Source organism: Streptomyces sp. NPDC042002, assembly GCF_055588305.1.
Map to the genome: position 1 here is coordinate 423,446 of NZ_JBVJCT010000003.1, position 93,128 is coordinate 516,573.

A 93,128-nucleotide genomic window follows, 5' to 3' on the forward strand; every position below is an offset into this window, starting at 1 on the left:
GAGATTCTTCCTGAATTCAGTGAGTAGTGCTGGACTCCTTTCAGCTGCGGACTCGAATCTCACCCGCCCTTTGACTGTCGACCAGTCATCTGCGGCCAGCCCAAGAGCGCTCGCAATTTGAGCCTTGCTGAGTGTTTTAAATTGGAGTCCGCGAGAGAGCATGATTGGGCGAAGAGCGGATGTCCAGATCCATGCGTCGATCCCGTCCTTAGTGCTATCGTCAACTACTACATATTCCCCTGGAATCTCAGGCAGGCCAAGGGCGCGAGCTCGAACGTAGTCCAAATCATGGAGAAGTGTGCTCTTCCTGGCATCCTTCTCCCTGTGGCCATCTGTTCTGTGCGTGTGAAACGGGTCGAGGTCTACGTAGAGCTGAATTGCCGGAACGAACAGATCTACTCTGGGATGGCGCCCCGATAGGCCGCGCACATGTTCGATGGCATAGTCGCATACCACGTCTGTCCCCGTTACTGCTGTGAGCAGTGACCGTACCTCAAGCTCAAAACGCGATCTTCCTGCTGAAGTGCACTTGGGGCAGCCGGAACCATAAGTTCGGGACAGGACGTTAGCTTCCCATTCGTGCCCGTAGTTGCATCTCCAGAGGCATCGGTCGTTGCTGCGGATACGCAATTTTTCGGGACCTGCTCCGGGCGTGGTTAGGTTCTCGATGAAGGATTGGCTGATCTGAGGGTAGCAATCCTTCAGGGACTCCCCTTCGTTGGGGGTTCTGCGGCGCGTGGCGATTCGGCGGTCATAGCATTTGCGGCATCCAGATCCGCTTCGATTCCTGTGGGAGTTAACGCGAGAGGCGACAGAAGCTAGCCAGATATGACCGCAAGTTGAGCACGACCATGTGCACTTATCCGCAGAGCCGGGCCTGAGCATGGTTAGATCGTGACCGGGGGTTGTTTCATTGCTGACGAACTCTGAGGCAGCTTCTCCAAGTGCATCGTGTGCGGTTTGAGAGATGCCCTTGGGTTGACGTCTCCAGCTTCCGCGTCTAACTGCGAAACAGGCGGGGCATCCAGTTTTTCCGGACACGCGATTATTCGGAACCGCTACCCATTCGTTGTTGCAGGAGCGGCAGCGCCAGCGACATTTGTAGTTGCTGTTCGGTTTGAGTTGCGAGACCGTGAGTTCATTGTCCAGATTGACGACAAATTCTTGTGCCAGTTCCGGGTGCAGGTCTGCTAGCGACTCGCCCTGACGGGCTATCCGGCGGGCGTTGATTGTTCGTAGGCGTCCGCACTTTGGGCAACCGCTGCCTGTCCCACCCGAGGTTCGCTTGTGCACGGAACAAGTCCACTCATGCGCGCACGTTGTGCAGCGCCATCTGCACTCTCGCTGATCGGAAGGTCGGAGGAGTCCACTCGTGACCTCGCCATGGCCGATGACCGCGATCAGTTCTTTCGCGATGCGTGGGTGAGTGAAGGTGAGCGCATCCTGTTGCGCTTCGGGTCCATCCTTGTTGCGCGACATATCCCCCCAAAGGATCGAAGCAGGCGCATCGTATGCCTCTTCGGAGCTGTGGGGTGCGCTTCGTTTGATCTCGCGTGGTGCAGGATCCGAGGTCGCGCCAGGGGAGGGGCGAGCCTCTAGTTGCCGGCAGGCCTGTGCGTCAGCTCGTGAGGGGGTGCCTTTGTGGTCGCAGGCAGAGGGTGCCAACGCTGTCGCGGCGGTGTATCGCGTGTATCGCAGATAGTGCGCGAACAATGAGAGAGAACGAGAAAGAGCGGGAGTCAGTGAGACTGACTCCCGCTCTCTCGTCTAGGCATCCGCCCAGCTCAGCGGGTGATTCTTGCTGGCTGTGTGGCGAGTGCCCCCGGCAGGATTCGAACCTGCGCACACGGCTCCGGAGGCCGTTGCTCTATCCCCTGAGCTACGGGGGCGTGTCGGGCGCTTTGTGTGCGGCGACGGGTAGAACCCTACCAGCTCTTTCAGGGGTGATCGCCACGTGTTTTGGTCCGGGTCGGGTGGTGTTGCGGGGAGTGGGGGAGTGCTGGGCGGTGGGGTGCGCCGCCTGGTCGAGTGGTGGGGTCCGCACGGGTTGGAAGTGGGGAAAACCCGGACGCGGCGGTGGGCGCGGACCTACTCTCGAGTTGTGCCAGGCGTGTCCGGTCGGGTGCTTGTTGTGGACGACAACAAGGTCATCCGGCAGCTGATCAGGGTCAACCTCGAGCTGGAGGGTCTCGAGGTCGTGACCGCGGCTGACGGTGTCGAGTGTCTGGACGTCGTCCATCACGTTCGGCCCGATGTCGTCACCCTCGACGTCGTGATGCCTCGGCTCGACGGACTGCGCACCGCCGCTCGACTGCGCGCCGATCCGCGGACCCGGAATCTTCCGCTCGCCATCGTCAGCGCCTGTACGCAGTACGAGGTCGAGAGCGGGCTCGACGTCGGTGTCGACGCCTTTCTCGCCAAGCCTTTCGAACCCTCCGAACTCGTGCGGCTGGTAAGGCAGTTGATGGAGCGGGGTGAGGTCGAGGTGGGCGGTGGCCTTGCGGGCGGCGCTGTCGAGGAGACCGAGCGTGCGGGGCGCACCGGTCACTGAGTTGTACTCGGTGGCATGGTTGGCGCAGCGCCCTGGTGGTGTGTTTGGCGCAGCGCCCCGGCCGCCGGAATCGTGCCCCCGGAGCAGCGCCCCGAGTCCACTCCCGGGGTGCGCCCCCGGGGCCCACGGACCCCGACCCCCGAGCCCGGCCATCGGAGCACCGCCCCCAGGTCCAGCGTCCGTCGCTGGTCACCGGGGTGTCGTCCCCCAAGTCCAGCGTCCGTCACAGGTCCCAGGGGGAGTACTGCCCCCAACCCCATCGACAGACCCCGGCCTCCCGGAGTACCGCCTCCCAGCCCCAGCTCCCCATCGCGTCCCCGTCCACATCCCGGACCATCCCCCAAACCGGCTCGCGTTCCCACCCCCCTCCTCCCCTAGGCTTGAGCCGTGACTCCCGTCGAGCTCTCCCGGACCGTGCTGCGCGCGGTGCGTCGTGCTGTCGATGTGGGGGAACTGGGTGTCCGCGTGCCCGCGGGTGCGGCGGTCACCCCGCCGGGGCCGGGTGGGTGCGGTGACTACGCGACGAACATCGCGTTGCGGCTGGCCGGTCCGGCCGGGCGGCCGGCCCGGGAGGTCGCCGAGATCCTGCGGCCGCACATCGCGGGTGCCCCCGGGGTCGCCGACGTGACCGTCACCGGGCCCGGGTTCCTCAACATCACCCTCGGGGGCGGAGCGTTCGCCGCCCTGGTGGGAGAGGTGCTGGAGAAGGGGGTGCGGTACGGGTACGGCGACTCCCTCGCCGGGCAGGTCGTCGAGCTGCGCGTGCCCCACGACACCCGGGCCGAAGTCGTCGCCGACACCCTCGTACGGATCGTCGCCACCCAGGGCGGACGTGCCGAGGTCAGCCACGCGGAGCCCGTGAACCTGCGGCCCGTGCCCGCGCCGGCGACCGAGGACCCCGCAGACCTCGGACCCGACGCCTCCCGCTGGGCGCTGCTGCATCCCGCGCCCCACGACCGGCCCCGGATCAGCGCCGACCACCTGCTCCAGCGCGAGAGCAACCCGCTCTTCCGTGTCCGTTACGCCCACGCCCGCACCCGGGCCCTGCGCCGCAACGCCGCCACCCTCGGCTACTCCGGTGCCCACGAGGACGTACGCCCTCCGAGCGGTGCAGGTGGCTCGCCCACGCCCGCCCATTCGGGGGAGGACTCGCCCACCCCCCGTGACGCCGGTGGTCCGACCGTCGACCACACCCGCCGTACGGACGTCCCCGCCCCTCCCCACCAAGACGAAGCCGATCTCCTCGCCGCCCTGGCCGAGTATCCGCACGCCCTGTGTGTCACCGCGCGGCATCGGGCGCCCGATCGGCTGGCGCGGCATCTCGTGGTGACCGCTGACGCTCTTCTCGGTTTTCAGCACGTCGTGCTGCCGCTCGGCGACGAGAAACCCTCGGCCGCCCACCGCGCCCGGCTCGCGCTCGCCGAAGCCGCCGGGACGGTGCTGGCCGGTGGCCTGTCCCTGCTCGGCATCAGCGCACCCGAACACCTCTGACCCAGCAGATGACACAGCAGAAAGCCCTACAGACATGAGCCGTTCCGCACATCCCGCCGGGCCCCGTCACGCCGACGTCTTCGCCGAGGGCCACTACAGCGCCCCGCCCGCCGACCTCAACACCCTCGACCCCAAGGTGTGGTCGCACACCATCAGCCGTACGGACGACGGAGTCGTGAGCGTCGGCGGGCTCGAAGTCACCGCGCTCGCCGAGGAGTTCGGCACGCCGGCGTACTTCCTCGACGAGGCCGACTTCCGGGAGCGGGCGCGTGCCTGGCGCACCGCGTTCGGGCACGACGCCGATGTCTTCTACGCGGGCAAGGCCTTCCTGTCGCGCGCCGTCGTGCGCTGGCTGTACGAGGAGGGGCTCAACCTGGACGTGTGTTCCGGGGGTGAGCTGACGACCGCCCTCTCCGCCGGAATGCCCGCCGACCGCATCGCCTTCCACGGCAACAACAAGTCCGGGAACGAGATCCGTACGGCTGTCGAGGCGGGGGTCGGGCGGATCGTGCTCGACTCCTTCCAGGAGATCGTGCGGGTCGCCCACATCGCCCAGTCCCTCGGCAAGCGGCAGCGGGTGCAGATCCGGGTGACGGTGGGCGTGGAGGCACACACGCACGAGTTCATCGCCACGGCGCACGAGGACCAGAAGTTCGGCATCGCGCTCGCCGACGGGCAGGCCGCCGAGGCCGTACGACGGGCACTGGGGCTCGACGCGCTCGAACTCGTCGGGATCCACTCGCACATCGGGTCGCAGATCTTCGACATGGCCGGCTTCGAGGTCGCCGCCCGGCGCGTGGTCGCGCTGCTGGCCGCCGTGCGGGACGAGCACGGGGTCGAGCTGCCCGAGATCGACCTCGGCGGCGGTCTCGGCATCGCGTACACCAGCGACGACGACCCCCGCGAGCCGCACGAGATCGCCAAGGCGCTGAGCGAGATCGTGACGCGTGAGTGCGAGGCCGCGAAGCTGCGCACGCCGCGGATCTCCGTGGAGCCCGGACGCGCCATCGTCGGGCCCACCGCGTTCACGCTGTACGAGGTCGGCACCATCAAGCCGCTCGACGGGCTGCGGACGTACGTCTCGGTGGACGGCGGGATGTCCGACAACATCAGGACCGCGCTGTACGACGCCGAGTACAGCGTCGCCCTCGTCTCGCGCGTCTCCGACGCGGAGCCGATGCTCGTGCGCGTCGTCGGCAAGCACTGCGAGAGCGGTGACATCGTCGTGAAGGACGCCTTCCTGCCCGCCGACCTGGCCCCGGGCGACCTCATCGCGGTCCCGGCCACCGGCGCGTACTGCCGGTCCATGGCCAGCAACTACAACCACGCGCTGCGCCCGCCGGTCGTCGCCGTGAAGGACGGCGCGGCGCGGGTGATCGTCCGCCGCGAGACCGAGGAGGACCTCCTGCGCCTCGATGTCGGGTGACGTCAGGTGACAGGGGGTGACGTCAGGTGATCGGATGTACGGGTGTGGACGGGTGGAAGATCTCCTGTCGTCACCTACCAGAAAAATGAAATGGACGTCTCACGATCCGGACGAAGGGTAGAAACTCCCGTCCGGTGAGTGAGACTGGTCCAACCGAAGACGGTATGAGGAAACGAGGTCGGATGATGCGTACGCGTCCGCTGAAGGTGGCGCTGCTGGGCTGCGGGGTTGTCGGCTCAGAGGTGGCGCGCATCATGACGACGCACGCCGACGACCTCGCGGCCAGGATCGGCGCCCCCGTCGAGCTCGCGGGCGTGGCCGTCCGCCGGCCCTCCCGGGTGCGCGAGGGCATCGACCCCGGCCTGGTCACCACCGACGCCACCGCCCTCGTCAAACGCGGGGACATCGACGTCGTCGTCGAGGTCATCGGCGGCATCGAGCCCGCCCGTACGCTGATCACGACCGCGTTCGAGCACGGCGCCTCCGTCGTCTCCGCGAACAAGGCGCTGCTCGCCCAGGACGGCGCCGCCCTGCACGCGGCGGCCGAGGAGCACGGCAGGGACCTCTACTACGAGGCCGCCGTCGCCGGCGCCATCCCGCTGATCCGGCCGCTGCGCGAGTCCCTCGCCGGCGACAAGATCAACCGGGTGATGGGGATCGTCAACGGGACCACCAACTTCATCCTCGACAAGATGGACTCCACGGGCGCGGGTTACCAGGAGGCCCTCGACGAGGCCACCGCGCTCGGGTACGCCGAGGCCGACCCCACCGCCGACGTCGAGGCGTTCGACGCCGCCGCCAAGGCCGCCATCCTCGCCGGGATCGCCTTCCACACCCGCGTGCGCCTCGACGACGTCTACCGCGAGGGCATGAGCGAGGTCACCGCCGCCGACTTCGCCTCGGCGAAGGAGATGGGCTGCACCATCAAGCTGCTCGCCCTGTGCGAGCGGGCGGCCGACGGGGGCTCGGTGACGGCGCGCGTCCATCCCGCGATGATTCCGCTGACCCACCCGCTCGCCTCCGTGCGCGGCGCGTACAACGCCGTGTTCGTCGAGTCGGACGCCGCCGGTCAGCTGATGTTCTACGGGCCGGGCGCCGGCGGCGCCCCGACCGCCTCCGCCGTCCTCGGCGACCTGGTCGCCGTCTGCCGCAACAAGCTCGGCGGTGCCACCGGCCCCGGTGCCTCCGCGTACACCCAGCTGCCCGTCTCGCCCATGGGCGAGGTCGTCACGCGGTACCACATCAGCCTCGACGTGGCCGACAAACCCGGTGTTCTCGCCCAGGTCGCCACCGTCTTCGCCGAGCACGGAGTGTCCATCGACACCGTGCGCCAGTCGGGCAAGGACGGCGAGGCCTCCCTCGTCGTCGTCACCCATCGTGCGTCCGACGCGTCCCTCGCCGGGACCGTCGAGGCGTTGCGCGGCCTCGACACCGTGCGGGGTGTCGCCAGCATCATGCGGGTTGAAGGAGAGTAACCAGCAATGACCCACCAGTGGCGCGGAATCATCGAGGAGTACCGGGACCGGCTTCCGGTGTCCGACAGCACGCCGGTCGTCTCGCTCCGCGAGGGCGGCACGCCGCTCGTACCCGCGCAGGTGCTCTCCGAGCGCACGGGCTGCGAGGTCCACCTCAAGGTGGAGGGCGCCAACCCGACCGGTTCCTTCAAGGACCGCGGTATGACCATGGCCATCACGCGGGCGAAGGAGGAGGGCGCGAAGGCCGTCATCTGCGCCTCCACCGGCAACACGTCGGCGAGCGCCGCCGCCTACGCCGTACGCGCCGGGATGGTCTGCGCCGTCCTCGTGCCGCAGGGCAAGATCGCGCTCGGCAAGATGGGGCAGGCCCTCATCCACGGCGCCAAGATCCTCCAGGTCGACGGCAACTTCGACGACTGTCTGACGCTGGCGCGCTCGCTGTCCGACAACTACCCGGTGGCGCTGGTCAATTCGGTGAACCCGGTGCGTATCGAGGGCCAGAAGACCGCCGCCTTCGAGATCGTGGACATGCTCGGCGACGCGCCCGACATCCATGTCCTTCCGGTGGGCAACGCGGGCAACATCACCGCGTACTGGAAGGGGTACACCGAGTACGCCGCCGACGGCATCGCCCGGCGCACCCCGCGCATGTGGGGGTTCCAGGCGTCCGGCTCCGCGCCGATCGTGCGCGGCGAGATCGTCAAGGACCCGTCGACGATCGCCACCGCGATCCGTATCGGCAACCCGGCCTCGTGGCAGTTCGCGCTGGCCGCGCGGGACGAGTCGGGCGGCCTCATCGACGAGGTGACGGACCGTGAGATCCTGCGCGCCTACCGGCTGTTGGCCGCGCAGGAGGGCGTCTTCGTGGAGCCCGCGTCCGCCGCGTCCGTCGCCGGTCTGCTGAAGGCCGCCGAGCAGGGCAAGGTCGACCCGGGCCAGCGCATCGTCTGCACGGTCACCGGAAACGGTCTCAAGGACCCCGACTGGGCCGTCGCGGGCGCTCCGCAGCCGGTCACCGTCCCGGTGGACGCGGCGACGGCGGCCGAGCGGCTCGGTCTGGCGTAGGCCGAAGCCTGCTCCGGCGTCAGCCCAGGCCCGGTCCGGCGTGAAGCTCCGGAGCGGAACCGGGCCCGGTCTGGCGTAAAGCCGCCAGGCGTGAACCCGCCAGGTGGGGCCGGGCCGGCCCCACCCGGCCCGGCGGAACCCGTCGAACAGGGCGGAACGCGCCGCGGGCGGGCGGGAAACCGTCAGAAAGCCGACGGAAACCGTCCGTTCGCGGGGGGGGGGCATCCCCATGGCGACCCGTCAGGGGGTGCACGAGGGGCTTACGACACGCATCGTGCGCCTCCTGTGCGCCCTATGTCGCCGCAGAACCTTCCTTCGATAGGCTGTACCGAACCCGCCCGCCGCATATGCCGCGGTGCCGCGCCCGTCTTTGCGGATTCCGGGTCCTGTGCCCGTCTGTCGCGGTTCATCTCGCAGTTCTTCGAAAATCTCGTACATCACGCAGCTCAAGGAGAGTCATCGAGCGATGGCCGGTCCAGCGTTCCGCGCCGCCGCCGTCCGGGTGCGCGTCCCCGCCACCAGCGCCAACCTCGGCCCGGGTTTCGACGCCTTCGGGCTGTCACTGGGGCTGTACGACGACGTGGTCGTCCGGGTGGCCGATTCCGGGCTGCACATCGACATCGCGGGTGAGGGCAGTGAGACGCTGCCGCGCGACGAGAACCATCTCCTCGTACGTTCCCTGCGCACCGCCTTCGACCTGCTGGGCGGGCAACCGCGCGGCCTCGAGATCGTGTGCGCCAACCGCATCCCGCACGGCAGGGGTCTCGGCTCCTCCTCGGCCGCCATCTGCGCCGGAATCGTCGCCGCCCGCGCGGTGACGATAGGCGGGGACAGCAGGCTCGACGACACCGCGCTCCTCGAGCTCGCGACCGAGATCGAGGGACACCCCGACAACGTCGCGGCCTGTCTGCTCGGCGGGTTCACGCTCTCCTGGATGGAGTCGGGCGCCGCGCGGGCGATCAGGATGGAGCCCGCCGATTCCATCGTTCCGGTGGTCTTCGTACCGGGAAAGCCCGTGCTCACCGAGACCGCGCGCGGTCTGCTGCCGCGCACCGTTCCGCATGTCGACGCCGCCGCCAACGCGGGTCGCGCCGCACTGCTCGTCGAGGCGCTGACCCGGCGCCCCGAGCTGCTGCTGCCCGCGACCGAGGACCGGCTGCACCAGGAGTACCGCGCCCCGGCGATGCCGGAGAGCGCCGCGCTCGTGGAGCGCCTGCGCGCCGACGGCATCCCCGCGGTGATCTCCGGCGCGGGACCCACGGTCCTCGCGCTGGCGGACCGCGCGTCGGCCGACAAGGTGGCCGATCTCGCAGGTCAGGGCTGGGCCGCCAACCGTCTGGACCTCGACGCCCAGGGGGCGTGCGTATTGCCGCTCGCACCTGTCGGGGTCAATTGACGACGCACGGTCGCCGGATTTGGAGAGGGGGAATGTTTGTTGGATCCGGTAGTGTTAACCTCAAGTCTGCACCCGACCCCACCATGGCGAGGTGCTTCGCGTCCCCGTCCGGGACACCCATTCTTCCGGGAGCCTCCCAAACTGCTATGTGCCTTGCATTGGGTGCTATGCGCTGAGCAGTGCTGAGCACGCTCCGGAACCGGCGTGACCGAGCCGATGACACCGAACCTCAGTGCCACGGCTCCGGAACCGTCATCATCAGCAATGTCTTCCGCCGCTTAGGCGGACCACCGCCCCGGCACGGTCCACACAGCAAGGACCAATGCCGGACAGCACAACCGGTCGCCGAGCCAGACAGGCCGACGTCCGCTCCAGGGAAGGACCCTTCGTGAGCGACACCACCGATCTGATGGGCGCACGTGTCGAGGAGACCGCTGCCGCGCCCGCCACGGACGCCTCCGCGCCTGCCACCGGTGCCGGCTCCAGGCGACGCCGCGGTACCGGCCTCGAAGGCATGGTGCTGGCCGAGCTGCAGCAGGTCGCATCCGGCCTCGGGATCAGGGGCACCGCGCGTATGCGCAAGAGCCAGCTGATCGAGGTCATCAAGGAGGCGCAGGCCGGAGGGGGTGCCCCGGCCAAGACGGCGTCCGACGACGCCGCCGCCGAGACCAAGCCGAAGCGCCGGACCACCTCGAAGGCCCGTACGGGTGACGAGGCCGCGGCGCCGGCCGAGGCCAAGGCCGAGAAGGTCGCCGCCGAGAAGGCCGTGGCCCAGCAGCAGATCGAGATCCCCGGCCAGCCGCTCAGCGACGACGCTCCGGCCGAGCGCCGCCGTCGCCGTGCCACCGCCGAGGCGGGCAGCCCCGAGACGGTTGCCGCCGAGGCGAAGAGCGAGCCGAAGGCCGAGACGCAGGGCGACGCCGAGGGCGCCGACGGACGTCGCGAGCGCCGTGACCGTCGCGACCGCGACCGGGGTGGCCGTGACCGCGACCGCCGTCCGGCCAAGGGCGACGAGCAGCAGGGCGGCCAGGGTGCCGGACAGCAGCGCCCGGACCGTCAGGAGCGCCAGGAGCGCCAGGACCGTCCGGACCGTCAGCAGCAGGGCGGCGGCCGTCAGGACCGCCAGCAGACGCGCGACAGCGGCCCCCGTGACAACGCTCCGCGTGACAACGCTCCGCGTGACAACGGCCCCCGTGACAACGGCCCGCAGGACGACGACGACTTCGAGGGCGGACGCCGCGGCCGGCGCGGCCGTTACCGGGACCGCCGTGGGCGTCGTGGACGCGACGAGATCGCCGAGCCGCAGGTCGCCGACGACGACGTGCTGATCCCCGTCGCGGGCATCCTCGACATCCTCGACAACTACGCGTTCATCCGTACGTCGGGCTACCTGCCGGGTCCCAACGACGTGTACGTCTCTCTCGCCCAGGTCCGCAAGAACGGTCTGCGCAAGGGTGACCACGTCACCGGCGCGGTCCGTCAGCCCAAGGACGGCGAGCGCCGCGAGAAGTTCAACGCGCTGGTGCGCCTGGACTCGACCAACGGCATGGCCCCCGACTCCGGGCGCGGGCGACCGGAGTTCAACAAGCTGACGCCGCTGTACCCGCAGGACCGGCTCCGCCTGGAGACCGACCCGGGCGTGCTGACGACCCGGATCATCGACCTCGTCGCGCCGATCGGCAAGGGCCAGCGCGGTCTGATCGTGGCTCCGCCGAAGACCGGCAAGACCATGATCATGCAGGCGATCGCCAACGCGATCACGCACAACAACCCCGAGTGCCACCTGATGGTCGTCCTGGTCGACGAGCGTCCGGAAGAGGTCACCGACATGCAGCGGTCGGTGAAGGGCGAGGTCATCTCCTCGACCTTCGACCGCCCGGCCGAGGACCACACCACGGTCGCCGAGCTCGCCATCGAGCGTGCCAAGCGTCTGGTGGAGCTGGGCCACGACGTCGTCGTACTGCTCGACTCGATCACGCGTCTGGGCCGTGCGTACAACCTCGCCGCCCCGGCCTCCGGCCGCATCCTGTCCGGTGGTGTCGACTCGACCGCGCTGTACCCGCCGAAGCGCTTCTTCGGTGCCGCGCGCAACATCGAGGACGGCGGCTCGCTGACCATCCTGGCCACCGCGCTCGTCGACACCGGCTCGCGCATGGACGAGGTCATCTTCGAGGAGTTCAAGGGCACCGGCAACGCCGAGCTCAAGCTCGACCGGAAGCTCGCCGACAAGCGCGTCTTCCCGGCGGTGGACGTCGACGCGTCCGGTACCCGTAAGGAAGAGCTCCTGCTCGGCAGCGACGAGCTCGCCATCACCTGGAAGCTGCGCCGCGTGCTCCACGCGCTGGACCAGCAGCAGGCGATCGAGCTGCTGCTCGACAAGATGAAGCAGACGAAGTCGAACGCCGAGTTCCTGCTCCAGATCCAGAAGACCACGCCGTCGCCGGGCAACAGCAACGACTAGGTCTCAGGGCAAGAACCACCAAGGGCCGCCCCCGTCACGCGAGTGACGAGGGCGGCCCTTTGCGCTGTTCGGTGCACGTGTACGATCGCGCCTTCGAACTTCTGCTGAAGCAGACCTGAACTCTTGACTCTGAGGGGGGACTTGAGTGGATACGTCCACTTCCGCAGGCGGTCGCCACAGACGCCGCATACGGATCGCCGTTCCGGTTGCCGCGGCCGGCCTCGCCGCCGCCGTCGCAGGCGCGTTGCTGGTGTCGTCGGCGAACGCGGCGCCCGGCTCGACGCTGCCCACGCCCACCGTGAACCTCGCCAACGCCACGCCGTCCCAGGCGGTGCTGGAGAAGCGCGTCGCGGGCGCCCTGGCCGGTGACGACACTGCGGGCCAGACCGCCCGTAAGGCCTCCCTGAGCGCCACCACGAGCCCGGCCCACGTCGACCCGAAGATCATCGGTGGCGCCACGACCACCATCAGCACGGCCCCGTGGATGGCCCAGCTCTGGTACTACGACGACAAGGGCACCACCAGCACAGCCGACGACCTCGGCTTCTTCTGCGGTGGCTCCGTCGTGTCGCCGACGAAGATCCTCACCGCCGCGCACTGCACCAAGGACGAGCACGGCAAGACGTACGACTGGAAGGCCAACGGCGTCGTCGTGACCGGCACCGCCCAGCTGCCGACCAGCGACTCCGCGGACAACGTCGACCTGCACGGTGGCACGGTGACCGGCGCCCTGCGCCAGTGGACCCACCCGTCCTACAGCCCCACCACCATCAACAACGACGTCGCGGTCATCACGCTGGCGAACCCCGTCACCGCCAAGCCGATCCGCATGACGACGTCCGGTGACACCGCGTCGTACGTGTCGGGCACCAAGGCGACGCTCTACGGCTGGGGCCGCACCAGTTCCGCCACGCAGGACATCTCCGAGACGCTGAAGACGGCCACGCTGCCGATCAACTCGGACAGCACGTGCAACACGGCCATGCGGTCGGTCCTCGGTGAGGACGACTTCGTCGAGGGCCACATGATCTGCGCGGGCACCGCGGCGACCGGCACGGACGCCGGCACCACCTCGGCCTGCAACGGTGACTCCGGCGGCCCGCTGATCGTCGGCAGCGGCACCAGCGCCCGCATCGTGGGTGTCGTCTCCTGGGGTGTCGAGGACTGCGTCGAGAAGGGCGCTTACGGCGTCTTCTCGAAGACCAGCGCCTATGTCGGCGCCATCTGGCCGCGCGTCGAGGACAGCAACCTGAACAACGACCACAAGGCCGACCTGTGGGTCCGCAACTCGTCCACCAGGACGGGCTACGAGAAGGACTCCAACGGCATCTCGTTCGCCGCGCGTCAGTCGTGGTCCAACTGGGACGGCGTCAACGTCGTGCTCCAGAGCGACCTCAACCGCGACGGCTACCAGGACTTCGTGGTCCGCGAGAGCGCCAGCGGCGACGTCACATGGATGCACTGGCTGCCCGCGACGGGCAAGTGGGCCAAGGACAAGATCTTCAGCGGCTGGGGCACCCGCGCCCGCATCCTCGCCCCCGGTGACCTCACGGGCGACGGCCTGCCCGACATCCTCTCCGTAGACTCCGCCGGAGCGATGTGGGAGTACCCGGGCAAGGGCGACGGCACCTTCTCGGCCCGCGTCGAGGTCGGCACCGGCTGGAACCAGTACAACTCGGTGCGCGCGCACGGCGACTTCACCGGCGACGGCAAGGCCGACCTGATCGCGCGCAGCAAGACGGGCTCGTACGTCTACCTGTACAAGGGCACCGGCAAGACCGGCAGCGGCGCCTTCTCCACCCGCGTCAAGGTGCGCACCTGGGCCGACTACAACGCCTTCGACGCCGTCGGTGACGTGACCGGCGACGGCAAGGCGGACTTCCTGGCCCGCACCCCCGGCGGCACGCTGTACCTGTACCCGGGTACCGGAAAGGCCACCAGCGAGATCTTTGCCACAAGGATCTCGGTCGGTACCGATTTCAAGCAGTACGACATCTTCGGCTGACCCCGCAGGTGAGCGGGTTTCCCCCGCTCCGGCCGAACACGCAGTGTGCCCACCGCGTGACGCGGTGGGCACACTGCGTTGTGCAACCCTTTCCCGGGTTTCCCCGTCTGACCGTACGGAGTGACCATGGAGCGGTACGCCTCGTCACGACCGGATGGGCCTGGCCCTGAAAGCAGGGGGTAACCGACCGCAAAGGGATTGAGGAGCACATGCCTGCCGAGAGCACGCCGGAACCCGGCATACCGGGGGACCCCGCCAACAGCGCCCCGCGCCGCCCGAAGGGCCGCCGCCGCAAGACCCGCAGCACGCGGAGCAAGGCCCTGATCGTCACGGCCTGGACCGCGGCGGGGATCGTGGTGCTCGGCGGCACCGGAGCCGGCTACCTGTATTTCAAGCTCAACGGCAACCTCAAGAGCGTCGACATCAACCAGGCACTCGGCAGCGACCGGCCCACGAAGGTCGACAACGGCTCCGAGAACATCCTGGTCCTCGGCTCCGACACCCGGTCCGGCACCAACAAGAAGCTGGGCGGCGGCGCCGACGACGGCAGCGCCCGCTCCGACACCGCGATGATCGTCCACGTGTACAAGGGCCACAAGAAGGCCAGCGTGGTCTCCATCCCCCGCGACACCCTCGTCGAGCGGCCCTCCTGCGTCGACTCCCGGGGCACCACGCACGGCGCGGTCTCCGGCGCGATGTTCAACTCCGCCTACTCCACCGGCGGCGCCGCCTGCGCGGTGAAGACCGTCGAGCACATGTCCGGCATCCGCATGGACCACTACATCGAGATCGACTTCAGCGGCTTCCAGAAGCTGATCGACGACCTCGGCGGCGTCACGGTCACCACGACCAAGCCCATCTCGGACCACGAGAGCCATCTGCACCTGACGGCCGGGTCGCACGACCTCAACGGCAAGCAGGCGCTCGGCCTGGTCCGCACCCGGCACGGCGTCGGCGACGGCTCCGACCTCGGCCGCATCCAGCTCCAGCAGGCGTTCATGAAGGCGCTCGTCGACCAGGTCAAGCACATCGGGGTCCTGTCCAGCCCCAAAAAGCTGTTCGACCTCGCCGACACCGCGACCAAGACGGTGACCACCGACACCGACATCGGCAGTGTCACCCGCCTCGCCTCCTTCGCGGGCGGCCTCAAGGGCATCGGCTCGTCCCACATGACCATGGTGACGATGCCCGTCCAGTACGACCGCGCCGACGCCAACCGCGTCCTGGTCGACAAGGCCAAGGCCGAGCTGGTCTGGAAGGCGCTGAAGGCCGACCGGCCGATCCCGAAGGCGGCCACCGAGGGAACCGCCACCGGCCAGGCGAAGGGCGTCGTCAGCCCCGGCTGACCTGCGCGCGTACCCCCGGGTACCCCGCCCGCGTACCCCCGGGGAATAGATCGTCGCGTCCCCCCGTTTTGGGGGATACGGCCAGTGCTGGCAGACTGGTACGTCGGCCCCGGTTCACGCATCCGCATCCAGCGGCGGCGACCCGGTGCCCTCCCGAAACTAGGAGACACCTTGAAGCGCGACATCCACCCCGAGTACGTCGACACGCAGGTCAGCTGTACCTGTGGCGCGTCGTTCACCACCCGCAGCACGATCTCCAGCGGCGCCATCCGCGCCGAGGTCTGCTCCGAGTGCCACCCGTTCTACACGGGCAAGCAGAAGATCCTCGACACCGGTGGCCGTGTGGCCCGCTTCGAGGCCCGCTTCGGCAAGGCTGCCGCTGCCAACAAGTAGCGAGCCCACAGCGCCGGTCATCGGAGTCCCCCGCACGGGGACGCCGGGACCGGCGCTTTGCGGTCCAGCCCCCTCCCCGGGCTCTCGACCCGTTCGAGCAGGGGAACCCCACGCCGTACCTACGTCCCCGAGCCCGTCATGGAGCTGGGGACAGTCCATTGGAGCCGGAGATGTTCGAGGCGGTCGAGGAACTGATCGGCGAGCACGCCGATCTGGAGAAGAAGCTCGCTGACCCGTCGGTCCACGCCGACCAGGCCAACGCGCGCAAGCTCAACAAGCGCTACGCCGAGCTGACCCCGATCGTCGCGACGTACCGCTCCTGGAAGCAGACCGGGGACGACATCGGCACGGCGAAGGAGTTCGCCGCCGACGACCCCGACTTCGCCGCCGAGGTCAAGGACCTGGAGAAGCAGCGCGACGAGCTCACCGAGAAGCTCCGCCTGCTGCTGGTCCCGCGCGACCCGAGCGACGACAAGGACGTCATCCTGGAGATCAAGGCGGGCGCCGGAGGCGACGAGTCCGCCCTGTTCGCCGGTGACCTGCTGCGCATGTACCTGCGCTACGCCGAGCGCGTCGGCTGGAAGACCGAGCTCATCGACGCCACCGAGTCCGAGCTCGGCGGCTACAAGGACGTCCAGGTCGCCGTGAAGACCAAGGGCGGCCAGGGTGCCACCGAGCCCGGCCAGGGCGTCTGGGCCCGGCTGAAGTACGAGGGCGGCGTGCACCGGGTGCAGCGCGTTCCCTCGACCGAGTCGCAGGGCCGTATCCACACCTCCGCCGCCGGTGTGCTCGTCACGCCCGAGGCCGAGGAGGTCGACGTCGAGATCCACGCGAACGATCTCCGTATCGACGTCTACCGCTCCTCGGGCCCCGGCGGCCAGTCCGTCAACACGACCGACTCCGCGGTGCGCATCACGCACATTCCCACCGGAGTCGTCGCTTCCTGCCAGAACGAGAAGAGCCAGCTGCAGAACAAGGAGCAGGCGATGCGTATCCTGCGCTCCAGGCTCCTCGCGGCGGCGCAGGAGGAAGCGGAACGGGAGGCCGCCGACGCGCGCCGCAGCCAGGTCCGCACGGTCGACCGCTCCGAGAAGATCCGTACGTACAACTTCCCGGAGAATCGCATCTCGGACCACCGCGTCGGCTTCAAGGCGTACAACTTGGACCAGGTCCTCGACGGCGACCTCGACGCGATGATCCAGGCCTGCGTCGACGCGGACTCGGCCGCCAAGCTCGCCGCCGCATAACAGCAAACGACAACAGCCCAGCCCCGGAGGACCAGCGTGCAGCAACATTTTGGGGGTCGACCCCCGAACCCCCGCAGCGTGCTGCTCGCGGAAGTGGCCCAGGCCACCCAGCGGCTGGCCGACGCCGGCGTGCCCTCGCCGCGCAACGACGCGGAGGAGCTCGCCGCCTTCGTGCACGGCGTGAAGCGGGGCGAGCTGCACAGCGTCAAGGACGCGGACTTCGACGCCCGCTACTGGGAGGTGACCGCGCGCCGCGAGGCCCGCGAGCCGCTCCAGCACATCACCGGGCGCGCCTACTTCCGCTACCTCGAACTCCAGGTGGGGCCGGGCGTGTTCGTCCCCCGCCCGGAGACCGAGTCGGTCGTCGGCTGGGCCATAGACGCCGTCCGCGCGATGGATGTCGTCGAGCCGCTGATCGTCGACCTGTGCACCGGCTCGGGCGCCATCGCGCTCGCCCTCGCCCAGGAGGTCCCGCGCTCCCGTGTGCACGCCGTGGAGCTGTCCGAGGACGCCCTCCGGTGGACGCGCAAGAACGTCGAGGGGTCCAGGGTCGACCTGCGCCAGGGGGACGCCCTCGCGGCCTTCCCCGACCTCGACGGCCAGGTGGACCTGGTGATCTCCAACCCTCCGTACATCCCGCTCACCGAATGGGAGTACGTGCAGCCGGAGGCCCGGGACTACGACCCCGAACTCGCCCTCTTCTCGGGCGAGGACGGACTCGACCTCATCCGCGGCATCGAGCGCACCGCGCACCGGCTGCTGCGCCCCGGCGGCGTCGTCGTCATCGAGCACGCCGACACCCAGGGCGGACAGGTGCCCTGGATCTTCACCGAGGAGCGGGGCTGGGCCGACGCGGCCGACCACCCGGACCTCAACAACCGGCCGAGGTTCGCGACCGCCCGCAAGGCGATGCCGTGAGCACGGCCCACGGGGTCCGGGCGCGCGGCGCCGTCCCGCGCACCCGCACCGCCTTCCCCCGCACCGCGTTTCCCCGCACCGCGTTTCTTCGCACCCCAAGCCAGCAGTACGTGTATGAGGAGGCCCGCTAAATGGCACGGCGATACGACACCAACGACGCGACCGACCGCACCACAGGTCTGCGTGAGGCAGCGTCCGCCGTCCGCCGTGGCGAACTGGTGGTCCTCCCGACGGACACCGTCTACGGCATCGGTGCCGACGCGTTCACCTCGGAGGCCGTCGCCGACCTGCTGGACGCCAAGGGCCGGGGCCGCAACATGCCCACCCCCGTCCTCATCGGCTCCCCGAACACCCTGCACGGCCTCGTCACGGACTTCTCCGAGATGGCCTGGGAGCTCGTCGACGCGTTCTGGCCGGGCGCCCTGACGCTCGTCGCCAAGCACCAGCCGTCCCTCCAGTGGGACCTGGGGGACACCCGGGGCACGGTGGCGATCCGTATGCCGCTGCACCCCGTCGCCATCGAGCTCCTCACCGAGGTCGGCCCGATGGCCGTCTCCTCCGCCAACCTCACGGGCCACCCGGCGCCGGAGGACTGCGACGCGGCGCAGAACATGCTCGGCGACTCCGTCTCGGTCTACCTGGACGGCGGCCCGACCCCGGGCAACGTGCCCTCCTCCATCGTCGACGTGACCGGCAAGGTGCCCGTGCTGCTGCGCGCGGGCGCACTGTCGGCGGAGGAGCTCCGGAAGGTCGTACCCGACCTCGAGGTGGCGAATTGACAGCCCCTGACGCGGGGCGTGGATGGATAAGCACGGGGATCACGGGGACCGGTGGGTCCCCCCGGGGGTCCTTCCGCATCCTCCACGTCAGCACCGGCAACGTGTGCCGCTCGCCGATCACCGAGCGGCTGACCCGGCATGCCCTGGCGGACCGGCTCGGCGACCCCCTGTGGGGCGGCCTCGTCGTGGAGAGCGCCGGCACCTGGGGCCACGAGGGCGCGCCCATGGAGGCCAACGCCGCGACCGTCCTCACCGACTTCGGCGCGGACCCCTCCGGCTTCGTCGGGCGCGAGCTCCTCGACGACCACGTCATCCGGGCCGACCTCGTCCTGACGGCCACCCGCGACCACCGCGCCCAGGTCATCTCCATGGGCCACTCGGCCGGCCTGCGCACCTTCACCCTGAAGGAGTTCACCCGGCTGGTCCGCGCCATAGACACGGCGACCCTGCCGCCCCTCCAGGACGGCGTGATCGACCGCGCCGTCGCCCTGGTGCGGGCCGCCGCGGCCCTGCGCGGCTGGCTGCTGGCCCCGACCGCCGAGGCCGACGAGGTCTACGACCCCTACGGGGCACCGCTGCCGTTCTTCCGGTCCATCGGGGACGAGATCAACGAGGCCCTGGATCCGGTCGTCACCGCTCTGACGGGGGTACCCGCACGGACGTGACACCGGGCGTCCCACCGGTCCCGGTTCTACATTGGACGTAAGCGTCCCCCGTAGATGTCCGGAGTCCACCATGCCGGTCGCCACCACGCTCGAAGCGGATGTCCTGAGCCGCCAGGACCCCGAGCTCGCCGAGATCCTGATCGGTGAGCTGGAGCGGCAGTCGACCACGCTGCAGCTGATCGCGGCCGAGAACTTCACCTCGCCGGCCGTGCTGGCCGCGCTCGGCTCGCCGCTGGCGAACAAGTACGCCGAGGGATATCCCGGCGCCCGTCACCACGGCGGCTGCGAGATCGTCGACGTCGCCGAACGCGTCGCCGTCGACCGCGCCAAGGCCCTCTTCGGCGCCGACCACGCCAACGTCCAGTCCCACTCGGGGAGTTCGGCCGTCCTGGCCGCGTACGCCGCCCTGCTGCGCCCCGGTGACACCGTGCTGGCGATGGGCCTGCCCTTCGGGGGCCATCTGACCCACGGGTCGCCCGCGAACTTCTCCGGCCGCTGGTTCGACTTCGTCGGCTACGGCGTCGAGGCGGAGTCCGGGCTGATCGACTACGAGCAGGTGCGCGCCCTGGCCCGCGCCCGTCGCCCCAAGGCCGTCGTCTGCGGATCGATCTCGTACCCCCGGCACATCGACTACGCGCTGTTCCGGGAGATCGCCGACGAGGCCGGCGCCTATCTCATCGCGGACGCCGCCCACCCCATCGGGCTCGTCGCGGGGGGAGCGGCGCCCAACCCGGTGCCGTACGCCGACGTCGTGTGCGCCACCACCCACAAAGTGCTCCGCGGGCCGCGCGGCGGCATGATCCTTTGCGGCGGTGAACTGGCCGAGCGCGTCGACCGGGCCGTCTTCCCGTTCACCCAGGGCGGCGCGCAGATGCACACCATCGCGGCCAAGGCCGTCGCGTTCGGCGAGGCCGCGGCGCCGGCGTTCACGGCGTACGCCCATCAGGTGGTCGCCAACGCGCGCGTGCTGGCCGAGGGGCTGGGCGCGGAGGGGCTCGCGATCACCACGGGCGGCACCGACACCCATCTGCTCGCCGCGGATCCGGCACCGCTCGGTGTCGAGGGGCGCACCGCGCGTGGCAGGCTCGCCGCCGCCGGTATGGTCCTCGACACGTGTGCGCTGCCTCACGGCGACGCCCGCGGCCTGCGGCTGGGCACCGCGGCGCTGACCACCCAGGGGATGGGCGAGCCGGAGATGGCACGGGTCGCCGCACTCTTCGCGGGGGTGCTGCGGGACGAGATCGACGGCCGGACGGCACGGGAGGAAGTGCGGGAACTGACCGGTAGATTTCCGCCTTATCCGGACTGACCGGGGGTACGCGTACCGCGCAGCACAGCCACTCGTGCAACCATCGTCGCTACCCGAAAGTCCTCAACCATATGCGTGCATCGCTAGGGTGTGGGGCTGTGATGGCCAGCGAGACCTGTGGGGAAGCCCGTGCGTGAATACCTGCTGACGCTCTGCATCACGGCCGCGGTGACGTACCTGCTGACAGGGCCGGTACGGAAATTCGCGATCGTGGCCGGAGCCATGCCGGAAATCCGGGCGCGCGACGTGCACCGTGAACCCACGCCGAGGCTCGGCGGCATCGCGATGTTCTTCGGGCTGTGCGCCGGCCTGCTGGTCGCCGACCACCTGAAGAACCTGAACGCGGTGTTCTCGGACTCCAACGAACCACGCGCCCTGCTCTCCGGGGCCGCGCTGATCTGGCTGATCGGCGTGCTGGACGACAAGTTCGAGATCGACGCCCTGATCAAGCTGGGCGGCCAGATGATCGCCGCGGGCGTCATGGTCATGCAGGGTCTGACGATCCTGTGGCTGCCGATCCCCGGGGTCGGCCTGGTCGCGCTGACCCAGTGGCAGGGCACCCTGCTGACGGTGGCGCTCGTCGTCATCACCATCAACGCGGTCAACTTCGTGGACGGTCTCGACGGGCTGGCCGCCGGCATGGTGTGCATCGCGTCCGCCGCGTTCTTCCTCTACGCCTACCGGATCTGGTACTCGTACGGCATCGAGGCCGCCGCCCCGGCGACGCTGTTCGCGTCGATCCTGATGGGCATGTGCCTGGGCTTCCTGCCGCACAACATGCACCCCGCGCGGATCTTCATGGGCGACTCGGGTTCGATGCTCATCGGGCTGGTGCTGGCCGCCGGAGCCATCTCCATCACCGGGCAGATCGACCCCGACGTGATGAACCTGTTCTCCGGTTCCGAGCGCAACACCGTGCACCAGACGGTCCCGGTGTTCATCCCGCTGCTGCTGCCGCTGACGATCATCGCGATCCCGGCCGCCGACCTGGTGCTCGCCATCGTGCGGCGCACCTGGCGCGGGCAGTCGCCGTTCGCCGCGGACCGGGGGCATCTGCACCACCGCCTCCTGGAGGTCGGCCACTCGCACAGCCGGGCCGTCCTGATCATGTACTTCTGGTCGGCGCTGATCGCCTTCGGCGCCCTCGCGTACTCGGTCAACTCCGGGGCCATGTGGAGCGTGCTCGCCATCGCGGCACTCAGCGCGGTCGGTCTCGTACTGCTCCTGCTGCCGCGCTTCACGCCGCGTGCCCCGCGCTGGGCCGAGCACCTCCTGCCGCCGCGCTACCGGCGCCGCAGGGCCGCCGCCGCGGCCGCTGGAGAGGCTGCCGGAGCGGGGTCGCCCGTGACCCACGAGGCGGCGGTGGCAGACGGGCCGGAGGAGGCACGCGAGCACCGTGCGCCGGCGGCTGCCGGAGTCTCAGGAGTCAACGGAGCGACGGCTATTGGAGCCCGTCCGAGACTTCTCGACCGGCGCGAGGCCGAGTCCTCGCGCTGAGCCGAAGGTAAGAATCTGACTAACACGTGACCAAATCGTGGGGTAGTAAAGCGTCCCAATACCAGACAAGTTGGTGCACTGAGCGCTCGGACGCGCACCTTCACTCTCATGTGTGACAGTCAGCACACCAACCAGGTAAAGACCTCATCAAATAGTTTGTGATACGGTTCACGAGAACCCAGGGCAGAGCCGAAGGACCCCAGCACCACGGTCCCTTGGCGTGAGGTTCCCTCTCGGCCCGGGACTACGCTCGTCCATGACGACACGCCCCCCTTAGCAAGCGGAGTTGCCGCCATGCCGTCCAATGACGCCCGGATCCTCCTTCAGGCCGCTGTACCCACAGCTGCCGTCGGCGCGATTGCCGCCGTCGTCAGCGGTGTGGTCGCCGGCGGTAAAGGGGCGCTCGGGGCGATCGTCGCGACGCTGGTCGTGATTCTCTTCATGGGGATCGGGCTCTACGTTCTGCAGCGCGTCGCCACATCGCTTCCGCACTTGTTCCAGGCGATGGGTCTCCTGCTCTACACGGCGCAAATCCTTCTGCTCTTCATCTTTGTCGCCGTGTTCAAGAACACCTCGCTGTTCAATCCCAAGTCCTTCGCGCTCACCCTGGTCGCCACCACCCTCGTGTGGATCGGCGCACAGGCGCGTGCCCATATGAAGGCCAAGATCCTCTACGTCGAACCCGACTCCTCGAAGGGCGACAAGCCCGAAAACAAGGGGCACTCGTCGTGAGGGGTAGGGCCGGGATAAGTGCACGTGGGAGATCCTGCTATCGTCCGGTGCCAACTGCGGCATCGCGGGCGCGGGCATCTGAGCTGACGCCTGCTCAATCGCGAGGCTTGATGCCCCACTGCCGCCCCCACATCCGTAACACCAGTCCAGTGCCGAACCGCGGCTGTGCGCCGCGCCGACACAACGAGGTTGCCGTACCTATGCGCCACGCTGAAGGAGCCCGCGGTGAGTGCTGACCCGACGCAGGTGCTCGCTTTCGAGACCGACTGCCACATCTTCGAGAACAACGGTTGTGGCTTCCCGGCACCTGGCCTGCACTCGTTCCTGTTCAAGCCCCTGTGGGGCAACGGGGACGTGTACTTCAACAAGACGATGCTCCTGGCGCTGCTCGGCTCGGTTATCGTCGTCGCCTTCTTCTGGGCCGCCTTCCGCAAGCCGAAGGTCGTCCCGGGCAAGCTCCAGATGGTCGCCGAGGCCGGCTACGACTTCATCCGCCGCGGTGTCGTCTACGAGACGATCGGCAAGAAGGAAGGCGAGAAGTACGTACCGCTGGTCGTCTCGCTGTTCTTCTTCGTCTGGATGATGAACCTCTGGTCGATCATCCCCGTCGCCCAGTTCCCGGTGACGGCGATCATCTCGTACCCCGCGGTACTGGCCGGAATCGTCTACGTCGTCTGGGTGTCCCTGACGTTCAAGCGCCACGGATTCGTCGGAGCGTTCAAGAACATCAGCGGCTACGACAAGTCGCTGGGCCCGGTCCTCCCGCTGGCCATGTTCATCGAGCTGCTCTCGAACCTGATCGTCCGGCCGTTCACGCACGCGGTGCGACTCTTCGCGAACATGTTCGCGGGTCACACCCTGCTGCTGCTGTTCACGATCGCCACCTGGTACCTGCTCAACGGCCTCGGGATCGTCTACTCGGGCGTCTCGTTCATCATGGTCATCGTGATGACGGCCTTCGAGCTGTTCATCCAGGCCCTGCAGGCGTACGTGTTCGTGCTGCTGACCTGCACCTTCATCCAGGGCGCGCTGGCCGAGAACCACTGAGCGTCCGTCCTCACGACCCCCCAGTCGTCCGGTGGCCAACCCCCACCGGTCCGTAAAGAAAAGGAATAACTGGCATGCAGACCCTTGCCGCTGTCTCCGGCTCGCTCGGCTCGATCGGTTACGGCCTCGCGGCCATCGGCCCCGGCGTCGGCGTCGGCATCATCTTCGGTAACGGCACCCAGGCCCTCGCCCGTCAGCCTGAGGCCGCCGGTCTGATCCGCGCCAACCAGATCCTCGGCTTCGCCTTCTGTGAGGCGCTCGCCCTCATCGGTCTGGTCATGCCGTTCGTCTACGGCGTCTGATCCACCGATCAGCGACAGCCCACTAGACGAAAGGCACTGACATGAGCCACATGCTCATTCTGGCGGCCGAGAAGGAAAACCCTCTCATCCCGCCGATCCCCGAGCTTGTCATCGGCCTGCTCGCCTTCGTCATCGTCTTCGGCTTCCTGGCCTGGAAGCTTCTCCCGAACATCAACAAGGTTCTGGAGCAGCGCCGCGAGGCCATCGAGGGCGGTATCGAAAAGGCCGAGGCCGCGCAGACCGAGGCCCAGAGCGTTCTCGAGCAGTACAAGGCTCAGCTCGCCGAAGCCCGTCACGAGGCCGCGCGCCTGCGCCAGGAAGCGACGGAGCAGGGCGCCACGCTCATCGCCGAGATGCGCGCGGAAGGCCAGCGGCAGCGCGAGGAAATCGTCGCCGCCGGTCACACGCAGATCGAGGCCGACCGCAAGGCCGCCGCTCAGTCGCTGCGTCAGGACGTCGGCCACCTGGCCACCGACCTGGCCGGCAAGCTGGTCGGCGAGTCCCTCGAGGACCACGCCCGGCAGAGCCGCGTCATCGACCGTTTCCTCTCCGAGCTTGAGGAGAAGGCCGAGGCGGCTCGATGACTGCACACGGAGCGAGCCGCGAGGCAACCGCAGCCGCACGTGAGCGTCTCGACGCGCTGACGGACTCGACGTCCGTGGACGCGGCACAGCTCGCCGACGAGCTGGCCGCGGTCACCGCGCTGCTCCACCGCGAGGTGTCGCTGCGTCGGGTCCTCACCGACCCGGCGCAGCCCGGCGAGGCCAAGGCCGAGCTGGTCCAGCGCCTGCTCGGCGCCCAGGTGGGCGGCACCGCCGCCGACCTGGTGTCCGGCATGGTGCGTTCCCGCTGGTCGCAGCCCCGCGACCTGGTGGACGCCCTGGAGGAGCTCACCGCCACCGCCGACCTCACGGCGGCACAGCGGACGGGCGCGCTCGACAACGTCGAGGACGAACTGTTCCGCTTCGGCCGGATCGTCGCCTCGAACACCGGGCTGCGCGCCGCGCTGACCGACCGGGCCGCCACCACGGCGGCCAAGAGCGAGCTGCTGCGCAGCCTGCTCGGCGGCCGGGCCGACGTGACGACCGGGCGTCTGGTGACGCGCCTTGTGACCGCGCCTCGCGGACGTAGCCTGGAAGCGGGACTCGAGTCCCTGTCCCGGCTCGCCGCCGAGCGCCGCAACCGCATGGTCGCCGTGGTCACCTCGGCGGTGCCGCTGAGCGACGGACAGAAGCAGCGCCTCGGCGCCGCTCTGGCGAAGCTCTACGGCCGCCCGATGCACCTCAACCTCGACGTGGACCCCGATGTCCTCGGCGGGATCCGGGTGCAGGTCGGCGACGAGGTCATCAACGGTTCCATCGCGGACCGTCTCGAGGACGCCGCCCGCCGCATGGCGAGCTAGTAATCCCACAAGCAGTACGCAATTACGGCCCATGTTGGGCCGTGCAGAGGATTCACCTCTCATAGGGGGGAGTCCCCATCCCCCCAAGTGAAACTTCGGGCCCAACAAGGAGAGCAGGGAACCCAGATGGCGGAGCTCACGATCCGGCCGGAGGAGATCCGGGATGCGCTGGAGAACTTTGTCCAGTCGTACAAGCCGGACGCGGCCTCGCGCGAGGAGGTCGGTACGGTCACCGTCGCCGGCGACGGTATCGCCAAGATCGAGGGTCTCCCCTCGGCCATGGCGAACGAGCTGCTGAAGTTCGAGGACGGAACCCTCGGCCTCGCGCTGAACCTGGAAGAGCGCGAGATCGGTGCGGTCGTCCTCGGCGAGTTCAGCGGAATCGAAGAGGGCCAGCCGGTGCGGCGCACCGGTGAGGTGCTGTCCGTCGCCGTGGGCGAGGGCTACCTCGGCCGCGTTGTCGACCCGCTCGGCAACCCGATCGACGGCCTCGGCGAGATCGAGACGTCCGGCCGCCGCGCCCTTGAGCTGCAGGCCCCGGGCGTCATGGTCCGCAAGTCGGTGCACGAGCCGATGGAGACCGGCTACAAGGCCGTCGACGCGATGACCCCGGTCGGCCGCGGCCAGCGTCAGCTGATCATCGGCGACCGTCAGACCGGCAAGACCGCGCTGGCCGTCGACACGATCATCAACCAGCGCGACAACTGGCGCTCGGGCGACACCAAGAAGCAGGTCCGCTGCATCTACGTCGCCATCGGTCAGAAGGGTTCGACCATCGCCTCCGTGCGTGGCGCCCTCGAAGAGGCCGGCGCGCTGGAGTACACGACCATCGTCGCCGCCCCGGCGTCCGACCCGGCCGGCTTCAAGTACCTTGCGCCGTACACCGGTTCGGCCATCGGCCAGCAGTGGATGTACGAGGGCAAGCACGTCCTCATCATCTTCGACGACCTCTCGAAGCAGGCCGACGCCTACCGCGCCGTGTCCCTGCTGCTCCGCCGTCCGCCGGGGCGCGAGGCCTACCCCGGTGACGTCTTCTACCTGCACTCCCGTCTGCTGGAGCGCTGCGCGAAGCTCTCCGACGACCTCGGCGCCGGTTCGATGACGGGTCTGCCGATCGTCGAGACCAAGGCGAACGACGTGTCGGCGTTCATCCCGACCAACGTCATCTCCATCACCGACGGTCAGTGCTTCCTGGAGTCCGACCTGTTCAACGCCGGTCAGCGCCCGGCCCTGAACGTCGGTATCTCGGTCTCCCGCGTCGGTGGCTCCGCCCAGCACAAGGCGATGAAGCAGGTCTCCGGCCGGCTCCGCCTCGACCTCGCCCAGTACCGCGAGCTGGAGGCGTTCGCCGCCTTCGGTTCCGACCTGGACGCCGCGTCGAAGTCGCAGCTGGAGCGTGGCCAGCGACTGGTCGAGCTGCTCAAGCAGGCTCAGTACCAGCCGATGGCGACCGAGGACCAGGTCGTCTCCGTCTGGGCCGGTACCACCGGCAAGATGGACGACGTACCGGTCTCCGACGTCCGCCGCTTCGAGAAGGAGCTCCTGGAGTACCTGCACCGCAAGGAGCAGGGCCTCATGACCTCCATCAAGGAGGGCGGCAAGATGTCGGACGACACCCTCACCGCCGTCGCGGACTCCATCGCGGACTTCAAGAAGCAGTTCGAGACCTCGGACGGGAAGCTTCTCGGCGAGGACGCTCCGTCCGCGGCCAAGTGACGTAAGGAAGGGACCTGACTCATGGGAGCCCAGCTCCGGGTCTACAAGCGTCGCATCCGATCCGTCACCGCGACCAAGAAGATCACCAAGGCGATGGAGATGATCGCCGCCTCGCGCGTCGTCAAGGCGCAGCGCAAGGTGGCGGCCTCCACGCCGTACGCGACCGAGCTCACCCGCGCGGTCACGGCGGTCGGTACCGGTTCGAACACCAAGCACCCGCTGACCACGGAGGCGGAGACGGCGACCCGTTCCGCGGTACTGCTCCTCACGAGCGACCGCGGACTGGCCGGCGCCTTCAACTCCAACGCCATCAAGGCGGCGGAGCTGCTGACCGCTCGTCTCGAGGCCGAGGGCAAGGAGGTCGACACGTACATCGTCGGCCGCCGCGGTCTGGCCCACTACAACTTCCGCGAGCGCAAGGTCGTGGAGTCGTGGTCGGGTTTCACCGACGAGCCCACCTACGCGGACGCGAAGAAGGTCGCGGGTCCGCTGATCGAGGCCATCGAGAAGGAGACGGCGGACGGCGGCGTGGACGAGATCCACATCGTCTACACCGAGTTCGTCTCGATGATGACGCAGACGGCCGTCGACGGCCGGCTGCTGCCGCTTCGCCTCGAAGAGGTCGCGGAGGAGACGTCCGACACGGACGAGATCCTTCCGCTGTTCGAGTTCGAGCCGTCGGCGGAGGACGTCCTCGACGCCCTTCTGCCGCGCTACGTCGAGAGCCGTATCTACAACGCGCTGCTCCAGTCGGCTGCTTCCAAGCACGCCGCCACGCGCCGCGCGATGAAGTCGGCGACCGACAACGCGGGAGACCTGATCACCTCGCTCTCCCGTCTTGCCAATGCGGCCCGCCAGGCCGAAATCACCCAGGAAATCAGCGAGATCGTCGGTGGCTCCGCAGCCCTTGCCGACGCGACCGCGGGGAGTGACAAGTAATGACGACGACTTCTGAGACGGCCGTTGCCACGGGCCGCGTCGCCCGGGTCATCGGCCCGGTCGTCGACGTGGAGTTCCCCGTCGACGCGATGCCGGAGATCTACAACGCCCTTCACGTCACGGTGGCCGACCCGGCCAACGCCGGCGAGGAGAAGACGCTGACCCTGGAGGTCGCCCAGCACCTGGGTGACGGCCTGGTCCGCACGATCTCCATGCAGCCCACCGACGGTCTGGTCCGCCAGGCCGCGGTCACCGACACCGGCGCGGGCATCACCGTCCCCGTCGGCGACTTCACCAAGGGCAAGGTGTTCAACACCCTCGGTGAGGTGCTGAACAGCGACGAGAAGTACTCGGGCGAGCGCTGGTCCATCCACCGCAAGGCCCCGCGCTTCGACGAGCTCGAGTCGAAGACCGAGATGTTCGAGACCGGCGTCAAGGTCATCGACCTCCTCACCCCGTACGTCAAGGGTGGAAAGATCGGTCTGTTCGGTGGTGCCGGTGTCGGCAAGACGGTGCTCATCCAGGAGATGATCTACCGCGTCGCCAACAACCACGACGGTGTCTCCGTGTTCGCCGGTGTCGGCGAGCGCACGCGTGAGGGCAACGACCTCATCGAGGAGATGTCGGAGTCGGGCGTCATCGACAAGACCGCCCTCGTCTTCGGCCAGATGGACGAGCCCCCGGGCACCCGTCTGCGCGTGGCCCTCGCGGGTCTGACCATGGCGGAGTACTTCCGCGATGTGCAGAAGCAGGACGTGCTGTTCTTCATCGACAACATCTTCCGCTTCACGCAGGCCGGTTCCGAGGTCTCGACCCTGCTCGGCCGTATGCCCTCCGCGGTGGGTTACCAGCCGAACCTGGCCGACGAGATGGGTCTCCTCCAGGAGCGCATCACCTCGACCCGCGGTCACTCGATCACCTCGATGCAGGCGATCTACGTCCCCGCGGACGACCTGACCGACCCGGCCCCGGCCACCACGTTCGCCCACCTCGACGCGACGACGGTTCTCTCCCGTCCGATCTCCGAGAAGGGCATCTACCCGGCCGTGGACCCGCTGGACTCCACGTCCCGCATCCTGGACCCCCGCTACATCGCGGCGGACCACTACGCGGCCGCGATGCGCGTCAAGTCGGTTCTCCAGAAGTACAAGGACCTTCAGGACATCATCGCGATCCTCGGTATCGACGAGCTGGGCGAGGAGGACAAGCTCACCGTCCACCGTGCCCGTCGCGTGGAGCGCTTCCTGTCCCAGAACACCCACGTCGCCAAGCAGTTCACCGGCGTCGACGGGTCGGACGTCCCGCTGGACGAGTCGATCGTGGCCTTCAACGCGATCATCGACGGCGAGTACGACCACTTCCCGGAGCAGGCGTTCTTCCTGTGCGGTGGCATCGAGGACCTCAAGGCCAACGCCAAGGAGCTCGGCGTCTCCTGAACCTCGTGTTCTGAGTGAGGGGGCGGGGCCGCACCTCGCGGGGTGCGGTCCTTCCCCCTCCGTACGCCTACTAGACTTTGACCCAACACCCGGCAGCAACGCCGGGTGGTGACCCGAGGAGCCCACCTTGGCTGCTGAGCTGCATGTCGAGCTCGTCGCCGCGGACCGCAGTGTCTGGTCCGGCGAGGCCACCCTGGTCGTCGCGCGTACCACGTCCGGCGACATCGGCGTCATGCCCGGTCACCAGCCGCTTCTCGGTGTGCTGGAGTCGGGCCCGGTGACCATCCGTACGAGTGATGGTGGAACGGTCGTCGCCGCGGTGCACGGCGGTTTCATCTCGTTCGCCGACAACAAGCTGTCACTGCTGGCCGAGATCGCCGAGCTGTCGGACGAGATCGACGTCCAGCGCGTGGAGCGGGAGCTCGAGCGCGCCAAGGCGGAGGGCGATGCCTCCGCCGAGCGCCGCGCGGACGTCCGTCTGCGTGCGGTGTCGACGCGCTGACCGTCGGTGCGACCCCGGCCCTTTAGGCGCTGGGCTAGCACTGTGTGAAGCTTTGACTCAGCCGCGGCTGGGACCGGATCACTCCGGCCCTGGCCGCGGCTGAGGCAAATCCGGAAGTTTTTTCTTTTCCGTTACCTAGGAGACGAGGAGGTCGGTGTCGATGGTCCTCGCTCTGACTGTGTGCGGAGTGGTAGTGGCGCTCGTGGTGGTGGGGCTGTTCGTCTTCGGCCTCCGCCGCCGGCTGATCCAGCGTTCCGGCGGAACGTTCGACTGCAGCCTGCGCTGGGACGTCCCCGAGAAGGGTGACCTCAGCGGCAAGGGCTGGAGCTACGGGGTCGCCCGTTACAACGGCGACCGGATCGAGTGGTACCGCGTCTTCTCGTACGCCCCCCGTCCGCGCCGCGTCCTCGAACGCTCGGCGATCGAGGTGGCGGGCCGCCGTACCGCGGACGGCGAGGAGGAGCTCGCGCTGCTCTCCGACGCGATCATCCTCGCCTGTCTCCATCGCGGGACACGCCTGGAACTGGCGATGAGCGAGGACGCGCTGACCGGTTTCCTCGCCTGGCTGGAGGCGGCCCCACCCGGCCAGCGCGTGAACGTCGCCTGATCCGCCCCCTCCTCGCGCGAGACGGACCTCCCCACCCGAATCCCGGGCCCCCGCCCCTCACCCGACGCACTCACAGCCCGCTCAGCGACCCCACCCACACCGCAGACCTGACGTCTCCCGGCCCGACGTCCCACGGTCCAGCGCAGCGTCCGGCTGCCCTCCGCGGTCGCGCGCCTGACGTCCCGCCGCCCCTTGAGACCCCGCTGCCCGGCTCCCTGAGCCGCGCCGGGGTCCTCGGCAGCCCGCTGCCAGAGCTCTCCGACCCCGTCCCGCAAGGCGGAAACAAGTGTGCCGCGAGCAGACCCGGAGGTCTGCCCGCGGCGGTGGTGCGGGTGGGACAGGGACGGCAGGGACTAGCTCAGGCCGCCGCTGAGGGCGCTGACGAGTTCACCGTTGCTGGTGTCACCGCTGAACTCCCAGAAGAAGGCGCCGCCCAGGCCCTGGCTCTTGGCCCACGACATCTTCGTTCCGATGGTGGCCGGGGTGTCGTACGACCACCAGTTGTTGCCGCAGTAGGCGTACGCCGTGCCGGCGACGGTGCCGGTGGCGGGGCAGGACGTCTTGAGGACCTTGTAGTCCTCGATGCCCTGCTCGTACGTACCGGCCGCCGGGCCGGTCGCCGTGCCGCCGGGTGTGGACTGGGTGACACCGGTCCAGCCACGGCCGTAGAAGCCGATCCCGATGAGCAGCTTGCTCGCGGGCACGCCCTTCGACTTGAACTTGGCGATCGCGTCGGCCGTGTCGAAGCCGGGCGTCGGGATGCCGCTGTACGAGGTGAGCGGGGAGTGCGGGGCGGTCGGGCCCTGTGCGGCGAACGCGCCGAAGAAGTCGTACGACATCACGTTGTACCAGTCGACGTACTGCGAGGCGCCCGCGTAGTCCGCGGCGTCGATCTTGCCGCCGGAGGTGCCGTCGGCCGTGGTGGCCGCGGTGACGAGGTTGTTCGTGCCGAACTTGGCGCGCAGGGCCTGCATCAGGTTCTTGTAGGCCGCGGCACCGCTGGTGTCACAGGACAGACCGCAGGCGTTGGGGTACTCCCAGTCGATGTCGATGCCGTCGAAGACATCGGCCCAGCGCGGGTCCTTGACGAGGTTGTAGCAGGAGTCCGCGAACGCGGTCGGGTTGGCCGCCGCCTGCGCGAAGCCGCCGGACCAGGTCCAGCCGCCGAAGGACCAGAGGATCTTGAGGTTCGGGTACTTGGCCTTCAGCTCGCGCAGCTGGTTGAAGTTGCCGGCCAGCGGCTGGTCCCAGGTGTCGGCGACGCCGCTGACCGAGGTGTCGGCGGTGAACGTCTTCTGGTAGTCCGCGTAGGCGTCGCCGATCGCGCACTGGCCGTTGGTGACGTTGCCGAAGGCGTAGTTGATGTGGGTGATCTTGGCGGCCGAGCCCGACGTCACCAGGTTCTTGACGTTGTAGTTGCGGCCGTAGATGCCCCACTCGGTGAAGTAGCCGAGCTTGACGGCGTTGCCGGTGGACGGCGGGGTGGTGGTGCCACCGGTGGTGTGGACCGCGACCGCGCCGCTGACCGGACCGGTCTGGTCGGCGGTGTCACGGGCCTGGACGGTGTACGAGTAGTCGGTGCCGGCGGTCAGACCGGTGTCCGTGTACGAGGTCGTCGTCACGGTCGCGACCTTGGTGCCGCCGCGCAGGACGTCGTAGTTCTTGACGCCCTTGTCGTCGGTGGCCGCGCTCCAGGAGAGCTTCACCGAGGTGTCGGCGACGGAGGAGGCGGTGGGGGTGCCCGGCGCGGAGGGCGCGCTGTCACCGGGGACGGTGGTGCCGCCGTCACAACTGCCGCCGTTCAGCTTGCAGTTGGACGGTGAGCCGGCGCCCGCGCCGTTGAAGCCGAAGGAGACGGAGGCGCCCGCGGCGAGACTGCCGTTGTAGGACTTGTTCTTGGCGGTCCAGTGGTTGCCGGAGCTGGTGACGTCCGCGTCCCAGGCCGAGGTGACCGAGGTGCCGGAGGGGAAGTCCCACTCGATCGTCCACGAGCTGATCGCGGTGGTACCGGTGTTCTTGACGGTCCACTTGCCTTCGAAGCCGGTGCCCCAGTCCTGGGTCTTGGCGTACGTGGCGGTGGCGGTGTCGGCCGCGTGGGCGGGACTCGCGAGACCGACCAGGCCCGCCAGCGGGAGCAGCAGGGTGGCGAGCCCTGCCGTAGCTCGTTGTCTGAAGCGCATTCCGCTCCTCGGGGGAGTTGGGGGAGGGGAGGGGCGTAACTGAGCCTTCACGCCCATGGTGCCCGTGAGAATAGGAAGGTCTGGACCATAGGTCAATAGGTCTGGACCACTTGTCCATTCTTGCACTTGATCATCAACTCCCTTGAGGCTGGGGCGGGTTGACGCCCGGCTCGCCCGGTCCTGACGGTCCGGCAGGCGGATGACGTGGGCCTTCGCGTTCCCGCGCGCGGTCGAACCGGTGCCTTCGGCGGCAACGACGAAGGGCGCCTGCGGCAGCGGGCTCGAAGATCGTTCCGAGCCCGGCGCAGACGCCCTGGTCCTGTTCGGCGTGTACGGGTGAGCGGGTGTACGGGGGTGTGCGGGGTGCGGGCCCGAGGAGTCGCTCAGCGCTCCCCGCCCGGGACCCACAGCACGTCGCCCACGTCCTTGTTCGCCGTGCGCGCCAGGATGAACAGAAGGTCGGAGAGCCGGTTGAGGTAGGTGGCGGTGAGCGGGTTCATCGCCTCGCCGTGGACCTCGAGCGCCGCCCAGGTGGAACGCTCGGCCCGGCGCACGACCGTGCAGGCCTGGTGGAGGAGGGCCGCGCCGGTGGTGCCGCCGGGCAGGATGAAGGAGCGGAGCTTCTCCAGCCGTTCGTTGAAGAGGTCGCAGTCCGCCTCCAGCTTGTCGACGTAGAACTGCTCCACCCGCAGCGGCGGGAACTTCGGGTCCTCGACCACCGGCGTCGACAGATCCGCACCCACGTCGAACAGGTCGTTCTGGACGCGGGTGAGGACCTGGACGACCTCCGCCTCCAGGCCGCCCAGCGCGATCGCCGTACCGATCACCGCGTTGGCCTCGTTGGCGTCGGCGTACGCCGAGATCCGCAGATCGGTCTTGGCGACCCTGCTCATGTCCCCGAGGGCGGTGGTGCCCTGGTCGCCGGTCCTGGTGTAGATGCGCGTCAGATTGACCATGGGCCCAGCCTAGTTACGCCCCGGCCCTCCGAAAGGCCCGTGTGCCCACGGTCACGGCGGTCACGGCGAGGGCGAGGGTCACGAGAAGAGGCGAGCGAGAGGGTCGGCGGGGCTTCCTCGACCGCTCCGCGGGCGTGGCCGACCGGCTCGCCCGGTGGGCGCGCGGCGGGGCGGAGGTGGAATCGGCAGCCGCCGTCCCGCGCGGGCCGCGCGAGGAGGCCGAGGCGGTTTCCCCCGGCTCGGCCTGATGGCGGGCCATGACCTCCTCGACGACATCGAGGACCTGTTGAGCCGGAAGGCCCTCAACTGCGCCGTACGGGCGGACGGGTCACCCGGCCGCGGGGACGCGACGTGACGGGCGTCTCACGCCCTGAGACCGTGACACGCGTTACTTACGGGTTTCCCGGCCCCTCCCGAACGCTACTCTCCGCCGAAGAGGCATACACAAGCAGCGTGTTAAGCGTGTTGAGGGAGTCGGAGTGGCAGGGAAGCTCGCCGTCATCGGAGCCGGACTCATGGGGTCCGGTATTGCCCAGGTCTCCGCACAGGCGGGCTGGGACGTCGTCCTCCGCGATGTCACCGACGAGGCGTTGAACCGCGGCCTCGACGGCATCAGGGCCTCGTACGACAGGTTCGTGAGCAAGGGCAAGCTGGAGGCCGCGGACGCGGACGCGGCGCTCGCGCGCATCACGGCGACCACCGATCTGGACGCGGCCGCCGACGCGGACATCGTCATCGAGGCGGTCTTCGAGAAGCTCGAGGTCAAGCACGAGATCTTCCAGGCCCTCGACAAGATCGTCCGCCCCGACGCGGTGCTCGCCTCCAACACCTCCGCGATCCCGATCACCAAGATCGCGGCGGCCACGGAGCGCCCGGAGCGGGTCGTCGGCGTGCACTTCTTCTCGCCGGTGCCGATGATGCAGCTCGTCGAACTGGTCCGCGGCTACAAGACCAGCGACGAAACGCTCGCCACCGCGCGGGAGTTCAGCGAGTCCGTCGGCAAGACCTGCATCGTCGTCAACCGCGACGTCGCCGGGTTCGTGACCACCCGCCTCATCTCGGCCCTCGTCGTCGAGGCGACCAAGCTGTACGAGTCGGGCGTGGCCACCGCCGAGGACATCGACCTCGCCTGCCGGCTGGGCTTCGGCCACGCCATGGGGCCGCTGGCCACCGCCGACCTCACGGGCGTCGACATCCTGCTGCACGCCACCGGCAACATCTACACCGAGACCCAGGACGAGAAGTTCGCACCGCCCGAGCTGATGCGCCGGATGGTTGACGCCGGTGACATCGGGCGCAAGAGCGGGCAGGGCTTCTACAAGCACTGAACGATCACGCGGCGACCGGAAACCGGTCGCCGCATCCGCCACGGAAGCCGCACGCGCCTCTCGGGTGTCACCCCATGAGGTGAATTCGGTATCGGTTCGCTTACAGACGGCAACCTCTGTGGCCCTCAGACAGTCAGACCATGCACAACATGCAGACGCGAAGACGCGGAAACAGACACACGCGGAGTTACGAGACACATTCTCGGGGAGCGCATATGTACATCAGGGGCGACCACGCCGAGCTGGTCGTCGGGGGCCGCCTCGACGTACGCAGCGCGGCGGACGCCCGTACGGTCCTGCACTCGGCCGTCGACGACGGAGCCGGCGATCTCGTGCTGGACCTGTCCGAGCTGGACTCCTGGGACGCCACCGGGCTCGGTGTCATCATGGGGGCCCACCGACGCGCCGGACGATGCGGCCGACGGCTCGTACTGCGCGGCGTACCACCACAGATGCAGCGCCTGCTGGTGGCCACCCGGCTGCACCGGATCCTGGCGATCGAGGGTGGCATCGGGGTCGACTCGCTGCCCCGGGTGTGACCTGAGCGCGCGCCCCCGTCGCTCCGCGCGTGCGACCGCGTACGCGCCCTGACCGGCGCACGAAGCGCGCCACGTGCACAATCCTCACGAAGCTGTGACGGTTCGGACGGCGCGGTACCCCGCCTGTTCGTAGATACTGTGCGAAGGTTTAGGGTTCGGCTGCCCGCCGACCGAAACCCTACGAGCGGGCACCGGACCAGAAGCGACAGAGCGGTGTGCAGCCAGGCCGGGAGGGCATCGGCACACGACGCTTTTGGGGGGCTTGGAACATGGACCCGACCAGCCGGGGATCCGAAGAGTACGGCCATGACGACGACGGCCAGGCGCCTCGCCCGCGCCCGCCGCGCGACCCGCTCGCAACCGACCTGGGCCAGCACAAACCCGTGGTCGTCCGCACGGTCCGGCTCGTCGCGGGCGAATTCCTGCTCACCGTCAACCCCGTCGACGGCAGCGAGCTGGAGAACTGCCCGCCGCACGAGCGCCCGCAGCCGCCGGTCAAGCACGGCGCCGCCGAACGCGCCGAGCTCGCCCGCGCGGCCCGGCCGCCGGTTCCGCCCGGCCCGGCGCAGCCCCGGCTGCCGCTCCTGGAGCGCCAGGAAGAGCGCGAGCAGCTCGTACGCCTCCTCGCGCGCGGACGCTCGGTCCGCCTCACCGGCCCCTCGGGATCGGGCCGCACCGTCCTGCTGGACGCCGTGGCCGACGACTGCGCGGACCTCGCCCCCGACGGCGTCATCCGCCTGTCCGGCTACCGGCGCACGGCGAGCGACCTGCTGTACGACCTCTTCACCGCCGTATACGAGGCCCCCCTGCACCGCCCGGACCGCGAGGAACTGCTCAGGCTCGTCCACGAGATCGGCGCGGTCGTCGTCCTCGACGACGCGGAGATCGGCGGAAGCGCCCTCGACGAGCTGCTCGACGCCACCCCCGAGTGCGCCTTCGTGATCGCCGCCACCCCCGACATACCCGCCCCGTCCGCCCACGCGCTCCTCGAAGAGGTCGTCCTCGGCGGTCTCGACCGCAGCGGCGGTCTCGAACTGCTGGAGCGCGCCGTCGGACGGGTTCTGACCGAGGACGAGTCCAACTGGGCGGGCGACCTCTGGTTCGAGTCCGAGGGACTGCCCCTGCGCTTCATACAGGCCGGCGCCCTGCTGCGGCAGCGCGACCGGCTGCGGGCCAGCGAGGACGCCTTCGACGACTACGGCGTCTTCCAGGAGGCCCCGGTCGACGCGCCGTTCGAGACCGGCGAGGGAGCCGACGTACCGCTGCCCTCCCTCGCCGAGGGCGCCGCGCCCGCCCCGCTGCTCGCCTCCCGGCTGAGCGAGTCGGCGCGCAGTACCCTGCGCTTCGCCGTCGCGCTCGGCGGCGAGGTGCCCCACCAGGCCCATCTGCCCGCACTCGTGGGCGACACCCACGCCGACGCGGCGCTCGCCGAACTCGCGGGCAGCGCGCTGGTCTCCCCGGTCGGCTCCCGCTACCGGCTCGCCGCCGGGGTGCAGGCGCAACTGGAGGCCTCCGGATACGCGGACACCCTCCAGGAGAGCGCGCTCGCCGCCGCCCAGCACTACACCTGGTGGGCCGGGCACCCCTCGGTCACCCCGGAGCGCGTCAGCGCCGAGGCCGACGCGCTGCTCGCCGCGCTCGACGTGCTCGTCCCGGTCACCACCGCCCCCGAGGACGAGGAGGACGAGAGCGTCTCCGTCCAGCTCGCCCGCACAGCCGCGCCCGCCTTCGCGGCGGGGCTGCACTGGAGCGCCTGGGAACGCGTCCTGCGCCTCGGCGTCGAGGCCTCCGAGCTGGCCGAGGACGTCGGCGAACAGGCCTACTTCCACCACGAGTTGGGCGTCCTCGCGCTCTGCGGCCATCAGCTCGACCGGGCCCGCGCCGAGCTCGAGGCCTCGGTCGGCATGCGCGGCGCGCTCGCCGACAAGCGCGGCACCACCGCCGGCCGCCGGGCCCTCGCGCTGGTCGCCGACCGCTCCGGGACCCTTCAGCTCACCGCCGGGCGCACCCCGGCGGGCGAGGAGGTGCCCGACGCGCGGCACGACGAGTCGATGTCGCCTCCCGGCGGTGTACCGGCCGCCTTCTCCCGGACCGACCCGTCCGGCGACACCGTCACGGTGCTCGCCCACCCGGCCGGCCCCGGCCTCTCCGCGGCCAAGCGGCAGGGCGTCGCGGGGCGGCTGGTCACCGGCACCCGGCGCAACCTGGTGGCCGCGGGAGCGGGCGCGCTCCTCGTCGCCGTCCTCGGCACCGTGGTGACCCTCGGCGCGACCTCGGAGCACAAGAACGACACCCCGTCCGAGAAGGTCGGCGTCAACCCCTCGGCGACGCAGGGCAGCCAGGACGACAGCCTGGGCGCGGACAAGGCGAAGAAGGGCGACGACTCCGCTCCCAGCGCCGTGGCCAAGCCCACCGACCCGGGGCCCGACGGCACGTACGGCACCTCGGACGACCCGACGCCCCCGGCCGCGGCCACGACGGGCCATCAGCCGTCCGACGAGCCGAGCGGGACGCACACGGCCTCGGGCACGCCCTCGAAGTCGGCGACCGCGAAGCCCTCGAAGTCGCCCACGGGCAAACCGTCGTCGTCCCCCTCGAAGTCGTCGGGCAGCTCGCCGTCGCCGTCGGGTTCGACGCCGAGCGGTTCGCCGTCCGCGTCCCCCTCGGCCAGCACGCCGACCGCTCCGGCCACCTCGAACTCCGCGAGCGGCCCCGTGTCGAGCAGCGCGCCGGCGAGCACGTCGGCCGGCGTCCCGGCGAGCAGCGTGCCGGCGAGCAGCCTTCCGGCGAGCACCGGCGTCGCCGCGTCGCCGAGCGGCACGGTGATCTGACCGTACGGAAACGGGAGAGGGCCGGGTCCGATGGCGGACCCGGCCCTCTGTCGTATACGAACCCGAGGGGTCAGAACAACCGCAGCTTGTCGTCCTCGATGCCGCGCAGCGCGTCGTAGTCCAGGACCGCGCAGCCGATGCCGCGGTCGGTGGCCAGGACGCGGGCCTGCGGCTTGATCTCCTGGGCGGCGAAGACGCCGCGGACCGGCGCGAGGTGCGGGTCGCGGTTCAACAGCTCCAGGTAGCGCGTGAGTTGCTCCACGCCGTCGATCTCGCCGCGGCGCTTGATCTCCACGGCGACGGTCTGCCCCTCGGCGTCCCGGCACAGGATGTCGACCGGGCCGATGGCCGTCATGTACTCACGGCGGATGAGCGAGTAGCCCTTGCCGAGGGTCTCGATGCGGTCGGCGAGCAGCTCCTGAAGGTGCGCTTCCACGCCGTCCTTGATGAGGCCGGGGTCCACGCCGAGCTCGTGGGAGGAGTCGTGGAGGATCTCCTCCATCGTGATGATGAGCTTCTCGCCCGCCTTGTTGATGACGGTCCAGGTGCCTTCGTCGTCGCCTGACCCCTCCTTCAGTGTGCAGGGCGGCGACATCCAGTTGAGGGGCTTGTAGGCCCGGTCGTCCGCGTGGATCGAGACGCTGCCGTCCGCCTTCACGAGGATCAGGCGGGGGGCCGACGGGAGATGGGCGGTGAGCCGGCCCGCGTAGTCCACGGAACAGCGGGCAATGACGAGACGCATGGTCGGCAACGCTACTCGACCGGCGGTGGTGCACGCGATTCTCGGGCCCGGCTCCTACCCGTCTCCGGCGGCCGTCCCCGGCGGAGAACCCGCTGTTCGCACCTTTTGTCCCCACGGCTCCCGGCGCCCCGCCCGGCCGGCGTTTTCGCGGGTCACCCCATTGATCCTGAAGGTTCCCTGTTCGGTCGTGGCTGATTGTCGGCCTACTGGGCGTTCGCTATGTGCGCATTCTCCTGGTGCCGTTACCTGGCGATGCTTACCGTATGAACGGGAGGTCGCGATGCGTGTACTCAGAGTGTTCGATATTGCGATTCCCCGTCCCTGTCCGGCAACCCCCGAGGTATGGGGGTGCGAGAGGAGAACCCATGTCGCTCGACGTCTCACCGGCCCTACTCCAACAGGCCGAGCGAGGCGAGGTCGACGAAGCTGACTTCGTCGACTGCGTCCGGACCTCCCTGCCCTACGCGTGGGAGATGGTCAGCTCCCTGGTGGCCCAGCTGAAGGTGGACGGTGGCAAGTTCGCCGACAACCAGACGCCCCCGCCGGACGAGCAGGCGCGTGGCCAGCTGTTGCGTGCGCTCGCGAGTGACGCGATACGCGGCGCGCTGCAGCGGCACTTCGGAGTGCGGCTGGCCTTCCAGAACTGCCACCGGGTGGCGGTGTTCCCACTGGACGACTCGGTGGACGACACACTGGCACGCTTCACCTCGGTCCGCAGTCAGCTGCTCAACCAGTCCCCGGAGTTCAGGGACTGCTGACGCGCTGAGCCGCATTGCTTGCCGCTCCGTACGCGGGAGGTGCATTGGTACCGGGGCGGCAAGCTCCCCCGCGGTCCCGGCCCTGGGGCCGGGCCGTGCGGTCACCTGAGATGAGGCAGCACCTCGGCCCCGAGCCGCCGTACGTTCTCCTCGGTCGCCGCCAGATCGCCCGAGCCCTCGACGAGCAGGGCGAAGCGCGCGATGCCGGTCCGCTCCGAGGTCGCCGCGAGCCGGTCGGCGCACAGCCGGGGCGTGCCCACCGGGTGCAGCCCGCAGAGCAGTTCGGTGTACGCCACCGGGTCCCGCATCGAGCGGGCGCGGCCGTCGACCGTCACATGGGCGTCCAGTCCCTGCCTCAGCCAGCCCGGCATGGCCTTGACGAGCGTCTCGACGGCGTCGGTACGGCGGTCCGCGATCTGGCAGACGCCGGCGGAGACATGGGCGGCCGTGAGGATCTCGTCCGACGAGCGGCCCGCCGCGCGCGCGTGCCGCCGCCACAGCGAGACCATTTCGGCCTTCTCCTCGTCCCCGACGTGCATGCCGAGCAGCATCGGCAGTCCGCGCTCGGCGGCGAGCCGGACACTCGCAGGTGAGGTGCACGCGACGACGACCTCGGGGCCCGGAGCGCCGCTCAGTGCCTCCGACGGGCGTGGCACGACGGGGACTTCACGGAACGAGAAGCGCTCGGAGGTGCCGGCGACGGACGGCTCGCGCAGCCAGCGGATCAGCAGATCGAGTGACTCCGGGAAACCTTGTTCGTACGCCGCGAGGCCCGCGCCGAAGACCTCCAGGTCGACCCAGGGGCCGCCGCGGCCGACGCCGAGCGAGAACCGCCCGCCGGACGTCAGGTGCAGCAGCGCGGCCTGCTCGCCGAGGGCCACGGGGTGGACGGTGGGCAGTACGCTGACCGCCGTGCCGATCCGGATACGGTTGGTGCGGCCGAGCAGATACGCGGCGAGTGTGATGGCCGACGGGCATGTCCCGTACGGCACGAAGTGGTGCTCGGCCAGCCAGACCGCGTCGAGCCCGGCCGCCTCGGCGACCTCGGCCGAGCGCACCGCGCGGTGCAGGGCCTCCCCCTGGCCCTGTCCAGGAAACTGGGCGGCCAGTACAAAGCTTCCAACGTGCATCGAACTTCCTGCTTCCTCGGCTCCGACACGGAGCTCCCCCGCCCGGCATAACCGCCTGACACGTGCCGAAGACACGGCCTTGCGGAGAGATTTGCGGATTGTCTGGGAATTGGGCTGTCCGATGGGGGGTCTGAGCGGATTGGCGGAGTACGCGTACCCGTGTGCGTGCCGCGTAGGCTGGACTTGGCCCCTGCTCCCTGTACAGCTCCGTGAGGTGTCCCTTGTCCCCGCGTCGCAACCGTCCGAAGGACGCCGGCTCGTCCGGCAGGAGCCCCGAGGAGGACGCGTCGGACCGCTACGGCGGCTGGCAGTCCACGGAGAGCTGGCGGGGCGAGGAGTGGAGCGTGCGCCATGTGGCGGGCGCGAGCGCGCAGGGCAAGACCTATCGCTGCCCCGGCTGCGACCAGTTGATCCCGTCCGGGGTCCCGCATGTGGTGGCCTGGCCGGAGCACTCGGGCGTCGACGAGCGGCGGCACTGGCACAAGGCCTGCTGGAACGCGAAGGACCGCCGCACCTCGCGGGTGCAGCGGTCCCGTAACGCGCCCAGGTTCTAGGCGACTTCGGACGGTCCGGCCTGTCGGACGGGCGCGGCCGTCACACGTCCCGGCGCTCCAGGAGCACGAAGGCGCCGATGACCGCCGCCGCCGTCACCGCGGCGAGCAGGCCGAGCTGCGCGCCGCCGTGACTGTTCTCGTTGCCCAGCCGGAAGATCTTGGCGAGCGCGTTGGGGGCGGCGTACTCCTGCATCTTCTCGCCGAACGTCCGCAGGCTGTCGGACATCATCAGGAACGCGGGCATGATCGAGGGCAGCAGCACGACACCGAGCATCGTGGTGATCGCGCCCGCCGAGTGACGCAGCATCGAGCCCACCGCGAGCGCGAGCACGCCGAGCAGCGAGACGTACAGCGAGGCCATCAGGACGGTCCCGCCCCACGGGACCTGGGAGTCGCCGTTGTGCATTCCCGCGGTGAACAGGCCGACCAGCCCGATCGCGAAGGCCGAGACGGCGTACGCGACCGCGAAGAAGATGATCATCTTCGCGGCGAGCACCCGGTACCGCTGCGGCGAGGCCGTGAAGGTCGTACGGATCATGCCCGTGCCGTACTCGGAGGAGACCACGAGCACGCCCAGCGTGAGCAGGCAGATCTGTCCGAGCATCAGTCCGAAGAACGCGGGGATCGTGTACGGCGTGTCCTTGAAGTCTTCTTGCGTGGTCTGCGCGGCGACCAGGAAGCCGATGCCGATCACCAGGAGCAGGAAGGTGCCGAGCGTCCACATCGTGGAACGCACCGACTTGATCTTCGTCCACTCGGAGTTGAGCGCGTGCCCGAGGTGGGTGGGGGTGACGGGGATCGGTGAGGTGTACGAAGTGCCGGGCGCCGCCTGCCAGTTGGGGGCGGCGGCCTGCTGCGGCAGCGGGTGCTGGGGCGTGCTCATCGGGCGTCCTCGGGCTTGGTCAGGTCGGCGGCGCGCGCGGGCGCGGGCTCGGGTGTGGGCGCGGGCGCGGGCGCCGACGCGGGGGCGGGCGCCGGGGGGCCCGCGGGGGCCTGGGGAGCCTGGGCGTACGGGTTGACGTCCGTGGCGCCGGCGACGACGGGAGGAGCGCCGTACGGGCCGGGACCGCCCGCGCCGGGGGCGACAGGGGCGCCGTACGGGCCGCCCTGCGGCAGGGCGAAGGGCTGCCCGCCCTGCTGGGGCGGCGGCGGCGCGTACCAGCCGGGCTGGCCCTGGCCCGCGACCGGCAGCTGCGGCGGGGGCATGGCGCCCGGCGGCAGCTGCTGCTGGAGCCCGGCCTTCTGGTCGATGGTCGAGCGGTAGTCGACGGCGCCCTGCGTCATCCGCATGTACGCCTCCTCCAGAGAGGCCTGGTGCGGCGACAGCTCCCACAGGCGGACGTCGGAGGAGTGCGCGAGGTCGCTGATGCGGGGGAGCGGCAGCCCGGTGACGCGCAGCGCGCCGTCCTGCTCGGGCAGCACCTGGCCGCCCGCCTCGGTCAGCGCGGCGGTCAGCTTCTCGCGCTGCTGCGGCTCGGTGTCGGGGGTGCGCACCCGGGCGAAGTCGGCCGAGTTGTGCGAGATGAAGTCCTTGATGTTCTGGTCGGCGAGGAGCTGGCCGCGGCCGATCACGATGAGGTGGTCGGCGGTCAGCGCCATCTCGCTCATGAGGTGCGAGGAGACGAAGACCGTACGGCCCTCCGCCGCGAGGGACTTCATCAGGTTGCGCACCCAGAGGATGCCCTCGGGGTCGAGACCGTTGACCGGCTCGTCGAAGAGCAGCACCTGGGGGTCGCCGAGGAGCGCGGCGGCGATGCCGAGGCGCTGGCCCATGCCGAGCGAGAAGCCCTTGGAGCGCTTTCGCGCCACGTCCTGGAGACCGACGACACCGAGGACCTCGTCCACGCGGCGGGCCGGGATGCCCGACAGCTGGGCCAGGCTCAGCAGGTGGCTGCGGGCGCTCCGGCCACCGTGCACGGCCTTGGCGTCGAGGAGCGCGCCGACCTGGCGGGGGGCGTTCGGCAGCTTGCGGTAGGGGAAGCCGCCGATCGTCACCTGCCCGGAGGAGGGGTTGTCGAGGCCGAGGATCATGCGCATCGTCGTCGACTTGCCCGAGCCGTTGGGCCCGAGGAAACCGGTGACGGCACCCGGCCGGACCTGGAAGGAAAGGTTGTACACGGCTGTCTTGGCGCCGTAGCGCTTCGTCAGGCCGACTGCCTCGATCATTCTCCGCACCCATCGAAAGGTTCAGGACGTCGGGGCGCACGCCCCCGTAAGGCTTAGGAGGATATCCGGGCGCGGGTGGTTCCACTCAAGAGAAAGTAAAGTCGTGCCCATTAGCTGGTGAAAGATCCAGTAGAGGGCGACGTTTCGTACGGGTGTCCTGTCAGGTACCCGTCTTTCCTGGTCAGGCGGGAAAAAGGGAATCCGCGCCCGCCCGGTCGGTGGGGAATTCTCAGAGCCCCTCGGGCAGCGAATCGTCCAGCGGCGGCAGGTCGTCGTACAGCCGCAGTTCGGCCGATTCGTCGAGGTACGGCAGGAAGTCGGTCTGCGGCAGCACCCAGCCCTCCTCGCCGAAGATCAGCGTGCCCGCCTCGCGCAGCGACCGGTCGGCCCCCGCGCGGCGCACCCAGGCCGCGGGGTCGGGCCCGAGCAGTCCCCGCAGGCGCGCGGAGCCGGCGAGCAGGGCGGCGAGCAGCGCGGACTGGTCGCCGCCGCCCCGGCGGGGCCGCCCGGTCTCCGGCTCGGCGAGCACGCCGTGCGCGCTGAAGTAGATGTACGCGCCGCCGAGCCGTTCCCCCGAGGGCATCGTCATCGTGAACTCGTCGCCGGGGAGTATGGCCCGCCGGTAGTCCGGGAACTCGGTGTCGTCGACGGCCTTGAGCTGTGCGGAGTCCAGCCAGGTCACCACGAGCGTCGACTCGGCGGTCCGGTCCACGTACGGCGTCCCGGCCACGTAACCCGCCGGGCTGATGTGCCCGGAGCAGCCCACGGCGACTCCGCGCACCCGCACCGGAACCATCGGCACCGTCGCCTGGATGCCCAGCCGGGTCAGCTTGTGGGCGACCTGCCCGGGGGAGGCGTTCGAGCCGACGGCGATGACGGGGTGGCGCAGCCCGGTGCCCACCTGGCCCAGGTCGGCGAGGGCCTCGTCCAGTCGCTGCTGCTCCTGGCGCTCCTCGACGTACCACTCGCCGAGCCGCAGCGGCCGGACGTCCAGCTGGAGCAGCTCGCCGCCGGTCAGCAGGGACGGCTCGGTGGTGGGCCGGCCGGGATAGGTGAGCGGCTTCTTCGCGGGCACGTCGGCCAGGCCCAGCGCCTTCAGGCTTCGGTCCTTCGTCGTCACGGTGACGCCCTTCGGGGGTGGAGTCGCGCGCATGCGGGCACAGCCTTTCACGCGGGATGTACCCGGGCCTTCGTATGAGATGTACCCGGCGCGGGACCCGGTCTCCCCGGCTGGGCGGGGTTGGCCTGAACCGGCACCGGGAATGATGCCGTCCCAATTGTACGAGTGAGGGCGAAGTAGGTTACGGGGGAGGCGAGTTGAGGCCGATGAGACACGAGGTGGGACGCGCGGTGAGGCGCGCGGTGGGACGGGCCGGCCGATCGGGGCGGGGGTCGGCACATCCGCTTTTTCGTACGTCCGTTCGCTGGTGGATCGCGGGACGCACCGTCCACGCGCTGCTGCTGATGGCGCTGGGCGCGCTGGCCGGACTCTCGGTGGTCCTGGCGGCGGCGTGGACGCTGACCGAGCGGTCGCCGCGTTCGATGGCGGACCGGTTCTCGGACGAGGGGCGGCTCGTGGACCTGAGTCTGGCCGTGCTGCGGGCCTGCGTCGGCACCGACAACCTCAGCCCCGAACCGGACAGCACCGCGCACCAGTTGCTCGCCACGGTCGCCTCCGTGACCGGCGCGCTGGTACCGGCGGTGCTGCTCGGCATCGTCCTGGTCAAGCTGTTCGCGCTGCGGCCCTTCGTCTGGCGGCGCCGGGCCAGCATCTCGCACGCCTGGACCGCCGACTTCCCGGGCTACTCGCGACGGAACGCCGGCAGCGACGACGCCATCATCGCCGTCCGCTTCTACAACCGCTTCGACAATCTGTCGGTCGTCGACCTGCGGGCCCGCGCCCATCTGCGCTATCTGGAACTCTCCCCGCACGACGGCAGCCTCGTCATCTACAAGCAGTGGCTGAAGGTCCTGGACGCGAAGGGCGAGCCGGCCGACGAGCGGAGCTGGCTCGCGGTCGAACGCGGGGCGCCCTTCACGGTGTGGATACCGGTCGAGGCGCCGGTGGCCGAACTGCCGTTCCGCAGGATCCAGGGCAAGGACCTGACCGGCTCGTCCGGGGTGAAGCTTCTCGTCCGGCTGACCGCGCGGACGGTCGGGCTCGGCACCGAGGTCGCCGACGAGCGCTGGTTCGACCTGGAGGCCGGGGACTTCGAGCTGGGCCGCTTCGTGCCGCTCCAGCCGGACTTCGACAAGGACGTGTGGCGCTGGGAGGGGTGGTCCGACTTCGACGGGCTGATCGGCCCCCGGCCGGACGGGGACGAGCCCGCCTAGACGCGGGCACGAGCCCGCCCGGGCGTGCCACCCCGGCGCACCGGTTCGGTGCCCCCGGTGGTCCCGGTCGCCCCGGTGCCCCCGGTCGCCGTTGGCGTCGCGCGCCCGCGGGGGAGGCCGACCCGGCCGTCAGGCTCCGTGCGCGCGGGTCGCGAAGCGCTCCGCGAACGCGACGACGAGGTCGCGCAGTTCCGCGGGCCGCTCGATGACGAACGGCAGGTCGAGGGCGGCGAGCACCGGAGGCAGCCAGTCGAGCCGCTCCACCCGCAGGCCGACGACCAGCCAGCGCCCGCTCGCGGGTTCCGTGCCCGGCGGGGACGCAGGGTCCTCCACGCTCGCGACGCTCGCGGGAAGCCGGGCGCGGATCTGCTCGACCGTCCCGTCGATCCGCAGGGTCACCTCGTGCCGGTACGCCGCCGTGGCGAACCCGGACAGCACACGCTGCGCCGGGTCCGGCCCGGCGACCGCCTCGAACGACCCGGACAGGGTCCGCGCGCCGGTGACGCGGTCGAGCCGGAACGTCCGGTCCTCACCGGCTTCGGGGTCGGTGCCGGTGACGTACCACTTGCCCGCGTGGGCCACGACCCCGTACGGACGCAGCGTGCGGTCGCCGCGCCGCCCGCCGCGGTCGGTGTACCTGAAGGAGACCGGCCGGCGGTGACGTACCGCGTCGGCCATGGTGAGCAGGACCTCCGCGTCGGGGGCGGCGAACGCGTCGGCCGGTTCCGTGAAGGCGAGGGACTCCAGGACCGTGTCCAGCCGGCGGGCGAGGCGCTCGGGCAGTACCCGCCGGATCTTCGCCGCCGCCGTCTCGCCCGCGGTGGTGTTCGTCGTCGTCAGCCCCGCCCGGCGGCCGGCGACCAGACCGAGCAGCACGGCGATCGCCTCGTCCTCGCCCAGCATCAGGGGAGGCAGCCGGTAGCCGGGGGAGAGGCGGTAACCGCCGTAGCGGCCGCGTACCGCCTCGACCGGCACATCGAGGTCGATCAGATGGTCCACGTACCGGCGCACGGTGCGTCTGTCGACGCCGAGCCGGTCGGCGAGTTCGGCCATGGTCCGGGTGCCGCCCGACTGCAACAGCTCCAGCAGGGTGAGCACGCGGCCGGTGGGTCGGGACACGGACCGACTCTAACGCGAATAGTGGACCGATTCTGTCCACTATCTGTCCTAGCGTGCGAAGGGCAACGACATCACGACTCCAGGGAGAACGTCATGAACCTCGTCTCGATCCGGGTCATCACCGGCGACGTCGCCCGCCTCGTCGAGTTCTACGAGAAGGTCACCGGACTGCCGGCCACCTGGTCCACCGAGGACTTCGCCGAACTCGAGACCCCCGGCGCCACCCTCGCCATCGCCGGCACCCGCACCGTCCCGCTGTTCGCGCCGGGCTCTTCCCGCCCGGCCGACAATCACAGTGTGATCATCGAGTTCCTGGTCGACGACGTGGACCGGGTCCACGCGAACCTGACCGCCTTCGTCACCGACGTCGTCAAGGAGCCCACCACCATGCCCTGGGGCAACCGCTCGCTGCTGTTCCGCGACCCCGACGGCAACCTCGTCAACTTCTTCACCCCCGTCACCCCTGAGGCGATCCGGAAGTTCGCCCCTACGCGTCCCGCCTCTTGAGCAGCGCGTAGCCGCCGAGCAGGGCCGCGGCCACCCACAGCATCATGATGCCGAGGCCGCCCCAGGGCCCGTAGGGGGTGTCGTCGAGGGGCGTCACCACCCGGAGGATTCTGCTGCCGGCCTGGTCGGGGAGGTAGCGGCCGACCCTCTTCGTGGCGGACACGGCTCCCAGGATGTTGGAGATCAGGAAGAAGAACGGCATCAGGATGCCGAGCGAGAGCATCGGACTGCGCAGCATCGCCGCGACGCCCATCGAGAAGACGGCGATGAGCGTCATGTAGAGCCCCCCGCCGATCACCGCGCGCAGCACCCCCGGATCGCTGATCGACGCCTTGTGCGTGCCGAGCGCGGCCTGGCCCACGAAGAACGTGATGAAGCTGGTGACCATGCCGACGACGAGGGCGAGTCCGGCCGCCACCGCGACCTTGCTGAAGAGGAACGTGCCGCGCTGCGGAACCGCCGCGAGCGAGGTGCGGATCATGCCGGTGCTGTATTCGTTGCCGACGACGAGCACCCCGAACACGATCATCGCGAGCTGACCGAGCGTCATGCCCGCGAAGCTGATGAACGTCGGGTCGAAGGTGAGCCGGTCCCGCGCGCTCATGTTGTCCCACTCGTTGTTGGAGAGGAGCGAGATGAGGATGCCCAGGGCGATCGTGACGACCGCGGCGAGACTCAGCGTCCACACCGTGGACGACACGGACCGGATCTTGGTCCACTCGGACTTGAGGACCTGGGTGGCCGCCATGGTCAGTCCTTCTTCCAGTCGCCGCCCCATTGCGGGGCGGGGGGCGCGCTCGGCGGGCTCGACGAGCTGGGCAGGCTCTGCGGACCCGGGGCGTCGGTGTGCGCGTGGTACTCCACCGACTCCGCGGTCAGCTGCATGAACGCCTCTTCCAGCGAGGCCTGCTGAGGGCTCAGCTCATGCAGCACGATCTGGTGCCGCGCGGCCAGCTCGCCGATGTGCTCCGGCTTCCCGTCGTCCACTTCGAGGGCGCCGCTGCCCGTCCGGACGACGGTGATCCCCGCGCCCTGGAGCACATCGAGCAGCCGCTCGCGCTGCGGGGAGCGGATCCGGACGTACGAGCGCGAGTTCTGCTGGATGAAGTCGGCCATTGAGGTGTCGGCGAGCAGTCTGCCCTGGCCGATGACGACGAGGTGGTCGGCGGTCAGCGCCATCTCGCTCATGAGGTGCGAGGAGACGAAGACCGTACGGCCCTGTGCGGCGAGTGATTTCATCAGGTTGCGGATCCAGTGGATGCCCTCGGGGTCGAGGCCGTTGACCGGCTCGTCGAACATCAGGATCCGCGGGTCGCCGAGGAGGGCGCCCGCGATGCCGAGCCGCTGGCCCATGCCCAGCGAGAACCCCTTCGCCTTCTTCCGGGCGACCGCGGTGAGACCGACGGTGTCGAGGACCTCGTGCACGCGCGCCTTCGGGATGCCGTTGCTCTGGGCGAGGCAGAGCAGATGGTTGAAGGCACTGCGGCCGCCGTGCATGGCCTGGGCGTCGAGCAGGGCGCCGATGTACTTCAGGGGGTCCTTGAGATGGTCGTAGTGCTGTCCGTCGATCCGTACGTCGCCCGCGGTGGGACGGTCGAGCCCGAGCATCATCCGCATCGTCGTGGACTTCCCGGCACCGTTGGGACCGAGGAAGCCGGTCACGATGCCCGGTCTGACGGCGAAGGTGAGGTTGTTGACCGCCACCTTCTCGCCGTACCGCTTGGTCAGCCCCTCGAGCTCGATCATGCGGCCACGCTAAGACGGCCCCCGGGCGCCTGCCACTTGAGCGAGGACACCCTCGCGGACACGACAAGGCCCGCGCCCTCGGGAGAGGGAACGGGCCCTGGTGTCGTGCCGTGCGGTTACCGGAACTGCCGTGCGGTCACCGGGACTGCTGGGCCGGAACCCCGCGGGTGATCGGCTCGTCCTCGGCCGGGCCGGTGGCGGCGGCCACCGCGGCGCCCGTGAGCGTCGCGAGCATCTCGCGGACGTTCGTGAGCTGCGCGTTGATCGAGTCGCGGCGGTTGGTGAGGGCGGCCAGCTCGCGCTCGGATTCCGAGCGGATGCGGTCGGCCTTGGCGTTCGCGTCGGCCACGATGTCCTCGGCCTGGCGCTGAGCCGTCTCCACCGTCTGGCGGGCGCGGCGCTCGGCGTCCGTGCGCAGCTTCTCGGCCTCCAGGCGGAGCTGCTCCGCGCGGTGCTCGATCTCCGCGAGGCGCTTCTCGGCCTTGGCCTGACGCGACGCCAGGTCACGCTCGGACTGCTCGCGGCGCTTGGCCAGGTTCGTCTCGAAGTCGGCGGCGGCCTGGGCGGCCTTCGCGCGGGTCTCCTCGAAGAGGGCGTCCGCCTCCTCGCGCTTGGACTGCGCGTCCTTCTGCGCCTCGGAGCGCAGCTGCGAGGAGTCGCTCTTGGCCTTCTCGACGATCCGGACGCCCTCGTCCTCCGCCTTGGACTTGCGGTCCGCGGCGAACGATTCCGCGTCGTTGCGCACCTGCTGAGCCGCCGACTCGGCGAGCTCGCGGTGCTGCTCGGACGCGCGACGGGCCTCCTCGCGCAGGTCCTTGGCCTCCTCCTCGGCGAGGCGGAGGATCTTCTCGACGCGCGCACCGAGACCCGCGTACGACGGTTCCGCGTCGCTTACCTGGGCCTGGGCGTTCTGCGTTTCGAGATGGAGTTCCTCGATGCGCTTTTCAAGGGCGGTGATACGGGCCAGAGCGCTGTCACGGTCGGAGACGAGCTTCGAGATGCGTTCGTCCACCTGAGCGCGGTCGTATCCACGCCGCACAAGCTCGAAGCCGTAGGGGGAAGTGTCGCTCATGGGGTTCCTGTCGAATGAGACCGGTGAGGTGATAGGTGGAATCCTAGGGGGCAATGCGGTGTGTCATCGAGCGGATACGTGTTTGATCTGGAGAATGACACTCCTTTTGGGTGGCTAGCTGTCGGATGGCTTGCCAGAACCTGTGACAAACGTCCCACAAAGCCCGGAATCGATGCTTCCGGCTAGCTCTCCGACGCCTTGCCGCCCGAACGGGTAGCCCCCGCTGCGGCACCCGCCTTCACCCCGCCGTCCTTGCCACCCGTTGGCGCCTCGAAAGACTCCAACGCTTCCAGGACGTCCTGGACACGGGAGATCTCCGTGTTGATGTCCTCACGCCGGCGGACCAGGACCTCCAGGTCGCGCTTGCCCTCCTCGACGGCGGCCTTCGCCTCCTGGATGGCCTCGGACCTGATCTTCTCGGCCTCGGCGACGAGCGAGGACTTCTTCTGCTCGGCCTCCTTCAGGAGCCCCTCGGCCTTCCGAACGGCGGCGATACGGACCTTGCTCGCCTCGGAGTTCGCCTCCGACACCAGATCCTTCGCCTTCGCGTCGGCCTCGGCGAGCTGGTCCTCGGCGGCCTTGATGAGCGCGTCGCACCGGTCGCCCGCGTTCTTCATCGCCTCGGACGACTCACGGCGGGCCCGCTCGTGCAGATCCTCGATCTCGGACGTGACGCGGTCGCGCAGCTCCTCGGCGCGCTCCCGGATCGCCGTGGCGTCCCGGCGCGCGCCGATCAGCAGCTCGTCCGCGTCCGTACGGGCCCGCTCCACGCGGGTGTTGCCCTCGACGGTCGCCTCCGAGACGAGCCGCTCGGCCTCGCCCCGCGCCACGCCGACCATCGTGTCGGCCTGCGACTCGGCGTCCGCCGTCGTCTTCTGCGCGCTCTGCTGCGCCTCGGCGAGCAGCTTGTCCGCCTCGGACGCCGTCTCGGTGATGAGCGTGTCGACCTGCTCGGCCGCCTCGGAGCGCCGCTTGTTGGCTTCCTGGCGGGCCGCGTCCAGCGTGCGCTCGGCCTCCTCGCGCGCCGACGCCGTGCGCCGCTCGGCCTCCTCCGTAGCCCGCGCCTTGAAGCGCTCGGCCTCGGTGCGGATCCGCTCGGAGTGCTGCTGCGCGGAACCGACCGCGTCGGAGGCCTCGGCACGCAGCCGCTCCGCGTCACCGGTCGCGTCCGAGATGAGCTTCTCGGCCTTGGCCACCGCCTCGGCGCGTACCCGCTCGGCCTCGGCCGCGGTCTCGATCCCGAGCCGTTCGGCCTCCGCCGTCGCCTCGGTGATGAGCGTGTCCACCTGCGCCGCCGCGTCCGAACGGATCCGGTTCGCGTCCTCCCGGGCGTCCGCGCGGGTGCGCGCGGCGTCCTGGTCGGCGTTCGCGATGGAGTCCGACACCTCGGTGCGCACCCGCTGGGCGTGGTCGGCCGCGTCCGAACGCATCCGCTCCGCCTCGGCGATCGCCTCCGCGACCGTGCGCTCCGCGAGGGCGCTCGCGGCCTCCGACGCCTCGCTCGCCTCGCGCCGTACCCGTGCCGCGTCCTCGGACGCCCGCTCGCGCTCGGCGTAAGCGTCGGCGCGGACCCGGTCCGCCTCCTCCTGCGCCTCGGTGCGCGTACGGTCCGCCACGTGCTCGGCGGCCGAGCGCAGCCCGGTGATCTCCTCCTGGGCCTGCTCGTGCAGCCCCGCCACCGAGTCCCGCACCTGCTGCGCGGTCTGCTCGGCGTTGGAGACCATCTCGGTCGCGCGCCGGTCCGCCTCCTCGACCAGCCGTACGGCCTCGGTCTGGGCCTCCTCGACGCGCTTGCGCGCGGAGGCGAGCAGTTCCTCGCTCTGCTCGCGGGCCCGCTCACGCTCCTGGTCGGCTTCCTGGCGCGCCGAACCGAGGGTCTCCTCGGCCTCGCGGCGACGCCGGGCGGCCTCCTCCTGGGCGGCGGCCAGCGTCTCGGCACCCTCGGTCGCCAGCCGCTCGGCCGCGGCCTGCGCCTCGCTCCGCACCCGGTCGGCGCTGTCCTGGGCCTCCGACTTCAGCCGCTCGGCCTCCGCCGCGGCCTCCGAACGCAGCCGTACGGCGATGGCCTCGCCCTCGGCCCGGGACGCGGACGCGTCTCCCGCGGCCTCGTCGCGCAGCCGGTCGGCCTCCGTCTCGGCCTGCGCCTGGAGCGTACGGATCCGCTCGGCGGCCTCCGAACGCAGCCGGTCGGTCTCCTCGGCGGCCTCGCGACGGATCCGCTCGGCCTCCGCACGCGCGTCCGTCAGCGCCTGCTCGGCGGCGGTCAGACGCTCCTCGGCCTCCGTGTGCAGCCGGGCAAGACCCTCGGCGGCCTCGGCCTGACGTGCCGCTATGGCCCGCTCGGTCTCCTCGCGCTGCCGCTCGGCGGCCCGCTCCGCGTCGGCCGCGATCGACTCGGCCTGCTCGACGGCGTCCGCGCGGTGCCGGTCTGCCTCGGCGCGGGTCCGCTCCAGCGTCTCCTCGGCCTGCCGGCGCAGAGTGGTGGCGCGCTCGATGGCCTCGGTGCGGACCTTCTCGCTGTCGGCCGTGGCGGCCTGGCGCAGCTCGTCCGCGTCCGCCTTCGCCTTGCCGAGCAGCTCCTCGGCGGTCCGTGCCGCCTCCTCGATCTGCTGGACGGCCTCGCGCCGGGCCTCGGCGCGGATGCGCTCGCCCTCGGCGACCGCGTCCGAACGCAGCTGCTCGGCGTCACCGCGCAGCCGGCGCGCCTCCTCCTGGAGCTCGACCGTCTTGGCGCGGTACTCCTTGGTGTCGTCCTTCGCCGTGCCCTTGAGCTGCGCGGCGATGTCGTGCGCCTCGGCGCGCAGCCGGTCGGCCTCGGTCTCCGCCTCGGTGCGGATCCGCTCGGCCTCCTCGGCCGCCGCCTTCGTGGTCCTCTTGGCCTCGTCGGACGCGCGGTTGAGCACGTCCTCGGCCGTACGGGCGGCCTTGGCGAGCTGGGAGGCGGTCTCCTCGGCGGTGAGACTGCGGGCGCTGTCCTCGGCCTCGGCGACGATCGTCTCGGCCTTCGTACGGGCGTCGGCGACGAGCTGCTCGGCCTCGGACTTGGTGGTCTCGGCCTCCTTGGTGGCCTCGCTGACCAGCCGGGCGACCTGCTCCTTCGCCGTCCGCGTGCGCTGCTCGTTGACCGACTCGGCGCCGGCGACCGTCTTGGCCGCGGCTTCCTTGGCCTCGGCCAGAACCTTGTCCGCCTCGGCCTGCGCCTCGCGCAGCGCCGTCTCGGCGGCGCTCATGCGCTGCTCGGCGGCCCGGCTCAGCTCGGTGGCCTGGCGGCGGGCGTTGTCCGACTCGTTCGCCGTGGAGCTGCGCAGCTGCTCGGCGTGGTCGGTGGCCTCCTGGGCCTGCGTCGACGCCGCGTTCAGCAGCCGCTCGGCGTCCGTGCGGGCCCGGCGCAGCAGCGCCTCGGCCTCGGCGCGGGTCGCCTCGGCGTCGTTGGTGAGCCGCTGGCGCGCCTCGGCTGCGACCCGCTCGGCCTCCGCGCGGGCCGCGGCGAGCGCCTGCTCGGCCTCGGCGCGCGACTCGTCCAGGAGACGGCGGGCCTGGGACTCGGAGCGGGCGCGCAGCTGCTCAGCCCACGCCACGTTCTCGTTGACGTGCGATTCGACGGTCTGCCGGCGCTCGGCCAGCTCCTGGTCGAGCTGCTGGCGGCGGGTGACCGCCTCCTGGTGCAGCTCCGCCTGGAGCCGGGCGGCCTGCTCGGCGTGCTCCTGGAGGATGCGCTGGGTCTGCGCCCGGGCCTGGCTGATCTCGCGCTCGGCGTCGACGCGCAGCTGGTCGGCCTGCATCTGGGCATTACGGAGCATCTGCTCGGCCTGATAGCCGATGTCGGCCCCGTCGTAGGCAGGACGGGTCGCCAGACTGCGGCGCGCCTCATGCAGCTTGGCGCGCAGCACCTCGACCTGATAGCCGAGGTCCTCGGCGTGCTGGACGGCCTTCTCCCGCTCGGTCTTCAGCCGTTCCATCTCGGCCTCGAACCGAGAGAGGTGGTCGACGTCAGCCGCCGGCTCTCGCTCCTGGCGTTCGTAGCCCCGCACTGCGCGGTCCCATCCGTCCCCTGGTCGCAAGTAAATCCGAACGAGCACCGTTCTTCCGCCGAACGGGGCCCCCGGGGAATGGTGTCAGATCAACGGCGGAGCACGGGCTGCTGCCCCGACGCTCGCCCCCCGAAACCTGGACCCCGGCCCTTGGTCCCGCTCGCCGGAAGGCGCCGGGACCACGGCCGTCCCCCGCGAAAGGCGACGGCCGAGCCCAACCCTACCGGCCCAGATATACGGAGGTCAGTGCTCGGCTGACTCAACCGCCGCCGAAGTGACCAGTTCTGTCAGTACTCCGTGGCAATCCTTGGGGTGGAGGAAGGTGATCCGGGACCCCATGGACCCGGTCCGGGGCTCGTCGTAGAGCACTCGGACGCCCTTGTTCCGGATGTCCGCGGCGTCACCGTCGACGTCCGCGGTGCCGAAGGCGATGTGATGCACGCCCTCCCCGTTCTTGGCCAGCCACTTGCCCACGGCCGAGTCCTCGCGGGTCGGTTCGAGCAGCTGGAGGTAGGAGGCGCCGCCGTCGGACGTCTCGTTGATCTTGAGCATGGCCTCCCGGACGCCCTGCTCCTCGTTGATCTCGGAGTGGAAGACTTCGAAGCCGTACGTCGCACGGTAGAACTCGACAGTGGCGTCGAGGTCGAAACAGGCGATCCCGATGTGGTCGATTCGCGTCAGCATGGAGTCAGTGCAGCGCTCCCGGCGTGGTTACGCAACGTGCGCGCGATCACACTGCGGGCCGGATGACGGGTGGCCTACCGCTCAGTACATTCTCAGTAAACCCTCGTTCACTCCTCGGCTGTGCAAGCCGGTAAGGGGATCGCACCTCATGTCTGGAACGAACAGCAGTACCTCGGTGATCGTCGCGGGCGCCCGAACGCCCATGGGACGGTTGCTGGGCTCGCTGAAGTCCTTCTCCGGGGCCGACCTCGGAGGCTTCGCGATCAAGGCCGCCCTCGACCGTGCGGGCATCGGCGGCGACCAGGTGCAGTACGTGATCATGGGCCAGGTGCTCCAGGCCGGGGCAGGGCAGATCCCGGCACGCCAGGCCGCCGTCAAGGCGGGCATCCCGATGAGCGTCCCGGCCCTCACCATCAACAAGGTGTGTCTCTCCGGCCTCGACGCCATCGCCCTCGCGGACCAGCTGATCCGCGCCGGCGAGTTCGACATCGTCGTCGCCGGCGGCCAGGAGTCCATGACGAACGCCCCGCACCTGCTCCCGAAGTCCCGCGAGGGCTACAAGTACGGCGCCATCGAGATGCTCGACGCCATGGCGTACGACGGTCTGACGGACGCCTTCGAGGGCATCGCCATGGGCGAGTCGACGGAGAAGCACAACACCCGCCTCGGGATCCAGCGCCCGGCGCAGGACGAGATCGCCGCCCTCTCCCACCAGCGCGCGGCCGCCGCCCAGAAGAACGGCCTCTTCGAGGCGGAGATCACACCTGTCGAGATCCCGCAGCGCAAGGGCGAGCCCGTCGTCTTCAGCAAGGACGAGGGCATCCGCGCCGAGACGACCGCCGAGTCGCTCGGCAGGCTGCGCCCCGCCTTCGCCAAGGACGGCACCATCACCGCCGGCAGCGCCTCCCAGATCTCGGACGGCGCCGCCGCCGTGGTCGTGATGAGCAAGGCCAAGGCGCTGGAGCTGGGTCTCGAGTGGATCGCGGAGATCGGCGCGCACGGCAATGTGGCGGGGCCGGACAACTCCCTTCAGTCGCAGCCCTCGAACGCGATCCTGCACGCCCTGAAGAAGGAGGGCCTGGAGGTCGGGGACCTCGACCTGATCGAGATCAACGAGGCCTTCGCGGCGGTCGCGGTCCAGTCAATGAAGGACCTCGGGGTGTCCACGGAAATGGTGAACGTCAACGGCGGCGCCATCGCCCTCGGTCACCCGATCGGCATGTCCGGCGCCCGGCTCGTGCTGCACCTCGCCCTCGAACTGAAGCGGCGCGGCGGCGGCGTGGGCGCGGCCGCCCTGTGCGGTGGCGGTGGTCAGGGCGACGCGCTGATCGTGCGGGTGGCCAAGGCCTGACCCGCGTTCGACCGACCGACCTCTCGTGAACGGAGCTGTGATGCAGGACGTCTCCTCGCTGGTGACCCAGGCCAGGGAAGGACGGCCGCGGGCGGTGGCCCGGCTGATCTCCCTCGTGGAGGGAGCGGCACCACAGCTCCGTGAGGTCATGGCCGCGCTGGCCCCGCTGACCGGCAACGCGTACGTGGTGGGCCTCACCGGCTCGCCCGGCGTCGGCAAGTCGACCTCGACGTCGGCGCTGGTGACGGCCTACCGGCGGCAGGGCAAGCGGGTCGGTGTCCTCGCCGTCGACCCGTCCTCGCCGTTCTCCGGGGGCGCGCTCCTCGGTGACCGCGTCCGGATGTCCGACCACGCCTCGGACCCGGGCGTCTACATCCGCTCGATGGCGACGCGCGGCCACCTGGGCGGACTGGCCTGGTCGGCCCCCCAGGCGATCCGCGTCCTGGACGCGGCGGGCTGCGACGTGATCCTGGTGGAGACCGTCGGCGTCGGCCAGTCGGAGGTCGAGATCGCCTCCCAGGCGGACACCTCGGTGGTGCTGCTGGCCCCCGGCATGGGCGACGGCATCCAGGCCGCCAAGGCGGGAATCCTGGAGATCGGCGACGTGTACGTCGTCAACAAGGCCGACCGCGACGGCGCCGACGCCACCGCCCGCGAGCTCAACCACATGCTCAGCCTCGGTGAGTCCCGCGGCCCCGGGGACTGGCGCCCGCCGATCGTCAAGACCGTCGCCGCGCGCGGCGAGGGCATCGACGAGGTCGTGGAGGCCCTGGAGAAGCACCGGGCGTGGATGGAGGAGCACGGCGTGCTGGCCGAGCGCCGGCTCGCCCGGGCGTCCCAGGAGGTCGAGACGATCGCCGTCACCGCCCTGCGCCGGCGCATCGGCGACCTCCACGGCGACCGCCGCCTGAGCGTCCTCGCGGAGCGCATCGTCGCGGGCGAACTGGACGCCTACCGAGCCGCCGACACCCTGATCGAGGGCCTGAAGGAAACCTGAGCACGAGCGCGGCGCCACCGGGTGTCCCCGCTCGGGGCACACACTCCGGAGCCACCGCGCGCACTTCCGGCCGGAGGCGGCCCGATACGCCCCGGCGCGATGTGACGCAGCACGGTGTGATGCCGCACGGCACGCGCCGTGCGGCACCACGTGGTGGTGTGGACCTGGGCCCCGTGGCCGGGGAAATCCGTGGTCGACTTCGCGTGGCCGCTGTTACGTTGGACGGCATGTTCCTCCTCTTGGCATAGGGCGCGCCCAGGCCCGCGACGTGAACGCAGCACCGTGGCTGCGGCGTCGCGGCACTCCGGCGACCCCTGTCCCGCCTCGCTGTTGAGGAACTCCACCCATGTCTGCGTCACCTTCGCGGCCGTCCTACGCCGCGCTCTTCCGCGTTCCCCACGCCCGCCGCACCTTCGCGGCGGCCATGACCGGCCGCCTGTCGTACGGCGTGGTCTCCCTGGCCATGATGCTCACCGCCACCCGCGCCACCGGGTCGTACGCCGTGGCCGGCACGGTCATGGCGCTGTTCGGCGCGATGAGCGTGTTCCTGTCGCCCGCGCGGGCGGCGCTGATCGACCGGTACGGCGCCCGCCGTGCCCTGATCCCCATGGCCTCGCTCTACGCGGGCCTGCTCACGGCTTTCGCGGCCACGGCCTGGCGGCCCGGCGCACCGGCCGCGGCGATCGGCGCGCTGGCCGTCGCCGCGGGGGCCTGTACACCGCCCCTCGGCCCCACGATGCGCGCCGTGTGGGGCGAAGTGGTCCAGGACGAAAGGCTGTTGCGGCGCGCCTACAGCCTCGACGGTGTCGTCGAGGAGATCCTCTTCGTCTCCGGACCGCTGCTCGTCGGCGCGGTCGTCCAGGCGGCGCCGCCTGCCGCGGCGGTCGTGCTGAGCGCCCTGCTGGTGTGGTCGGGAACCCTGGCGTTCGTCCTCTCCCCGGTGGTGGCGGGCGTCCGTCCGGCCGCGGTGAACGCGGCGCGCGGCGGACGCCGGTGGCGCGGCGGACGGGCCCTCGCCCAGCCCGTCGTGGTCGCGTTCGGCGTCGGACTGTCGCTGGGCGCCGTCGACCTCCTGGTCATGGCGTTCGCCGGGCAGCACCACCACGGCTCGGGCGTGGTGGCCTGGGTGCTCGCCGCGCTGTCGCTGGGCAGCGCGCTGGGCGGCCTGCTGAACGGCGCGGTCGACTGGCGCACGGCCCCCGGCGTACGGCTGCCGCTGCTGGCCGGCGCTCTGGGCCTCACGCTGCTCGCCGCGGGGCTCGCCCCCGGCCTCGGGGCGCTGACGGTGGCCGTCGCCTGCGCCGGTTTCTTCGTCGCCCCGGCTCTCACGACGTCCTATCTGATGGCCGACACGGCTGCCCCGCCCGGCTTCCGCACCCAGGCCGGAGCCTGGGTCAACACCGCGGTGAACGCCGGGAGTTCAGGGGGCGCCGCCGCCGCGGGCCTGCTGGTGGGCCGGCTGCCCCTGGGGCTGTGCTTCGCGCTCTCGGGGACACTCGCGCTGACGGCGGCCCTGGTCTGCGCGCGAAACGCGAGGACCCCGCGTCCGGACGCGGACGCGGGGCACGGTGCGGCCGGGAGCGCGCGCCCCGCCGAGGCGGAAAGTGCGCAACTCCCGGGCTGGTCCTACGGCTTGCCGCGCTGTCCCAGCAGGTGCTCGGCGATCGGCCGCAGCGACTTGTGCAGGTCCTCCAGCGCCTCGGGTGACACCAGGTCGATGAAGTGCCGCCGCACGGACGCCACATGATGCGGCGAGACCTTCGTCATCGTCTCCATGCCGTGCTCGGTGAGGACCGCGTACAGCCCTCGCCGGTCGGACTCGCAGTTCTCACGGCGCACCAGGTCCGCGTTCTCCATGCGCGTGATCTGGTGCGAGAGGCGGCTCTTGGACTGGAGGGTGGCGGACGCCAGGTCGCTCATCCGCATGCGTACGCCCTCCGACTCGGAGAGGTTCACCAGGATCTCGTAGTCGTTCATCGTCAGCCCGAACGGCTGAAGGTCCCTTTCGAGCTGGTACGTCAACAGCCTGTTGACCTCCAGGTGGGTGCGCCAGGCGCACTGCTCCGCATCGGTCAGCCAGCGCGTGGCCGTCTCGGTCTCCATGAATGAAGTCTACCTAAAATGTTGAAAGGCGAACTAGTGAGGGGTTGTGTGACCGTGCGCACGCGTTCGATGCGCGTTCGATGTCACACTCCGCAGACTACCGCTCACAGCCCGAAGCGACGCTGGAGGTCCCCCAGCTGTCCGGGAAGGCGCGGTGCGCCGGCTTGCCCCCCGTGCTGACCGGGCACCCCTCCCGCGCCGGGCACTCCGGCCTGCTGCGGGACCGCCCCCGTGACCTGCTCCGCCATCAGGATCTCGGTGGACTGGAGCAGCACCGTGCCGGCCCCCACGAACTCGAACTGGTGCTCCTCGCCCGAGGCCCCTCCGAGGCCCGTCATCGCACGTAGACCGCCCATTACGCCTGTCATGTACCCATGGTCGTAGTGGTGGCACGGGGACGGGCAGTCCGCCCACCCGACGAGGGCCTGCGGGTCCACCCTGATCGGGGGTTCCATGAACACCACCGGACCGTTCGACGCGGCCACGAACTTGCCGGTTCCGATCAATGTCAGAAAGCCCGGCACGATCGACTGCTTGAGCGCGAGACTTGGCTGAAAAGCGAGCAAGTTGCCCGAGCGAATGGTCAGGTTGCCGTCGTCGAGGTCGTACGAATTCACGTCGAAGGCCCGGTCGGCGAGGAGCATCTTGCCCGAACCCTGCGCCACGACCCAGTCGCTCGCGTGCAGAGGCGAATGGAAAGACGTACGGACAAGACGGTCAAGTCGGCCGTGCCCGATGCCGTTGAACTCCATCGATCCGTAGTAGGCGATCATCTTGCCCTTCTGCAGGAACCACTCGCTCCCCTTGAGCTCCACGCAGAAGGTGTACTTGTTCACGTTGTCGTCGACCGGCAGCGACATCGGATCGTGGATCACCGGGCCGCCCGGGGCTCCGTACCCGCTCACAGCTTCTCCTCAGAGGCCTGGACGTACACCGAACCGCTTCCGCTCAGCTCCAGCTGGAACGCCTCGCCCGAACCGCGGCCCACCATGTCGCGCCAGCCGAGCGCGGTGGACAGCTTGTTGCGCACGTCGCCGTGGTGCGCCACGTACGCCTGCGGGTCGACGTGCACCGTCCGCTGCGGGGTGATCGGGACCTCGAAGACGCCGCCGTGCGCCATGACGGCCACCGCGCCGTGCCCCTTGAGCGTGGTCGTGAAGAGCCCCTGGCCCGTCACCTGGCCCCGCACCATGCCCATCACGCCGCCCTGTGAACCCAGGAACATCGTGCCCTGCTGGAGTGTCCCGTCGAAGGCCAGCAGCCGGTCCGCCTCGACGTACAGCGTGTCCCCGGTGAGGCTGATCACGTGGACGTGGTGGCCGCCGTGCCCGAAGAGCACCGTGCCCGCACCCTCGACGGTCATCAGGGGAGTCGCCTCGTTGGCCAGCCGGCGGCCGATCATCGACATCACACCGCCCTGCCCGCCCTGGATGTTGGGCGTGAACGACACCTCGCCCTTGTACGCGAGCATCGCGCCGCGCTGACTGAACAGCCGCTGGCCCGGCACCACCGTCGCCTCGACCATCTTCGAGTTCACCTCGCGGAACGCCATGTCAGACATCCCCCGCGATCGTGTTGCGCTCGCTCGGCTGGACATAGACCAGCCCGTCGCCCTCGAAGCGCATCTGGAACGCCTCGCCACCGCCCTCGCCGAGGAACGTGCGGAACGTCACACCGGACTGCAACGACTGCCGCACATTGCCCTGATGCGCGATGTACGCGCCCGGATCGACCGTCAGCGGGTACCGGTCGCTGACCCGCAGCACCACCGCGGCCCCGTCCGACATGATCGCCGCCTGGCCGTGGCCCTCGACGGTGGTCGTGAACAGACCGTTGCCCTGCGAGGCGCCGCGCAGGCCCGTGAACGTCGTGCCCGTACGCAGACCCGCGTCCGTGGCGAGCAGATTGCTCGACTCCACGTACAGCTTGTCCCCCTGAAGAGCCACCAGGTTGATCTCCGAGGCCCGGTCCGCGAACCAGCACGTGCCGTGCCCCTTCACCTCCATCACCGTCATCTGCTCGCCGGTGAGGCGCCGGGTCACCATCCCCCGGATCCCCTCACCGCCCCCGCTCAGCTTCTTGAAGGCCATCTGACCGTCGTACGCGACCATGGAGCCGTTCTTCGCCTTCACGGCGTCCCCGGTCATGTCGACGGCCAGCACCTTGCTGCCCTGAAGTCGAAACATCGCCACGCCCTGAAGGTAGCCGCAGCGCCGGACCGCGGACAGAGTCCAGGGGTGGATCTCACCCCTGAGCCGCCCCCTAGGGGCCCCGGACCCGGGATCGCGCCCTTCGGATGCCACAATGTCCGGGACGCTTGTGCTTGCGTTCACAAGGGCAGTGTTCCCCCCGACAGCGAATCCCACCGAAGGTGACCCGTGGACATAAAGACCGCCACCGCACTCCGCCGGCTCCGTCTGGTCTCGGCCCCCGAAGCCGTTTCCTTCCTGCTGCTGCTCGTCTGCTCGGTGCTGAAGCGGACCACGGACTTCAACGCCGTACCCGTCATGGGCGCGGTCCACGGTGTCCTCTTCATCCTGTACGTGATCTTCTGGGCGGACGCCTGGAACCGCGCCCGGTGGAGTGCCGGCACGGGCATCCTCTACTTCGTCCTCTCCGTCCTGCCCACCGGCGGCTTCTTCGCCGAGCGCAGGCTCAAGCGCGAGACCGAGGCCGCGGTCATCGCGTCCCGCGCCCGCAAGGAAGGGGTCGTGAACGCATGATCGTCGCCTTCTCCGTGACACCGCTCGGTGTCGGCGATGACGTGGGGGAGTACGTCGCCGACGCCGTCCGCGTCGTCCGTGAGTCGGGCCTGCCCAACCGCACCGACGCGATGTTCACCTCGATCGAAGGTGACTGGGACGAGGTGATGGCCGTCGTCAAGCGTGCCGTCGCCGTCGTCGAGGAACGCGCGCCCCGCGTCTCGGTCGTCCTCAAGGCGGACATCCGCCCCGGTGTGACCGACGGCCTCACCTCCAAGGTGGAGACAGTGGAGCGACACCTGTCGGCATGACCGCAGGGCGGTATGACGGCGTGTCGGTACGCCGGGCATGACCTCGGGGCCCGCAGGCCCCGCCCGAGAACCCCGGTCCCCAGGACCGGGGTTCTTTCGTCCCCCGGGACGCCGGGGGCAAAGACCACCCGCTCGCACGCCCTCCGCACCCGACCGGACGCGCCCCGTTCGACACGTCGTCAAAACTCCACTTGTGTGGGGGTACCAGCCAGAACGATCACGGGGCACGTTCCACCACTGGAGGGCGATGTGCGGCCCGAGGGCTACGACTACGACACCTACAGCCGACTCGCCGGACCTCTGACCCAGCCGTCCGGCACGGGCTACCGGGTGCAGTACACCCAGCTCCTCTCGCGAGAACCGCACCGAGTGCGCGCCGTCCTGCTGATGACCCTCGCGCCCGTCCTCACCGGCGCGTTCCTCGTCTGCCTCATGTGGCCCACCCACTGGGTGGAACGCGAAGGCGGCGAACCCTGGCTGATCGCCCTGGACACGACCATGCTCATAGCCCTCGGTCTGATCGAGCTGTTCATGGTCGTCAACGTCATGAGCATCGCCCACGCGACGATGGTCGCGCGCGACCCCGTTCCCGTCCTCCCCGCGCAGGGGACCCGGGTCGCGTTCCTCACCACCTACGTCCCGGGAAAGGAACCCCTCGCCACGCTCCGCGCCACCCTCGAAGGCGCCGTCCGGCTCACCCACACCGGTCCCCTCGACGTCTGGCTCCTCGACGAGGGCGACGACGAACAGGCCAGGGCCCTGTGCGCCGAGCTCGGGGTGAGGCACTTCACCCGCAGGGGGGCGCCCGAGTGGAACCGTCCCGAGGGAAGACACAAGGCCCGCACCAAGCACGGCAACTACAACGCGTGGCTCTCCCTTTACGGTCACGCGTACGACTTCTTCGCCTCCGTCGACACCGACCATGTCCCGATGCCCGGATTCCTCGAGCGCATGATGGGCTACTTCCGTGATCCCGACGTCGCGTTCGTCGTCGGCCCCCAGGTGTACGGGAACTACGAGAACCCCGTCACCAAGGCCGCCGAGTCCCAGCAGTTCCTCTTCCACGCCCTGATCCAGCGCGCCGGCAACCGCTACGGCTCGCCCATGTTCGTCGGCACCAACAACGTCGTCCGCATCGCGGCCCTCAAGCAGGTCGGCGGGCTGTACGACTCCATCACCGAGGACATGGCCACCGGGTTCGAGATCCACCGGCACAGGAACCCCCGGACGGGCCGGCACTGGCGGTCCGTCTACACCCCGGACGTCCTCGCCGTCGGCGAAGGCCCCTCCTCCTGGACCGACTTCTTCACCCAGCAGACGCGCTGGTCGCGCGGCACCTACGAGACCCTGTTCAAGCAGTACTGGAAGGCACCGTTCACCATGCCTCCCGGCCGGCTGTTCTCGTACACCCTGATGCTCCTCTACTACCCGATGACAGCCCTCAACTGGCTTCTGGGAATGCTCAGTTGCTTCCTGTTCCTGTGGTTCGGCGCCTCCGGGACACAGGTCACGGCCTCCCTGTGGCTGATGCTCTACGGCGATGCCGCCGCCCTCCAGATCTGCCTGTACCTGTGGAACCGGCGGCACAACGTCTCGCCGCACGAACCCGAGGGATCCGGCGGCCTGGCCGGCATGGCGATGTCGGCACTGTCGGCCCCCATCTATCTGAGGTCGCTCGGTGCGGCGCTGGTCCGGCGCCCCAGCCGGTTCGTCGTCACCCCGAAGGGCGGCGCCAGCCCCGACCGGCTCCTGACCTTCCGCGTCCACCTCGGCTGGGCCGCGCTGCTCGCCGTCTCGCTCGGCGCGTCGGCCGTCCTCGGCCACACCCACGCGGCCATGCGGACCTGGGCGCTGCTGGCCATGGGAATCGCCCTCGCGCCGGTCGCGGTCTGGGGCCGCACCCGCATCGCGGAGCGCCGGACCCCGCTCGTACCGCCCGCCCCCGCCCGGGTCCCCGGCGCCAAGGAACCGGTGCCGGCCGCCGCCGGCCCCATGACGGTCACCGGCTCCACGACAGGAGGTACCTAGGCCATGGCGTACCGGCCCTCGAAGAAGACGAAGAAGACGCTGCTCGGCATCGCGGGCATCGCCGTCCTCGCGGGACTCAACGCACCGGCCGCGCTCGGCTTCGCCGGTGCGGAGTACTACGAGTACAAGATCTCCCAGCCCGCCTACCAGGCGAAGTACGGCTCCTGGAGCGGCGTCGACATCCCCGCGAAGTACCGCACCAACGCGATCCACGCGGCCCTGCTGCACACCGGGAAGGTGCTCATCGTCGCGGGGTCGGGCAACGAACAGAAGAAGTTCGACGCGGGGTCCTTCGACACGATCCTGTGGGATCCGAGGACGGACACCTTCAAGAGGATCCCCACGCCGGACGACTTCTTCTGCTCCGGACACGCCCAGCTGCCCGACGGCAGACTGCTCGTGGCCGGCGGCACCGCCCGTTACGAACGGCTGGACGGCGAGGTCGTACGGGCCGGCGGCGGCATGCGCGTGAAGAACGAGAACCCCGACAAGGCCATCGTCCTCAAGAAGGGCACCGTCTTCCGCTCACCCGCGGGCGTCGACTACGTCAGCAGGGTCGACGTGACGGTCCCCAGGGCCAGGCGGAACCAGGTCATCACGTACGACAAGGCCGGCGTCATGCGGCCCTGGAAGACCGAGGTCACCGCCGGCGAGGCCCGCGTCTTCGTGGAGGCCGAGGAGAAGGGACCCGGGTCGGTCACCGACCGGCAGGCCCAGTACGAGATCGTCGGCCTGCGGGGCGAGGACGCGTACAACACGTACGGCCTCTCGGAGAAGATCACCCTGGCGAAGCAGGACTTCCAGGGCATCAGGGCCGCCTACGAGTTCGACCCGAAGGCCGAGAAGTACATCCCCGTCGACCCGATGGCCAAGGCCCGCTGGTACCCGACCCTCGTCGGGCTCGACGACGGACGGGTCCTCGCCGTCTCCGGCCTCGACGACGTCGGGGTCATCGACCCCGGCGACAACGAGATCTACGACCCGAGGACGAAGAAGTGGAGCCCCGGCCCCCACCGCTACTTCCCCACCTACCCGGCCCTCTTCCTCACCAAGGGCGGCAAACTCTTCTATCCGGCCTCCAACGCCGGATACGGACCCGCCGACCAGGGCCGCGACGCGGGCCTGTGGGACCTCACGGCCAACACGTTCCAGAAGGTGCCCGGCCTGCGGGACGCCGACCAGACGGAGACCTCCGCCTCGCTCCTGCTCCCGCCGGCCCAGGACCAGAAGGTGATGATCCTCGGCGGCGGAGGCGTCGGCGAGTCCCGGAAGTCCACCGCCCGCACCGCCATCGTCGACCTCAAGAAGGACAACCCGGCCTTCCAGGACGGCCCCGACCTCCCCCAGGGCACGCGCTACCTCAACAGCGTGATCATGCCGGACGACTCCGTCTTCACCACCAACGGTTCCAGGGACTACCGCGGCCGCGGCGCCAGCAACATCCTCAAGGCGCAGTTCTACGACCCGAGGGCCAACGCCTTCCATGAGGCGGCGGCTCCGCGCGTGGGCCGCAACTACCACTCCGAGGCGCTGCTGCTGCCCGACGGCCGCGTCGCCACGTTCGGCTCCGACCCGCTCTTCGACGACCGGCGGAACACCAAACTGGGCCACTTCGAACAGCGCATGGAGGTCTTCACCCCGCCCGCCCTGCACCGCAACGGCAGGAACCGCCCGGTGCTCGGCAAGGGCCCCGAGGAACTCGACGGCAACCACCGGGCGACGTTCGCCACCGACCATCCGGAACGGGTCGTCAAGGCCCGGCTGATGCGCCCGAGTGCCGTCACCCACACCACGGACGTCGAGCAGCGGTCGATCGAACTGGGGCTGACGAAGACCGCGGACTCGGTCACCGTCGACGTACCCAGGGACCCGGCGCTGGTGCCGCCCGGCTGGTACATGCTCTTCGTGACGGACGATCGGGGCACGCCGTCCGAGGCGAAGTGGATCCAGGTCAGGTGACGGAATCGCGCGCCAGCTCCAGGGCGTAGTCCGGCCACCACCGGCCGGCCGCCGGTCCGCCCCCGCACTCTCCGTCCGACTCGCCCGGCCGCTTGATCCACAGGTAGGCGTCGAGGACGGGTTCGCCGGTGGCCGTGGTCGGTGGCGTGCCCAGCGCCCGGCCGGGCGGGTTGCACCAGACACCCTCCAGCGGGCCGTTGCCGTTGCGGCTGGTGTCGAGGACGAAGTGCTTGCCGCCGAGCCGGTCGGAGAGGCGGACTCCGTACCGTTTGCCGGCGGCGTTCGTCTGGAAGTTGGAGACGTTGAGCGAGAAGCCGTCGGCGTTCGCGACGCCCGCGCGTTCCAGGGGCTCGACCAGCTTCCCGGGATCGAGGATCCAGGCGGGGTTTCCGGCGTCCAGGTAGACCTTGGTGCGCGGCTGGCGCTTCAGCCGGAGGACCGCCTCGTTGAGCAGCCGTACGCGCTCGTCCTGGTACTCACCGGGCGTGCAGCCGTCCACGATGTGGGCGACCGCGTCCGGTTCCAGGATCACCAGCGCCCGGCCGTCGCCGAGCGCGTCGGCGAACCGGCCGATCCACTCCCGGTAGGCGTCCGCGTCGGCCGCCCCGCCCGCCGAGTGCTGGCCGCAGTCCCGGTGCGGGATGTCGTACGCCACGAACAGCGCCGTCCGCCCCTCCCTGGCCGCGGACGCGGTCGCCGACCGGACCGCCGGGCCCGGGTCGAGCTCGCCGGCCGGCCACAGGGCGACGGGCTCGTCCGCGATCCGCTCCAGCAGCATGGCGTCCCGGGTACGGCCCTGCCGCCGCCACAGCTCGATCTGCCGGGCCGCCGGGCCGGACGGGTCGACCCAGAAGGGCGAGTGGGAGGCGGGGCCCGCCCGCTTCGAGGCGGCACCGACGACGGAGGCCTCGCCGGCCTCGGGCGCGGGCGTGCAGCCCGCGACGAGTCCGAGCGCCGCGAGTGCCGCGAGGGCGTGGATCAGCCGGGGCATGCTGCTCCCTTGCGCGAAGGTGACGACCGGTCACCAATCGTTGCATAAGGGGACATCGCGATGTGGCGGGGAAGCGGCGTGGCGCAGTGGGCGAGCGGCCCCGGTGTCCTCGGGCCGGTCTCCGCCCGACGCCAGCGCGATCCCGAGCGGCGTCCGCTCGTACAGCACCTGGTGGCCGTACCGGCGTGAGACGAGCAGGCCCGCGTCGCGCAGGGCGGCGAGATGCGCGGAGACCGACGACGGCGCGAGGCGCAGCCGCGCGGCGAGGGCCGTCGTGCCGGCCGGTTCGCCGAGCGCGGTGAGCACGGCGGCCCGGCCGCGCCCGAGGAGCCGTACGAGCGCGTCGGGGGTGCGGTCCGTCGGCTCGGCCCACAGGCCGCCGATGCCGCGCGCGGGGTAGACGAGGGTCGCCTGCCAGGGGGGTTCGAAGCCGCTGATCACGTCCGGCCAGGAGAACACGCTCGGCATGAGGACCAGGCCCTGCCCGGCCAGGTGCCGTTCGTGCCGGCCCCCGACCTCGACGGTCAGGGTGTGGGAGCGCCAGCCGAACCGCCGGTCGATCTCCGGGAGGAGCCCGCCGAGGCCGACCTCGGCGAGCCGCCGCGAGTGGAAGGCGACGTCGGCGTCCAGCAGGGCGCGCAGCCGCGGCCAGTCCGGTTCGACGAGGGTGTGCCAGGCCTCTTCCAGCAGGCCGGTCAGTTCGCGCACCATGCGGGCGGGGTCGGCCAGCAGCGCCCGGCCGCGCGGCGAGGCGAGGGCGCCCGGGGTCTCGGCGAGCGAGCGCGCGCTCTCCTCGCGGGCCACGTCCGGGTCGGCCGCGCGGATGGCGGCGATCTCCTCCTCGAAGCTCGCCGCCGGGCCGAGCGGGGGCGGCCCGAGCCAGTCGGGGGAGTAGCCGCGCTGTGGCATCAGCAGCCACAGCGGCGTGAGATCGAGTCCGGCGGCCGCCGCCCGGATGCGGCGCAGCCAGTGTGCGTGATAGCCGTGCCGAGCGGGCCGGTTGAGCGTGCGCACCGCCTCCTGCGTCTCCCACAGCGGCGACACCGCGAACCGGCAGTTGAGGAGGTCGTCCTCCCCGAAGTGCAGCAGTGACGGCATGACACGACCCCAGAAGATTCGGCTGACGCCGAAACTCTACGGGTCAGGAGCGGCTCCGGGCACGCTGTCGCCCATGCCAGAAGCAGAGACCAGTGCCCCACCGGACGCCCTCGGCGCATCAAAGGGTGCCGACGTTCCGGAGGCCGTCCCCGGGCGCACCGGGTACGGTCCCGTGTTCGCCGTGCCCGAGTTCCGCGCCGTCTTCGTCGCGCACGCGTTCTCGCTGCTCGGACTCGTCGTCAGCGAGCTCGCGCTCTCCGTCCTCGTCTACGACCTGACGGGCTCTCCGCTGCTGAGCGCCCTGACGTTCGCGCTCGGCTTCCTGCCCTACCTGATCGGCGGGACCCTGCTCGCGGGCGTCGCGGACCGCTTCCCGGCCCGCCGGGTCCTGGTGGTGTGCGACCTGGTGTGCGCGGGCTGTGTGGCCGTGATGGTGGTGCCGGGCGCGCCCATCGCGGTGCTGCTCGCGATGCGGGCCGCGCTCGCCCTGGTCGCCCCGGTCTTCCAGGGGACTCGGACGGCGACCCTCGCGGACGTCCTCGGGGACGGGGAACTGTTCGTGCTCGGCCGCTCCCTGCTGCGGATCCTGTCGCAGAGCGTGCTGCTGGCCGGGTTCGGGACGGGCGGCCTGCTGCTCACCGTCGTGTCCCCGCGTCACGCGCTCCTCGTGACGGTCTGCACCTTCCTGGTCTCCGCCGTGCTGCTGCGGTTCGGCACCCGGCGGCGGCCCGCGCGGGCGCACGGGGGACAGGCACTCGTGCGGGACTCCCTCCGCGGCGCCCGTCAGGTGCTGGCCGACCGCCGGATCCTCGTGCTGCTCCTGCTGTTCTGGGTACCTCCGATGTTCGTCGTCGCGCCGGAGGCGCTGGCCGCGCCGTACGCCGAAGGGCTCGGGGCCGGTACGGCCGGGCTCGGTCTGCTGTTGTGCGCCATGCCCGTCGGCACGATCGCGGGGGAGCTGTTCGCGGGTTCGCGGCTGCGGCCGGCGACCCGGAACCGGCTCACGCTCCCGCTGGTCTGCGTCACGCTGCTGCCTTTCGCCGGGTACGCGCTGCGGCCCGGTCTCGGCTGGTCGCTGGTCCTGCTGGTGCTCGCCGGTGCCGGATCGGCGTACACCCTCGGCCTGGACCAGTGGTTCGTGCGGGCGGTGCCGGACGAACTGCTCGGGCGGGCCATGACGTTGAACTCGGCCGGGCTGATGACCGTTCAGGGCGTGGGCATGGCGCTGTCGGGCGTGGTGGCGGAGTTCGCCGGGGTGCGGGCGACGGTCGTGGGCGCGGGTGTGCTGGGGACCGCGGTCTGTGTGGGCCTGGCGGTCGCGGCCCGGCGGACCGAACACGGCGAGGAGCGGGGCCAGTAGACAGGTGGGGGAGAGACGTGGACGGCAGGTGGGGGAGGGGCGTGGAGGGCGCGTGGATCCGGCCGCTCGAAGGGGCCCGGAACCCCGCCGTCGCCGGGTCGCGTACCGAAAAGCGAGACGGGGCTGACCACGATGTGACCGGCCGGTAAGGTCTTTGGCGTGCCGAAGCCGCTCAGTCTTGCCTTCGATCCCATCGCCCGCGCCGACGAACACTGGCAGCAGCGCTGGGGTTCCGTGCCGTCCATGGCCGCGATCACCTCGATCATGCGCGCGCACCAGATCCTGCTGGCCGAGGTGGACTCGGTCGTCAAGCCGTACGGACTGACCTTCGCGCGCTACGAGGCGCTGGTGCTGCTCACCTTCTCCAAGGCGGGCGAGCTGCCGATGTCCAAGATCGGCGAGCGGCTCATGGTGCATCCGACGTCGGTCACCAACACGGTGGACCGGCTGGTGCTCTCCGGGCTGGTCGACAAGCGCCCGAACCCCAACGACGGGCGGGGCACCCTCGCCTCCATCACGGACAAGGGCCGCGAGGTCTGCGACGCGGCCACCCGCGACCTGATGGCGATGGACTTCGGGCTCGGGGTCTACGACGCCGAGGAGTGCGGGGAGATCTTCGCGATGCTGCGGCCGCTGCGGGTCGCCGCGCGCGACTTCGACGACGAGTAGGACGACCGGGCCGACGCCTGGTCCGACGACGGGCGGGGCGCCGGGGGCGGGGCGTGGGGGTGCGTGAAGATCGCGCGAAAAGGGTGGTTACCCTCGTGCCATGAAGAAGAGCGTGTTGACCCGCTACCGCGTCATGGCCTACGTCACCGGCGTGCTGCTGGTTCTGCTGTGCCTCAGCATGATCGCCAAGTACGGCCTGGGCGTCGACGGGGCCGCGGACTTCACCCGTGTCGTCGCCATCGCGCACGGCTGGCTGTACGTCGTCTACCTGATCTTCGCCTTCGATCTGGGGTCCAAGGCGAAGTGGCCGGTCGGCAAGCAGCTCTGGGTGCTGCTGGCGGGCACGATTCCCACGGCCGCCTTCTTCGTGGAGCGCCGCATCAGCCACGAGCTCGAATCCCAGGTCGCGGAGGCTTCTCCCGCGGTCGTCAAGGCCTGATCCACACCGCCGTACGAGACCGTACGGCGGTTTGCCATCGACATTTACTAGGACGTCCTAGTAAATTCGAGGGTATGGACGCTCACGCCATCGAGGAAGGCCGCCGACGCTGGCAGGCCCGCTACGACGCTTCGCGCAAGCGCGAGGCCGACTTCACCACGCTCTCCGGCGATGCCGTGGAGCCGGTGTACGGTCCCCGGCCCGGGGACAACTACGAGGGCTTCGAGCAGATCGGCTGGCCCGGGGAGTACCCCTTCACGCGCGGGCTGTACGCGACCGGCTACCGGGGGCGTACGTGGACCATCCGGCAGTTCGCCGGATTCGGCAACGCCGAGCAGACCAACGAGCGCTACAAGAAGATCCTCGCCAACGGCGGCGGAGGCCTCTCCGTGGCCTTCGACATGCCCACGTTGATGGGCCGCGACTCGGACGACCCCCGTGCGCTCGGCGAGGTCGGGCACTGCGGTGTCGCGATCGACTCGGCGGCCGACATGGAGGTCCTCTTCCAGGACATCCCGCTCGGCGACGTCACGACGTCGATGACGATCAGCGGGCCCGCGGTGCCGGTCTTCTGCATGTACCTGGTCGCGGCCGAGCGCCAGGGCATCGACCCCGCCGTACTGAACGGCACGCTCCAGACCGACATCTTCAAGGAGTACATCGCGCAGAAGGAGTGGCTCTTCCAGCCCGAGCCGCATCTGCGCCTCATCGGCGACCTGATGGAGCACTGCGCCGAGAAGATCCCCGCGTACAAGCCGCTGTCCGTCTCCGGGTACCACATCCGGGAGGCGGGCTCCACGGCCGCGCAGGAGCTCGCCTACACGCTGGCGGACGGCTTCGGATATGTGGAACTGGGGCTCTCCCGCGGGCTCGACGTCAACGTCTTCGCCCCCGGTCTCTCCTTCTTCTTCGACGCGCACGTCGACTTCTTCGAGGAGATCGCCAAGTTCCGCGCGGCCCGCCGGATCTGGGCCCGCTGGATGCGGGACGTGTACGGCGCCACCTCGGAGAAGGCGCAGTGGCTGCGCTTCCACACGCAGACCGCGGGTGTCTCGCTGACGGCCCAGCAGCCGTACAACAACGTCGTGCGGACCGCCGTTGAGGCGCTCGCGGCGGTTCTCGGCGGCACGAACTCGCTGCACACGAACGCGCTGGACGAGACGCTCGCCCTGCCGTCCGAGCAGGCCGCGGAGATCGCCCTGCGGACGCAGCAGGTCCTCATGGAGGAGACCGGCGTCGCCAACGTCGCCGACCCGCTGGGCGGTTCCTGGTACGTCGAGCAGCTCACCGACCGGATCGAGGCCGACGCGGAGAAGATCTTCGAGCAGATCAAGGAGCGCGGACTGCGGGCGCACCCGGACGGGAAGCACCCCATCGGTCCCATCACCTCCGGGATCCTGCGCGGGATCGAGGACGGGTGGTTCACCGGGGAGATCGCCGAGTCGGCGTTCCAGTACCAGCGCTCGGTCGAGAAGGGCGACAAGCGGGTCGTCGGCGTCAACGTCCACCACGGGTCCGTGACCGGCGACCTGGAGATCCTCCGGGTCAGCCACGAGGTCGAGCGTGAGCAGGTGCGGGAGCTGGGCTCGCGCAAGGAGGGCCGTGACGAGGCCGCCGTGCGCGGCGCGCTGGACGCCATGCTCGCCGCCGCGCGCGACGGCTCCAACATGATCGCCCCCATGCTGGAGGCGGTCCGCGCCGAGGCGACGCTCGGCGAGATCTGCGGTGTCCTGCGGGACGAGTGGGGCGTGTACACGGAGCCGGCGGGCTTCTGACCCACCCCGGGCAGCCTGGCGTCCCTGGCTGCCCGGCATCCGGGCCGGGTCCGGGGCTCCGGACCCTCGCTCCGCCATCGAGGCCTGCGCGGCGCCAGGTGCCCTTTTCTCGCCCCCTCCGCCCCTACCCGTCCCGTACCCGGGGGCTCCGCCCCCGGACCCCCGCTCCTCAATCGCCGGAGGGGCTGACACTTCGCCGGCCGGGGCTGTGACCGTCCGGGTCTCGCACCCGCAGTCGGCCCCGACCCGCAACGGGCTGACGCCGGACGTCCGCCGCGTCGCGTCGGTCAGGGGCCGGAGGCGGTCTCCGGCGGGACCGGGCCGGAGGCCGTCGCGCCGACCAGGCCGAGGAGCAGGATCCGGGTGAACGAGCGCACCCACTCCTCGTCCGCGGGTTCGGCGCTGACCAGGGTGCGGTGGACGACCGCTCCGGCGACCACGTCGAAGATCAGGGCGGCGGTGCGGTCGGCGGCGGCCGGGTCCGTCTCCGGGGGGAGTTCGCCGCGGGCCTGGGCGCGGGCGCGGCCCTCCATGACCAGGCGCTTCTGCCGGTCGACGATGGACGTGCGGATGCGTTCGCGCAGCGGTTCGTCCCGGGTGGACTCCGCGACCACGGCCATCAGCGCCGTCTTCGCCTCCGGGCGGTCCAGGATCGCCGCGAACTGGAGCACCACGCCCTCGATGTCGGCGGCCAGACTGCCCCGGTCGGGGAGCTCCAGCTCGTCGAAGAGTTCGGCCACCGCGTCGACGACGAGTTCGTTCTTGCCCGCCCAGCGACGGTAAAGGGTCGTTTTGGCCACTCCGGCGAGGGTCGCCACGTACCCCAACGTCAGTTTGGACCAGCCCAGTTCGACCAGGGCCGTGCGCGTCGCCTCCAGGATCGCGGCGTCCGCGGCGGCGCTGCGGGGGCGGCCCGTACGGGCGGCCTGGGAGCGACATTGCATGTCAGTGACCATATCCGGCCGCTTCGGTGGCCATATCCGGCGGTTATGTGAAGCCGTGAGGGAGATCACCGGGAGACGGTGCACGGGCATGCCCTCACCCAGTTACGCTACGACTCGTAGCGAAAGCTCGAACGCGGCGACAACCGCACAGGCGCCAGGTGGGGACCCGGTGCCGAACACGCATGACAAGGCTTGGCTTTCACAACGCTTTTCACACGTGCGCGAGGAAGGGGGAGGATGTACTCATGCAGCCACGGAACATGTCCATGAGCGGAGTCGTCGACCTCGCCGCGGTGAAGGCGGCCCAGGAGGCCAAGTCGAAGGCGGAGCAGGCGCGAGCCGAAGCCGCCAGGCAGGGCGGTGGGGGCGCCGCGGTGACCCCCGCCAGTCTCGTCATCGACGTCGACGAGGCGGGATTCGAGCACGACGTCCTGCAGCGCTCCACCGAGGTGCCCGTCGTCATCGACTTCTGGGCCGAGTGGTGCGAGCCCTGCAAGCAGCTGAGCCCGGTCCTGGAGCGGCTGGCCGTCGAGTACAACGGGCGCTTCGTGCTCGCGAAGATCGACGTCGACGCCAACCAGATGCTGATGCAGCAGTTCGGGGTCCAGGGGATTCCGGCCGTTTTCGCGGTGGTGGCCGGACAGGCCCTGCCGCTCTTCCAGGGAGCCGCTCCCGAGACGCAGATCCGCGAGACCCTCGACCAGCTCGTCCAGGTCGCCGAGCAGCGCTTCGGCCTGACCGGTCTGACGGTCGACGCCGACGCCGGGCCGGGCGAGGCCCCCGCGGCGCAGGAGATGCCGGCCGGACCGTACGACGCGCTCCTCGAGGCCGCCGTGCAGGCGCTGGACGCGGGCGACTTCGGCGGTGCCGTCCAGGCCTACAGGAACGTGCTGGGCGACGACCCGGGCAACACGGAGGCCAAACTGGGACTGGCCCAGGCCGAGTTGCTCCAGCGGGTGCAGAGCCTCGATCCGCAGCAGGTCCGCAAGGACGCCGCCGAGAAGCCCGGGGACGCGCGGGCGCAGATCGCGGGGGCCGACCTGGACCTCGTGGGCGGCCATGTCGAGGACGCCTTCGGGCGGCTCATCGAGACGGTGCGGCGCACGGCGGGCGACGACCGGGACGCCGTACGGCTGAGGCTGTTGGAGCTCTTCGAGGTGGTCGGTGCCGACGACCCGCGCGTGATCGCGGCGCGCCGGGCGCTGGCCCGGGCTCTGTTCTGACCAGTCCCTAAACGTCAGGGCCTGTGATGCCCAGGTGAAAGATTGGCCGACAGGGGTACAAGTGGCCGCGCTTTACCAAAACTTGGTAAACGCGGCCGCTGTTACTCGTAGTAAGTCGAGGGCGTTGAACTGTCTGGTTCCGTCCGGCATTTGACCGTTGTGTAACCCCCGACGGGGCCACCCTGTGTCGCCACCCGATACCGACGGGTCGTCCTTCGGTTATCCCGCCGTTACTAGCGAGTAACGAACCCCCTTGTGCGCGCGGCGAGAATGCACCACGATCGGCGACGCTCGGTCCATTCCCGCACCCCGACAGCCAATCGGGTCGGCGGACTTTCTGGGTCCCCACCGAGTAGGGCCGACAGCAGTGCGGTCGGCTCTTGGGCAGGGGGGTCTTCGCCGTCCGGCGGAGCCTGTCCAGCAGGTTGTGCGTGATGTGTGTCAGGCGCGACCAGTGGTTGTCGCTCGGGGGTGATCGCCGGTGATTCGGGTGCAAAAGCACCTCCGGGTACAGGCGCTCTCCTTCCCGAGGACGTAGCACTTCTCCCATCCCTGCCCGGCTGAGCCGCCGCAACGTGGCAGTCAGGGCCAGGAGATGTACGTCCGAGAAGGAGGAAATTATGATGTCCCAGGTGCGTGGCGGGACCAGATGGAAGCGGTTCGCCGTCGTCATGGTGCCCAGCGTGGCAGCCACGGCAGCGATAGGTGTCGCCCTCGCGCAGGGTGCCCTCGCCGCGTCGTTCAGCGTCTCCGGTCAGTCGTTCAAGGTGTCTGCGGACAAGCTTGACGGCCAGGGCTTCTCGCAGTACGGAGCCATTGACTCGGGTTACACCCTCGACGGTAAGCAGACAGGGCACCCCGTCGCGGTCTCGGCGTTCACGAGCGCCAAGATCACCAACATGTGCCAGTCCGTCGTCACCCCGGGCATCCCGGGGTTCGGTTCCGTCAGCCTCGTGCTGAAGGCCGGCGGCAGCGGTACGCCGGTCGAGGCGGACAACCTGTACATCGACGTCGAGGACCTCGGCGCCGACGCGACGTTCCGCGGCATCGACATCGGTGTTGCCGCCAAGGACACCACCAAGGGTCCGGGCATGAAGGGTGGCGGCGAAGCGGCCAACCCCTACGGCTTCGCTCAGCAGGCCACCTCGGCCACGCTGACCGACGTGAAGCAGACGGCGTGGGCGACCACCGCCGGCACGTTCAAGCTCAGCGGCCTGCACATGTCGGTGTCCGCGGGCACCCACGAGTGCTACTGAGCACCCCAGGGGTGGGCGAGGAGGCCCAGGCCGCTTCGCCCGCCCCGCCGCTCCGCCCGTCGTACGCGGAGCACTCAACGCGTACTTCTCACAGCAATGCCGTTCCAGGGAGCTGTTTCCATGAGCGCCGAGACTCCTGCCGCGCCCGGCCAGAACGATGAGCACTACCTTCAGGTGTTCCGGCGGAACTTCCGTGACTGGAGGGGCGACCGCCCGTTCTGGGCCGGTCTGTTCATCGGGTTCGGCGGTGTCCCCATCGCCTACTTCCCGTACGCGCACCTTCAGGTCGGCCATCTGACGCTGGCGATGTCCACCACCGCCGGAGCCGGCTCCCTGATCATCGGCGTGCTCCTCGTCGTGCTCGGGATCAGCCTCTGGTTCCAGAAGCACGTACGGACGTTCGCCGGTGTCGCCGCGATCCTCCTGGCGCTGGTGTCCATCCCGGTGGCCAACCTGGGCGGCTTCCTGATCGGCTTCCTGTTCTCCCTCATCGGCGGCGCCATGGCGGTCTCCTGGGTTCCCGGCGAACCCGACGAGGGGTACTCCACGCAGCGGTCCCCCGACAAGGAGGGCCTGCCGGACAGCGCGGCGGCCGAGCCCGTCGGACCCGAGGCGGCGGACGGTACGGACTACCCGAACGATCTGTCAGGAACGAGCCCGAGCAACGGGGCGAACGGGAGGCACAGTGCCGGCTGACAAGGTGACCCACGGGACTGATGTGGAGGAGTCCCGTGTGAGAACCGGGCCGCGCCACGCGGCCCCGAGGAAGCCGCTGCTCACCAGGATCCAGATGCCCGCCGGCAAGGCGATAGCCATCGCGGCGATGCCGACGGCCGTCCTCATGGGCATGGGCTTCGTCCCGACGCTCGCCCAGGCCGACGACCACTCCACGTCCAAGACCCTCACGGCGGACGAGTACCAGGCGTGCGTCGAGGCCGTGACCGGCAAGGACGCGTCGGCCACACCGGCGCCGTCCGCCTCGGCGAGCGCGAGCGCGTCGTCCGACCAGGCCACACCGAGCCCCTCCGCGTCGTCGGAGTCCGCGGCACCGGGCAAGACCTCTTCGTCGGATTCAGGTTCCGACGACAAGGCCACGCCCGCGCCCTCGGCGTCCTCCTCCGCGAGCACGCCGAGCACGTCGGACAAGGCGGCGGACAGCGGCGCTTCCACGCCGACCCCCTCGGCGTCGGCGAGCACCACGAACCCGCTCGACCCGCTGGGCGTCGGCGACGCCATCAAGAACATCCTCACGCCCGACGAGACGGCGAGCTCCACACCCGCGCCGTCCGCCTCGGCGAGCGCGAGCGCGAGTGCCGGCACGGACGCGTCCGACGGCAAGAGCGCCTCCGACACCGTCAAGGACACGACCGGCAAGGTCACCGAGACGGTCGGGGACACCACCAAGAAGGCCACCGACACGGCGTCGAAGGCCGCCTCGGACACCACCGAGACGGTCAAGAAGGCAGCCGACGCGGTCACCGAGTCGCCCAGCCCGTCCGCGAGCGCCACCACGAACGCCGCGGACTGCCCCGTCGCGACCGACGACACGGGCGGTGTGGACAACGCGGTCACCCTGCCGGTCGACCCCTGGCACCTCAGCGCCAGTTCGCTGACCCTCAAGGGCGCCGACTACCAGGGCATCGTCAAGGTGCGGACCGCCGACGGCACGATCAAGAAGGTCCTGAAGTACGTCATCTCCGACGGCACCGACATCGGGGACCTGCACCAGACGGTGGACGACAAGCAGAGCGGCAAGACCTACCACGTACAGGCCGCGAAGGGCTCGACGTCCACCATCCGTGACGGCAAGACGATCATGTACACGGAGAGCATCTCCGGGAACCTGCTCGGGCTCATCCCGATCACGTTCGACCCGGACAACCCTCCGCCGCTGAACATCCCGCTGATCTACTTCACCAAGGTGACGGTCGTTCAGGCGGGTCAGTTCGGCGGCACCCTGACCGTCCCCGGACTCCACCAGTACACGACCGGCTGAGTCGTCCAGAGCCCGTCCGGGAGCCGCACAAACGCTGAGGGGCGCCCCCTGTTCGCAGGGGGCGCCCCTCAGTGGCGTACGGAGGCCGGGGGATCAGGCGTGGTCGACCTCGCCCAGGTGGTGCACCCGGACCATGTTGGTGGTGCCGGGGACACCGGGGGGCGAACCGGCGGTCATCACGACGACGTCGCCCTCGTTGAACCGCTTGAGCTTCTGCAGCTCGCGGTCGACCAGTTCGATCATCTCGTCGGTGCTGTTCACGAACGGCACGACGTGCGACTCGACGCCCCAGCTCAGCGTGAGCTGGTTGCGGGTGCCCTCGTCCGTGGTGAAGGCCAGGATCGGCTGGGCGGCGCGGTAGCGGGAGAGCCGGCGGGCGGTGTCACCGGACTTGGTGAAGGCCACCAGACCCTTGCCGCCGAGGAAGTCGGCGATCTCGCAGGCGGCACGGGCGACCGAGCCACCCTGCGTGCGCGGCTTCTTGCCCGGGACCAGCGGCTGCAGGCCCTTGGAGAGGAGCTCCTCCTCGGCCGCGACGACGATCTTCGACATCGTCTTCACGGTCTCGACCGGGTACGCGCCCACGCTGGACTCGGCCGACAGCATGACCGCGTCCGCGCCGTCCAGGATCGCGTTGGCCACGTCGGAGGCCTCGGCGCGTGTCGGACGGGAGTTGGTGATCATCGACTCCATCATCTGGGTCGCGACGATCACCGGCTTGGCGTTGCGGCGGCACAGCTCCACGAGGCGCTTCTGCACCATCGGCACCCGCTCCAGCGGGTACTCGACGGCCAGGTCGCCGCGGGCCACCATGACGGCGTCGAACGCCGCGACGACGCCCTCCATGTTGTCGACCGCCTGCGGCTTCTCCACCTTGGCGATGACGGGGACGCGGCGGCCCTCCTCGTCCATCACCTTGTGGACGTCGTTCACGTCGTCGGCGTCGCGCACGAAGGACAGGGCGACCATGTCGCAGCCCATCCGCAGGGCGAAGCGCAGGTCCTCGACGTCCTTCTCCGACAGCGCCGGCACGTTCACGGCCGCGCCGGGCAGGTTGATGCCCTTGTGGTCGGAGATCACGCCGCCCTCGATGACGACCGTCTTGACCCGGGGGCCGTCGATCTCGACGACCCGCAGCTCGACGTTGCCGTCGTTGATGAGGATCTGGTCGCCCTTGGAGACGTCACCGGGCAGACCCTTGTAGGTCGTGCCGCAGATGTGCTTGTCACCCGGCACGTCCTCGGCCGTGATGACGAACTCGTCGCCACGCTCCAGCTCGACGGGGCCTTCGGCGAAGGTCTCCAGGCGGATCTTGGGGCCCTGCAGGTCGGCGAGCACACCGATGGCGATACCGGTCTCGGCCGAGGCGGCCCGGACACGGTCGTACCGGCCCTGGTGCTCGGCGTGGGATCCGTGGCTGAAGTTGAAACGGGCCACGTTCATGCCGGCCTGGATCAGCGCGACCAGCTTCTCGTGGGAGTCGACCGCGGGGCCGAGAGTACAGACGATTTTCGAACGGCGCATAGGGCGATCCTATCGGTTTGTTTCGCTACGGAATATTCCGTCTGGTGGAAGATACAAATGGGCGGGCGGGCGCTCAGGCGTGGCTTTCCGGCCCGCTCAGACGTTGCCCTTTCCGACCAGCGCGTACGTCTGTGTGGCGATCTCCAGTTCCTCGTCCGTCGGCACCACGGCGACCGCGACGCGCGCGTACGGCGGTGAGATCAGCCGGGGCTCACCGCCGCGTACGGCGTTCAGGTCGCCGTCGACCGCGAGCCCCAGTTCCTCCAGGCCCGTGATCGCGGCCTCGCGCACCGGGGCGGCGTTCTCGCCCACCCCGGCGGTGAAGGCGACGGCGTCCACCCGGCCGAGGACCGCGTAGTAGGCGCCGATGTATTTCTTCAGCCGGTGGATGTAGATGTCGAAGGCGAGCCTGGCCCGCTCGTCGCCCTCGTCGACACGGCGACGGATCTCCCGCATGTCGTTGTCGCCGCACAGACCGATCAGACCGCTCTTCTTGTTGAGCAAAGTGTCGATCTCGTCCGTGGACATCTTGCCAACGCGCTCCAAATGGAAGATGACGGCCGGATCCACGTCGCCGGAGCGTGTTCCCATCACGAGGCCCTCCAGGGGCGTGAGCCCCATCGAGGTGTCCACGCACCGCCCGCCCCTGACCGCCGACGCCGAGGCCCCGTTGCCCAGATGCAGCACGATGACGTTGACCTCCTCGGGTGCCTTGCCGAGAAGCCCGGCGGTCGCCCGGGAGACGTAGGCGTGCGAGGTGCCGTGGAACCCGTAGCGGCGGATGCGGTGCTCGTCGGCGGTCGCCACGTCGATCGCGTAGCGCGCGGCCGACTCCGGCATCGTCGTGTGGAACGCGGTGTCGAAGACCGCGACCTGGGGGAGGTCGGGGCGCAGCGCCATCGCGGTGCGGATGCCGGTGAGGTTCGCCGGGTTGTGCAGCGGCGCCACCGGGATCAGCCGCTCGATCTCCGCGAGGACCGCCTCGTCGATGACGGTCGGTTCGGTGAAGGTCCGCCCGCCGTGCACCACCCGGTGGCCGATCGCGGCCAGTTCGGGGGAGTCCAGACCGAGTCCGTCCACCGCCAGTTCCGCCGCCACCGCCTTCAGCGCGGCCTCGTGACCGGCGAACTCGGCGGCCCTCTCGCGGGTCTCACCCGTCGTCAGCGCGGTGTGCCGCAGCAGGGAGGTTCCCTCACCGATGCGTTCCACCAGACCGACGGCGAGCCGTGAGCTGTCGCGCATGTCGAGAAGCTGGTATTTGACCGACGAGGAGCCGGAGTTGATGACGAGGACACGGGTGGCCGGCGGGGAGGCGGGCTCGTCGGTCACGGCGGCGGGGGACGGGTGGGCGCTCACTGCTGGGCAGCCTTCTGGTCGGGGGTCTGGGACTGGATCGCCGTGATGGCGACCGTGTTGACGATGTCCTGGACGAGCGCGCCGCGGGACAGGTCGTTGACGGGCTTGCGCAGACCCTGGAGCACCGGGCCGACGGCGATCGCGCCGGCCGAACGCTGCACGGCCTTGTAGGTGTTGTTGCCGGTGTTGAGGTCGGGGAAGATCAGCACGGACGCCTGCCCGGCGACCTTCGACTCCGGCAGCTTGGTCGCCGCGACCGACGGCTCGACGGCGGCGTCGTACTGGATCGGCCCCTCGATCCGCAGGTCGCCGCGGCGCCGGCGCACCAGCTCGGTCGCCTCGCGCACCTTGTCGACGTCGGCGCCCGAACCCGAGGTGCCCGTGGAGTACGACAGCATCGCGATCCGCGGCTCCACGCCGAACTGCTCCGCGGTGGCGGCCGAGGAGATGGCGATGTCGCAGAGCTGCTCGGCGTCCGGGTCGGGGTTCACCGCGCAGTCGCCGTAGACCAGGACCTTGTCGGCCAGGCACATGAAGAAGACCGACGAGACGATCCTCGACTCCGGCCGGGTCTTGATGATCTCGAAGGCGGGCCGGATGGTCGCGGCCGTCGAGTGCACGGCCCCCGACACCATGCCGTCGGCGAGGCCCTCCTGCACCATGAGCGTCCCGAAGTAGTTCACGTCCGCCACGACGTCGTAGGCCAGCTCGACCGTGACCCCCTTGTGGGCGCGCAGTTCGGCGTACTTCTCGGCGAAGGAGTCCCGCAGCGGCGAGGTCTGCGGGTCGACGATCTGGGTGGCGCTGACGTCGATGCCGAGGTCGGCGGCCTTCTTGCGGATCTGGTCGACCGGGCCCAGCAGGGTCAGATCGCAGACACCCCGGCGCAGCAGCACCTCGGCGGCGTGCAGGACGCGCTCCTCGGTGCCCTCGGGAAGCACGACACGGCGCTTGTCGGAACGGGCCTGCTCCAGCAGCTTGTGCTCGAACATCATCGGGGTGACCCGGTCGCTGCTGGGCGCGGAGACCCGCTTCAGCAGGTCGCTGGTGTCCACGTACCGCTCGAAGAGGCCGAGCGCGGTCTCCGCCTTGCGGGGCGTGGCCGCGTTCAGCTTGCCCTCCATGGCGAACAGCGCGGTCGCGGTGGGGAAGGAGTTCCCGGCCACCGAGACGACCGGGGTGCCGGGCGCGAGGCGGGCCGCGAGCGTGAGGATCTCGCTGCTGGGCCGCTCGTCCAGGGTGAGCAGGATGCCGGCTATGGGCGGGGTGCCGGCGCTGTGCGCGGCGAGCGTGCCGATCACCAGATCGGCACGGTCCCCCGGGGTGACCACCAGGCATCCGGGGGTCAGCGCCCGCAGGAAGTTCGGCAGCATCGCGCCGCCGAAGACGAAGTCGAGCGCGTCACGGGCGAGCCCCGCGTCGTCGCCGAGGAGCACCTTGCCGTCGAACGCGTGGGTGATCTGCGCGACGGTGGGAGCGGAGAGCGCGGGCTCGTCCGGAAGGACGTAACAGGGCACCGGGAGCCGGGAGTCGAGCCGCTCCAGGATCTCCGTCCGGTCCTCCGGGGCCACCCGGTTCACCACCATGGCGAGGACGTCGCATCCCAGCCCGTCGTACGCGCGGTAGGCGTTGCGCGTCTCGGAGCGCACCGACTCGGCACTCTCGCCCCGGCCGCCGACGACCGGGATCACGGACGCGGCGAACTCGTTCGCCAGGCGGGCGTTGAGCGCCAGCTCGTCCGGGACCTGCGTGCCGGCGAAGTCGGTGCCGAGGACGAGGACGACGTCGTAGTCACGGGCGACCAGGTGGAAGCGGTCGACGAGGGTGGACACCAGCTCGTCGGTGCCCTGCTCGGCCTGGAGCGCGGACGCCTCGTGGTAGTCCATGCCGTACACCGTCGCCGGGTCCTGCGCGAGCCGGTAGCGGGCCCGCAGCAGCTCGAAGAGCCGGTCCGGACCGTCGTGCACGAGCGGACGGAACACCCCCACCCGGTCGACCTGGCGGGTCAGGAGCTCCATGACCCCCAGTTCGACGACCTGACGGCCGTCACCTCGGTCGATCCCGGTCACGTACACGCTGCGCGTCACGCGTGCTCTCCATCCGTTTCTTCGCCAGGCGGTTTCTGGGCTCGGAAAAAGGGCCCACCAACGTGAGCAGGACCCTCTTGACAATACCTCTGGGGCTGGCTAAGGCGCCCGCCAGGGCGAACGCGCCGGTCGGCCGGGACCGGCGTTCCGGCGGCCCGGCGGATGGGCCGTAGGAGGGAATCGGCGGGTCACCCCGGGCCATGAAACAATCGAACCGGCTCACACGGACCAGCAGGGAGCAGGAGACACAGCACGATGCGCATCGGAGTTCTCACCGCAGGCGGCGACTGCCCTGGCCTGAACGCAGTGATCCGGTCGGTCGTGCACCGAGCGGTCACCAACTTCGGGGACGAGGTCATCGGCTTCGAGGACGGCTACGCCGGGCTCCTCGACGGCCACTACCGCACCCTCGACCTCAACGCCGTCAGTGGCATCCTCGCCCGCGGCGGCACCATCCTCGGCTCCTCCCGGCTGCAGCGCGACCGGCTCCGCGAGGCCTGCGACAACGCGCAGGACATGGCCCGCGAGTTCGGCATCGACGTGCTCATCCCGATCGGCGGGGAGGGCACCCTCACGGCGGCCCGGATGCTGGCGGACGCGGGCCTGCCCGTGGTCGGCGTGCCGAAGACGATCGACAACGACATCTCCGCGACGGACCGCACCTTCGGCTTCGACACCGCCGTCGGCGTCGCCACCGAGGCCATGGACCGCCTGAAGACCACGGCCGAGTCCCACCAGCGCGTGATGGTCGTCGAGGTCATGGGCCGGCACGCGGGCTGGATCGCCCTGGAGTCCGGCATGGCGGCCGGCGCCCACGGCATCTGCCTGCCCGAGCGTCCCTTCGACCCCTCCGACCTCGTCGCGATGGTCGAGGAGCGCTTCGCCCGCGGCAAGCGGTTCGCCGTCATCTGCGTCGCCGAGGGCGCGCACCCCGCCGAGGGCACCATGGACTACGGCCACGGCGCGATCGACCAGTTCGGCCACGAGCGCTTCCAGGGCATCGGCACGGCCCTCGCGTACGAGCTGGAGCGCCGCCTCGGCAAGGAGGCCAAGCCGGTCATCCTCGGCCACGTCCAGCGCGGCGGCTCCCCGACCGCGTACGACCGTGTCCTCGCCACCCGCTTCGGCTGGCACGCCGTCGAGGCCGCGCACCGCGGCGACTTCGGCAGGATGACCGCGCTGCGCGGCACGGACATCGAGATGGTGCCGCTCGCGGACGCGACCACCGAACTGAAGACGGTCCCGAAGGACCGGATGGACGAGGCGGAGTCGGTGTTCTAGTCCCCTCGGGGACGAGAACCGGGCCGGTTGGCGGGCCCCCGGCCTCGTGGCCGGGTGCCTCAGTACGTGCTTCTCGGGTACCTCAGTACGTGCTTCTGCGGACCGTCGACCAGAAGTGGTCGAGGACCCGGTCGAGGAATTCCCGGCCGGACTCGCCGGAGCCGGTGGCGGCCGAAACCCCGCCCCAGTTCAGTGTGGCGATCATCTGCCCCTGGTAGTCGGTGTGCAGCTCCTCCAGCGCGGTCTCCAGGAGGTGCCGGTCCAGGGGGACCACCTTCCCGATCGGGCGCACGTAGGCCTGCCAGCGCGTCGTCACGGCGCTGCGCAGCAGGTCGGTGAGCCGGCCGTCGCGGCCCGTCACGGTGATGAAGTCGGGCAGCGAGAGTTCCAGCGCCTCGGCGAGCGCGGTCGACTGCCGTTCGGTGCCGCGCCAGCTGTCGGACTCCTCCATCCGCTCGTAGGCGAGGAGTTCGATCCCGACGGCGTGTGCCACGTCCTCCGGGGTGAGATCGCGCGCGACGCGGTGTTCGCGCAAGGTGCGCGGGGCGCCTATGAGGTCACCCGCCGAGCACCACAACACGCCTGCGAGGGCGGTGAGTTCGGGGCTGCTCGGCGCGGTGATGCCGCGTTCCCAGGCGGTGACGAGATCGGGTGTGACGTACGGCAGCCCGTACGAGGCTCTCAGTCCGTACGCGACGTGCTCGGGCCCCATTCCGAGTGCCGCCCGCAGTCTTCGGGCGGCGGGGGCGTTGAAGGGCGGGGTGGGCTGTTGGGCTTGCGGTCGGTGCACGCGCACAAAGTATGGGTTTGGGGCGGCGATGACTACGGTCTGTTCAGCCATAATCACAGATCGTAGGAACATACGGTTTCGGCCGCGGCCTTGAATTCGCCGTACCGGAACGGGAGTTCACCGTTTCCAAGGACCGAGTGGGACCCGGGACGTACTCGCCCGACGAGGCGCCCCTCGGGTGCGAGCGCCCGCAGGACCGACGGCCCCGCCGTGATCTCGCCCGGCGGCTGCCCTGCCGCTGGGTCAGCCCTTCGCCCAGCGGTACTGCAACTCCGGCCGCCCGACTGCCCCGTACCGCGGAGCGCGGGCCGCCAGGCCCGCCTCCACCAGGTGCTCCAGATAGCGCCGGGCGGTGATCCGGGAGATGCCGACGGCCTCGGCGGCCTTGGCCGCCGTCAGCCCGGTGGCGTGGTCCCGGAGGGTGACGGTCACGCGTTCCAGGGTCGGCGCGCTCAGGCCCTTGGGCAGTGCGGCCGGACCCGGAGCCCGCAGGGCGGCCAGTGCGCGGTCCACCTCGTCCTGGCCGCTCGCCTCGCCGGACGCCGCGCGGAACTCCGCGTACCGGATCAGCCGGTCGCGCAGGGTGGCGAAGGTGAACGGCTTCAGCACGTACTGGACGACCCCGAGCGACACCCCCTCCCGTACGACCGCCAGGTCGCGCGCGGACGTCACCGCTATGACGTCGGCGTGATAGCCGGCGGCGCGCAGGGAGCGGGCGAGCTGGAGGCCGTGCGTGTCCGGCAGGTGCAGGTCGAGCAGCAGCAGGTCCACGGGCGTACGGTCCAGCGCGCGGCGCGCCTGCGCACCCGTGTGGGCCTTGCCGACCGACGTGAAGCCGGGGACCCGGCCGACGTACATGACGTGCGCGTCGGCGGCGACGGGATCGTCCTCGACGACGAGCACACGGATCGGATCGCTCATGCGCCGCCTCCAGGCAGAACGGGCTCGGACGGCCGGGTGGACCGAGTGGGCCGGGGCGCCTGAGCGGGCCGGGGTGACGGGGACGTCCGGAGGGACCCGGACGGAACGGAGCCGGTGGGTACGGAGCCGGTGGGTACGGGCTCCGTGCCCGCGGTCGTGGCCGAGTCCGGGCCCGGGGCCCGGTTCGGGGCGGAGCCGGAGTCCGCGGGCGGCGCCGGGAGCGGTAGCCGTACTTCGAACTCCGCTCCGCCGTCGGCTCCTTCGCGTACCTCCAGCGTGCCCGCGTGGCGGCTCACCGTCTGCCGGGCGAGGGCCAGACCGAGGCCGCGGCCACCGGGGCCCGCCGGTTTCGTGGACCAGCCGCGACGGAAGACCTGCTCGGCGTGGGCGGGGTCCACCCCGGAGCCGGTGTCGGCGACCCGCAGCACCAGGGCGGAGTCGTCCGTGAACGCCGTCACCGTGACGCGGGCGCCCACCGTGCCCCGCGCCGCGTCCATCGCGTTGTCGATCAGATTGCCGAGGACGGTGACCAGGTCACGCGCGGAGAGCGAGGCCGGGAGCAGTCCGTCGTCGATGCCGCTGTCCTCGGAGACCACGAGCTCCACACCGCGCTCGTTCGCCTGCGCCGCCTTGCCCAGCAGCAGCGCGGCGAGGACGGGTTCGCTGACCGCGGAGATCACCTCGTCGGTGAGGGCCTGCGCCAGCTCCAACTCGGCGGTGGCGAAGTCGACGGCCTCCTCGGCGCGGCCCAGTTCGATGAGGGAGACCACCGTGTGCAGACGGTTCGCCGCCTCGTGCGCCTGCGAGCGCAGCGCCTGGGTGAAACCGCGCTCCGAGTCCAACTCGCCCGTCAGCGCCTGGAGTTCCGTCACATCGCGCAGGGTGGCCACCGTGCCCCGGCGTTCGCCGCCGGACACCGGGGAGGTGTTCACCACCAGCACGCGCGTGTCCGTCAGGTGGACCTCGTCCACCCGGGGCTCCGCCGACAGCAGCGCGCCCGTCAGCGGTGCGGGCAGCCCGAGTTCGGCCACCGAACGGCCGACCGCGTCGTCCGTCACGCCGAGCAGCTCCCGCCCGCCGTCGTTCATCAGCGCCACCCGGAACTGCCCGTCCAGCATCAGCAGCCCCTCGCGCACGGCGTGCAGCGCGGCCTGGTGGTAGTCGTGCATACGGCTCAGCTCGGCCGCGTTCATGCCGTGGGTGGATCGGCGCAGCCGGGCGTTGATGACGTACGTGCCGACACCGCCCAGCAGCAGCGCGCCCGCCGCGACCCCGATCAGGGCCGTGACCTGGTCCTGGACGCGTTCGCTGATCGCCTGGACCTTGATGCCCGCGCTGACCGCGCCGATGGTCCGCTCACCGTCCTGGATCGGGGTGACGGCACGCACGGAGGCGCCGAGGCTGCCCGTGTACGTCTCGGTGAAGGACCTGCCCGCCAGTGCGGGCCGGAAGTGCCCGAGGAAGTGCTTGCCTATCAGCTTCTCCTCGGGGTGCGTCCAGCGGATGCCCCTCGGATTCATGATCGTCACGAAGTCGACGCCGGTGTCCCGCTGCACCCGTAGCGCGTACGGCTGGAGTTCCCCGGTGGGGTTCGCGGTGCCGATGGCCGCGTGGACGGACGGGGCGTCGGCGACCGAGCGCGCGACGGCCATCGCCTGACGGCCGGCGGCCTCCTCGGCCTGGCTGCGGTCGCTGACGTAGGTGAACAGCGCGTACCCGGCGACGAGGACCGCGATCAGCACGGCCTGCATGCCGAAGAGCTGGCCGGCCAGGCTGCGGGGCCGCGGGACACGGGGGAGACGCATGCCGTTCAGTGTGCCTCGCCCGGACGGGTGCTCTTCCGGACGACGGGAACCCGGATGGCTTTGCCGGGGAACGGAAGCCGGGCCACGCCATCCGAATCCGACGGAGTGAGCCGAACGGCTCTTCCGGGGCGCGTGGAACGAGGGGGGACATCCGGGCCCCGGGACCGGACGGCTGGCCCGGGGCGCGTGAACTCAATGAACGGAATGGTGACCGCCCTCACATGCCGGGAGATAGTCCCCTCATCCCCCCGGGAGTCCACGCCTCCCGGTTTCCCCGGACGTGAGCCGCACGCCGGGTTCCGCCGGACGTGAGCCGCACGCCGGATGATGCCGACGACGTCGTCAAGGAGGGCAGCCGTGGCCAGCACGCCGCAAACGGCACCTGCCGCACCCGCCGCCAAGCGGGACCGCACGCACTATCTGTACATCGCCGTGATCGGCGCCGTGATCCTCGGGATCGCGGTGGGCCTGATCGCCCCCGACTTCGCCGTCGAGCTCAAGCCCATCGGTACGGGCTTCGTGAACCTGATCAAGATGATGATCTCCCCGATCATCTTCTGCACGATCGTGCTGGGCATCGGCTCGGTCCGCAAGGCCGCCAAGGTCGGCGCCGTCGGCGGTATCGCGCTCGGCTACTTCCTGGTCATGTCGCTGGTCGCGCTCGCCATCGGTCTGGTCGTCGGCAACATCCTGGAGCCGGGCAGCAGTCTGGCGATGACCGACGCGGTCAAGCAGGCCGGCCAGGGGCAGGTGTCCGCGGAGGCGCTGCCGCCGGTCGACTTCGTGCTCTCGATCATCCCGACCACGATGATCTCGGCGTTCACCGAGGGCCAGGTCCTGCAGACCCTGCTCGTCGCGCTGCTCACCGGGTTCGCGTTGCAGGCCATGGGGCCGGCCGGACAGCCGGTCCTGCGGGGCGTGGAGCACATCCAGCGGCTCGTCTTCCGTATCCTCGCGATGGTCATGTGGGCGGCCCCGCTCGGGGCCTTCGGCGCCATCGCAGCCGTCACCGGTTCCGCCGGCCTGGACGCGCTCAAGAGTCTCGCCGTGCTGATGCTCGGCTTCTACGTCACCTGCTTCCTCTTCGTCTTCGTCGTGCTCGGCGCGGTGCTGCGCGTGGTGACGGGTCTGAACATCCTCACGTTCCTGAAGTACCTGGGCCGGGAGTTCCTGCTCATCCTGTCCACCTCGTCCTCCGAGTCCGCGCTGCCGCGGCTCATCGCGAAGATGGAGCACCTGGGCGTCGGCAAGTCGGTGGTCGGCATCACCGTCCCGACCGGCTACTCCTTCAACCTCGACGGCACGATGATCTACATGACGATGGCCTCGCTCTACATCGCCGACGCGATGGGCAAGCCGATGTCGGTCGGGGAGCAGATCCCGCTCCTGCTCTTCCTGCTCGTGGCGTCCAAGGGGGCGGCGGGCGTCAGCGGGGCGGGCCTCGCCACGCTGGCCGGCGGCCTTCAGTCGCACAAGCCCGCCCTGGTGGACGGCGTCGGACTCATCGTCGGCATCGACCGCTTCATGAGCGAGGCACGCGCGCTGACGAACTTCGCCGGCAACGCCGTGGCCACGGTCCTGATCGGCACCTGGACGAAGGAGATCGACAAGGAGCGGGTGGCCAGGGTCCTCGCCGGAGAGCTTCCCTTCGACGAGAAGACCCTGCTGGACGACGCCGGCACCTCCGCCGCCACAGCCGCCCCCGCCGATGTCCACGGCGACGTACCGGAGCAGGGCGGCGAGAAGGAACCGGCCACGGCGTAGCGGCCCCTCAGACGCCGGGCGGCCGGGCATCCCCCCCACGGGCCCGGCCGCCCGGTGCGCCGATGAAGGCGACCGAGTCCTCGGAGGTCCCTGACTCCTCCGAGGACTCAGTCGCTCAGCTTCGCCACGAGTTCGGTGGCGCGTGAGGCGGGTACGCCCGCCGCGGTCAGCATGGTGACCGTGGCGGAGCTGCCCGCCTCCTCCGCCGCCAGGAGCCCGTCGTTCACCGCCTCCATGAGGGCGAACAGGGTCTGCTCGTGCACGTACGCCAGCGCGTTCGGGGGCAGCGGCGACGCGAACACGCCCTGTTCCAGGCCGCGTCGGAGGATCTCCGCACAGGCCTCGCGGACCGGCGTGAGGCGTTCTCGGATGCCCTGCATGGTGACACTGCGCTGGGCGAGGGCGACCAGCAGCCGGTAACGGTCGGCGATCTCCCAGACGGCCAGGGTCGAGCGGGCCAGTGACTCGGCCGGGTCCGCGACCCCTTCGCGGCCCGCCGCGTGCGCCGCCGCGACCGCCGCCACGGCCTCGTCGGTCAGGGTGCCGACCAGCGCCTCGCGGCTGGGGAAATGCCCGTACACCGTACGCCGTACGACACCCGCCGCCCGGGCGATCTGGTCCATGGACGCGTCGGGGTCACGCAGCAGTTCGGCGAGCGCGACGTCGAGGATGCGGCGGCGGTTCACATCGGCGCGGCTCGGGTTACCCGTGGTCATGGCTGCCATTCTGCCCGCCCGTCGGGCGACCTCCCGTCCTGCGGTCACGGGGTCTCCACCTCCTTCGTTTGCACAGCCCTGTGCAATCTCGTATATTGCACAGCGTTGTGTAATTGCACTCCACTGTGCAAGTCCTGAAGCGCAAGTCCTGGTGCGGACGGATCTCCGTACCCGTCGACGAAGGAAGGGCGACCGTAGCCATGCGTCTCGTCATGAACGAACCGGTCGAGAGGATGGACCGGCCCTACCCCAGGCGGTGGTGGGCGCTGCTTGTGCTCTGCCTGAGCCTGCTGATCATCGTGATGGCGAACACCGCCCTCACGGTCGCGGCTCCCGACATGACCCAGGACCTCGGCCTGTCCAGCGCCGACCTGCAATGGGTCATCGACGGCTACACCGTCCCGTACGCCGCGCTGATGCTGCTGCTCGGCGCCATCGGGGACAAGTACAGCCGGCGCGGCGCGCTCATCCTGGGGCTCGTCGTCTTCGGCGGCGGCGCGGTCGCCGGTTCGCTCGTCGACAGCTCCACCGGGGTCATCGCGGCCCGCGCCGTCATGGGTGTCGGCGCCGCGCTGATCATGCCCGCCACGCTCTCCCTGCTCGCCGCGACCTTCCCGCGCGCCGAGCGGGCCAAGGCGATCGTCCTGTGGACCGCCACCGCCGGACTCGCCATCGCCGCCGGGCCGTTGGTCGCCGGCGCCCTGCTGGAGAACCACGGCTGGTCCTCCACGTTCCTGATCAACGTGCCGATCGCCGTTCTCGCCATCGTCGGCGCCCTCGTCCTCGTACCGCCGTCCAAGGCCGCGCACCACAACCGCATCGACTTCGTCGGCGGGCTGCTCTCCGTCGTCTGGATCGGCTCGCTGGTCTACATGATCATCGAAGGCCCGCACTTCGGCTGGGGCGTGAAGGCCGTGACCGCCGCGGTGGTCGCCGGGGTCGGGCTGGTCCTCTTCGTCCTGTGGGAGCTGCGCCACCCGCGCCCCGTCATCGACGTACGACGTTTCGCCCAGCGCCGTTTCGCGGGCTCGAACCTCGCCGTCGCCCTCTTCTTCCTGGCCGTCTTCGGCGCCTTCTACTACCTCACCCAGCACCTCCAGTTCGTCCTCGGCTACGACGCGCTGGACACCGGAGTACGGATGCTGCCGCTCGCCGGCGCCGTCTTCGTGGGCTCGGCGCTCACCGGGTACCTCACTCCGCGCATCGGCATGAAGTTCACGGTCACCGCGGGCATGGTCGGCGGCACGACGGCGCTGGCGCTGCTCACCCGGGTGGACGCCTCCTCGGCGTACGGCGACTTCGTGCTGCCCCTCGTCATCCTCGGCCTCGCCATCGGACTCGCGCTCTCGCCCTGCACGGACGCCATCATGGGCGCCTTCCCCGAGGCCGAACTGGGCGTCGGCGGCGCGGTCAACGACACCTCGCTGGAGCTCGGCGGCTCGCTCGGCATCGCCATCCTCGGCTCGGTGCTGGCGAGTTCGTACTCCTCGCACCTCGCGGACGCGACCGCGGGCAGCAAGCTCCCGGCGGGCACCCTGGCCACGGCCCAGGACTCGGTGGGCGCCGGATACGCCGTCGCCCAGGGCATCGGCGACAAGGCCCGCCAGATCGGCGAGCAGGCGGCGCATTCGGCCAGCCCCGAGCAGGCCGCCCAGTTGAAGGCGCAGGCCGGCCAACTCGCCCACGGCGCACGGCAGATGGCGGACGCGGTCGGCTCGTCCTTCTCGCACGCGGTGGCGCACACCAGCCTCGTCGGAGCGGTGATCCTGGGCGTGGGCACGGTACTGGTGGCGGTGCTGCTGCCGGGCAAGGGCCGTACGGGGGCCGAGAACGAGGCGGGGAACCCGGCCGACACGGAGCCTGGGACCGAGTCCGGTACCGAGTCCGGTACCGAGTCCGGTACCGAGTCCGGTACCGAGACCGAGACCGAGACCGAGACCGAGCCCGAGACCGAGACCGAGACCGAGACCGAGACCGGCCCCGAGGCCGAGAACAAGGCAGAGGCCGGGAGCGAGGCCGACGCTGAGGGCGAGGCCGGGAGCGAGGCCGACGCCGAACCTGAGGCCGAGGCCGGGAAGGCTGCCGAGCGGGAGGGCGACGGCGCGGCCGAAGGACACGGCGGTGGTCCGGCCGGAACCGTGACCCCCCGGGCCGCCGTCTCGTAGAACATGCACTACCGTGGGGGGGGGGGGGGGGAGGGGGGGGGAGGGGGGGGACAGGTTGTGGGGGGCAAAAAGAACGGAAAGCCAAACGGGCAGGAATGAACGCGCGCCGTGCGGTCCAACCACACACCCGACC

General features: G+C 70.3%; 78 protein-coding genes, 1 tRNA gene and 1 pseudogene (1 of these 80 cut by a window edge). 51 read left to right on the forward strand and 29 right to left on the reverse strand.

What is annotated here, in order from left to right; all coding sequences use genetic code 11:
* Both ACZ6KY_RS07250 and ACZ6KY_RS07255 read right to left on the reverse strand, forming a co-directional pair.
* Positions 1–1,479: the 5' portion of a zinc-ribbon domain-containing protein gene (locus ACZ6KY_RS07250; RefSeq protein WP_469309316.1), read on the reverse strand. The gene continues 387 nt to the left of window position 1, outside the view; 1,479 of the gene's 1,866 nt are visible here — the first part of the coding sequence; it begins with the start codon at positions 1,477–1,479; its stop codon lies off the left edge, out of view.
* Between the two features lie 338 nt (positions 1,480–1,817).
* Positions 1,818–1,889, reverse strand: a tRNA-Arg gene (locus ACZ6KY_RS07255).
* Between the two features lie 164 nt (positions 1,890–2,053).
* Here ACZ6KY_RS07255 and ACZ6KY_RS07260 point away from each other — a divergent pair.
* From ACZ6KY_RS07260 to ACZ6KY_RS07385, 26 genes are all read left to right on the forward strand, one after another.
* Positions 2,054–2,551, forward strand: coding sequence for a response regulator (locus ACZ6KY_RS07260; RefSeq protein ID WP_469309404.1), 498 nt, complete (start codon positions 2,054–2,056; stop codon positions 2,549–2,551).
* Positions 2,552–2,938: 387 nt separating this feature from the next.
* The gene (gene nrtL / locus ACZ6KY_RS07265) at positions 2,939–4,042 is read left to right on the forward strand and encodes an ArgS-related anticodon-binding protein NrtL (RefSeq protein ID WP_469309317.1); all 1,104 of its coding nucleotides are present in this window, start codon (positions 2,939–2,941) and stop codon (positions 4,040–4,042) included.
* Positions 4,043–4,076: 34 nt separating this feature from the next.
* The gene (gene lysA / locus ACZ6KY_RS07270; protein WP_469309318.1) at positions 4,077–5,468 is read left to right on the forward strand and encodes a diaminopimelate decarboxylase; all 1,392 of its coding nucleotides are present in this window, start codon (positions 4,077–4,079) and stop codon (positions 5,466–5,468) included.
* A gap of 182 nt (positions 5,469–5,650) precedes the next feature.
* On the forward strand, positions 5,651–6,943 hold the full coding sequence (locus ACZ6KY_RS07275) for a homoserine dehydrogenase (protein ID WP_469309319.1): 1,293 nt from the start codon (positions 5,651–5,653) through the stop codon (positions 6,941–6,943).
* A gap of 6 nt (positions 6,944–6,949) precedes the next feature.
* Positions 6,950–8,008, forward strand: coding sequence for a threonine synthase (gene thrC, locus ACZ6KY_RS07280; RefSeq protein ID WP_469309320.1), 1,059 nt, complete (start codon positions 6,950–6,952; stop codon positions 8,006–8,008).
* A 466-nt stretch (positions 8,009–8,474) separates the two neighbouring features.
* Positions 8,475–9,404 carry a homoserine kinase gene (gene thrB / locus ACZ6KY_RS07285; protein WP_469309321.1) on the forward strand — a complete coding sequence of 310 codons (930 nt, stop codon included), beginning with the start codon at positions 8,475–8,477 and terminating at the stop codon, positions 9,402–9,404.
* Positions 9,405–9,792: 388 nt separating this feature from the next.
* Positions 9,793–11,865, forward strand: coding sequence for a transcription termination factor Rho (gene rho / locus ACZ6KY_RS07290; protein ID WP_469309322.1), 2,073 nt, complete (start codon positions 9,793–9,795; stop codon positions 11,863–11,865).
* Between the two features lie 145 nt (positions 11,866–12,010).
* The gene (locus ACZ6KY_RS07295) at positions 12,011–13,870 is read left to right on the forward strand and encodes a trypsin-like serine protease (protein WP_469309323.1); all 1,860 of its coding nucleotides are present in this window, start codon (positions 12,011–12,013) and stop codon (positions 13,868–13,870) included.
* A 209-nt stretch (positions 13,871–14,079) separates the two neighbouring features.
* Positions 14,080–15,216, forward strand: coding sequence for an LCP family protein (locus ACZ6KY_RS07300; protein WP_469309324.1), 1,137 nt, complete (start codon positions 14,080–14,082; stop codon positions 15,214–15,216).
* A 171-nt stretch (positions 15,217–15,387) separates the two neighbouring features.
* Positions 15,388–15,609 carry a 50S ribosomal protein L31 gene (gene rpmE, locus ACZ6KY_RS07305; protein ID WP_469309325.1) on the forward strand — a complete coding sequence of 74 codons (222 nt, stop codon included), beginning with the start codon at positions 15,388–15,390 and terminating at the stop codon, positions 15,607–15,609.
* Positions 15,610–15,779: 170 nt separating this feature from the next.
* On the forward strand, positions 15,780–16,856 hold the full coding sequence (gene prfA / locus ACZ6KY_RS07310; protein ID WP_469309326.1) for a peptide chain release factor 1: 1,077 nt from the start codon (positions 15,780–15,782) through the stop codon (positions 16,854–16,856).
* Between the two features lie 78 nt (positions 16,857–16,934).
* Positions 16,935–17,774 carry a peptide chain release factor N(5)-glutamine methyltransferase gene (prmC, locus tag ACZ6KY_RS07315; protein WP_469309327.1) on the forward strand — a complete coding sequence of 280 codons (840 nt, stop codon included), beginning with the start codon at positions 16,935–16,937 and terminating at the stop codon, positions 17,772–17,774.
* 131 nt (positions 17,775–17,905) lie between these two features.
* Positions 17,906–18,553, forward strand: a complete 648-nt coding sequence (locus tag ACZ6KY_RS07320; protein WP_261707162.1) for an L-threonylcarbamoyladenylate synthase — start codon at positions 17,906–17,908, stop codon at positions 18,551–18,553.
* Positions 18,550–19,218 carry an arsenate reductase/protein-tyrosine-phosphatase family protein gene (locus tag ACZ6KY_RS07325; RefSeq protein WP_469309328.1) on the forward strand — a complete coding sequence of 223 codons (669 nt, stop codon included), beginning with the start codon at positions 18,550–18,552 and terminating at the stop codon, positions 19,216–19,218. Before ACZ6KY_RS07320 ends, ACZ6KY_RS07325 begins: the two co-directional genes overlap by 4 nt.
* Before the next feature lie 70 nt (positions 19,219–19,288).
* Positions 19,289–20,527 carry a serine hydroxymethyltransferase gene (locus ACZ6KY_RS07330; protein ID WP_469309329.1) on the forward strand — a complete coding sequence of 413 codons (1,239 nt, stop codon included), beginning with the start codon at positions 19,289–19,291 and terminating at the stop codon, positions 20,525–20,527.
* A 129-nt stretch (positions 20,528–20,656) separates the two neighbouring features.
* Positions 20,657–22,024 carry an MraY family glycosyltransferase gene (locus tag ACZ6KY_RS07335; protein ID WP_469309330.1) on the forward strand — a complete coding sequence of 456 codons (1,368 nt, stop codon included), beginning with the start codon at positions 20,657–20,659 and terminating at the stop codon, positions 22,022–22,024.
* Positions 22,025–22,318: 294 nt separating this feature from the next.
* The gene (locus tag ACZ6KY_RS07340; RefSeq protein ID WP_469309331.1) at positions 22,319–22,756 is read left to right on the forward strand and encodes a hypothetical protein; all 438 of its coding nucleotides are present in this window, start codon (positions 22,319–22,321) and stop codon (positions 22,754–22,756) included.
* 210 nt (positions 22,757–22,966) lie between these two features.
* Positions 22,967–23,803, forward strand: a complete 837-nt coding sequence (gene atpB / locus ACZ6KY_RS07345) for a F0F1 ATP synthase subunit A (RefSeq protein ID WP_469309405.1) — start codon at positions 22,967–22,969, stop codon at positions 23,801–23,803.
* 74 nt (positions 23,804–23,877) lie between these two features.
* A complete protein-coding gene (atpE, locus tag ACZ6KY_RS07350) occupies positions 23,878–24,105 on the forward strand; it encodes an ATP synthase F0 subunit C (RefSeq protein ID WP_355844370.1) in 228 nt (75 codons plus the stop codon).
* A gap of 41 nt (positions 24,106–24,146) precedes the next feature.
* The gene (locus ACZ6KY_RS07355) at positions 24,147–24,689 is read left to right on the forward strand and encodes a F0F1 ATP synthase subunit B (RefSeq protein WP_469309332.1); all 543 of its coding nucleotides are present in this window, start codon (positions 24,147–24,149) and stop codon (positions 24,687–24,689) included.
* Positions 24,686–25,507, forward strand: a complete 822-nt coding sequence (locus ACZ6KY_RS07360; protein WP_469309333.1) for a F0F1 ATP synthase subunit delta — start codon at positions 24,686–24,688, stop codon at positions 25,505–25,507. Before ACZ6KY_RS07355 ends, ACZ6KY_RS07360 begins: the two co-directional genes overlap by 4 nt.
* A gap of 126 nt (positions 25,508–25,633) precedes the next feature.
* Positions 25,634–27,223 carry a F0F1 ATP synthase subunit alpha gene (gene atpA / locus ACZ6KY_RS07365; protein WP_469309334.1) on the forward strand — a complete coding sequence of 530 codons (1,590 nt, stop codon included), beginning with the start codon at positions 25,634–25,636 and terminating at the stop codon, positions 27,221–27,223.
* Between the two features lie 21 nt (positions 27,224–27,244).
* Positions 27,245–28,162, forward strand: a complete 918-nt coding sequence (locus ACZ6KY_RS07370; protein ID WP_469309335.1) for a F0F1 ATP synthase subunit gamma — start codon at positions 27,245–27,247, stop codon at positions 28,160–28,162.
* Positions 28,162–29,598, forward strand: coding sequence for a F0F1 ATP synthase subunit beta (gene atpD / locus ACZ6KY_RS07375; RefSeq protein WP_469309336.1), 1,437 nt, complete (start codon positions 28,162–28,164; stop codon positions 29,596–29,598). Before ACZ6KY_RS07370 ends, atpD begins: the two co-directional genes overlap by 1 nt.
* A gap of 127 nt (positions 29,599–29,725) precedes the next feature.
* Positions 29,726–30,100: a F0F1 ATP synthase subunit epsilon gene (locus tag ACZ6KY_RS07380; protein ID WP_469309337.1), complete on the forward strand. Its 375-nt coding sequence runs from the start codon at positions 29,726–29,728 to the stop codon at positions 30,098–30,100.
* Between the two features lie 160 nt (positions 30,101–30,260).
* Positions 30,261–30,707, forward strand: a complete 447-nt coding sequence (locus ACZ6KY_RS07385) for a DUF2550 domain-containing protein (protein ID WP_469309338.1) — start codon at positions 30,261–30,263, stop codon at positions 30,705–30,707.
* A 353-nt stretch (positions 30,708–31,060) separates the two neighbouring features.
* Here the strand turns inward: ACZ6KY_RS07385 and ACZ6KY_RS07390 are convergent, their stop codons facing one another.
* Positions 31,061–32,887, reverse strand: a complete 1,827-nt coding sequence (locus ACZ6KY_RS07390; protein WP_469309339.1) for a glycosyl hydrolase family 18 protein — start codon at positions 32,885–32,887, stop codon at positions 31,061–31,063.
* Positions 32,888–33,270: 383 nt separating this feature from the next.
* The gene (locus ACZ6KY_RS07395; protein WP_469309340.1) at positions 33,271–33,843 is read right to left on the reverse strand and encodes a cob(I)yrinic acid a,c-diamide adenosyltransferase; all 573 of its coding nucleotides are present in this window, start codon (positions 33,841–33,843) and stop codon (positions 33,271–33,273) included.
* Positions 33,844–34,322: 479 nt separating this feature from the next.
* Here ACZ6KY_RS07395 and ACZ6KY_RS07400 point away from each other — a divergent pair, with 479 nt between their 5' ends.
* The 3 genes from ACZ6KY_RS07400 (at position 34,323) to ACZ6KY_RS07410 (ending at position 38,541) form a co-directional block, all read left to right on the forward strand.
* Entirely contained in the window at positions 34,323–35,171 is an 849-nt protein-coding gene (locus ACZ6KY_RS07400) for a 3-hydroxyacyl-CoA dehydrogenase family protein (protein ID WP_469309341.1), read from the forward strand.
* Positions 35,172–35,386: 215 nt separating this feature from the next.
* The gene (locus ACZ6KY_RS07405; RefSeq protein ID WP_028804243.1) at positions 35,387–35,710 is read left to right on the forward strand and encodes an STAS domain-containing protein; all 324 of its coding nucleotides are present in this window, start codon (positions 35,387–35,389) and stop codon (positions 35,708–35,710) included.
* 269 nt (positions 35,711–35,979) lie between these two features.
* Entirely contained in the window at positions 35,980–38,541 is a 2,562-nt protein-coding gene (locus tag ACZ6KY_RS07410) for an ATP-binding protein (RefSeq protein WP_469309342.1), read from the forward strand.
* A gap of 70 nt (positions 38,542–38,611) precedes the next feature.
* Here ACZ6KY_RS07410 and nucS read toward each other — a convergent pair whose 3' ends face one another.
* On the reverse strand, positions 38,612–39,283 hold the full coding sequence (gene nucS, locus ACZ6KY_RS07415) for an endonuclease NucS (RefSeq protein WP_469309343.1): 672 nt from the start codon (positions 39,281–39,283) through the stop codon (positions 38,612–38,614).
* Positions 39,284–39,648: 365 nt separating this feature from the next.
* Here nucS and ACZ6KY_RS07420 point away from each other — a divergent pair, with 365 nt between their 5' ends.
* Positions 39,649–40,041 carry an SCO5389 family protein gene (locus ACZ6KY_RS07420; RefSeq protein ID WP_328553369.1) on the forward strand — a complete coding sequence of 131 codons (393 nt, stop codon included), beginning with the start codon at positions 39,649–39,651 and terminating at the stop codon, positions 40,039–40,041.
* 101 nt (positions 40,042–40,142) lie between these two features.
* On the opposite strand, the gene ACZ6KY_RS07425 is transcribed toward ACZ6KY_RS07420, so the two are convergent.
* The gene (locus ACZ6KY_RS07425; RefSeq protein WP_469309344.1) at positions 40,143–41,171 is read right to left on the reverse strand and encodes an LLM class flavin-dependent oxidoreductase; all 1,029 of its coding nucleotides are present in this window, start codon (positions 41,169–41,171) and stop codon (positions 40,143–40,145) included.
* Positions 41,172–41,392: 221 nt separating this feature from the next.
* On the opposite strand from ACZ6KY_RS07425, the gene ACZ6KY_RS07430 reads away from it, so the two are divergent.
* Positions 41,393–41,725, forward strand: a complete 333-nt coding sequence (locus tag ACZ6KY_RS07430; protein WP_469309345.1) for an ATP/GTP-binding protein — start codon at positions 41,393–41,395, stop codon at positions 41,723–41,725.
* Between the two features lie 40 nt (positions 41,726–41,765).
* Here the strand turns inward: ACZ6KY_RS07430 and ACZ6KY_RS07435 are convergent, their stop codons facing one another.
* From ACZ6KY_RS07435 to ACZ6KY_RS07445, 3 genes are all read right to left on the reverse strand, one after another.
* Positions 41,766–42,608 (reverse strand): ABC transporter permease, encoded by an 843-nt coding sequence (locus tag ACZ6KY_RS07435; protein ID WP_469309346.1) that lies wholly within the window; start codon positions 42,606–42,608, stop codon positions 41,766–41,768.
* Positions 42,605–43,891, reverse strand: coding sequence for an ABC transporter ATP-binding protein (locus tag ACZ6KY_RS07440; RefSeq protein WP_469309347.1), 1,287 nt, complete (start codon positions 43,889–43,891; stop codon positions 42,605–42,607). The genes ACZ6KY_RS07435 and ACZ6KY_RS07440 overlap by 4 nt, the downstream gene beginning before the upstream one ends.
* A gap of 229 nt (positions 43,892–44,120) precedes the next feature.
* Positions 44,121–45,011 carry a hypothetical protein gene (locus ACZ6KY_RS07445; RefSeq protein ID WP_469309348.1) on the reverse strand — a complete coding sequence of 297 codons (891 nt, stop codon included), beginning with the start codon at positions 45,009–45,011 and terminating at the stop codon, positions 44,121–44,123.
* 206 nt (positions 45,012–45,217) lie between these two features.
* On the opposite strand from ACZ6KY_RS07445, the gene ACZ6KY_RS07450 reads away from it, so the two are divergent.
* On the forward strand, positions 45,218–46,225 hold the full coding sequence (locus tag ACZ6KY_RS07450) for a hypothetical protein (RefSeq protein ID WP_469309349.1): 1,008 nt from the start codon (positions 45,218–45,220) through the stop codon (positions 46,223–46,225).
* Between the two features lie 129 nt (positions 46,226–46,354).
* Here the strand turns inward: ACZ6KY_RS07450 and ACZ6KY_RS07455 are convergent, their stop codons facing one another.
* Complete coding sequence (locus tag ACZ6KY_RS07455) at positions 46,355–47,344, reverse strand: helix-turn-helix transcriptional regulator (RefSeq protein WP_469309350.1); 990 nt, start codon at positions 47,342–47,344, stop codon at positions 46,355–46,357.
* 93 nt (positions 47,345–47,437) lie between these two features.
* Here ACZ6KY_RS07455 and ACZ6KY_RS07460 point away from each other — a divergent pair, with 93 nt between their 5' ends.
* Positions 47,438–47,851 carry a VOC family protein gene (locus ACZ6KY_RS07460; protein ID WP_469309351.1) on the forward strand — a complete coding sequence of 138 codons (414 nt, stop codon included), beginning with the start codon at positions 47,438–47,440 and terminating at the stop codon, positions 47,849–47,851.
* Here ACZ6KY_RS07460 and ACZ6KY_RS07465 read toward each other — a convergent pair.
* From ACZ6KY_RS07465 to mce, 5 genes are all read right to left on the reverse strand, one after another.
* Positions 47,832–48,599 (reverse strand): ABC transporter permease, encoded by a 768-nt coding sequence (locus tag ACZ6KY_RS07465; protein ID WP_469309352.1) that lies wholly within the window; start codon positions 48,597–48,599, stop codon positions 47,832–47,834. The two genes, ACZ6KY_RS07460 and ACZ6KY_RS07465, sit on opposite strands and share 20 nt — an antisense overlap.
* Before the next feature lie 2 nt (positions 48,600–48,601).
* The gene (locus ACZ6KY_RS07470; RefSeq protein ID WP_469309353.1) at positions 48,602–49,597 is read right to left on the reverse strand and encodes an ABC transporter ATP-binding protein; all 996 of its coding nucleotides are present in this window, start codon (positions 49,595–49,597) and stop codon (positions 48,602–48,604) included.
* Positions 49,598–49,733: 136 nt separating this feature from the next.
* Complete coding sequence (locus ACZ6KY_RS07475; protein WP_469309354.1) at positions 49,734–50,669, reverse strand: cellulose-binding protein; 936 nt, start codon at positions 50,667–50,669, stop codon at positions 49,734–49,736.
* A 182-nt stretch (positions 50,670–50,851) separates the two neighbouring features.
* Positions 50,852–54,700 (reverse strand): polarized growth protein Scy, encoded by a 3,849-nt coding sequence (gene scy / locus ACZ6KY_RS07480; protein WP_469309355.1) that lies wholly within the window; start codon positions 54,698–54,700, stop codon positions 50,852–50,854.
* A 243-nt stretch (positions 54,701–54,943) separates the two neighbouring features.
* Positions 54,944–55,384 carry a methylmalonyl-CoA epimerase gene (mce, locus tag ACZ6KY_RS07485; protein ID WP_261707191.1) on the reverse strand — a complete coding sequence of 147 codons (441 nt, stop codon included), beginning with the start codon at positions 55,382–55,384 and terminating at the stop codon, positions 54,944–54,946.
* Positions 55,385–55,532: 148 nt separating this feature from the next.
* Here mce and ACZ6KY_RS07490 point away from each other — a divergent pair, with 148 nt between their 5' ends.
* From ACZ6KY_RS07490 to ACZ6KY_RS07500, 3 genes and pseudogenes are all read left to right on the forward strand, one after another.
* The gene (locus tag ACZ6KY_RS07490) at positions 55,533–56,735 is read left to right on the forward strand and encodes an acetyl-CoA C-acetyltransferase (protein ID WP_469309356.1); all 1,203 of its coding nucleotides are present in this window, start codon (positions 55,533–55,535) and stop codon (positions 56,733–56,735) included.
* A 40-nt stretch (positions 56,736–56,775) separates the two neighbouring features.
* Entirely contained in the window at positions 56,776–57,732 is a 957-nt protein-coding gene (gene meaB, locus ACZ6KY_RS07495; RefSeq protein ID WP_469309406.1) for a methylmalonyl Co-A mutase-associated GTPase MeaB, read from the forward strand.
* Positions 57,733–58,078: 346 nt separating this feature from the next.
* Positions 58,079–59,296: pseudogene (locus ACZ6KY_RS07500) on the forward strand (MFS transporter); the annotation flags it as partial.
* A gap of 62 nt (positions 59,297–59,358) precedes the next feature.
* On the opposite strand, the gene ACZ6KY_RS07505 reads toward ACZ6KY_RS07500, so the two are convergent.
* From ACZ6KY_RS07505 to ACZ6KY_RS07520, 4 genes are all read right to left on the reverse strand, one after another.
* Complete coding sequence (locus ACZ6KY_RS07505) at positions 59,359–59,835, reverse strand: MarR family winged helix-turn-helix transcriptional regulator (RefSeq protein ID WP_469309357.1); 477 nt, start codon at positions 59,833–59,835, stop codon at positions 59,359–59,361.
* Between the two features lie 104 nt (positions 59,836–59,939).
* A complete protein-coding gene (locus ACZ6KY_RS07510) occupies positions 59,940–60,740 on the reverse strand; it encodes an AIM24 family protein (RefSeq protein WP_469309358.1) in 801 nt (266 codons plus the stop codon).
* Positions 60,737–61,387 (reverse strand): AIM24 family protein, encoded by a 651-nt coding sequence (locus tag ACZ6KY_RS07515; protein WP_469309407.1) that lies wholly within the window; start codon positions 61,385–61,387, stop codon positions 60,737–60,739. Before ACZ6KY_RS07515 ends, ACZ6KY_RS07510 begins: the two co-directional genes overlap by 4 nt.
* 1 nt (position 61,388) lies before the next feature.
* Positions 61,389–62,021 (reverse strand): AIM24 family protein, encoded by a 633-nt coding sequence (locus ACZ6KY_RS07520; RefSeq protein ID WP_469309408.1) that lies wholly within the window; start codon positions 62,019–62,021, stop codon positions 61,389–61,391.
* Positions 62,022–62,213: 192 nt separating this feature from the next.
* Between ACZ6KY_RS07520 and ACZ6KY_RS07525 the strand changes: the two genes are divergently transcribed.
* The 4 genes from ACZ6KY_RS07525 to glxA all read left to right on the forward strand — a co-directional run bounded on the left by ACZ6KY_RS07525 (position 62,214) and on the right by glxA (position 66,835).
* Positions 62,214–62,558, forward strand: coding sequence for a DUF3817 domain-containing protein (locus tag ACZ6KY_RS07525; RefSeq protein ID WP_469309359.1), 345 nt, complete (start codon positions 62,214–62,216; stop codon positions 62,556–62,558).
* Complete coding sequence (locus ACZ6KY_RS07530) at positions 62,555–62,848, forward strand: MTH1187 family thiamine-binding protein (RefSeq protein WP_399211856.1); 294 nt, start codon at positions 62,555–62,557, stop codon at positions 62,846–62,848. The genes ACZ6KY_RS07525 and ACZ6KY_RS07530 overlap by 4 nt, the downstream gene beginning before the upstream one ends.
* Before the next feature lie 249 nt (positions 62,849–63,097).
* Positions 63,098–64,876: a glycosyltransferase family 2 protein gene (locus tag ACZ6KY_RS07535; protein WP_469309409.1), complete on the forward strand. Its 1,779-nt coding sequence runs from the start codon at positions 63,098–63,100 to the stop codon at positions 64,874–64,876.
* A gap of 3 nt (positions 64,877–64,879) precedes the next feature.
* Complete coding sequence (gene glxA, locus ACZ6KY_RS07540; RefSeq protein ID WP_469309360.1) at positions 64,880–66,835, forward strand: radical copper oxidase GlxA; 1,956 nt, start codon at positions 64,880–64,882, stop codon at positions 66,833–66,835.
* On the opposite strand, the gene ACZ6KY_RS07545 is transcribed toward glxA, so the two are convergent.
* The gene (locus tag ACZ6KY_RS07545; RefSeq protein WP_469309361.1) at positions 66,828–67,826 is read right to left on the reverse strand and encodes a glycoside hydrolase family 6 protein; all 999 of its coding nucleotides are present in this window, start codon (positions 67,824–67,826) and stop codon (positions 66,828–66,830) included. The two genes, glxA and ACZ6KY_RS07545, sit on opposite strands and share 8 nt — an antisense overlap.
* A 30-nt stretch (positions 67,827–67,856) precedes the next feature.
* The gene (locus tag ACZ6KY_RS07550) at positions 67,857–68,924 is read right to left on the reverse strand and encodes an ArsR/SmtB family transcription factor (RefSeq protein ID WP_469309362.1); all 1,068 of its coding nucleotides are present in this window, start codon (positions 68,922–68,924) and stop codon (positions 67,857–67,859) included.
* A gap of 73 nt (positions 68,925–68,997) precedes the next feature.
* Here ACZ6KY_RS07550 and ACZ6KY_RS07555 point away from each other — a divergent pair, with 73 nt between their 5' ends.
* The 4 genes from ACZ6KY_RS07555 to ACZ6KY_RS07570 all read left to right on the forward strand — a co-directional run bounded on the left by ACZ6KY_RS07555 (position 68,998) and on the right by ACZ6KY_RS07570 (position 73,167).
* Positions 68,998–70,284, forward strand: a complete 1,287-nt coding sequence (locus ACZ6KY_RS07555) for an MFS transporter (protein WP_469309363.1) — start codon at positions 68,998–69,000, stop codon at positions 70,282–70,284.
* Between the two features lie 159 nt (positions 70,285–70,443).
* On the forward strand, positions 70,444–70,953 hold the full coding sequence (locus ACZ6KY_RS07560) for a MarR family winged helix-turn-helix transcriptional regulator (protein WP_469309364.1): 510 nt from the start codon (positions 70,444–70,446) through the stop codon (positions 70,951–70,953).
* A 100-nt stretch (positions 70,954–71,053) separates the two neighbouring features.
* Positions 71,054–71,392 carry a DUF3817 domain-containing protein gene (locus ACZ6KY_RS07565; protein WP_467755837.1) on the forward strand — a complete coding sequence of 113 codons (339 nt, stop codon included), beginning with the start codon at positions 71,054–71,056 and terminating at the stop codon, positions 71,390–71,392.
* A gap of 74 nt (positions 71,393–71,466) precedes the next feature.
* Positions 71,467–73,167: an acyl-CoA mutase large subunit family protein gene (locus ACZ6KY_RS07570; RefSeq protein ID WP_469309365.1), complete on the forward strand. Its 1,701-nt coding sequence runs from the start codon at positions 71,467–71,469 to the stop codon at positions 73,165–73,167.
* 287 nt (positions 73,168–73,454) lie between these two features.
* Here ACZ6KY_RS07570 and ACZ6KY_RS07575 read toward each other — a convergent pair whose 3' ends face one another.
* A complete protein-coding gene (locus tag ACZ6KY_RS07575; protein ID WP_469309366.1) occupies positions 73,455–74,111 on the reverse strand; it encodes a TetR/AcrR family transcriptional regulator in 657 nt (218 codons plus the stop codon).
* Between the two features lie 245 nt (positions 74,112–74,356).
* On the opposite strand from ACZ6KY_RS07575, the gene ACZ6KY_RS07580 reads away from it, so the two are divergent.
* The 4 genes from ACZ6KY_RS07580 (at position 74,357) to ACZ6KY_RS07595 (ending at position 78,586) form a co-directional block, all read left to right on the forward strand.
* Positions 74,357–75,334, forward strand: a complete 978-nt coding sequence (locus ACZ6KY_RS07580; protein WP_469309367.1) for a tetratricopeptide repeat protein — start codon at positions 74,357–74,359, stop codon at positions 75,332–75,334.
* A gap of 620 nt (positions 75,335–75,954) precedes the next feature.
* Positions 75,955–76,590: a DUF6230 family protein gene (locus tag ACZ6KY_RS07585; protein WP_365879567.1), complete on the forward strand. Its 636-nt coding sequence runs from the start codon at positions 75,955–75,957 to the stop codon at positions 76,588–76,590.
* Between the two features lie 120 nt (positions 76,591–76,710).
* Entirely contained in the window at positions 76,711–77,286 is a 576-nt protein-coding gene (locus ACZ6KY_RS07590) for a DUF6114 domain-containing protein (RefSeq protein WP_469309368.1), read from the forward strand.
* Positions 77,276–78,586 carry a hypothetical protein gene (locus tag ACZ6KY_RS07595; RefSeq protein WP_469309369.1) on the forward strand — a complete coding sequence of 437 codons (1,311 nt, stop codon included), beginning with the start codon at positions 77,276–77,278 and terminating at the stop codon, positions 78,584–78,586. The genes ACZ6KY_RS07590 and ACZ6KY_RS07595 overlap by 11 nt, the downstream gene beginning before the upstream one ends.
* A gap of 93 nt (positions 78,587–78,679) precedes the next feature.
* Here ACZ6KY_RS07595 and pyk read toward each other — a convergent pair whose 3' ends face one another.
* The 3 genes from pyk to pta all read right to left on the reverse strand — a co-directional run bounded on the left by pyk (position 78,680) and on the right by pta (position 83,553).
* Positions 78,680–80,110, reverse strand: coding sequence for a pyruvate kinase (pyk, locus tag ACZ6KY_RS07600; RefSeq protein WP_469309370.1), 1,431 nt, complete (start codon positions 80,108–80,110; stop codon positions 78,680–78,682).
* Positions 80,111–80,206: 96 nt separating this feature from the next.
* Positions 80,207–81,466 (reverse strand): acetate kinase, encoded by a 1,260-nt coding sequence (locus ACZ6KY_RS07605; protein WP_469309371.1) that lies wholly within the window; start codon positions 81,464–81,466, stop codon positions 80,207–80,209.
* Positions 81,463–83,553 carry a phosphate acetyltransferase gene (gene pta, locus ACZ6KY_RS07610; protein ID WP_469309372.1) on the reverse strand — a complete coding sequence of 697 codons (2,091 nt, stop codon included), beginning with the start codon at positions 83,551–83,553 and terminating at the stop codon, positions 81,463–81,465. The genes ACZ6KY_RS07605 and pta overlap by 4 nt, the downstream gene beginning before the upstream one ends.
* Before the next feature lie 255 nt (positions 83,554–83,808).
* On the opposite strand from pta, the gene ACZ6KY_RS07615 reads away from it, so the two are divergent.
* Positions 83,809–84,834: an ATP-dependent 6-phosphofructokinase gene (locus tag ACZ6KY_RS07615; protein WP_469309373.1), complete on the forward strand. Its 1,026-nt coding sequence runs from the start codon at positions 83,809–83,811 to the stop codon at positions 84,832–84,834.
* 82 nt (positions 84,835–84,916) lie between these two features.
* Here ACZ6KY_RS07615 and ACZ6KY_RS07620 read toward each other — a convergent pair whose 3' ends face one another.
* The 3 genes from ACZ6KY_RS07620 to ACZ6KY_RS07630 all read right to left on the reverse strand — a co-directional run bounded on the left by ACZ6KY_RS07620 (position 84,917) and on the right by ACZ6KY_RS07630 (position 88,350).
* Positions 84,917–85,546 (reverse strand): helix-turn-helix domain-containing protein, encoded by a 630-nt coding sequence (locus tag ACZ6KY_RS07620; protein ID WP_469309410.1) that lies wholly within the window; start codon positions 85,544–85,546, stop codon positions 84,917–84,919.
* A 321-nt stretch (positions 85,547–85,867) separates the two neighbouring features.
* Positions 85,868–86,545, reverse strand: coding sequence for a response regulator (locus tag ACZ6KY_RS07625; protein ID WP_469309374.1), 678 nt, complete (start codon positions 86,543–86,545; stop codon positions 85,868–85,870).
* Entirely contained in the window at positions 86,542–88,350 is a 1,809-nt protein-coding gene (locus ACZ6KY_RS07630) for an ATP-binding protein (RefSeq protein ID WP_469309375.1), read from the reverse strand. Before ACZ6KY_RS07630 ends, ACZ6KY_RS07625 begins: the two co-directional genes overlap by 4 nt.
* A 327-nt stretch (positions 88,351–88,677) precedes the next feature.
* Here ACZ6KY_RS07630 and ACZ6KY_RS07635 point away from each other — a divergent pair, with 327 nt between their 5' ends.
* Complete coding sequence (locus ACZ6KY_RS07635) at positions 88,678–90,114, forward strand: cation:dicarboxylate symporter family transporter (protein ID WP_469309411.1); 1,437 nt, start codon at positions 88,678–88,680, stop codon at positions 90,112–90,114.
* Between the two features lie 107 nt (positions 90,115–90,221).
* On the opposite strand, the gene ACZ6KY_RS07640 is transcribed toward ACZ6KY_RS07635, so the two are convergent.
* Positions 90,222–90,839 carry a TetR/AcrR family transcriptional regulator gene (locus ACZ6KY_RS07640; RefSeq protein ID WP_469309412.1) on the reverse strand — a complete coding sequence of 206 codons (618 nt, stop codon included), beginning with the start codon at positions 90,837–90,839 and terminating at the stop codon, positions 90,222–90,224.
* Positions 90,840–91,030: 191 nt separating this feature from the next.
* Here ACZ6KY_RS07640 and ACZ6KY_RS07645 point away from each other — a divergent pair, with 191 nt between their 5' ends.
* Entirely contained in the window at positions 91,031–92,995 is a 1,965-nt protein-coding gene (locus ACZ6KY_RS07645; RefSeq protein ID WP_469309376.1) for an MFS transporter, read from the forward strand.
* Positions 92,996–93,128: the final 133 nt, after the last annotated feature.

What these genes read in the sequence shown, in the direction of transcription:
- ACZ6KY_RS07440 (WP_469309347.1), bottom strand. Translation starts at nt 43,891, where the DNA reads ATGATCGAGGCAGTCGGCCTGACGAAGCGCTACGGCGCCAAGACAGCC.
- ACZ6KY_RS07460 (WP_469309351.1), top strand. Translation starts at nt 47,438, where the DNA reads ATGAACCTCGTCTCGATCCGGGTCATCACCGGCGACGTCGCCCGCCTC.
- ACZ6KY_RS07640 (WP_469309412.1), bottom strand. Translation starts at nt 90,839, where the DNA reads ATGGCAGCCATGACCACGGGTAACCCGAGCCGCGCCGATGTGAACCGC.
- thrB (WP_469309321.1), top strand. Translation starts at nt 8,475, where the DNA reads ATGGCCGGTCCAGCGTTCCGCGCCGCCGCCGTCCGGGTGCGCGTCCCC.
- ACZ6KY_RS07580 (WP_469309367.1), top strand. Translation starts at nt 74,357, where the DNA reads ATGCAGCCACGGAACATGTCCATGAGCGGAGTCGTCGACCTCGCCGCG.
- ACZ6KY_RS07585 (WP_365879567.1), top strand. Translation starts at nt 75,955, where the DNA reads ATGATGTCCCAGGTGCGTGGCGGGACCAGATGGAAGCGGTTCGCCGTC.
- ACZ6KY_RS07555 (WP_469309363.1), top strand. Translation starts at nt 68,998, where the DNA reads ATGCCAGAAGCAGAGACCAGTGCCCCACCGGACGCCCTCGGCGCATCA.
- ACZ6KY_RS07635 (WP_469309411.1), top strand. Translation starts at nt 88,678, where the DNA reads ATGCCGACGACGTCGTCAAGGAGGGCAGCCGTGGCCAGCACGCCGCAA.
- atpD (WP_469309336.1), top strand. Translation starts at nt 28,162, where the DNA reads ATGACGACGACTTCTGAGACGGCCGTTGCCACGGGCCGCGTCGCCCGG.
- ACZ6KY_RS07575 (WP_469309366.1), bottom strand. Translation starts at nt 74,111, where the DNA reads ATGCAATGTCGCTCCCAGGCCGCCCGTACGGGCCGCCCCCGCAGCGCC.
- ACZ6KY_RS07370 (WP_469309335.1), top strand. Translation starts at nt 27,245, where the DNA reads ATGGGAGCCCAGCTCCGGGTCTACAAGCGTCGCATCCGATCCGTCACC.
- ACZ6KY_RS07550 (WP_469309362.1), bottom strand. Translation starts at nt 68,924, where the DNA reads ATGCCGTCACTGCTGCACTTCGGGGAGGACGACCTCCTCAACTGCCGG.
- ACZ6KY_RS07275 (WP_469309319.1), top strand. Translation starts at nt 5,651, where the DNA reads ATGATGCGTACGCGTCCGCTGAAGGTGGCGCTGCTGGGCTGCGGGGTT.
- ACZ6KY_RS07425 (WP_469309344.1), bottom strand. Translation starts at nt 41,171, where the DNA reads ATGCACGTTGGAAGCTTTGTACTGGCCGCCCAGTTTCCTGGACAGGGC.
- ACZ6KY_RS07465 (WP_469309352.1), bottom strand. Translation starts at nt 48,599, where the DNA reads ATGGCGGCCACCCAGGTCCTCAAGTCCGAGTGGACCAAGATCCGGTCC.
- ACZ6KY_RS07570 (WP_469309365.1), top strand. Translation starts at nt 71,467, where the DNA reads ATGGACGCTCACGCCATCGAGGAAGGCCGCCGACGCTGGCAGGCCCGC.
- ACZ6KY_RS07530 (WP_399211856.1), top strand. Translation starts at nt 62,555, where the DNA reads ATGATCGTCGCCTTCTCCGTGACACCGCTCGGTGTCGGCGATGACGTG.
- ACZ6KY_RS07390 (WP_469309339.1), bottom strand. Translation starts at nt 32,887, where the DNA reads ATGCGCTTCAGACAACGAGCTACGGCAGGGCTCGCCACCCTGCTGCTC.
- pyk (WP_469309370.1), bottom strand. Translation starts at nt 80,110, where the DNA reads ATGCGCCGTTCGAAAATCGTCTGTACTCTCGGCCCCGCGGTCGACTCC.
- ACZ6KY_RS07545 (WP_469309361.1), bottom strand. Translation starts at nt 67,826, where the DNA reads ATGCCCCGGCTGATCCACGCCCTCGCGGCACTCGCGGCGCTCGGACTC.
- ACZ6KY_RS07645 (WP_469309376.1), top strand. Translation starts at nt 91,031, where the DNA reads ATGCGTCTCGTCATGAACGAACCGGTCGAGAGGATGGACCGGCCCTAC.
- ACZ6KY_RS07355 (WP_469309332.1), top strand. Translation starts at nt 24,147, where the DNA reads ATGAGCCACATGCTCATTCTGGCGGCCGAGAAGGAAAACCCTCTCATC.
- nucS (WP_469309343.1), bottom strand. Translation starts at nt 39,283, where the DNA reads ATGCGTCTCGTCATTGCCCGCTGTTCCGTGGACTACGCGGGCCGGCTC.
- ACZ6KY_RS07475 (WP_469309354.1), bottom strand. Translation starts at nt 50,669, where the DNA reads ATGAGCGACACTTCCCCCTACGGCTTCGAGCTTGTGCGGCGTGGATAC.
- atpA (WP_469309334.1), top strand. Translation starts at nt 25,634, where the DNA reads ATGGCGGAGCTCACGATCCGGCCGGAGGAGATCCGGGATGCGCTGGAG.
- ACZ6KY_RS07615 (WP_469309373.1), top strand. Translation starts at nt 83,809, where the DNA reads ATGCGCATCGGAGTTCTCACCGCAGGCGGCGACTGCCCTGGCCTGAAC.
- ACZ6KY_RS07590 (WP_469309368.1), top strand. Translation starts at nt 76,711, where the DNA reads ATGAGCGCCGAGACTCCTGCCGCGCCCGGCCAGAACGATGAGCACTAC.
- glxA (WP_469309360.1), top strand. Translation starts at nt 64,880, where the DNA reads ATGGCGTACCGGCCCTCGAAGAAGACGAAGAAGACGCTGCTCGGCATC.
- ACZ6KY_RS07360 (WP_469309333.1), top strand. Translation starts at nt 24,686, where the DNA reads ATGACTGCACACGGAGCGAGCCGCGAGGCAACCGCAGCCGCACGTGAG.
- prfA (WP_469309326.1), top strand. Translation starts at nt 15,780, where the DNA reads ATGTTCGAGGCGGTCGAGGAACTGATCGGCGAGCACGCCGATCTGGAG.
- ACZ6KY_RS07340 (WP_469309331.1), top strand. Translation starts at nt 22,319, where the DNA reads ATGCCGTCCAATGACGCCCGGATCCTCCTTCAGGCCGCTGTACCCACA.
- ACZ6KY_RS07515 (WP_469309407.1), bottom strand. Translation starts at nt 61,387, where the DNA reads ATGGCGTTCCGCGAGGTGAACTCGAAGATGGTCGAGGCGACGGTGGTG.
- ACZ6KY_RS07420 (WP_328553369.1), top strand. Translation starts at nt 39,649, where the DNA reads ATGTCGCTCGACGTCTCACCGGCCCTACTCCAACAGGCCGAGCGAGGC.
- ACZ6KY_RS07330 (WP_469309329.1), top strand. Translation starts at nt 19,289, where the DNA reads ATGCCGGTCGCCACCACGCTCGAAGCGGATGTCCTGAGCCGCCAGGAC.
- ACZ6KY_RS07505 (WP_469309357.1), bottom strand. Translation starts at nt 59,835, where the DNA reads ATGGAGACCGAGACGGCCACGCGCTGGCTGACCGATGCGGAGCAGTGC.
- ACZ6KY_RS07385 (WP_469309338.1), top strand. Translation starts at nt 30,261, where the DNA reads ATGGTCCTCGCTCTGACTGTGTGCGGAGTGGTAGTGGCGCTCGTGGTG.
- ACZ6KY_RS07405 (WP_028804243.1), top strand. Translation starts at nt 35,387, where the DNA reads ATGTACATCAGGGGCGACCACGCCGAGCTGGTCGTCGGGGGCCGCCTC.
- atpE (WP_355844370.1), top strand. Translation starts at nt 23,878, where the DNA reads ATGCAGACCCTTGCCGCTGTCTCCGGCTCGCTCGGCTCGATCGGTTAC.
- ACZ6KY_RS07320 (WP_261707162.1), top strand. Translation starts at nt 17,906, where the DNA reads ATGGCACGGCGATACGACACCAACGACGCGACCGACCGCACCACAGGT.
- ACZ6KY_RS07630 (WP_469309375.1), bottom strand. Translation starts at nt 88,350, where the DNA reads ATGCGTCTCCCCCGTGTCCCGCGGCCCCGCAGCCTGGCCGGCCAGCTC.
- ACZ6KY_RS07395 (WP_469309340.1), bottom strand. Translation starts at nt 33,843, where the DNA reads ATGGTCAATCTGACGCGCATCTACACCAGGACCGGCGACCAGGGCACC.
- ACZ6KY_RS07300 (WP_469309324.1), top strand. Translation starts at nt 14,080, where the DNA reads ATGCCTGCCGAGAGCACGCCGGAACCCGGCATACCGGGGGACCCCGCC.
- ACZ6KY_RS07565 (WP_467755837.1), top strand. Translation starts at nt 71,054, where the DNA reads ATGAAGAAGAGCGTGTTGACCCGCTACCGCGTCATGGCCTACGTCACC.
- ACZ6KY_RS07450 (WP_469309349.1), top strand. Translation starts at nt 45,218, where the DNA reads ATGAGACACGAGGTGGGACGCGCGGTGAGGCGCGCGGTGGGACGGGCC.
- ACZ6KY_RS07435 (WP_469309346.1), bottom strand. Translation starts at nt 42,608, where the DNA reads ATGAGCACGCCCCAGCACCCGCTGCCGCAGCAGGCCGCCGCCCCCAAC.
- ACZ6KY_RS07490 (WP_469309356.1), top strand. Translation starts at nt 55,533, where the DNA reads ATGTCTGGAACGAACAGCAGTACCTCGGTGATCGTCGCGGGCGCCCGA.
- meaB (WP_469309406.1), top strand. Translation starts at nt 56,776, where the DNA reads ATGCAGGACGTCTCCTCGCTGGTGACCCAGGCCAGGGAAGGACGGCCG.
- lysA (WP_469309318.1), top strand. Translation starts at nt 4,077, where the DNA reads ATGAGCCGTTCCGCACATCCCGCCGGGCCCCGTCACGCCGACGTCTTC.
- ACZ6KY_RS07625 (WP_469309374.1), bottom strand. Translation starts at nt 86,545, where the DNA reads ATGAGCGATCCGATCCGTGTGCTCGTCGTCGAGGACGATCCCGTCGCC.
- mce (WP_261707191.1), bottom strand. Translation starts at nt 55,384, where the DNA reads ATGCTGACGCGAATCGACCACATCGGGATCGCCTGTTTCGACCTCGAC.
- ACZ6KY_RS07520 (WP_469309408.1), bottom strand. Translation starts at nt 62,021, where the DNA reads ATGTTTCGACTTCAGGGCAGCAAGGTGCTGGCCGTCGACATGACCGGG.
- ACZ6KY_RS07470 (WP_469309353.1), bottom strand. Translation starts at nt 49,597, where the DNA reads ATGATCGAGCTCGAGGGGCTGACCAAGCGGTACGGCGAGAAGGTGGCG.
- ACZ6KY_RS07620 (WP_469309410.1), bottom strand. Translation starts at nt 85,546, where the DNA reads ATGGGGCCCGAGCACGTCGCGTACGGACTGAGAGCCTCGTACGGGCTG.
- ACZ6KY_RS07410 (WP_469309342.1), top strand. Translation starts at nt 35,980, where the DNA reads ATGGACCCGACCAGCCGGGGATCCGAAGAGTACGGCCATGACGACGAC.
- thrC (WP_469309320.1), top strand. Translation starts at nt 6,950, where the DNA reads ATGACCCACCAGTGGCGCGGAATCATCGAGGAGTACCGGGACCGGCTT.